At 53.8% G+C, this 110,501-nt stretch carries 129 protein-coding genes and 1 tRNA gene (2 of these 130 only partly in view); 74 read left to right on the plus strand and 56 right to left on the minus strand.

Translation table 11 applies throughout. From position 1 onward, the window contains the following. The 5 genes from LEPIL_RS17895 to LEPIL_RS17915 form a co-directional block, all read left to right on the plus strand. Positions 1–197, plus strand: the 3' portion of a protein-coding gene (locus tag LEPIL_RS17895; protein ID WP_002774651.1) for a hypothetical protein. The gene continues 70 nt to the left of window position 1, outside the view; the window shows 197 of its 267 coding nt (coding positions 71–267); its start codon lies beyond the left edge, outside the window; it ends in the stop codon at positions 195–197. Positions 198–218: 21 nt separating this feature from the next. Beyond that, entirely contained in the window at positions 219–488 is a 270-nt protein-coding gene (locus tag LEPIL_RS17900) for a BrnA antitoxin family protein (RefSeq protein ID WP_002774653.1), read from the plus strand. A gap of 83 nt (positions 489–571) precedes the next feature. After that, the gene (locus tag LEPIL_RS17905; protein ID WP_002774655.1) at positions 572–1,819 is read left to right on the plus strand and encodes an MFS transporter; all 1,248 of its coding nucleotides are present in this window, start codon (positions 572–574) and stop codon (positions 1,817–1,819) included. 223 nt (positions 1,820–2,042) lie between these two features. Further along, positions 2,043–2,636: a TetR/AcrR family transcriptional regulator gene (locus tag LEPIL_RS17910; RefSeq protein ID WP_002774657.1), complete on the plus strand. Its 594-nt coding sequence runs from the start codon at positions 2,043–2,045 to the stop codon at positions 2,634–2,636. Positions 2,637–2,652: 16 nt separating this feature from the next. Further along, positions 2,653–3,939 carry an MFS transporter gene (locus LEPIL_RS17915; RefSeq protein WP_281251480.1) on the plus strand — a complete coding sequence of 429 codons (1,287 nt, stop codon included), beginning with the start codon at positions 2,653–2,655 and terminating at the stop codon, positions 3,937–3,939. Between the two features lie 57 nt (positions 3,940–3,996). On the opposite strand, the gene LEPIL_RS17920 is transcribed toward LEPIL_RS17915, so the two are convergent. After that, entirely contained in the window at positions 3,997–4,422 is a 426-nt protein-coding gene (locus tag LEPIL_RS17920) for a secondary thiamine-phosphate synthase enzyme YjbQ (protein ID WP_002774661.1), read from the minus strand. Further along, on the minus strand, positions 4,419–4,709 hold the full coding sequence (locus LEPIL_RS17925) for a tautomerase family protein (RefSeq protein WP_002774663.1): 291 nt from the start codon (positions 4,707–4,709) through the stop codon (positions 4,419–4,421). Before LEPIL_RS17925 ends, LEPIL_RS17920 begins: the two co-directional genes overlap by 4 nt. A gap of 57 nt (positions 4,710–4,766) precedes the next feature. Here LEPIL_RS17925 and LEPIL_RS17930 point away from each other — a divergent pair, with 57 nt between their 5' ends. The 3 genes from LEPIL_RS17930 (at position 4,767) to LEPIL_RS17940 (ending at position 5,855) form a co-directional block, all read left to right on the plus strand. Continuing rightward, the gene (locus LEPIL_RS17930) at positions 4,767–5,036 is read left to right on the plus strand and encodes a hypothetical protein (protein WP_002774665.1); all 270 of its coding nucleotides are present in this window, start codon (positions 4,767–4,769) and stop codon (positions 5,034–5,036) included. After that, entirely contained in the window at positions 5,036–5,458 is a 423-nt protein-coding gene (locus LEPIL_RS17935; RefSeq protein WP_002774667.1) for a PIN domain-containing protein, read from the plus strand. The genes LEPIL_RS17930 and LEPIL_RS17935 overlap by 1 nt, the downstream gene beginning before the upstream one ends. A gap of 178 nt (positions 5,459–5,636) precedes the next feature. Next, positions 5,637–5,855: an LIC12298 family protein gene (locus LEPIL_RS17940; RefSeq protein WP_002774668.1), complete on the plus strand. Its 219-nt coding sequence runs from the start codon at positions 5,637–5,639 to the stop codon at positions 5,853–5,855. On the opposite strand, the gene LEPIL_RS17945 is transcribed toward LEPIL_RS17940, so the two are convergent. Then, on the minus strand, positions 5,845–6,978 hold the full coding sequence (locus LEPIL_RS17945) for an aminotransferase class I/II-fold pyridoxal phosphate-dependent enzyme (protein ID WP_002774669.1): 1,134 nt from the start codon (positions 6,976–6,978) through the stop codon (positions 5,845–5,847). The genes LEPIL_RS17940 and LEPIL_RS17945 overlap by 11 nt on opposite strands. Before the next feature lie 81 nt (positions 6,979–7,059). On the opposite strand from LEPIL_RS17945, the gene LEPIL_RS17950 reads away from it, so the two are divergent. The 4 genes from LEPIL_RS17950 (at position 7,060) to LEPIL_RS17965 (ending at position 8,930) form a co-directional block, all read left to right on the plus strand. Further along, the gene (locus LEPIL_RS17950) at positions 7,060–7,470 is read left to right on the plus strand and encodes a hypothetical protein (RefSeq protein WP_002774670.1); all 411 of its coding nucleotides are present in this window, start codon (positions 7,060–7,062) and stop codon (positions 7,468–7,470) included. Continuing rightward, positions 7,467–7,991 (plus strand): RNA polymerase sigma factor, encoded by a 525-nt coding sequence (locus tag LEPIL_RS17955; RefSeq protein WP_002774674.1) that lies wholly within the window; start codon positions 7,467–7,469, stop codon positions 7,989–7,991. The genes LEPIL_RS17950 and LEPIL_RS17955 overlap by 4 nt, the downstream gene beginning before the upstream one ends. Before the next feature lie 11 nt (positions 7,992–8,002). Continuing rightward, positions 8,003–8,464: an anti-sigma factor family protein gene (locus LEPIL_RS17960; RefSeq protein ID WP_002774676.1), complete on the plus strand. Its 462-nt coding sequence runs from the start codon at positions 8,003–8,005 to the stop codon at positions 8,462–8,464. A 250-nt stretch (positions 8,465–8,714) separates the two neighbouring features. Then, entirely contained in the window at positions 8,715–8,930 is a 216-nt protein-coding gene (locus LEPIL_RS17965; RefSeq protein WP_169314782.1) for a hypothetical protein, read from the plus strand. 29 nt (positions 8,931–8,959) lie between these two features. Here LEPIL_RS17965 and LEPIL_RS17970 read toward each other — a convergent pair whose 3' ends face one another. Next, on the minus strand, positions 8,960–9,418 hold the full coding sequence (locus LEPIL_RS17970; protein WP_002774679.1) for an FKBP-type peptidyl-prolyl cis-trans isomerase: 459 nt from the start codon (positions 9,416–9,418) through the stop codon (positions 8,960–8,962). Positions 9,419–9,625: 207 nt separating this feature from the next. Between LEPIL_RS17970 and LEPIL_RS17975 the strand changes: the two genes are divergently transcribed. The 3 genes from LEPIL_RS17975 (at position 9,626) to LEPIL_RS17985 (ending at position 11,950) form a co-directional block, all read left to right on the plus strand. Further along, positions 9,626–9,697 (plus strand) — tRNA-Arg (locus tag LEPIL_RS17975). A gap of 1 nt (position 9,698) precedes the next feature. Further along, the gene (gene prfA, locus LEPIL_RS17980; RefSeq protein WP_002774680.1) at positions 9,699–10,793 is read left to right on the plus strand and encodes a peptide chain release factor 1; all 1,095 of its coding nucleotides are present in this window, start codon (positions 9,699–9,701) and stop codon (positions 10,791–10,793) included. Between the two features lie 80 nt (positions 10,794–10,873). Beyond that, positions 10,874–11,950: a hypothetical protein gene (locus LEPIL_RS17985; RefSeq protein ID WP_002774682.1), complete on the plus strand. Its 1,077-nt coding sequence runs from the start codon at positions 10,874–10,876 to the stop codon at positions 11,948–11,950. Positions 11,951–12,028: 78 nt separating this feature from the next. Here LEPIL_RS17985 and LEPIL_RS17990 read toward each other — a convergent pair whose 3' ends face one another. Continuing rightward, positions 12,029–12,850: an enoyl-CoA hydratase-related protein gene (locus tag LEPIL_RS17990; RefSeq protein WP_002774687.1), complete on the minus strand. Its 822-nt coding sequence runs from the start codon at positions 12,848–12,850 to the stop codon at positions 12,029–12,031. Positions 12,851–12,967: 117 nt separating this feature from the next. Here LEPIL_RS17990 and LEPIL_RS17995 point away from each other — a divergent pair, with 117 nt between their 5' ends. Continuing rightward, a complete protein-coding gene (locus LEPIL_RS17995; RefSeq protein WP_002774689.1) occupies positions 12,968–13,582 on the plus strand; it encodes a hypothetical protein in 615 nt (204 codons plus the stop codon). Positions 13,583–13,585: 3 nt separating this feature from the next. Here LEPIL_RS17995 and LEPIL_RS18000 read toward each other — a convergent pair whose 3' ends face one another. From LEPIL_RS18000 to recG, 5 genes are all read right to left on the minus strand, one after another. After that, positions 13,586–15,202, minus strand: coding sequence for a peroxidase family protein (locus LEPIL_RS18000; protein ID WP_002774691.1), 1,617 nt, complete (start codon positions 15,200–15,202; stop codon positions 13,586–13,588). Then, positions 15,192–16,385: a hypothetical protein gene (locus LEPIL_RS18005; protein ID WP_002774692.1), complete on the minus strand. Its 1,194-nt coding sequence runs from the start codon at positions 16,383–16,385 to the stop codon at positions 15,192–15,194. The genes LEPIL_RS18000 and LEPIL_RS18005 overlap by 11 nt, the downstream gene beginning before the upstream one ends. Before the next feature lie 11 nt (positions 16,386–16,396). Further along, a complete protein-coding gene (locus tag LEPIL_RS22560) occupies positions 16,397–17,956 on the minus strand; it encodes a M17 family metallopeptidase (protein ID WP_002774693.1) in 1,560 nt (519 codons plus the stop codon). Between the two features lie 48 nt (positions 17,957–18,004). Then, a complete protein-coding gene (locus tag LEPIL_RS22565) occupies positions 18,005–19,855 on the minus strand; it encodes an adenylate/guanylate cyclase domain-containing protein (protein WP_002774694.1) in 1,851 nt (616 codons plus the stop codon). 108 nt (positions 19,856–19,963) lie between these two features. After that, complete coding sequence (gene recG / locus LEPIL_RS18020) at positions 19,964–22,039, minus strand: ATP-dependent DNA helicase RecG (protein WP_002774695.1); 2,076 nt, start codon at positions 22,037–22,039, stop codon at positions 19,964–19,966. A 134-nt stretch (positions 22,040–22,173) separates the two neighbouring features. Here recG and LEPIL_RS18025 point away from each other — a divergent pair, with 134 nt between their 5' ends. Continuing rightward, on the plus strand, positions 22,174–23,124 hold the full coding sequence (locus LEPIL_RS18025) for an Rpn family recombination-promoting nuclease/putative transposase (RefSeq protein ID WP_157135111.1): 951 nt from the start codon (positions 22,174–22,176) through the stop codon (positions 23,122–23,124). 23 nt (positions 23,125–23,147) lie between these two features. Here the strand turns inward: LEPIL_RS18025 and LEPIL_RS18030 are convergent, their stop codons facing one another. The 11 genes from LEPIL_RS18030 to LEPIL_RS18080 form a co-directional block, all read right to left on the minus strand. Next, on the minus strand, positions 23,148–23,816 hold the full coding sequence (locus tag LEPIL_RS18030) for a class I SAM-dependent methyltransferase (RefSeq protein WP_002774700.1): 669 nt from the start codon (positions 23,814–23,816) through the stop codon (positions 23,148–23,150). Positions 23,817–23,856: 40 nt separating this feature from the next. Beyond that, positions 23,857–24,759, minus strand: a complete 903-nt coding sequence (locus LEPIL_RS18035) for a preprotein translocase subunit YajC (protein ID WP_143464641.1) — start codon at positions 24,757–24,759, stop codon at positions 23,857–23,859. Positions 24,760–24,888: 129 nt separating this feature from the next. Then, on the minus strand, positions 24,889–25,728 hold the full coding sequence (locus LEPIL_RS18040) for a hypothetical protein (RefSeq protein ID WP_002774704.1): 840 nt from the start codon (positions 25,726–25,728) through the stop codon (positions 24,889–24,891). A gap of 230 nt (positions 25,729–25,958) precedes the next feature. Then, positions 25,959–26,354 carry a type II toxin-antitoxin system death-on-curing family toxin gene (locus LEPIL_RS18045; protein WP_002774705.1) on the minus strand — a complete coding sequence of 132 codons (396 nt, stop codon included), beginning with the start codon at positions 26,352–26,354 and terminating at the stop codon, positions 25,959–25,961. A gap of 1 nt (position 26,355) precedes the next feature. Beyond that, the gene (locus tag LEPIL_RS18050) at positions 26,356–26,589 is read right to left on the minus strand and encodes an AbrB/MazE/SpoVT family DNA-binding domain-containing protein (RefSeq protein ID WP_002774710.1); all 234 of its coding nucleotides are present in this window, start codon (positions 26,587–26,589) and stop codon (positions 26,356–26,358) included. A gap of 292 nt (positions 26,590–26,881) precedes the next feature. Next, positions 26,882–27,511 (minus strand): SAP domain-containing protein, encoded by a 630-nt coding sequence (locus LEPIL_RS18055; protein WP_002774711.1) that lies wholly within the window; start codon positions 27,509–27,511, stop codon positions 26,882–26,884. Positions 27,512–27,808: 297 nt separating this feature from the next. Then, a complete protein-coding gene (locus LEPIL_RS18060) occupies positions 27,809–28,501 on the minus strand; it encodes an HAD family hydrolase (protein ID WP_002774712.1) in 693 nt (230 codons plus the stop codon). A gap of 141 nt (positions 28,502–28,642) precedes the next feature. Further along, entirely contained in the window at positions 28,643–29,272 is a 630-nt protein-coding gene (locus LEPIL_RS18065; RefSeq protein WP_002774713.1) for a hypothetical protein, read from the minus strand. Positions 29,273–29,435: 163 nt separating this feature from the next. After that, a complete protein-coding gene (locus tag LEPIL_RS18070; RefSeq protein WP_002774714.1) occupies positions 29,436–30,104 on the minus strand; it encodes a hypothetical protein in 669 nt (222 codons plus the stop codon). An 80-nt stretch (positions 30,105–30,184) separates the two neighbouring features. Then, positions 30,185–31,048: an SH3 domain-containing protein gene (locus LEPIL_RS18075; protein WP_157135112.1), complete on the minus strand. Its 864-nt coding sequence runs from the start codon at positions 31,046–31,048 to the stop codon at positions 30,185–30,187. A gap of 121 nt (positions 31,049–31,169) precedes the next feature. After that, the gene (locus tag LEPIL_RS18080; RefSeq protein WP_002774716.1) at positions 31,170–32,693 is read right to left on the minus strand and encodes a sodium:proton antiporter; all 1,524 of its coding nucleotides are present in this window, start codon (positions 32,691–32,693) and stop codon (positions 31,170–31,172) included. A gap of 85 nt (positions 32,694–32,778) precedes the next feature. On the opposite strand from LEPIL_RS18080, the gene LEPIL_RS18085 reads away from it, so the two are divergent. The 5 genes from LEPIL_RS18085 to LEPIL_RS18105 all read left to right on the plus strand — a co-directional run bounded on the left by LEPIL_RS18085 (position 32,779) and on the right by LEPIL_RS18105 (position 37,188). Then, positions 32,779–34,410, plus strand: coding sequence for an ABC-F family ATP-binding cassette domain-containing protein (locus tag LEPIL_RS18085; protein WP_002774717.1), 1,632 nt, complete (start codon positions 32,779–32,781; stop codon positions 34,408–34,410). 2 nt (positions 34,411–34,412) lie between these two features. Next, complete coding sequence (ppk2, locus tag LEPIL_RS18090) at positions 34,413–35,330, plus strand: polyphosphate kinase 2 (protein ID WP_002774720.1); 918 nt, start codon at positions 34,413–34,415, stop codon at positions 35,328–35,330. Between the two features lie 80 nt (positions 35,331–35,410). Further along, positions 35,411–35,824: a DUF2721 domain-containing protein gene (locus tag LEPIL_RS18095; RefSeq protein ID WP_002774721.1), complete on the plus strand. Its 414-nt coding sequence runs from the start codon at positions 35,411–35,413 to the stop codon at positions 35,822–35,824. 90 nt (positions 35,825–35,914) lie between these two features. Further along, positions 35,915–36,529, plus strand: a complete 615-nt coding sequence (locus LEPIL_RS18100; protein WP_002774722.1) for an RNA polymerase sigma factor — start codon at positions 35,915–35,917, stop codon at positions 36,527–36,529. Positions 36,530–36,582: 53 nt separating this feature from the next. Next, the gene (locus tag LEPIL_RS18105; protein ID WP_002774724.1) at positions 36,583–37,188 is read left to right on the plus strand and encodes a ClpP family protease; all 606 of its coding nucleotides are present in this window, start codon (positions 36,583–36,585) and stop codon (positions 37,186–37,188) included. Positions 37,189–37,203: 15 nt separating this feature from the next. Here the strand turns inward: LEPIL_RS18105 and LEPIL_RS18110 are convergent, their stop codons facing one another. The 8 genes from LEPIL_RS18110 to LEPIL_RS18145 form a co-directional block, all read right to left on the minus strand. After that, on the minus strand, positions 37,204–38,064 hold the full coding sequence (locus tag LEPIL_RS18110) for a DUF4349 domain-containing protein (protein WP_002774726.1): 861 nt from the start codon (positions 38,062–38,064) through the stop codon (positions 37,204–37,206). A gap of 24 nt (positions 38,065–38,088) precedes the next feature. Then, positions 38,089–40,248, minus strand: a complete 2,160-nt coding sequence (locus LEPIL_RS18115; protein WP_002774728.1) for a cation:proton antiporter domain-containing protein — start codon at positions 40,246–40,248, stop codon at positions 38,089–38,091. A gap of 66 nt (positions 40,249–40,314) precedes the next feature. Beyond that, complete coding sequence (locus LEPIL_RS18120; protein WP_002774730.1) at positions 40,315–41,295, minus strand: M14 family zinc carboxypeptidase; 981 nt, start codon at positions 41,293–41,295, stop codon at positions 40,315–40,317. Between the two features lie 73 nt (positions 41,296–41,368). Continuing rightward, positions 41,369–41,833 carry a DUF3788 domain-containing protein gene (locus tag LEPIL_RS18125; RefSeq protein ID WP_002774737.1) on the minus strand — a complete coding sequence of 155 codons (465 nt, stop codon included), beginning with the start codon at positions 41,831–41,833 and terminating at the stop codon, positions 41,369–41,371. A gap of 4 nt (positions 41,834–41,837) precedes the next feature. Further along, the gene (locus LEPIL_RS18130) at positions 41,838–42,299 is read right to left on the minus strand and encodes a hypothetical protein (RefSeq protein ID WP_002774738.1); all 462 of its coding nucleotides are present in this window, start codon (positions 42,297–42,299) and stop codon (positions 41,838–41,840) included. A 130-nt stretch (positions 42,300–42,429) separates the two neighbouring features. Then, entirely contained in the window at positions 42,430–42,810 is a 381-nt protein-coding gene (locus tag LEPIL_RS18135; RefSeq protein WP_002774739.1) for a hypothetical protein, read from the minus strand. Positions 42,811–43,284: 474 nt separating this feature from the next. Further along, on the minus strand, positions 43,285–44,223 hold the full coding sequence (locus tag LEPIL_RS18140) for a DUF5655 domain-containing protein (protein ID WP_002774743.1): 939 nt from the start codon (positions 44,221–44,223) through the stop codon (positions 43,285–43,287). Between the two features lie 82 nt (positions 44,224–44,305). After that, on the minus strand, positions 44,306–44,791 hold the full coding sequence (locus tag LEPIL_RS18145) for a hypothetical protein (protein ID WP_002774744.1): 486 nt from the start codon (positions 44,789–44,791) through the stop codon (positions 44,306–44,308). 203 nt (positions 44,792–44,994) lie between these two features. On the opposite strand from LEPIL_RS18145, the gene LEPIL_RS18150 reads away from it, so the two are divergent. The 3 genes from LEPIL_RS18150 (at position 44,995) to recQ (ending at position 47,670) form a co-directional block, all read left to right on the plus strand. Continuing rightward, positions 44,995–45,291 (plus strand): type II toxin-antitoxin system HigB family toxin, encoded by a 297-nt coding sequence (locus tag LEPIL_RS18150; protein ID WP_002774746.1) that lies wholly within the window; start codon positions 44,995–44,997, stop codon positions 45,289–45,291. Beyond that, positions 45,288–45,689, plus strand: a complete 402-nt coding sequence (locus LEPIL_RS18155) for a helix-turn-helix domain-containing protein (RefSeq protein WP_002774748.1) — start codon at positions 45,288–45,290, stop codon at positions 45,687–45,689. The genes LEPIL_RS18150 and LEPIL_RS18155 overlap by 4 nt, the downstream gene beginning before the upstream one ends. A 127-nt stretch (positions 45,690–45,816) precedes the next feature. Then, a complete protein-coding gene (gene recQ, locus LEPIL_RS18160; RefSeq protein ID WP_002774750.1) occupies positions 45,817–47,670 on the plus strand; it encodes a DNA helicase RecQ in 1,854 nt (617 codons plus the stop codon). 114 nt (positions 47,671–47,784) lie between these two features. On the opposite strand, the gene LEPIL_RS18165 is transcribed toward recQ, so the two are convergent. The 11 genes from LEPIL_RS18165 to LEPIL_RS23580 all read right to left on the minus strand — a co-directional run bounded on the left by LEPIL_RS18165 (position 47,785) and on the right by LEPIL_RS23580 (position 60,201). After that, a complete protein-coding gene (locus tag LEPIL_RS18165) occupies positions 47,785–48,429 on the minus strand; it encodes a hypothetical protein (protein ID WP_002774752.1) in 645 nt (214 codons plus the stop codon). Between the two features lie 15 nt (positions 48,430–48,444). Continuing rightward, positions 48,445–50,049 (minus strand): type I restriction-modification system subunit M, encoded by a 1,605-nt coding sequence (locus LEPIL_RS18170; RefSeq protein ID WP_002774754.1) that lies wholly within the window; start codon positions 50,047–50,049, stop codon positions 48,445–48,447. Beyond that, a complete protein-coding gene (locus tag LEPIL_RS18175; RefSeq protein WP_002774756.1) occupies positions 50,046–51,155 on the minus strand; it encodes an AAA family ATPase in 1,110 nt (369 codons plus the stop codon). Before LEPIL_RS18175 ends, LEPIL_RS18170 begins: the two co-directional genes overlap by 4 nt. Positions 51,156–51,291: 136 nt before the next feature. Continuing rightward, a complete protein-coding gene (locus LEPIL_RS18180; protein WP_143464639.1) occupies positions 51,292–52,278 on the minus strand; it encodes a hypothetical protein in 987 nt (328 codons plus the stop codon). Next, on the minus strand, positions 52,238–53,464 hold the full coding sequence (locus LEPIL_RS18185) for a hypothetical protein (RefSeq protein WP_002774760.1): 1,227 nt from the start codon (positions 53,462–53,464) through the stop codon (positions 52,238–52,240). Before LEPIL_RS18185 ends, LEPIL_RS18180 begins: the two co-directional genes overlap by 41 nt. 171 nt (positions 53,465–53,635) lie before the next feature. Continuing rightward, positions 53,636–54,907 carry a restriction endonuclease subunit S gene (locus tag LEPIL_RS18190; protein WP_002774762.1) on the minus strand — a complete coding sequence of 424 codons (1,272 nt, stop codon included), beginning with the start codon at positions 54,905–54,907 and terminating at the stop codon, positions 53,636–53,638. A 62-nt stretch (positions 54,908–54,969) separates the two neighbouring features. Continuing rightward, positions 54,970–55,809, minus strand: coding sequence for a DNA damage-inducible protein D (gene dinD, locus LEPIL_RS18195; RefSeq protein WP_002774764.1), 840 nt, complete (start codon positions 55,807–55,809; stop codon positions 54,970–54,972). Between the two features lie 35 nt (positions 55,810–55,844). Next, positions 55,845–58,850 (minus strand): type I restriction endonuclease subunit R, encoded by a 3,006-nt coding sequence (locus LEPIL_RS18200; RefSeq protein WP_002774766.1) that lies wholly within the window; start codon positions 58,848–58,850, stop codon positions 55,845–55,847. Positions 58,851–59,086: 236 nt separating this feature from the next. Further along, positions 59,087–59,440, minus strand: coding sequence for a DUF7079 family protein (locus LEPIL_RS18205; RefSeq protein ID WP_002774768.1), 354 nt, complete (start codon positions 59,438–59,440; stop codon positions 59,087–59,089). 199 nt (positions 59,441–59,639) lie between these two features. Then, positions 59,640–59,942: a type II toxin-antitoxin system VapC family toxin gene (locus tag LEPIL_RS18210; protein ID WP_245826808.1), complete on the minus strand. Its 303-nt coding sequence runs from the start codon at positions 59,940–59,942 to the stop codon at positions 59,640–59,642. A 31-nt stretch (positions 59,943–59,973) separates the two neighbouring features. After that, complete coding sequence (locus tag LEPIL_RS23580) at positions 59,974–60,201, minus strand: hypothetical protein (protein WP_002774771.1); 228 nt, start codon at positions 60,199–60,201, stop codon at positions 59,974–59,976. A gap of 328 nt (positions 60,202–60,529) precedes the next feature. On the opposite strand from LEPIL_RS23580, the gene kdpA reads away from it, so the two are divergent. From kdpA to LEPIL_RS18235, 4 genes are read left to right on the plus strand one after another with little or no spacing between them, the layout of a single operon-like run. Continuing rightward, the gene (gene kdpA / locus LEPIL_RS18220; protein WP_002774775.1) at positions 60,530–62,206 is read left to right on the plus strand and encodes a potassium-transporting ATPase subunit KdpA; all 1,677 of its coding nucleotides are present in this window, start codon (positions 60,530–60,532) and stop codon (positions 62,204–62,206) included. Continuing rightward, positions 62,203–64,401: a potassium-transporting ATPase subunit KdpB gene (kdpB, locus tag LEPIL_RS18225; RefSeq protein ID WP_002774779.1), complete on the plus strand. Its 2,199-nt coding sequence runs from the start codon at positions 62,203–62,205 to the stop codon at positions 64,399–64,401. The genes kdpA and kdpB overlap by 4 nt, the downstream gene beginning before the upstream one ends. A 48-nt stretch (positions 64,402–64,449) precedes the next feature. Continuing rightward, complete coding sequence (locus LEPIL_RS18230) at positions 64,450–64,992, plus strand: potassium-transporting ATPase subunit C (protein WP_040920629.1); 543 nt, start codon at positions 64,450–64,452, stop codon at positions 64,990–64,992. Positions 64,993–65,039: 47 nt separating this feature from the next. After that, positions 65,040–66,422, plus strand: a complete 1,383-nt coding sequence (locus LEPIL_RS18235) for a sensor histidine kinase (protein WP_002774783.1) — start codon at positions 65,040–65,042, stop codon at positions 66,420–66,422. A gap of 105 nt (positions 66,423–66,527) precedes the next feature. Here the strand turns inward: LEPIL_RS18235 and dcm are convergent, their stop codons facing one another. The 11 genes from dcm to LEPIL_RS18285 are packed head-to-tail and all read right to left on the minus strand — an operon-like array spanning position 66,528 to position 74,275. Continuing rightward, on the minus strand, positions 66,528–67,541 hold the full coding sequence (gene dcm / locus LEPIL_RS18240; RefSeq protein WP_245826855.1) for a DNA (cytosine-5-)-methyltransferase: 1,014 nt from the start codon (positions 67,539–67,541) through the stop codon (positions 66,528–66,530). Next, on the minus strand, positions 67,519–67,785 hold the full coding sequence (locus LEPIL_RS18245; RefSeq protein WP_002774786.1) for a hypothetical protein: 267 nt from the start codon (positions 67,783–67,785) through the stop codon (positions 67,519–67,521). The genes dcm and LEPIL_RS18245 overlap by 23 nt, the downstream gene beginning before the upstream one ends. Further along, entirely contained in the window at positions 67,782–68,117 is a 336-nt protein-coding gene (locus LEPIL_RS18250; RefSeq protein ID WP_002774787.1) for a MazG-like family protein, read from the minus strand. Before LEPIL_RS18250 ends, LEPIL_RS18245 begins: the two co-directional genes overlap by 4 nt. After that, the gene (locus LEPIL_RS22570; protein ID WP_002774788.1) at positions 68,114–69,199 is read right to left on the minus strand and encodes a DNA-methyltransferase; all 1,086 of its coding nucleotides are present in this window, start codon (positions 69,197–69,199) and stop codon (positions 68,114–68,116) included. The genes LEPIL_RS18250 and LEPIL_RS22570 overlap by 4 nt, the downstream gene beginning before the upstream one ends. 1 nt (position 69,200) lies before the next feature. Then, positions 69,201–69,641, minus strand: a complete 441-nt coding sequence (locus LEPIL_RS18260; protein WP_002774789.1) for a phage protein GemA/Gp16 family protein — start codon at positions 69,639–69,641, stop codon at positions 69,201–69,203. Positions 69,642–69,653: 12 nt separating this feature from the next. Beyond that, the gene (locus LEPIL_RS18265; protein WP_002774790.1) at positions 69,654–69,890 is read right to left on the minus strand and encodes a hypothetical protein; all 237 of its coding nucleotides are present in this window, start codon (positions 69,888–69,890) and stop codon (positions 69,654–69,656) included. Next, the gene (locus LEPIL_RS18270) at positions 69,890–70,453 is read right to left on the minus strand and encodes a host-nuclease inhibitor Gam family protein (protein ID WP_002774791.1); all 564 of its coding nucleotides are present in this window, start codon (positions 70,451–70,453) and stop codon (positions 69,890–69,892) included. Before LEPIL_RS18270 ends, LEPIL_RS18265 begins: the two co-directional genes overlap by 1 nt. A 25-nt stretch (positions 70,454–70,478) precedes the next feature. Further along, positions 70,479–70,601 (minus strand): hypothetical protein, encoded by a 123-nt coding sequence (locus LEPIL_RS24070; RefSeq protein ID WP_002774792.1) that lies wholly within the window; start codon positions 70,599–70,601, stop codon positions 70,479–70,481. Positions 70,602–70,652: 51 nt separating this feature from the next. Then, positions 70,653–71,642 (minus strand): ATP-binding protein, encoded by a 990-nt coding sequence (locus tag LEPIL_RS18275; RefSeq protein WP_002774793.1) that lies wholly within the window; start codon positions 71,640–71,642, stop codon positions 70,653–70,655. Continuing rightward, positions 71,623–73,386: a DDE-type integrase/transposase/recombinase gene (locus LEPIL_RS18280; protein WP_002774796.1), complete on the minus strand. Its 1,764-nt coding sequence runs from the start codon at positions 73,384–73,386 to the stop codon at positions 71,623–71,625. The genes LEPIL_RS18275 and LEPIL_RS18280 overlap by 20 nt, the downstream gene beginning before the upstream one ends. A gap of 1 nt (position 73,387) precedes the next feature. Beyond that, positions 73,388–74,275, minus strand: a complete 888-nt coding sequence (locus tag LEPIL_RS18285; RefSeq protein ID WP_002774798.1) for a hypothetical protein — start codon at positions 74,273–74,275, stop codon at positions 73,388–73,390. Positions 74,276–74,298: 23 nt separating this feature from the next. On the opposite strand from LEPIL_RS18285, the gene LEPIL_RS23585 reads away from it, so the two are divergent. After that, positions 74,299–74,505, plus strand: a complete 207-nt coding sequence (locus LEPIL_RS23585; RefSeq protein WP_143464707.1) for a hypothetical protein — start codon at positions 74,299–74,301, stop codon at positions 74,503–74,505. 25 nt (positions 74,506–74,530) lie between these two features. Here the strand turns inward: LEPIL_RS23585 and LEPIL_RS18295 are convergent, their stop codons facing one another. From LEPIL_RS18295 to LEPIL_RS18315, 5 genes are all read right to left on the minus strand, one after another. Beyond that, a complete protein-coding gene (locus LEPIL_RS18295) occupies positions 74,531–74,953 on the minus strand; it encodes an alpha/beta hydrolase family protein (RefSeq protein WP_002774802.1) in 423 nt (140 codons plus the stop codon). Positions 74,954–74,969: 16 nt separating this feature from the next. Then, positions 74,970–75,419, minus strand: a complete 450-nt coding sequence (locus LEPIL_RS18300; protein WP_002774805.1) for a hypothetical protein — start codon at positions 75,417–75,419, stop codon at positions 74,970–74,972. 122 nt (positions 75,420–75,541) lie between these two features. Further along, positions 75,542–75,766 carry a hypothetical protein gene (locus LEPIL_RS18305; protein WP_002774812.1) on the minus strand — a complete coding sequence of 75 codons (225 nt, stop codon included), beginning with the start codon at positions 75,764–75,766 and terminating at the stop codon, positions 75,542–75,544. Beyond that, a complete protein-coding gene (locus LEPIL_RS18310; protein WP_002774814.1) occupies positions 75,760–76,185 on the minus strand; it encodes a hypothetical protein in 426 nt (141 codons plus the stop codon). Before LEPIL_RS18310 ends, LEPIL_RS18305 begins: the two co-directional genes overlap by 7 nt. Beyond that, the gene (locus tag LEPIL_RS18315; RefSeq protein WP_002774816.1) at positions 76,182–76,472 is read right to left on the minus strand and encodes a hypothetical protein; all 291 of its coding nucleotides are present in this window, start codon (positions 76,470–76,472) and stop codon (positions 76,182–76,184) included. The genes LEPIL_RS18310 and LEPIL_RS18315 overlap by 4 nt, the downstream gene beginning before the upstream one ends. A gap of 382 nt (positions 76,473–76,854) precedes the next feature. Between LEPIL_RS18315 and LEPIL_RS22575 the strand changes: the two genes are divergently transcribed. The 44 genes from LEPIL_RS22575 to LEPIL_RS18530 form a co-directional block, all read left to right on the plus strand. After that, the gene (locus tag LEPIL_RS22575) at positions 76,855–77,601 is read left to right on the plus strand and encodes a helix-turn-helix domain-containing protein (protein ID WP_169314833.1); all 747 of its coding nucleotides are present in this window, start codon (positions 76,855–76,857) and stop codon (positions 77,599–77,601) included. A gap of 20 nt (positions 77,602–77,621) precedes the next feature. Beyond that, a complete protein-coding gene (locus LEPIL_RS18330) occupies positions 77,622–78,269 on the plus strand; it encodes an ankyrin repeat domain-containing protein (protein ID WP_157135114.1) in 648 nt (215 codons plus the stop codon). Continuing rightward, complete coding sequence (locus LEPIL_RS18335) at positions 78,266–78,466, plus strand: hypothetical protein (protein WP_002774822.1); 201 nt, start codon at positions 78,266–78,268, stop codon at positions 78,464–78,466. The genes LEPIL_RS18330 and LEPIL_RS18335 overlap by 4 nt, the downstream gene beginning before the upstream one ends. 47 nt (positions 78,467–78,513) lie before the next feature. Next, complete coding sequence (locus LEPIL_RS18340) at positions 78,514–79,254, plus strand: DUF5131 family protein (RefSeq protein WP_002774824.1); 741 nt, start codon at positions 78,514–78,516, stop codon at positions 79,252–79,254. Positions 79,255–79,303: 49 nt separating this feature from the next. Next, positions 79,304–80,533: a three-Cys-motif partner protein TcmP gene (gene tcmP / locus LEPIL_RS18345; RefSeq protein ID WP_002774826.1), complete on the plus strand. Its 1,230-nt coding sequence runs from the start codon at positions 79,304–79,306 to the stop codon at positions 80,531–80,533. A 45-nt stretch (positions 80,534–80,578) separates the two neighbouring features. After that, positions 80,579–80,833: a DNA-binding protein gene (locus LEPIL_RS18350; protein WP_002774828.1), complete on the plus strand. Its 255-nt coding sequence runs from the start codon at positions 80,579–80,581 to the stop codon at positions 80,831–80,833. 163 nt (positions 80,834–80,996) lie between these two features. Beyond that, a complete protein-coding gene (locus tag LEPIL_RS18355; protein WP_002774830.1) occupies positions 80,997–81,245 on the plus strand; it encodes a hypothetical protein in 249 nt (82 codons plus the stop codon). Beyond that, positions 81,242–81,559 (plus strand): hypothetical protein, encoded by a 318-nt coding sequence (locus LEPIL_RS18360; protein WP_002774831.1) that lies wholly within the window; start codon positions 81,242–81,244, stop codon positions 81,557–81,559. Before LEPIL_RS18355 ends, LEPIL_RS18360 begins: the two co-directional genes overlap by 4 nt. A 1-nt stretch (position 81,560) precedes the next feature. Further along, a complete protein-coding gene (locus LEPIL_RS18365; RefSeq protein ID WP_002774833.1) occupies positions 81,561–82,043 on the plus strand; it encodes a hypothetical protein in 483 nt (160 codons plus the stop codon). An 8-nt stretch (positions 82,044–82,051) separates the two neighbouring features. After that, a complete protein-coding gene (locus tag LEPIL_RS22580; protein WP_002774835.1) occupies positions 82,052–82,804 on the plus strand; it encodes a peptidoglycan recognition protein family protein in 753 nt (250 codons plus the stop codon). Continuing rightward, on the plus strand, positions 82,804–83,358 hold the full coding sequence (locus LEPIL_RS22585; protein WP_002774843.1) for a hypothetical protein: 555 nt from the start codon (positions 82,804–82,806) through the stop codon (positions 83,356–83,358). The genes LEPIL_RS22580 and LEPIL_RS22585 overlap by 1 nt, the downstream gene beginning before the upstream one ends. After that, positions 83,355–85,034 carry a phage terminase large subunit family protein gene (locus LEPIL_RS18380; RefSeq protein ID WP_002774844.1) on the plus strand — a complete coding sequence of 560 codons (1,680 nt, stop codon included), beginning with the start codon at positions 83,355–83,357 and terminating at the stop codon, positions 85,032–85,034. The genes LEPIL_RS22585 and LEPIL_RS18380 overlap by 4 nt, the downstream gene beginning before the upstream one ends. An 11-nt stretch (positions 85,035–85,045) precedes the next feature. Next, positions 85,046–85,459 carry a hypothetical protein gene (locus LEPIL_RS18385; RefSeq protein WP_002774845.1) on the plus strand — a complete coding sequence of 138 codons (414 nt, stop codon included), beginning with the start codon at positions 85,046–85,048 and terminating at the stop codon, positions 85,457–85,459. Next, positions 85,456–86,601: a hypothetical protein gene (locus LEPIL_RS18390; RefSeq protein ID WP_002774846.1), complete on the plus strand. Its 1,146-nt coding sequence runs from the start codon at positions 85,456–85,458 to the stop codon at positions 86,599–86,601. Before LEPIL_RS18385 ends, LEPIL_RS18390 begins: the two co-directional genes overlap by 4 nt. Positions 86,602–86,732: 131 nt before the next feature. Further along, positions 86,733–88,118 (plus strand): hypothetical protein, encoded by a 1,386-nt coding sequence (locus tag LEPIL_RS18395; protein WP_002774847.1) that lies wholly within the window; start codon positions 86,733–86,735, stop codon positions 88,116–88,118. 110 nt (positions 88,119–88,228) lie between these two features. Further along, positions 88,229–89,038, plus strand: coding sequence for a minor capsid protein (locus LEPIL_RS18400; RefSeq protein ID WP_143464708.1), 810 nt, complete (start codon positions 88,229–88,231; stop codon positions 89,036–89,038). A 3-nt stretch (positions 89,039–89,041) separates the two neighbouring features. After that, positions 89,042–89,416, plus strand: coding sequence for a hypothetical protein (locus LEPIL_RS18405; protein ID WP_002774850.1), 375 nt, complete (start codon positions 89,042–89,044; stop codon positions 89,414–89,416). Positions 89,417–89,464: 48 nt separating this feature from the next. Further along, positions 89,465–90,529 (plus strand): phage major capsid protein, encoded by a 1,065-nt coding sequence (locus LEPIL_RS18410; RefSeq protein ID WP_002774862.1) that lies wholly within the window; start codon positions 89,465–89,467, stop codon positions 90,527–90,529. Position 90,530: 1 nt separating this feature from the next. Beyond that, positions 90,531–90,989 (plus strand): hypothetical protein, encoded by a 459-nt coding sequence (locus tag LEPIL_RS18415; RefSeq protein WP_002774863.1) that lies wholly within the window; start codon positions 90,531–90,533, stop codon positions 90,987–90,989. Further along, positions 90,986–91,387, plus strand: coding sequence for a hypothetical protein (locus LEPIL_RS18420; RefSeq protein ID WP_002774864.1), 402 nt, complete (start codon positions 90,986–90,988; stop codon positions 91,385–91,387). Before LEPIL_RS18415 ends, LEPIL_RS18420 begins: the two co-directional genes overlap by 4 nt. A 2-nt stretch (positions 91,388–91,389) precedes the next feature. Further along, the gene (locus tag LEPIL_RS18425) at positions 91,390–91,881 is read left to right on the plus strand and encodes a phage virion morphogenesis protein (protein ID WP_002774865.1); all 492 of its coding nucleotides are present in this window, start codon (positions 91,390–91,392) and stop codon (positions 91,879–91,881) included. Between the two features lie 11 nt (positions 91,882–91,892). Beyond that, positions 91,893–92,534: a hypothetical protein gene (locus LEPIL_RS18430; protein ID WP_002774866.1), complete on the plus strand. Its 642-nt coding sequence runs from the start codon at positions 91,893–91,895 to the stop codon at positions 92,532–92,534. Next, the gene (locus LEPIL_RS18435) at positions 92,521–92,784 is read left to right on the plus strand and encodes a hypothetical protein (RefSeq protein ID WP_002774867.1); all 264 of its coding nucleotides are present in this window, start codon (positions 92,521–92,523) and stop codon (positions 92,782–92,784) included. The genes LEPIL_RS18430 and LEPIL_RS18435 overlap by 14 nt, the downstream gene beginning before the upstream one ends. Positions 92,785–92,831: 47 nt before the next feature. Then, the gene (locus LEPIL_RS18440; protein WP_002774868.1) at positions 92,832–94,334 is read left to right on the plus strand and encodes a DUF2586 family protein; all 1,503 of its coding nucleotides are present in this window, start codon (positions 92,832–92,834) and stop codon (positions 94,332–94,334) included. Between the two features lie 12 nt (positions 94,335–94,346). After that, complete coding sequence (locus LEPIL_RS18445; RefSeq protein ID WP_002774869.1) at positions 94,347–94,787, plus strand: hypothetical protein; 441 nt, start codon at positions 94,347–94,349, stop codon at positions 94,785–94,787. A 47-nt stretch (positions 94,788–94,834) separates the two neighbouring features. Then, on the plus strand, positions 94,835–95,263 hold the full coding sequence (locus tag LEPIL_RS18450; protein ID WP_002774870.1) for an LIC_10177 family protein: 429 nt from the start codon (positions 94,835–94,837) through the stop codon (positions 95,261–95,263). Between the two features lie 238 nt (positions 95,264–95,501). Beyond that, positions 95,502–95,627, plus strand: coding sequence for a hypothetical protein (locus LEPIL_RS24075; protein ID WP_002774871.1), 126 nt, complete (start codon positions 95,502–95,504; stop codon positions 95,625–95,627). Positions 95,628–95,643: 16 nt separating this feature from the next. Beyond that, positions 95,644–98,028, plus strand: coding sequence for a phage tail tape measure protein (locus LEPIL_RS18455; protein WP_002774873.1), 2,385 nt, complete (start codon positions 95,644–95,646; stop codon positions 98,026–98,028). Next, positions 98,028–98,603, plus strand: coding sequence for a DUF6046 domain-containing protein (locus LEPIL_RS18460; protein ID WP_002774875.1), 576 nt, complete (start codon positions 98,028–98,030; stop codon positions 98,601–98,603). The genes LEPIL_RS18455 and LEPIL_RS18460 overlap by 1 nt, the downstream gene beginning before the upstream one ends. Continuing rightward, positions 98,600–98,962, plus strand: a complete 363-nt coding sequence (locus LEPIL_RS18465) for a LysM peptidoglycan-binding domain-containing protein (RefSeq protein ID WP_002774877.1) — start codon at positions 98,600–98,602, stop codon at positions 98,960–98,962. The genes LEPIL_RS18460 and LEPIL_RS18465 overlap by 4 nt, the downstream gene beginning before the upstream one ends. Before the next feature lie 85 nt (positions 98,963–99,047). Beyond that, positions 99,048–100,310, plus strand: coding sequence for a hypothetical protein (locus tag LEPIL_RS18470; RefSeq protein WP_157135115.1), 1,263 nt, complete (start codon positions 99,048–99,050; stop codon positions 100,308–100,310). After that, positions 100,307–100,909, plus strand: coding sequence for a hypothetical protein (locus tag LEPIL_RS18475; RefSeq protein WP_002774881.1), 603 nt, complete (start codon positions 100,307–100,309; stop codon positions 100,907–100,909). Before LEPIL_RS18470 ends, LEPIL_RS18475 begins: the two co-directional genes overlap by 4 nt. Positions 100,910–100,911: 2 nt before the next feature. Beyond that, positions 100,912–101,295: an LIC10183 family protein gene (locus tag LEPIL_RS18480; RefSeq protein ID WP_002774883.1), complete on the plus strand. Its 384-nt coding sequence runs from the start codon at positions 100,912–100,914 to the stop codon at positions 101,293–101,295. A 54-nt stretch (positions 101,296–101,349) separates the two neighbouring features. Then, complete coding sequence (locus LEPIL_RS18485; protein WP_002774885.1) at positions 101,350–102,495, plus strand: baseplate J/gp47 family protein; 1,146 nt, start codon at positions 101,350–101,352, stop codon at positions 102,493–102,495. Further along, complete coding sequence (locus tag LEPIL_RS22590; RefSeq protein ID WP_002774887.1) at positions 102,492–103,142, plus strand: hypothetical protein; 651 nt, start codon at positions 102,492–102,494, stop codon at positions 103,140–103,142. Before LEPIL_RS18485 ends, LEPIL_RS22590 begins: the two co-directional genes overlap by 4 nt. 7 nt (positions 103,143–103,149) lie before the next feature. Continuing rightward, the gene (locus LEPIL_RS22595; protein ID WP_002774889.1) at positions 103,150–104,502 is read left to right on the plus strand and encodes a hypothetical protein; all 1,353 of its coding nucleotides are present in this window, start codon (positions 103,150–103,152) and stop codon (positions 104,500–104,502) included. Continuing rightward, complete coding sequence (locus LEPIL_RS22600; protein WP_052608450.1) at positions 104,495–105,205, plus strand: hypothetical protein; 711 nt, start codon at positions 104,495–104,497, stop codon at positions 105,203–105,205. Before LEPIL_RS22595 ends, LEPIL_RS22600 begins: the two co-directional genes overlap by 8 nt. A 58-nt stretch (positions 105,206–105,263) precedes the next feature. Continuing rightward, positions 105,264–106,019, plus strand: coding sequence for a DNA-methyltransferase (locus LEPIL_RS18505; RefSeq protein ID WP_002774893.1), 756 nt, complete (start codon positions 105,264–105,266; stop codon positions 106,017–106,019). Between the two features lie 200 nt (positions 106,020–106,219). Then, positions 106,220–106,747, plus strand: coding sequence for an ImmA/IrrE family metallo-endopeptidase (locus LEPIL_RS18510; RefSeq protein ID WP_002774895.1), 528 nt, complete (start codon positions 106,220–106,222; stop codon positions 106,745–106,747). Then, positions 106,740–107,666 (plus strand): hypothetical protein, encoded by a 927-nt coding sequence (locus tag LEPIL_RS22605; RefSeq protein ID WP_002774897.1) that lies wholly within the window; start codon positions 106,740–106,742, stop codon positions 107,664–107,666. Before LEPIL_RS18510 ends, LEPIL_RS22605 begins: the two co-directional genes overlap by 8 nt. A gap of 75 nt (positions 107,667–107,741) precedes the next feature. Further along, positions 107,742–109,076, plus strand: coding sequence for a sensor histidine kinase (locus tag LEPIL_RS18520; protein WP_040919108.1), 1,335 nt, complete (start codon positions 107,742–107,744; stop codon positions 109,074–109,076). Further along, the gene (locus LEPIL_RS23115; RefSeq protein WP_169314834.1) at positions 109,051–109,224 is read left to right on the plus strand and encodes a response regulator; all 174 of its coding nucleotides are present in this window, start codon (positions 109,051–109,053) and stop codon (positions 109,222–109,224) included. Before LEPIL_RS18520 ends, LEPIL_RS23115 begins: the two co-directional genes overlap by 26 nt. Before the next feature lie 61 nt (positions 109,225–109,285). Continuing rightward, positions 109,286–110,058 (plus strand): IS5 family transposase gene (locus tag LEPIL_RS23120; RefSeq protein ID WP_086004589.1). Its coding sequence is split into 2 segments (ribosomal slippage): positions 109,286–109,634 and positions 109,634–110,058, totalling 774 coding nucleotides; the frame shifts between segments, so codons are not numbered across the junction. Next, a protein-coding gene (locus LEPIL_RS18530) for a winged helix-turn-helix domain-containing protein (RefSeq protein ID WP_052608452.1) crosses the window boundary here: on the plus strand, positions 110,055–110,501 show its 5' portion. It continues 120 nt past the right edge of the window; the window shows 447 of its 567 coding nt (coding positions 1–447); its start codon is at positions 110,055–110,057; its stop codon lies off the right edge, out of view. The genes LEPIL_RS23120 and LEPIL_RS18530 overlap by 4 nt, the downstream gene beginning before the upstream one ends.

Here is a 110,501-nt window from a genome sequence, read left to right on the forward strand (position 1 = left end):
TTCTGCCTTCCATATCCATCGTCATAGCCCTTCTCGCCAGTGGACTGCTCTTCTTCATCGGCCTGGGATTTGGCGTGGCGGCTCTGGGGAAACGTGATGTTCCGATCGCTTTGCAAATCCTCGGCCTGCTTGGCCCTTTCCTGGCCTTCCTGCCGCTTCTACTGGCAATGGATGTCGCTTCCAGACCCGCACTATGACCAGACGCGAGAGGCACATCTATGAAGAACTTGAAAAAAATCCCGGTATTTAAAGAACCAAAGTCTGAGTTTGAATTCTGGCAAAAGCACGATTCAACAGAGTTCATTGACTTTACAAAGGCAAAGCGCGTGAGCTTTCCCAATTTGAAGCCGTCCACGAAATCCATATCCATTCGTCTGCCCGAGCCTCTGCTCGAAAGACTGAAGATCCTTGCAAATCAGCAGGATATACCATATCAGTCTCTTATAAAGATCTATCTGCATGAACGCGTCGAGCAGGAGTCAAAGTGATTACTTGCACTTCTTCTTGCTCTCGCTAACCTCGCCTTTTTCCCGCTTTCCACCGCAGCCGGCCAATCCGCAATTGGTCATCTATGTCCCATGATCCGGCTGCGGCGCTGCGACTGCCCGACTATCGCTTCTTCTTGCTTGCCCGCATCTCGTTCACGCTTGCCATGCAGATCCAGGCCGTCGTCGTCGGCTGGCAGATCTATGAGCTGACGAAAGATCCGCTTGCGCTCGGATTGATCGGACTCACCGAGGCGGTTCCGGCGTTAACCATGGCCCCGTTCGGCGGCCATTTCGCCGACCGGCATCGTCGCAAGCCTATCGTGCTCGGCGCGCTGATCTTTCTTTTCTTCGCCTCTCTTACGCTGACGACGCTGGCCGTAACGCTCGGCTCCGATCCGCAGAGCGTGCCGTATCTGTATGGCGTCATCTTCTTCACCGGCCTTGCCCGCGGACTACTTTCGCCTGCCTTTGTCGCTTTGCTCGCACAGATCATGCCGCGCGAGCTCTATGCGAATGCCGCCACCTGGAATAGCGTCGGCTGGCAAGGGGCTTCCGTTATCGGTCCGGCGGTGGGCGGCTTCGTCTACGGCTTTTTCGGATTAGCCGAGGCCTACGCACTCGATGCCACGCTTGTTGGGTTAGCCGCCTGTAGCTTTTTCTTTGTTACGAACCGACCTGCTCCGGATCGTCCGCAAATCGCCGAGCCCATGTTACAGAGCCTTTCTGTCGGCGTGCGTTACGTTTTCAAGAAGCAGGAAATCCTCGGTGCCATCAGCCTCGATCTGTTCGCCGTTCTTTTCGGAGGAGCGGTGGCCCTTCTGCCCGTATTTGCAAAAGAGGTGCTTTCGGTCGGGCCGGAGGGCCTGGGTCTTCTTCGTATGGCTCCGGCGGTGGGGGCGGTCGTCATGGCCGTCATTCTCATGCTGCGTCCGCCGATGCGTCACAGCGGCTGGGTGCTTCTTTACAGCGTGGCCGGATTTGGCGCCTGTATGATTCTGTTTGCCCTTTCCACCAATTTCTATTTCTCTCTGTTCATGCTCGCTCTGAGTGGCGCCTTTGACAACGTAAGCGTCGTCATCCGATCGACGATCTTGCAGAGCCTGACCCCCGATCATATGCGCGGCCGCGTCGCCGCCGTGAACACGATGTTCATCGGCAGCTCCAACGAGATCGGCGCCTTTGAATCGGGAGTGGCGGCCCGGCTGCTTGGCCTGGTCCCCTCTGTGATCTTCGGAGGAACGATGACGCTGCTGGTTGTGGTGACGACAGCGCTGCGTGCTCCGAGGCTGCGCGACCTGCATCTTGGTGATCTGGAGAAAAATCAAGCCTGAGCTGAAAATTTCCGGTCGGACCTGGTTTTCTGTCCCGGTCGCCTGCTAAGCTGACCGGGTGACTGCTGTTCTACTTACTGCCCCGGGCAATAGCGCCCGGCAAGAAGCGAAGTCTCTGATCTCAAGAAAGCCCGAGGTTTTGAGATTCTTTGAGTCGCCCGAGACAGGGAAAAAATCGGGAAAAAGTGTCGCCGGTAAAAGTGAACGTTCATTTAGTTATGCCATGCGTCGGCGAGATGTAGAAAAGGAGCGATTGATTCGCGAGAATGCCTTCAAGATGTTCTTCGAAGAAGGCTTCAGCGGCTTCAGTATGCAGAAGCTGGCGAAGGCATCGGCAGTTTCGCCGGCGACGCTCTACATCTATTTTAAAGACAAAGACGACCTGATCATGCAGCTTTACGCCGAAGAGATGCAGAAGATGACTTCGGCGACTCTCGAAGGCTTCGAGGCCTCCATGCCGTTTGCCGACGGATTGCGCATCCAATGGATGAACCGAGCGCGTTACTTCCTGGCGAATCCATATCAGGCGCATTTTCTCGAACAGGTGCGTTATACGCCATTTCACGATCGCGCGATGGGTGTGATCGATCCGCATTTTCTCAAGCAGATGAAAGGCTTCGTGCACAATGCCATACGTAACGGGGAGCTGGTCGATGTTCCCGTCGAGATCTACTGGTCTGTGGCCTTTTCGCCTCTTTATCAACTTATAAAGTTCGATCTTCACGGCGTGAGCTTTCCGGGAATCCCCCGATTCAAGTTGAATGAGAAATCGATGCTCAAGGCCCTGGAGCTTGTCTTGAAGGCGCTCAAGCCGTAGGCGCAGATCCGCAAAAATTCGTAATACGTTATACAGAGAGACTCCAATGAAACAGACACAGACAAAAGCAGCCGCATTCAGTCCGTACGAATGGTTTGTCGTCGGACTTCTGGCCTTCATCCAGTTCACGGTCGTCCTTGATTTCATGATCATGGCGCCGCTTGGAACGATCCTGATCGACGAGATGGGTATAACGCCCTCGCAGTTTTCGCTCGTCGTTTCTGCCTACGCTTTAAGCGCCGGAACGTCGGCTCTATTGAGCTCCGTTGTGGCCGATCACTTCGATAGAAAGAGATACCTGCTTGTGTTTTATACGGGCTTCGTCGTCGGTACGCTCTTTTGCGGACTGGCTCCGACGTATGAGACGCTACTGGCGGCTCGCATCTTCACCGGACTGTTCGGCGGCGTGATCGCATCGATCAGCCTTTCCATCGTCGCCGATCTCTTTCCCTATCAGGTGCGCGGACGGGTGATGGGCATCATTATGGCCGCCTTTTCGGTGAGTCAGGTTCTCGGATTGCCGCTCGGTATGTGGCTGGCGTCACACTGGAACTGGCATATTCCGTTTATGATGATCGTCGCCGTCGCAGCTCCTGTCGGGGTGATGATCGCCCTGCGTTTACAGCCGATCTCCGGCCATCTGGCAACAAGCCGTGACCGTCAGGCCTTTCGCCGCATGGCGAAGATCCTCTTGAAGAAGCATCACATAGAGGCCTTTGCGGCGACGGCGCTGCTTGCCACAGGCGGATTCATGCTGATGCCGTTTGCGAGTACGTTTAGCGAGCATAACCTCGGTCTGACTCGAGATCAGATCTCGCTCGTCTACCTCGTCACCGGTATCGCCTCGGTCTTCGCCGGCATCATAGCGGGTTACCTGTCGGATCGTATCGGAAAGTACGCTATGTTCGTCGTGGGCTCGATCATCGCCATCGTCGTCGTGCTTCTGTACACGAACATGGGATTATCGCCCATGTGGATGGTTATGGTCGTCAGCGCCGTGCTTTTTGTCGGCATCTCGGCTCGTATGGTTTCGGCGCAGGCGTTAACCTCCGCCGTGCCGGAGCCTCAGGATCGAGGATCGTTCATGGCGCTGAATTCGTCCGTGCAGCAGTATTCGGGCGCCATCGCATCGATTATCGCCGGTCTGATCGTCGCACAGAGCGGAAACGGAAAGCTCGAACATTACGAAGAACTCGGGTACGTCGTCGCAGTGGCGATGGTCGTTACCGCACTACTCATGTACCGCCTGCATGCGCGGTTTACCAGGGCCTCTGAAAAGCAGATGTCAGAGGCCCCAGAATAGGAGGGATTATGCTGGGCTTTACGTTCTGGCTTTTTGTGGCTCCCGCCGTAAAGGGAGCTACTCTCCCATCGCCGTCAGAAGAATCCGTCGTAGAGATGGATGCGTCCGATGTTCGCAAAGATAGATCCCCTGCCAGGTCCCAAGGCCGGGGCGACCGTCGGCAATCGGTATCTGAAGCGAAGCGCCGATCAGCACGCTCTTGATATGCGCCGTCATGTCGTCGTCCCCTTCGAGCGTATGTGTGAAATACGGCGCTCCGTCGGGGACGGCACGGCGAAAGTAGGCTTCGAGGTCGACCCGTACGTCCGGGTCGGCATTCTCGTTGATGGCGAGTGACGCCGACGTATGTCGTAAAAACAGGTTGAGCAGACCGCGCCGCACCTTCATCTCACGCAGCGCCTTTTCCACCGAACCGGTAATCAGATGAAAACCGCGGGAGGGCGCTGTGACTGAGATTTCGGTCTGAAAGATCTGCATGCTCATCCCTGTTTGCGGATTTCAGCGACGCTGCGTCCTCCGATGCCGTATTGATCCGTCGGAATCTGCTGCAGGGTGACGACGCATGTCTTTTCGCCTCTTCCCATCACCTCGACAAAGGTCTGCGTCAGGCGCTGGATCAGTGCCTGCTTCTGTTCCGGTGTAGTTCCACCATCTTCTTCTGTCATCGTTACTTGAATTACGGGCATATTCCATTTATCGGCGCCGTCGCAGTTCCGACCTGATTTTCCCGCCAGTCCTGTCGGAGTTCCGACCTGATCGTCGAACCACACAGGAACATCAGCCCGGAAAAAGCTCGACTATTGATCTCTATATGCTTTTATGCTTTTATGCGTACGACAATCGACATGCCCGACCGGCTGTATCGAGAGGCGAAGGCGCGGGCCGCCCTCGAAGGCTTATCTTTGAAAGATCTACTGATTCATAGCATCGAAGCCCACCTTTATGGGACGGCAGGCGAGGCAACGTCCGTGGGCCCGACCTGGAGAAAGCAGTTCGAAGATGTCTCGCGTGAATTGACGCAGGCCGCTCAGAAGTCGTCTGTTTCGGCTCTGGAACAGCTGCGGGCAGATCGATCGCGGTTGGATGGCGAGAGCTGATGCCGGCACGCTCTCTCGTTATTGATGCCTCGGTTTTCATCTCGGCCTTTCTCGCAAACGAACGCTTTCATGAACAGAGCCAAACATTCCTTCTCGGGCTTGCATCCAGTCGGATTCACATGAGCAGCTATGGCCTCTGGGAGCTATCTGCCGCTCTTTTCAGGCGCACCGGAAATCGCACGGCCACGGACCGAGCGATGAAGCTCATCCTTGAACTTGTAAGCGATCACCATCTTTTCGATTCGGCATCCTGTCAGACGCACTTTCCAGAAAAGCTCTATACCACGGCCTTGCGAGCAGCTGACTTCGTGTATGTCTCTCTGGCCCTTTACACAGGAAGCACGCTGGTCACTCTTGATGATGAGATGCTTGAGAGAGCCGCCTCTGTTGTAACTGTCGTTCGACCTGAAGCCTTTGCCTGACGCCGGCGGAGTAGCCGTCAGTTATGCGCATGCTGTTAAAAAAATAAAAAATTCGCGTGCATTATGTCCCGGAGATAGTCTAAATATATAAGGGCAGGAAAAAAAACCTGAGTTGAGACGGAAAAACGCTTGATACTTTAAGTAGTCATCCGTATAGTAAACACATCAGGAGGGGATTATGATAGTTCGTAAGATCCAGAGCCCGGTATATCACAGACGCCGACCGACTCCGCTTCCGGGGCGCGGCAACGAAGCACGACAGCCCGAGCTGTTTCCGTCACGGTTTGAAGAGGCCCTTCTTGAAGCCGTCGGTGGCGATGTAGTTCGTAAAGGCGAGAGCTTTGCAAATTCTCTCAGCTCCTTCCAGCGAGAGAACATCATTCGCCTCAGCGGCTGAGCCGGAGTGCCGTAACAAGCCCTTCGATCTCTTCCTCGGTATTGCCGGCGTGCACACTGATACGCAGCCGGCAGGCGCCGGCGGGGACCGTAGGCGGGCGAATGGCGAAAACAGAAAAGCCCTGCTGCTTCAGTCGGGTCGCTGTTTGGATCGTTCGCTCTTCAGCGCCGAGAATGATCGGCGTGATATGCGAAGGTGTTACTCCGGTAGCAAAGCCCTCTTCGTTCAGCCGCTTGAAGAGAAGCTCGCTTAATTTGCGCAAACGTATTCTCCGCTTCTCCATTTCGTCCGTTCCCATCTCTTCAATCACCAGCCGCAGCAGATCAGCCAGCAAGGGCGGCTGTGCCGTTGAATATATAAAGCTGCGAGCATGATTCACAAGAAAGGCCTTCAATTCAGGAGGGCCTGCAACAAAGCATCCCATCAGGCCAGGCGCTTTGCCCATCGGATAGCTGAGCACAGCAAATCTCTGTTGCTCCGGATGAGCAAGGCCGCGACCCGCTTCGCCGATTACTCCGATAGCATGGGCCTCATCCAGATATAAAAGGCAATCGTTCTGTTCGGCCAGGGCAAGCAGGGCATCGCGATCGGGTCGGTCTCCGTCCATGCTGAAGACGCTTTCGGTTACGATCCAGCGTCGCTTGCGCGTGCTGTGCTTTCTTAGAAGTTCGCTCAGATGCTCAAGATCGTTATGCCTGAAGTAATGCCGTGTGGCTCCCGAAAGGCGAATGCCATCAAGAAGACTGGCATGGCAGAGGCGATCGGCAAAGACAAGATCACCGGGAGAGAGAAGGGCCTGTAATGTGCCGACGTTGCCGGCATATCCGCTGTGAAAAAGCAGAGCGCCGTCAAGACCAACCCAGTCGGCAAAGGCTCGTTCGGCCCGATCAAAGGCCTCTCGATGGCCGCGAATCAGGCGTGATCCCGTACTGCCGAGATCCTGGGTGGAAAGCGGAAGCAGCGATTCAAAGAGCCGCTTCACGGTTCCATCGGAGTTCAACGAGAGATAGTCGTTCGAAGAGAAATCGACCGATCCGGCAGGTGATGTCTCCAGGCGACGTAATAATCGCCTGTGCTCTCGCTCGGTCACGGCCTGCTGCAGTTCATCTCTCCAGGATTGCATTGTGTCGTGATGCGCAAAGCGGATTGACGGGGAACGAAAAAAATTGCAACGAAACCGTCATCAGAGAATCCTACCAGATATATGCAGGACGTATCCGTTCAGGAACAACTTCAGCAGATCCTTTTGCAGCTGCAGAGACTGGAAGGTCAGCATACCGATCCCGTAGCGCAGATTCTGCTCAGCCTGGTTCCGCTGGTCGGTATTATCGCCGGCATGGTCGTTCTTATTATTTTTATACGGCATTATTATGCCACACGGCGACAGATGATCGAAGCGGGGCGGTTTCCGACGCCCACGATTCAGTATCTGCGTTCGCTGGCCTTGCTTGGCGGTATCCTGGCGATTTCGTCGGGTCTGCCTCTGACGTTGCTCTTCCTTGTTGTGGAGGGGATCTCGTATCCTCTTCTGGGCGGATTGATTCCGCTGTTTGTCGGTATCGGGCTCCTGATCTTCTTCTCTCTTTCCAGGACGGAGAGTGAGCAGGATCGGTGAAACAACCCGGCATCGATATTGCCGAGCTGTTCGAACAGACCAGGAATATGGTGTTCGGACTGGGGATGCGTTTATTTCGTAACCCCGAAGAAGCCGCCGATTTCAGCCAGGACGTGTATCTGCGCGTCATGGACAAGATCGATAGCTTTCGTGGAGACTCGAAGCCGTCGACATGGGTCTATTCGGTGGCCATGCATCTCGGGTTGAATCGGCTGCGCCGGATGAAGCGCATCCAGTTTCTTCCCGAAGATGCCGAAGAGCCGATCACGGAAGAGACGCCGGAAAGCCTGTTAACCGAGGCTCTGGACCGGCAGGAGACCGAAGAGCGCGTGCAGCAGGAGCTGATGAATCTTCCCGATTCTTACAGAGTACCTTTGCTGCTGCTTTATTATGACAGGATGTCTTACAGGGAAATGAGCGAAAAGCTCGGCCTTCCTGAAGGGACGCTGAAATCTCTGGTGCATCGCGGGAAGCGTATTCTCAGAGATAGACTTGTAAAATCAACGAGCCCGGAAGGCTGAAGGCGGAAGATATGAACGAACGACTGGTTAACGATGGCCATTGCCTGACGATGATCCGGACCGATCTGCTGCTGCTCGGAGCGGCAGAGATGCGGCATATTGAGGGCTGCTCAAAGTGCCGCACAGAATACGAGATCTACCAGCGACTCGAACGCGCCATTGCTACGCTGCCTGAAGCCGCGATGCCCGAGATTTTGCGTAAGCAGATTCTTGCCGAGATCCTGCAACCGGGGTATTCGCTTCGTCATCTGCTGGCGGCCCTTGGCATTGCCTGTCTCTCGCCTGTGCTGCTCAGCTTATTGAACCTGAAGGCCTTCTTTGCGCCAGGACTGCTTGCCAGTATCTATGGTGGAAGCGGACTGTTAATCGTTCTGCTTCTCATGCCCATCGTGCATTTTCTGATTTCTCGTCACCGCATCGATATCGATTCTTTGAAGGATCGCATCGACGATCTTCTCGAAAAAAGAGCATAAGTCACACCCGCACCGCATCTTCGGCCGGTGGTGCTTTGTTGTTGGGTTGAGCACCAGGCCGGGCTCGGGTGGAGCCTGTGGAACGGTCAGGGGGAGCGAGCGGGCTCTGTAGGCCTGTTTTATGTCACGTCGGAACTCCGACCGGGCTCAAAAACCCAAAAAAATGCTTCAGGAATACAGGATTTCGCCGATTCTGCAAACAGGTCGATACATGCACGGATGCAGGTGACCATAGAGAGCATGGAGGCGAATGATGTTACACGATTGGATCTACGAAGAACTGGACTCCGACCTTCAGTGGAAGATTTATTTTACACGGAAGAAGCTGCTCGGAAGCCTTGAAAGCCCCACCATCCTTCCCGATAACGGTCTGACGGCAGAAGACCTGCTCAGCCCCGAACAATTGCAAAAAGTCGATGAGATTCGACAGAGGCGTCTTGCCTCGCTTGCTGCGGCGCTGCGTTAAGAGAACGGGGTCGGCGACCCCGTTTCAGATCAGTGTACGTGGCCGTGAGCGATCTCTTCAGGAGACGCTTCGCGCACCGAAACGACGGTGACGTCGAAATTAAGGTTTGCTCCTGCAAGCGGATGGTTGCCGTCGACGATGACGACGTCATCGCGGATCTCGGCGATGGTGAGGATGTGAATGCCGTCTTCGCCCTGAACCTGAAACTGCATGCCTACTTCAATCTTCTCGTTTTCGAAAAGATTTTTCGGAACCTCTTGAACCATCTCTTGAGCGCGCGGTCCATAGCCTTCTTCGGGCGGAACTTTGACCTGGAGCTGCTTGCCGGCTTCGTGTCCTTCGAGCGCCTTCTCGAGTCCGGGAATCAGATTATTATTCCCGTGAAGATATCGAAGCGGATCTTTTCCTTCTGAAGAATCGATCACCGTACCGGCATCGTCCTTTAACGTGTACTGAATGGCAACGACACGGTTGCGTTCGATTTTCATACATACCTCCTGTGGTGCAAGCACCGGATCCTGTTGGATTAAATTAAACCGATGCTGCTCGAGTATGGGGGGAAACGAGGAGGATGCGGTCCTGATTTCAAATAATGGTTTGCACGGAGACGGTCAACCAATTCCATGCAGTTGTCACTGCTCCCTCTCTGTGCTTTTTCATTGACGGTGCCCCTTCCGCTCATTTTCTCGCAGAAGGCCCCCGTAGCTCAGAGGATAGAGCAGTGGTTTCCTAAACCATGTGCACAGGTTCGAGTCCTGTCGGGGGCATATGTCTCGTCTTAATCTGAAAGAGCATCTATCCCGCCTGCTCAATCGGTTCGACGAAGTTGAAGCGGCGCTTGCCGATCCGGTCGTTCTTGCCGATCCCGTTCGTTTTCGTTCTCTTTCTTCTGAGCACAGTCGCCGTCGCAACGACATGGCCGATGTGCGTCGGTATCTGGAACTTCTCAAATCAAAAGAAGAGGCCGAAGCGCTTCTTCAGGGTAACGATGAAGAGTTGAAACAGATGGCCAGAGAAGAACTTCTTACAGTCGAAGAAGAGCTTTCCAGTCGCGCATTTGATATGGAGTCGCTGCTGCTTGATCCTGATCCGAACGAAGGACGGGGCGTTATCGTCGAGATCCGCGCCGGAACAGGCGGCGAAGAGGCGGCGCTTTTTGCCGGCGATCTCTTTCGCATGTATTCGCGCCTCTGTGATCGCGAAGGCCTGCGTCTTGAGATGCTCTCTGAATCCGAATCAGAGCTGGGCGGATTCAAAGAGGTGATCTTCTCGGTCGAAGGCGCATCTGCCTGGAGGCTCCTGCATAATGAAGGCGGAGCGCATCGCGTGCAGCGCATTCCGGCGACGGAAAGTCAGGGGCGCATCCATACAAGCGCCGTCACCGTCGCCGTGCTTCCGGAGGCCGAAGAGGACGAGGTCGAACTCGACGAGAAGGATCTGCGCGTCGACGTTTACCGCGCAAGCGGCGCCGGCGGTCAGCACGTCAACAAGACCGAATCGGCGGTGCGTCTGACGCATATTCCGACGGGCCTTGTCGTGACCTGTCAGGATGAGCGATCGCAGCATAAGAACCGAGCGAAAGCAATGAAGGTTCTGCGTTCTCGCCTGAAGCAGATGGAAGAAGAGACCCGTCACAAAGAGATGGCTGATCTGAAGAAAAGCCAGGTGAAAACCGGGGATCGTTCGGAGCGCATCCGCACCTATAACTTCCCCCAGGGACGTGTGACGGATCATCGCGTGGGCGTTACCCTGTATAATCTGGCAGAGTTCATGGAAGGCAACATGAACGAAATCCTCGAAGCGCTTGTGCGGCACGAAAAAGAGGAGCAGCTGGAGCAGCTGCGCAGGCGCGAGATCGGCTGACCCGGATCTGTCGATTATCTTGAAGTAAAGACCGACGAAATAAAAAGTCGACAGGGCGAAGCCATGGGTTTCTGTAAGGTATGGTCCTGCAGCTCTTTTACGAGTGGCCCGTCTATTCGAAGTTCTGGTTTTTCATGTCCATCCTGCTGCTTGTGGGGCTGGCGCTGGCCGCCTATCTGTATGCCCTGCGACGGAATCGGCAGGAGCGGCTGTGGTTGAAGTTTGTCGGTCGCTCGTTGCAACAGGGCATGACCTACGCCGAACTTGAGGCGTTGAAGCCGCTCTATTCTGAGATGTATACGATCGGTCTGGGCAACGTTATCCTGAATCCCGTCGGTTTTCGTCCGCATCTGCTGCGCTATCTTTCAGAACACCAGCGAGACCAGAAAGAGGTACGCCGCGATGTGCATATCTTTCGCAAGCTTGCCTTTACCAAACATACGGACGAGTTGCTTGAGGGGAAGGAGCTCGATCTTATGGAACCGGTTTCGATGGAAACGCTGCACGGCGAGGTTGCCTGTTTCTGTCAGATAGAGAAGGTGCGACCGGACACGCTTGATCTTCGTATTAAAGGAAAGCTCCAGCCCGAGTTCACCCCAGGCGTACTTGTACAGCTGTATTTCTACAGACCTGCGTCGGGCGGTTATCTACTTCGTGCAAAGATAGAGAACATTTTTGAGAAGACGATCACGCTGCATACGAGCTACCAGTTTGTTCACGCCGAAGAGCGGCATTTTATGGCCGATATCTCCATGAAGGCGGCGCTCTGTATAAACATGGTTCCGCTGATCCGACTGAAGTCGTTGCCTTCGCGCGAAAAGACCGAGCCGGTGCAGCATGAGCCCGTTCAATGGAAGCATCTTGATCCGCATCTGGGGCAGTTTCCGGCTGAGACCGTGCGCATTTCGGATCGCGGCATCGTTCTGTATGTGGACGAAACGAAAAGCCCGCGCATCGATAAGAACTTCTTGAATCAGGCCTATCACATCAACGTCGACTTTATCGATGGCGAGCCTCTTGAGGCGATCGGGCATCTGCTTGGAATGGGCCGCCGCGGGTATTATCTTTTTCGCTTCGGAGAGCTTCTGCCCGAGGCCCGCGCCCGCGTCAACAAAGCGGTTCGAGAGAATAATCCGCAGAAAGAGCGCCTTGCCTGAAAGCCTGCCCGTCAGGGAAGGCGAACCGGAGCCGACCCATCCGACTTAACAGGAGGATCGGCCGAGGCGGGCCTGCCTCTATTTGTAATTCGGCCTTCGTCGCTCTTTAAAGGCCGACATCAGCTCACGAAAATCGTCGCTATCAAGAAAGGCGGCGTTCCAGACGGCGACATAGTCCAGGCCTTCGTCAGGAGTATGGTTATACATAAAGTTCAGGATCTGCTTTGTCCCCTTGAGAACGATGGCTGGATTGGCGGCGATCTCTTCTGCAAGGTTGACGGCGCGGTCCATCATGGCATCACGATCTTCGAGAACCTCGTCAAAAAGACCCATACGATGACATTCGGCGGCGTCAAAGTCGGCGCCTGTGAGGGCCATACGGCGGGCGTTGCCATGACCGACGATAAAAGGAAGCAGATTCAGGCTACCCATGTCGGCGACGATGGCGACCTTTGTTTCACGCAACGATACGACGGCATCCTTTGAACCGAGGCGGATGTCACAGGCACAGATCAGATCGAGTCCTCCTCCGATGCAGTGACGATGAACGGCTGAGATAAAAATGCGATCGCTTTTCATCATGCGTTGAAAGCCCTTCTGCATCTCTTTGATCAGATCATAGAGCTTCATGCGCGTATCGGCCGTCTCGCCGCGCAGGCGGTCGGCAAAACGCCCGTCGAATTCTTCGAGATCGAGCCCGGTCGTAAAGGATTTGCCGCGAGCGGCGATGACGACGGCACGGATACGCTCATCGGACTCGATGGCGTCGACAACGGCCGGCAGGCCCGACCAGAACTCCCAGCTCATGGAATTGCGTTTATCGGGACGGTTGAGATAAACGATGGCGATGCGTTTTTCGGGGATTTTCTCGATTTCAAAGAAAGAGGTCGTTGAACTCATGGCCGATCCTGTAAGGCGCTTTTCCTGGAGCAAGAACAATCGGCAATATCACTTGACAGTCCGACGGAGCGCTCGTTTGCTTGAAGAGCAATCCGTCACGGATTCAGGCTTATTACGATGACGCCGGACGAATACAGAAACAAGGTTCTGACGATCAACCGGGGTTTTCAAATGGCCCGGGACATCGAAGAATGCGCCGAGCTTGCGGCGAAAACGCCTCTCTACCTGCCAGTGCTGAAGTCCCTTCTCAACGAAGTGCTCGAAAGACAGGACTGGAAGAGTCCGCAGTGCGCTCGAACGCTGCACATCCTCATCCGCAGCGGAACATCGAGCTCTTTATTCACCGTCTTCGATTTCATCAAACGTATGCCCGAAAGCGTTCCTTTTGCGCTGGTCGAGCTTCTTGGAAACCTGCTGCCTTCGTATAAGAAGATCGTTCTCGGTCCGGCGAAAGAGCTCTGTGAATTCCCGCAGGGATCGCCGCAGCGAGCGGTGGGCATTCAGACTCTGTGCAATCTGCATCTCGAGGAATTGCTGCCGCCCGAAAACCTGAATTACCTGGCGTCGCTTCTGAGCAATTTCGAGGTGGATCCATTCTTTACCGATTATCTTGTCGATATGGTGCGCAGTACGCGATCCTATCGCATGCGCAACCGAACGCCCGCCCAGGAGGATGCCGTATTTGACGACATCCTTGTCGAGCTGAATCCTGAGACGAACGGCGATCGCTGATTCTCAGGCCATGCGGATCATTTTCAGATAGGCGTTGCGGAAATCGTTAAAGAAGAACTCTTCATCGCCGGCGTATAACTCCACAAGCTGCCTCGTCTTCTCGTCCTTTAAGAACTCGCGATCGCTTGCAAGCATGGCAAGGCTGAGCGACATATCGTCGCGAAGAAGCCGCCTGAAATACTCGTTATCAAAGCGATACGGATTCTCGGTAAACTGGCGACCGTGCGCCTTGCCAAGCGTATGAGCGCCTGTCAGAGCGACCATCTCTTTGCGGTCGAGCCCCGCTCGTCTGAAGCGGATGAGCAGAGCCGGGAATCCTTCCATCTCTCGCGGTATACCGGGCGATTGAATCGACGGTTCGACGACGCTCTTTTTCTCGATGGGCAGCTCGATGGGAATGTAGGGGCCGCCTGTTAACTCGACGGCGACGGCTCCGGAAAGATAGATCAGCTCTGACGGCGAAATCGTCGGTAGCTCATGCCTTGCCACGCCGTCGGCCACCTCGTTAATAAAGGAAATGGCCGGAGCCAGGCCTTCATTATCCTCGTCGGCCAGTAGCTGTTCCATCGCCTCTTCGTCGCTGAGCGCTTTTGAGAATTCGCCGCGGGTCATCGCCTCATGAAAAGCCAGCCGCAGAATTTTTGGCGTGATGGTTAACGGCATCTTCCCTTTTAAGTACCGGCGGATAATCATTACGCCGTCGAGCTGGTTCTCGTTACAGGCCGATAGTTCATAGAGCTTCTTGCGCTCAGCCTTGCCCTTGAGGCGTGCGAGAAATACGCGGCCGACCTTAATCGTATCACAGGCGTTCGTAACGAATTCTTCAGAGGCGAGAATGGAGGCATTGGCCTTCTTCGTCGTGCTTTCAATGCGACTGGCCGTGTTTACGCCGTCGCCAAGAGCGGTGAATTCGCGGTGTTTGGGATGACCTACTTCGCCGACGACGACCCGGCCGAAATGAAGCCCGATGCCGATGCGGAATTTTTCGCCGAAATGCTTTTCGACGTATTCGTTAACATCGTGAAGTCCGCGTACCATCTCAAGAGCGGCTCTTGCCGCATTGCGACACTTCTCGGCATCGGGTTCGCCGTTCAGTCCGAACAGGGCCATGATGCCGTCGCCGATGTACTTGTCGATATGACCGCCGTTGTCGATGATAGCAGACCCCATCTGCTTGAAATAGCGATTGAGGATGTGAATGATGTCATAGGGTAACTGGCGTTCGGCAAAGGGAGTGAAGTCACGGATATCGCTGAAAAGAATGGCCAGACGCTCTTCATGTCCACCGGGGCCCGACGTTGAAACGGCGATCTCGGCGTCGGTATCGTCCATGACAAGCCGACGGATGCGAGCATCGCCGCGGATGCGCGCCTGGCAGGCAAGGCGGATGCCTTCTTCGAAATTCTTCTTTCGTGCGAGCTTCTTTTCTTCATCGGTTTGAGGCTCGAGGTTGTCCATCCCGTCGAGCACCATCACCCGACACGTAGAGCAGCGGGCGTTACCCCCGCAGACGTGCATATGCGAGATGCCATTCTTTAGAGAGGCCTCAAGAATCGTGCTCCCACTTTCTGCGGAGAATGCGCCTTCATGTTCGTAGGTTAAAGTGATTTCATCGGCCATGAGAAAAGACCTCTCGGATAACGGAATAGAGTGCGACGGATTCGCTCAATGTAAAGCCGTACAGACGATGCGGAAAGGCAAAAAAGCGCTTCAGAGCGAGATCCATCAGCTGCACGGGATTCAGCGTGATGTTGCGTACAAGCGCTCTGTAATCATCGCCGAAATAACCGACGGCGGGAACTCCGACATGAGGAGAGAATACAAGGATGGGGGTGTGGTTTCGATCGCCTTTCGACGATGCTGCGAGATTTGAAGAAGAGACGGAGGCGCCGCCGGCCGTCGATGACGCTATGTCGGAGCGGAATACCGAGAAGCGTCGTTTAATAAAACGTCCCGATATGACGGAAAGTCCTTCATCAAAAAAGAGCGAGCGAATCGTGGAAAACGTTATCCACCCTGCGATCAAAATGAGAACGGGAAACACAAAAACAGCCGCCAGAATCGGAATCCCCTCAGCGAAGGCCGTAATCGCCATCGAGGCGATAAAGAGCAGGAACAGCACCGAGAGCGAGCTATGCTTTCGAGCTGCCGGATCTTTAAAGCGAAGCGTGCGCATATCGGGCGATAGAACGATGCGGCCCTCGGCCTTCAGACGCTGGATAACCCCTTTCAGATCGCCGGCTTGATCGACACGCAGCTCGGCCTGCAACTCCGGGATGGCGTGAGTGATCCGCAGACGCTCTTCGGGAGACGACGGCTCGGCAGGCGGCGTAAATCCCGATACGGAACAGAGCAGCTGTAGATCGGCGATGGCCTTTTCCTGTGAGCCATAGCTGGATATATCAAAATCAAGCCCGGCCGGACCGCGAAGATAAACGTAAAAAGGGCCCCGCCTGCGTCTACCCGACGAGCGAATACCGCACTCTTTAAAAAAAGAAAGCGGCAGGGTCAGAGGAGGCCCCTTCTTTTCGAGGATGCGAAAGATACTGCGGTCGATCTGAAAGCCCGCAGGCTGAAAGCGGCCACCCAGTATTAACAGCATGCCGCCGGCTTCGGTGATGGATCCGAAGCCGAGAACCATCCACGAAAGCTTATCGAGCCAGTTTGAAGAAAGCAGCATCAAGACGCCGAGCGGAAGCAGAAAGCTACCCAGCACGACAAGGGCGATGCCGATTATTCTGCCTCGCTGTTTATAGCGAATAAACAGCGCTCCGTTCGTTTTTTCGTATACGGCGGGAAACATCGGTATTCCTGTTAACCCTGCGATAGCTCACGTAAGAAGCCCATCAGCCCGCGAACGGCGATGCCCGTAGCCTTTTCTTCAGACGTCATGTCGCCGCCGGCAACGTCGAGATGAAGAAGAGGCCTGTCGGATTTCTTTAATCCCGAGAAAACGAAAGCGGCCGCCGTCTGCGCTCCGCGATACTTTTCATGACCGGTGTTGTTGATATCGGCGCCGTCAAGCTTGCTTTTGATGTCTTCGAAATCCTCTTCGACGATATCAAGCGTCTGACAGGGTTCTCCGTGACGTTCGCACGAGGCGGCGAAGCGATCGCGCCACTGCGTATCGGTGGCCATGAGGGCGATGCGTGGTCCGACGGCGCGCGAAGCGGAGCCGGTTAACGTAGCGATCGTGAAAAGCAGATCGGGATTCTCGCGCTCCGCCTGCGTGACGGCGTCGATCAGCGTCAGGCGCCCTTCGGCGTCCGTATGTCGTATCTCGACTTTTTTGCCGCTCGACGTGTTCACGATGGAGTCGGGAATCATCGCGTCGGAATCGATCTTATTCGGAGTGGCCGCCAGATACGCCGTTACCTCGACGTTCGGCAGCTTCAGAGCGGCGATCTCTCGTAAAACGGAAAGCACGGTGGCGCCGCCCGTCATATCGGCCTTCATCGTGTTCATGTAAGGATCGGGCTTCACCTGATAGCCGCCCGTATCGAAGATCACGCTCTTGCCGATCAGGGCGATGCGGTGCCGTACATCGGTCGCCGGCTTATACGTGGCCGTGATCCACTTCGGAGGGTCGGTTGCAAGCGATCCTTTCGCCACTTCGAAGAAGCAGGGCATCTGTTCGCTGATCCATTTCACGTCGTCTTCGATACGAACGGCGATGCCCTGACTTTCAAGCGTACGCGCCTCGTCGACAAGCGTCGTTGTGCGCTTGATGTTCGCCGGCATGTTTACGAGATCCATGGCTGATGCCCGTGCTCGCGCCGTCGCAAGGCCGAAGTCGGGCAGAGAAGCGAGATCGCTTGCGCTTCCGTGAAGCAGAAGTTCGGATAACGCTTTGCCTGGCTCCTTTGCCTCGCGTGAATGATAGCAATAGTCGCCGGCCGCGCAGATAAGCTGCAATCCGACCTGATAGGCCGCAGAACCGTTCGTCGAGCCGGATTCCAATGTCAGGTTCGAACCGGAATCAATCGTCGGCTGCAGCGTGGCGATCATAGCGGGAAGATCTTTACGTTGAATGGAGGCAAAGGCCTTCGCGAAGGCCTTATGCAGCCGGTAAGGGCGGGCCTTGCTCGATTTGCCGAGGCCGACAAAGAGCATGGGATTGGAAAGGGAGGGCGAGCTGAGGTACACCGAAGAGGCGGCCGCTCCATTAAAGCCCTCGCCTTTCAAAAAGGCGGGAAGATCAAGGCCGGTGAGCTGTTGCAGTTCATTCAACTGTGCATTGAGCACGAAAGAGGGTTCGGGCTCGTCCGATTCGGACTGAAAGACGGGCAGCACGGCAAGGGCGCCGGGCTTTGCTTTGAGCAGATCAGAGAAGGAACCGGAGGAGGCGCTGACGGATTGAAGGCGAGTGGGCATGAGACAGTGGTCCATGCCCCCGTCTGACTTCAAGCAAATTCAGGCCTGCTATTTTGAAGCGACGCGAAAGATGCCGTCCCAGGGAACGGGCAGACCTTTCTTGCGATAGTAGATGATCCTTTTTAGGTAGGCGATGACGGCTCGATCGGTCGGCTCGTCATGATACAGCTTCTTGAAAACACGGTAGGCATCGTCCATTCTGCCGGCTGCAAAATGCTGCACGCCCATCTCGAAGGCCTCGCGATTCACCCAGCGCACCTTCGGATCGGTCTCCAGCGTCGACGTCGCCGGTGCATCAAGTGCCTCGTACACATCGACGCCTTCTTCGCGTCCGACGACGCGTACCCGCCCCATATGGCGGAAGCGGTCGCGCGTTCCCATACGATCCACCGTATCTTCGCTGACGAGCACGGTGACGCCGAAGGCCTTGGTCAGCCCTTCGATGCGCGACGATAAATTCACCGTATCGCCGATGACGGTCGTATCCATCCTTTGGTTTTCGCCGATCGTGCCGAGCATGATCTGTCCGGTGTGGATGCCGATGCCGATGCGCACCGGATACTCGCCCGCCTCTTCGCGGCGATCGTTGAAATCTCGCAGACGGCGACATATCTCAAACGCCGCTTCGAGCGCGTCTTCTGGGCGCGCGGGGAAGAGCGCCATGATGCCGTCGCCAATATACTTGTCGATGAAGCCCTGATGTTCGCGCACCGCCGGGCCGATACGTTCGAGGTAACCGTTGATAAAGCGGAACGTACCGTCGGGACCGAGACCTTCCGAAAGCGTCGTGAATTTGCGGATGTCAGAGAATAGAATCGTCATCTCGGCGCCGGACTGTTCGCCGAGAAAGACCTCGGTGATATCTTCTTTGCCGAGGCGATGCAAGAACTCAAATGGCACAAAACGCCGGAACGATTCCAGCAGCCGGCTCATGCGACGGTCGTATTCGAGAATCGTATCGGCCATGTTGTTGAAGTTAGCCGAAAGCACGCCGATTTCGTCGGCCGATTGCACATGTGAGCGCACGCTGAAATCCTTCTGGCCGAACTGAAGTACGATGCGGTTTAATGCAAGGACAGGCCCTGTAAAAAGGCGCCCCAGCCAGATCGATATGGCCGAGGTGATGACGATGGCGAAAATGCCGACAAGAATGGAGGATCGCGTTACCTGACGCAACGCTACCTGCATATTCTCGCTGGAAACGTCGAGACCGAGCACGGCGACGGGACGGCCGCTCACGTCGCGAATCGGCGCGTAACCGGTGAAGCTGTAGATCTGATACGCCTCATCGAAGTAGAATTCATCGTCGACGGCCGCCTTCATCTCGCGAAGGGCCGTGATAGCGGTCGGCATGGTGCTGATATCGTAGGTCGATCCGAAATGAGAGATCTCTTCGACCTCTTCGCCTCGTCCGGCCGCCTCTTTTAATTTGAGCACGTCGGCGTCGGCAAGAAATACGGCCTCGGCTTCGTTAATCGATGGAATCCAGATGTAGGCATAGCGGATCAGCTCAGGCTTTGTATCGCGAATAAAATTCAGTTCTTCGCTCAGTCTTTTATAGTCAGCGCCCTTTTCTATAGAATCAGCATAAGCAAAGGCAGCGTTCGTGCCGGCAGAAGGATCGGTCGTATCTTTGCCGTCGCCGGTCGCTGATCCGGCATTGGGATTCTGCGCGCGAAGCCTGTCTGCAAGTCTCGCCGCAGTCGTCGCATCGATCGTTTTCGCGCTGAGCGTGACGACCTGCAAGAGCCGATCGCGGACCTCGATCGTGAATTCGCGTTCAAGAATGCGATAGGAAACGAAGGCCAGGGTAACGCTGAGAGCGATACTGAGCATGAGAAAGGCGGCCGTAATTTTCAGACGAAGGCTGGAGAGGAATTTCACTTTGATTTCTTCCATAAAGCGAAGGACCACGTTACGAACGGCCCCTTGCGCGTATGCCGAAAACAGCGCCTTACACGGCTCTGTTTACTGCGCAATATGACGGTATCGATGAGAAGAATCCGATCAGTTTGGAAAAACGATGACGCCTTCTTCGAAGCGATGACGGATGGCCTGCACGGCGGCCTCGGTCAGATCGCCGCCGGTGCGGGCATCCTCATACGAAATCTCGACAAGAGTGCGATCCTTCACGAAGTCGGCAAGCTTGAAGCCGGGAAGACCATGTTGCTTGAGCCCCAGAAGTTCGCCCGGTCCGCGAAGCCTCAGATCGACCTCGGCAAGCGCAAAGCCGTCTTCGCTATCGACCAGGGCCTGCAGGCGTTCGCGGGCGGAATCGGTCGTGCTATCCGACATGAGAACGCAGAAGGACTCTTCGCTTCCGCGGCCCACACGTCCGCGAAGCTGATGCAGCTGCGAGATACCGAAGCGATCGGCATGCTCGATAACCATGATCGTCGCGTTGGGCACGTCTACTCCGACCTCGATGACGGTCGTGCTGACGAGGATCTGCACGCGTCCGGCGCGAAACTCGTTCATCACGCGCTCGCGATCAGGCCCTTTCATCTTGCCGTGCAGAAGCTCGACCTTGAATTCAGGAAAGATCGCCGTGCGCAGCTCTTCGCAGGCGTCTGTGGCGGCCCGCAGATCGAGCTTCTCGCTTTCGTCGATGACGGGAAAGACGATGTAGCACTGACGTCCCTTCGAGACATGATTGCGGATGGACTGATACATACCCTTGCGGCGCTCTTCGGTCAGCCACATCGTCTTGATGGGCTTGCGTCCGGCGGGCTTTTCTTTCAATAAAACGGGCTCAAGATCGGCGAAGACGGTTAAACATAGCGATCGCGGAATCGGAGTGGCCGTCATGGCGATCAGATCGGGGTTCTTGCCTTTACGGCGCAGAAGCTCTCGCTGCTCCACTCCGAAGCGATGCTGTTCGTCGATGATGACGAGGCCGAGGCTTTCAAATTCGACGCTCGGTTCGATCAGGCTGTGTGTGCCGATGATGAGGTTGGCGTCGCCTCGCTTGATGCGGTCGATCGTCAGCTCTCGGCTTTTCTTCGTGTCGGCCGCCGTCAGGATCTCCATATGCACGCCCGGAAGCATGCCGGGCAGCGTCGACAGCGTACGAAAGTGCTGTCGTGCGAGAATCTCAGTCGGAGCCATCAGCGCCACCTGACAGTTGTTCTCGATGTAATGCAGGGCGAGCGCGAAGGCCACAAGCGTCTTGCCCGAGCCGACGTCCCCCTGTAAAAGATACGCCGCCATCGAATCGCGCTGGCATCCGGTCACGATCGTCTCGATGGCTTTTTTCTGCGCTGCGGTTAACTCGAACGGCAGGTTGAGGATGAGCTGCTGGAACAGGGCGCTCTTGCCGTAAGGCAGGGGCCAGAGCTCGCGGGTGAAGCGACGGCGCAGCTCCTGTTTGCGATGCATCAGCGCTCCGAAAAGAAAGAGCTCTTCGTATTTCAGATGCCGTATCGCCTCGGCTAACGATTCTTCGGATTCCGGAAAATGAATCTGCTCAAGCGCCCATCGTCGCCCCTGAAATCCGTGCTTCTTGCGGATGGATTCGGGAAAAAGTTCGGGTACGTCGAAAAGCGTCGGCGCTTGAAACGCTGCATCGATGAGACGACGCATTCCGCGGCTGTCGAGCGACGCCTTCTTCAACCGATCGTTACCCGGATAAAGCGGCACGATGCGGCCGGAGTGAATCGCCCCTTCCATATCGGCGGAGTCGAGCGTTTCAAGCTCCGGATGCACCATCTGAAATCCGCCGCCGAATTTCTCAAGGCGACCGGACACGGCGAGATAGGCGTCGGCCTTCAGAGCATAACGGTAGAAGTTCACGCCGTGAAAGAATACAAGCGTCAGCGGATGCCCCTGTAACGTACGCACCTGCGCCATCAGACGCGAACGCTTGCCATGTGCGAGAAAGCTTGACTTTACCTGCACCACAAGCGTCGCCGGACCTTCTTCAAGAAAGACCATCTCGCGCACGGACCGATCAAGATATCGTCGCGGCAGATAATAGAGAAGATCTTCAACGGTGGCGATGGCCTCTTGCAGCAGGGCCTTTTTTTTCGCTTCTCCGACTCCTTTTACAAGATCTACCGGTACTTCAGAGAAGGAGCGGGGCATGACTCAAGAAAGCAACGCAGACTGTGACGTCAAATCTTCGATGAATGCCAGTGGAATTGACAGTTCCGAAAAGTACCGACAGAATTAAGATAGTTTTTGTTTGACCGATGTCGGACCCGGCGCGAGCGTTTCTCGTGCAGAATCCCCATGACAGGCTGTTCAAAAAGATTCTCGGTTCTCAAGCGAATGCGATCGACTTTTTTCAGAACTACCTGCCTCCGGAGGTTCTCGCTCGTATGGACCTGGCCACGCTTCATCCGGAAGAGAAGAGTTATGTCGATGAATCTCTGCGAGAGAGTTACTCAGATCTGCTCTATTCTGTAAGCCTCAAGGACAGTGCCGGTGTAGCACATGACGGTTTTCTCTATCTCTTGATGGAACACAAGAGCACCCCCGACCGGTTCACTGCCTTGCAGCTGCTTCATTACATGACCATGATCTGGAAGAGCGTAGCGGAGCATCCGACTACGGATTCCGGTCACGATTCGCGTCTGCTGCCCATGATCTTGCCGCTGGTTCTTTATCACGGAGAATCCGCCTGGCGTTTCGGATGCGATTTTTCTTCGTTACTCGATCTTCCGGGCGAAGCGTTTCACAAGTATGCCGTGAACTTCGAGTACCATCTGTGGGATCTTTCCGCCATTCCGGACACAGAGATCAAGGGCGTGGTGCTAACGCAAACCTTTCTGCTTATTCTGAAACACGTTCGTGATGCTCGCTTCCATGAGAAGCTACCGGGTATTCTTGATCTTATTGTCTCGCTTTACAACAGCGACAGAACCGGGCTCGAAGACCTACGGGCCCTTCTCATCTATATCTTCAAAGCGGCCGATAGGATTGACAGTCGAGAGGCATTACAGTATATTGAGTCAAGACCTGTTTTGAAGGAGAGGATTATGCCGACCATCGCCGACCTGATTGGACAGGAAGCCAGACTCGATGGCAGAACGGAGGGTAAACTCGAAACCGCTCGCCGAATGCTTGCCGATGGCCTGCCTGTGGAAAAGGTGCTGCAATATACGGGTCTTTCTCTCGACGAGCTGCGCCGGGCCGGAATGCTTCAGGGCGACAAGCCGAAGGACTGAGGCATTACCGATATTCAGCCTCCTCACACCCTTCCGTAGATGATCTGATGGCGATCTGAAACGATCTCGATGCTTAACGGCAGGCCTGCCGCTTTGAGCTGTGCTCCGACTTCATCGGGACGGAAGGCGGCCAGAAGCGAATGATAGAAGTCGTGCTTGAGGATGTCGGCCTCGTTCCCGCTGTGTCTCTCGACGATCTCTCGCGCCTCTTCTTCGGATGCCGGACGCAGAAGATCTGACACGAAGACATAACTTCCCGGAGCGACGGCGCCGGCGATGGTCTTCCAGAAGACGAACGGATCATGGATATGATGCAGAAGCGAGTTCGAGAAGACAAGATCATAGGATTGCGCCGGCATATCCTGAATCGTCGTGCACGACCACTGCACGGGAAGCGGCGCCCCTCCGCCCATGGCGATCTGCGCGAAGAAGCGTCGTGCCGCTTCGATCATGCGCGGCGATCCGTCCACGGCATGCAGCGCCGCCGCCGGAAAAAGGCGATGCAGGCGGTAGGTCATGTCGCCCGATCCGCAACCAAGATCGAGGATACGTTCAATCTTCTGCCCGGCCGGCAGATGCTTCTTTAAATGAACGAGCAGCGAGTTGTGCGCCTCAGCAAAGTCGGCGTCGGCATAGGCCTGCACCTGATCTTCGTCGTTCATCAACTCGGGTTCGGGCGTGCGAGCAAGCATGGAGTAGCTCTACGTCAGGCTTGCAGGCAGGCAAGCGATTTCAGGGGAGGGGGGGCGGGGCAGCAGTGTGCAAAGCTAAGCATGTGTTCTTGAAGGATTCAGGATTTGATTTAAAGGTGTTCTCGATAGCATGCTTTGCCAGTATTTCGAGCTTGGGCGCGGACAGTCCGATAAAGATTTCGCAGCAGTTGTAGAAATGGAGTCGAGATTCGATACTATGCTGAGCCAGAGTAGCATTTATCTGGATTGAGGTCATCCTAAATTCATCTTCCGGAATCGAAGCAAGAAAACTGTGAGTTTCTTGAGCAGATTTCTCAAATCCAAAATTCAGGAAGAATGTAAAGGAATACCAGATTGGGTTCTCCAGCAATGTCTCCCTCAGCACACGCTCGAAATAATGTCGGCACAGAACGGTGTTCTTGTTCGTGATAATGTAAGAAAGGCTATTTCTTGTGTCTTGGTCTATTTCGCCCGATAGAATTTCATATATTCGATTGATGTGGGATTCGGATTCAACGAGGTGTTGATTTAAGGATAAGTACAGGCATGCTCGTTTCTTCATCTCGAACGTTCCAGACTGAATGTCGTTCAAATATGATTCTATTCGTCGATATTCATGTTCTTCAATATAGGCAGCGAATTTTTTCTCTATAAGAGCGTCGACAGAATCCTGGATATTCGCAATTTCTTTGGCAGCCTTTTGGGCAGGGCGGATTGCGAAAAAGTAAGCAATCAACGGGATGATAATGCTCGCCAAACCCAGAAGAATAGCCAACCCGTTGAAGAACAGTGCCATTTGAGAAATGGTCTTTTCCTGTGAGTCAATGACTGAAAGAAGTAACTTCTCATATGGATGATTACTCGTCTGCCCGTCACCCATTTCTTGCGGCATAATGATTGGCTTTTTAGGCTCGGTATCCTTTGCTGGCTGTGTTTGGGCCATGGATAGTGGAAGCAAAAAGAAAATCAAAGAGGCTAAGACTCGCATTCAATATATCCTTAGAGGTTCTATTAATTGTTGCACACTAGCCCAGTAGCCGGGCTCTATACGAAGACAGCTGCCCGGCACCCTCTACTCCTTGATGATAACCTCTATACCGTGCTGTTTGCATTGCCTGGTATAGTTCGCCAAGTCCTTCGGCTTGGCTCCGGCGTTGACGAGGAATAGAATCAAGCTTTCATTATAAGTCCGCCTGTAATCGAAAAGTTGAGCGACCATCTGCCGCAATTCTGGCATCTTCCACGGGGTCTTTACTTCCACGCCGACTCCAAGGACTTCAAAATCAATACGGCCTCCGGTAACAGGAACCTGTCGACTGACATTCAATCGGCCGAAGCGGGCAACCAGAGCCTGATCAAGTTCATCCTCGATAATACGTGAGGAAATTTCGTAAGCCTGGACCCTGTAATCTTTGAGGAACGCGAATACCTCGCTAAACTGACGGGGTTTTTCAGAGTCCGTTTGCTTTACGGGAGGTATCGCTTCGACCGGTTTCTCATGGTGAGCATTGCGGCCTTCTTTTTCTTTTAAAGCCGAGATGATGCTGGCAACTGTGTTAGATTTCAGGAAACTGGGTCGAATGGAAAGTAGCTCGCAGACTTCGGCGAGTTCATCCTTATCGAACATTTCCAGAATTTCCTGAAGCCGATATTGCTTTGATCGCACTATGCGGTCTATTATATCTGCTTTTGTCCCGGAAGCTCGCGTGCCGAGACGTCTTGCGATGCTCTGGAGGCCATACTTGGTGAAACCACTCAGCAGTGTGAGTTCGATGCCCGTTAAGTCAGAGCGCATCATGCTCTGAATCATTTCTTCTTTGCCACCCCTTAAGGTAATGTCGAGACTTTCACCCAGCCTGCGCAGGTCGGCGCGATCAAAGAATTGCTCAAGAAAATCACTCAACTCAATCATTGGCCTTTCCCTGCTCTCAAATGCGGCATCAGGCAGCCCAATCAGGACGGCCTGCGATGACTATACGCGAAGGCCAGGGGTTGCCGCAAGTATTTTTCTAAGAGCCTGATGAGTAGAGTGCGCAGCGACGTTCTGTCGAGAGCTACGATTCGGGTAAACGGTCTACCGCTTCGCCGCTAAGAATAGAATGAAGAGAGAAGGATTTCACATAATACAGAATCCGAGCCTTCTCATTTATTGCCTTCGTATAGAAGCTCCAGCACCTCGGCAATCCTTTGCTTTGAAGACTTTCCGGAGGCTACGCCTATTACGAGCTCATAGAGCGTTCCTGCAGGATCCAGTATCTCTATTGCATTCATCTCCAGGAAAACCAGACCACTCGCAAGGGCTGTTCTCTTGTTCCCGTCAAGGAATGGATGGTTCTGACAGATATGGAAAATATATGCCGCTCCCATGAGCCATATACTGTCATGCAAATACACGTCCTGATACGTAGCTCGTGGTTGCTCGATGGCCGAGGTGAGTGCACCTTCGTCCCTTATTCCCGATGCCCCACCATAGCGCGTAATCTGGTCCAGGTGTATCTCGATTACATCTTCGAGATTCAGAAAATCTATATATTGCATCCTATTCCGCAAGCTTCTGAAGAGTCTTTGAATGATTTTTGTTCACTTTTTTTAAAGCCGCTGAGACGGACTTTTTCCTCTCCACCGTGTCTGGGCGTACCGGTACAATCATTAAGGAGCGACCATCTGTGCTGAGTTCCAGTGTCGTGTCCATATCGATCTTGAGAAGGTCGAGGATCGGTTTATCTATTACAAGCGCGGCGCTATTACCGTGCCGTGTCAGCTTCTTTTGCATCGGCCAATGGTAATACAAAGGTGATACATTGTCAATACGATAAACTGGAAAAGGGAGCAGGGCAATAGGTGGAGGCCTATGCAAAGCGAAGCCAACAGGATTCACAGCTGTGACATAATAATATGCTTACATTGACTCCCGATCCTTATGCGAAATTTTATTAACATGGCGTATTATGGCGCCGTCGACGGCATGCAGAGCGGCCGCGGGAAAAAGGCGATGCCGATGGAGTAGCTCTACGTCAGGCTTGCTCGCAGGCAAGCGATTTCAGGGGAGTGGTGGGCGGGAGTTTTTACTGTTGTGACTTCCGCGAATTCTGGCTGGCCTTCCATGAGCGGTAATCTTTCGGAATATCAAGTTTCTTGAGCTGCTTCCAGGCATGCAAAGCCTTTGCTCTCGTTGCTCCGGGTTCGTTTGCGGAAAAATCCGAAAGGAAGTTGATGTAGCGACCAACGGCAATCTTCTCAAACTCCGTATCGATTTCATTCAGATGAACAAACTGCTTAACCAGGTCACCGTAGGTGATTTTTCTTCCCGCTGTGATCTGTTCATCCCGCCATCGGTTCAGGCGATACCAGACGCCTGTTTTTATTTTAAGTTTCGGAGCCAGCTTGCCGGCCTCAGACTTGATGAAGTCCTTTGTCTGTCGGTTACTCGTGTAATGAATGATCGGCAGAGAAGCTTTCAGACCGAGGTCGAGGTCTTTGCGGCCTGTTTTCAAGATGTTCTTTCGAGCTGCGGATTTGATTTTGCCCGTTCTGATATAATGCTGGATCAGCTGTTCAAGCTCATCTTTACGTAGCCGGCTACTGTTCGGGATTCCGATTTCTTTAGCGAAGGCCTTGATCTCGGTGGCATACCAGTATCCGTTGATGAATTCCTGTTCTGTAATGCCTTTACGCAAGGCGGCTTTTCCGAACATGATGCTTCTCATAGACGGGACCGCTCAGATGTCAACGGAAGTGTAACCAGAAGGCGGCTTCTCATTCCAGTGGTTACGACTGCCTGCGTTCATCACTTAAGGGCCTATAACAAGAAGGCAACAGGCTAAATGGTGCGCAACATAATCATATTATGTTCGCATTCAAGCCCCCGATCTGTATGTGAACTTAATTATAATATGTCGCGCAGGGACCCCGGCAAAACTCACGAACTGTTAAGCCGCATCAGGAAACAACCCTCGCACTCCGCCTGTTCCGTAGTCCGCCCTGTCCTTCGCTTAACGAGGCCCCTCAATATCGAGCGCATGGATCACCCTCTGGATCAGCTCTTCAGGCCTTGAAGAGAGAAAGCCTTCGGGAATCTCAAATTTAACCGAAAGGCGCTTATGGCTTTCGAAGCCATAAGATCCGATAAAGGGTCGGATGCCGGCCGAAAGAGCGGCATTATAATCGCCGTGTTCATCGCCGCATGCGTAGGCCCTTGCCGGATTCACCCTGTAGTCTTTTACGATCTCCTGAAAATGCGGGCCCTTCTTTTCTTTGAGCGGAATACAGCGAATGAAATCAAGCTCATGAATATCGAGATCATGCCGGGCAAAGAGGCGACCGAGAGTGACCTCGGGTTCGTGCGTGATGTTGCGCGTAACAAGTCCGACGCGAAGGTCGTCCGTTTTTATGAGCGAGCGGATAAACCCGGCCATGCCAGGGAAAAGCGAGGCCTCTTCGCGGTAGACCTCGGTAAGCGAGAGAAGAAGATCACTGCGGCGCACCTTGCGCATCTGACGCGCAAGATTACGGGGAAACTCCTTGATGCCGCCCAGGTATTTGAAGAGATTCCGTCGCTGCTGAAATCGCTCCAGATCGCCGATGGACATCCCGTGCCTGACGAAGACCCGTTCGATGGCGGCAAAGGAGTCGATGGTCGTACCATCGGCGTCAAGGATGATAAGTTTGTCGTTGGAGGCGTACATCTGTTTCTTAGAGTCTATACAACGATTGTGTTACGGTTTGATGACAGAACAAGTAAAAAGCAAATCAAGGGGATTGAAGTGCTGTCTGACGGAGAGGGCTACAAGAATCTTAGAACCTGTATAATGTGCCTTGTAGATTATTCAGTAGGCCCTGGTTTCCTTGAGCATTTCTTCCAGCTTATTCAGGACAGCCGCAGCGGAAGCCGTTGATGGCGTCATAAGATAGACGGTCTCAGAAATGGGACTATTGTTCCTTCGGAATTTTATCTGCACGGTTGGGATTTTTATAGTTCCGCGATAAACAATGCCAGAGGTGATTTTGAGGTTTGAATTCACTATTTCCGAAAAGAGAGGGCTTTGTTCGCTGCCGACTGCAACAATCTGAAGGTCTCCCACGTCGCTGATCATGAGTTTGATCGGTAAAAAATAGCACATTCGCTTGTCGGAATCTTGTGTTCGAAACTTGCCAGTAGCGAGAACAGCGTATGCTTGATCAATAGAGGGGGCTGCCGCCAGGGGGCTCGGCTGAAAAAAGATGTGCTTCTTCAGGGAGGAAAACAGGACAAGTGCCGCCAGGGTTAACAGGGAGTATCCAATGAACGAATTGGTCGATTCGCTGTATCCGGTTTTCATTCCGGTTAATAGTGGGAAGCTGAAAAGGACCGGTACTGTTATCAGCCAGAAATTAAGCGAGACTCTACGGAATCGAATCTTTGACGAATAATAAAAAATCGTCGATACAAATCCAAAGAAGAAGTAGTAGACTCTCATAGCCATCTCTCTTATGCGAAGTATACAGTCAGGATTTTGAGGTTGGATTCCAGTTGCGAGCATTGTTTTTGAGATGATAGAGGCATTTCTCACGATCGTGTGCTGCGGTGGTGTATGGCGATCAGCAAAAGGCGGTTTGAGAATCATAGCCCTTTGTGCGCGACTATTTCTCCATCTCTTCCTTCAACTTCTGCACCAGTGCGGCGGTCGCATCCTGAAGCGTCGGCTTTTGAGATCCAAAGGAAACGACCTGTCTGTGCCCGGCGTCTGATAGCTCGCCGATGACGTAGTAGTCGGCGATGATATTGGAATGTTCGAGCTTGAAGATACGCACATCCTTTGAGTTCGGTCCGTAGTGCACGATGAATTTGTAATAGTTCGTGATCTTCGGCTCCTCATCGCCGAGTTCTTCGGGCATGAAATACTCGCATGATAGAATGATGAAGCCGGGTGTGTAAGTGACCATGCGCGCCCAGGTTCTCAGTCGAATGGGCATGCCGGCGTCCAGAAACTCTTCTTTATAGTGAGCAGTCCAGACCGTCAGGATCTGATTCCGAACGGCCTCAGCCTCTTCGTATCGCTTCTGCCCATTCAGCGCCTGATCAAGGCAAACGTAAAACTCGATTTGCTCTGGATACTGCTCTATGGCGAGCCTGGCCGCCTTCTCTGCCTCGGAATACTTGCGATCGGCTAACGTTTCATAAAGCGCCTGTAGAGTGGCCTCTTCGCCTGCTTTTGATTCAGGCACGGCGGGGGCCGGTTCCGCTGAAAGCGGAAGAGCTGCCGAAAAAAGAACGAGCATAAGGCCGGCGGTGAGTAATCTCGGTTTCATATCTGAATTTAGACGGCGATTCCTATATTTGTTTTTATTTTTTCACTGGAGCGCCGCGCAGCTGTTTATGGGCGGGCAGTCTATCGCTTTACCGGAATTTCACTCTCGATTTGCCATGATTCGGTCGTGCAGTCGAAACGATAGATATAGTGATCCACAAAGGTCTGAATTTCAGACTCCTGTGGTTCTACGGCGATCTTCAGATCGGCGCAGCTTTGAAGGGTGCGGATGCCGGTCTTAGTTGAGGCCATTGCCCTTAATGGCTCTACTCTGGCAAATGAGGTTGTTCGATTTAAAAGCAGCGTGAATTCCTGCCAGCAGCAGGCGCCGAATTCAACGAGTATATCCTGACGCCCGTCGCCGTTGGCATCGAGGACCGTAAACGAGCAGGCTTGTTGCTCCAGAGGCTGAGGCACGCTGGACGCAAGATTGTAGATCGAGATATCTGAATCGCAGCTTACCTGGTCAACATTCGGATCTAAGTATTCCATGTGAACATGGAATATAAGGAAATCCTCAATCCTCTGTATATCAAGCAGCCGCCTCACTGATTGCAACGTTACATTCCTGGTGGCATCCGCTTTTATCTGTGTGAGTAGATGAGTATAGGCTATCAGGGCTCTGTCTTGATGAGAGCCGACATCGGGCATGATGTAGCCGGCAAAGGCGTAGCCACTTGTGTCGCCAAACTCTACATGCGCCCAGTGCGACTTAATCCCTTCAACGGAAATGGCAACGGCGCTTGCTGCTGATGGTTTCCCGTAACGTACACGAGTTCCGTATGGCATTCTGGCGATAACGGGCGCCTTCAGGTCGGGCTCTGCGCGAAGCATCAAACCGCTCTGTGCGGCTATGTAGCCAGCCTGCATCGTTTCGGCAGAAAGCATGGAAATCGACGAAATCACGGTAAGAAACGAGAGCATTATCAGGATGAACGATCGCATAACTCTGTATTCCATCATGGTCTTATCCCTGCATTTATCACGGCATAGTATCATCGGCAATCAGTTTTTCCTCCGACGACCGGGCAGCTGCCGGGCCGTCGAAGGGAAACAGGGCACTGACCTACAGAAAGAAAATCACCGTTACAAGTGCAAAGACCGGAATCAGCACCAGACCCGAATAGAGCATGTATCCGAAGAACGACGGCATCTTAACGCCCTGCGATTCGGCAATCGAGCGCACCATGAAGTTCGGACCGTTGCCTATATACGTATTCGCTCCCATGAACACAGCGCCTGCCGAGATGGCCATGAGGATCTCGCGGGTAACGTTGCCTCCGTCGTGTAAAACGAAGCCGAGGTTATTTGGAAGCGCCAGGGCCTTACCGAGCGAAAGAAGCGTGAGATACGTCGGAGCGTTATCCAGGAATGAGCTCAGAAGTCCGGTCGCCCAGAAGAATTGCGCCGGCTCGCGGATGCCAAGCTCCGCTCCGCGCGCTTCGAGAATAACAAGCGCCGGAATCATGGTAGCGAAGATGCCGGCGAAAAGAAAGGCCACTTCTTTGATCGGTCCGAACGTGAAGCCGTTTTCCTGCCTGATGGAGCTTGCAAGCGGAGTAATGAAGAGCGAGAGCATCGCAAGCAGGGCCATGGCAGTCTCTTGAGGTCCGAAATGCGGCCACCATGAGAAACGCGTGCTTAAAAAGCCCTGCATGTAAATACTGAAGACGACTCCGGCAAGAAGAATGAAATTCAGACGTCCGCTGAAGCGAAGCGGTTCTTTCGTTGCCGGCATCTCTTCGACGAGGATGCGCTCCAGTTCGCTTGAGGCGAAGGCCAGCTTCTCGCGAAGCCTCTGCAAAAGATCGATGCGCACCTTGCGACGCTCGATCATCTCATCGAGATCCAGATCATGCAGGGCCACATCGAGCTCCACCTTGACGTTCTGCAGCGACTGAGCGGGCGATGAGCCGTTAACGCTGTTCAGATGCAGCCCTTCTTTACGGAACATACGCACGTCATATAGATAGAAGATGCCAAGTACGATGCCGGCAGTAAACGCCCAGTGTGGAAATAGATTCAGTGTCCATTCAAAAGGAACGCCCTGCAAGTAGCCGAGAAAGAGCGGCGGATCGCCGAGCGGCGTCAGGATGCCGCCGATATTCGAGACCAGAAAGATAAAAAAGACGACGATATGCGCCTTCTTCTGTCGGTTACGGTTCGCTCGCAGCAGAGGCCGGATCAGAAGCATGGAGGCGCCGGTCGTTCCGATGAGCGAGGCGAGAAGCGATCCTGTAAATAGAAACATGGCGTTCTGAGTGGGCGATCCGCTGAGCGTGCCGCCGATGTGGATGCCGCCCGAGATGATATAAAGCGAGGCGAGCAGCAGAATGAACGAGACGTATTCCAGCGCCTTTTCCAGGGTCAGATGCCGGATCTCGGGCCCGAGAAAGAAGACGAGCGGAACGAGCATGGGAAGAGCAAAAACGAAAAGCGAGATCCACCAGAGGTTATGCTCCCAGAAGTGAGCGTTGATGAGGGGGACGATCGCTATACTGAGTAAAATCAGGGCGAAGGGAATCACCCAGAGAAGGGAGAGGTGCGGTATTTCTTTTGTTACCGCCGCCGACGTATTGAGTATCAGCATGGCCAGGCGTGGAACCGGCCATCCGGCCGTAAAGAAAATCCTTCGCTTGCATTACAGATGCCGTGGAAAAAGAAGGAACAGTCCTATGATCCGCACGAACAACATCAGCCTGGCCTATGGTGGCCGAAAACTTTTTCAAGACGTAACCGTTTCCTTTAACCCCGGCAACTGCTACGGACTGATCGGCGCAAACGGCGCCGGCAAGTCCACGTTTATGAAAATCCTTGCCGGCGAGATCCAGGCCGATTCGGGCGAGGTCATCGTCGGTAAGAACGAGCGCGTCGCCATGCTGCGCCAGGATCAGTTCGCCTTCGACGACTACACCGTACTGGATACCGTCATCGTCGGCCACCGTCATCTTTATGACGTCATGAAAGAGCGCGAGGCCATCTACGCGAAAGAGTCGATGACCGACGAAGAGGGCATGCGCGTCGGCGAGCTCGAAGAGGAGTTTGCCGAGATGAACGGCTACGAGGCCGAAACGGAGGCCGCTTCGCTTCTGGAAAAACTGGGCATCGGCGACGACATGCTCTATACCGAGATGAAAAACCTCGAAGCGGGCCTGAAGATCCGGGTTCTGCTTGCACAGGCGCTTTTCGGTAATCCCGACGTCCTGCTGCTTGACGAGCCCACGAACAACCTCGATCTGAAAACGACGGCATGGCTTGAGAACTTTCTCAGCAACTTCGAGAACACCGTCGTCGTTATCTCGCACGACCGCCATTTCTTGAACAGCGTCTGTACTCATATCGCCGATCTCGATTTCGGCAAAATCCAGGTGTATACGGGTAACTACGATTTCTGGTATCATGCCAGCCAGCTCGCCGCGCAACAGCGCAAGACGGCCGAGAAAAAGGCGCAGGAGAAGATCGCCGAGCTACAGGCCTTTATTCAGCGTTTCTCGGCGCATAAGGCGAAGTCGAAGCAGGCGAGCTCGCGACGCAAGCTCATCGACAAGCTGACGCCTGAAGAGATGCCGCAGTCTTCGCGTAAAACCCCCTACATCCATTTCAAGGCCGAGCGCAAGTGCGGAGATCAGATCCTCGAAACCGAAGATCTGACGGTCGCGGTCGACGGCGAGAACGTCATCGAGAAGTTCAGCTTTCGCGTGAATCACGGCGAACGCATCGCTCTACTCGGCAAGAGCGTTACCCGTACGGCCTTCTTTCAGACGATCGTCGAAGAGATCAAGCCCGTGTCGGGCAGCTTCCGCTGGGGGCAGACGATTAAATACGCCTACCTGCCCGCCGACAACGAGTCGTATTTCACCGAGAATAAGAGCATCCTCGACTGGCTGCGCGAGGTGGCCGGTCGTGACGATACGCAGGAGCTGCGCGGATTCCTCGGTCGCATGCTTTTCTCAGGCGAAGAGGTGAATAAAAAGGTCGGAGTGCTTTCAGGAGGAGAGCGTCAGCGCTGCGTGCTTTCGCGTATCATGATGACCGGAGCGAACGTGCTGCTGCTTGACGAGCCTACGAACCACCTTGACCTTGAATCGATTCAGGCGCTGAACGACGGCGTGCTCGATTTCCCCGAGGTCGTCATCTTCACGTCGCATGACCACGAGTTCGTCTCAACGGTCGCCAATCGCATCATCGAATTCACGCCGGGCGGCGTTATCGATCGCTCGATGAGCTTCGACGAATACATGGACGATACGAACGTGCAGGAGCTGCGCGATAAACTCTACAAAGGACACGTGGAGCTGCAACTCTGAGTATGTCTGACTTTCGAGAAAACGACCGACGCCGCATCGAAGCCGAGATGTTCGACAGCCTCGACGAAGAGCTTGAGATCGAGCTCGACGACGAGCAGTACGAGCAGCTGCTTGATCCCGATCATCCTTCGCATAAGGATCGAGATTCGCTTGATCGCCGTTTCTATTTCAAAGAGCTTTTTCGGCTTCAGGGAGAGCTTGTTAAGCTACAGGACTGGGTCGTTCATAAGAAGCTGAAGGTCGTCGTGATATTCGAGGGAAGGGATGCAGCCGGTAAAGGAGGCGTGATCAAACGCGTCACGCAGCGCCTGAACCCTCGCGTCTGTCGCGTGGCGGCGCTGCCTGCTCCGAGCGAGCGCGAGAAGACACAGTGGTATTTTCAGAGGTATGTCTCGCATCTTCCGGCCGGCGGTGAGATCGTTCTTTTCGACCGCAGCTGGTACAATCGCGCCGGTGTGGAGCGCGTCATGGGATTCTGCACCGACGACGAATACGAAGAATTTTTTCGCAGCGTTCCCGAGTTCGAGAAGATGCTCGTGCGATCGGGCATCATCCTGATTAAATACTGGTTTTCGATTTCAGACGACGAGCAGTACTTCCGCTTTATGATGCGTATCAAAGATCCGCTGAAGCAATGGAAGCTTTCGCCCATGGACCTTGAATCGCGCCGCCTGTGGGAGCATTATACAAAGGCCAAAGAAACGATGCTCGAACGCACGCATATACCAGAAGCTCCCTGGTGGATCGTCGGAGCCGATGATAAGAAGAGAGCTCGCTTGAATTGCATCCGTCATCTTCTTTCGCAGGTGCATTACGAAGAGGTGGATCGAGATCCGATCATTCTTCCCGAGCGAGTGTATAACCCCGACTATATTCGCGGGCCCGTTCCGAAAGAGATGTATGTTCCGGACGTTTATTGACGCTCAATAAAATTTATTGACCTGCATCGACCGACGCCGTTATTGTTTCGGCGAATCCGCCCTGATGAAATGAGGTTCGTATGGACGAATTTTCGATGACGACGCCGGCCCTGTTCTTCTCGGCCATTTCGCTTCTCATGCTTGCCTATACCAACCGCTTCCTGGCACTGGCGCAGGTCGTGCGAGCCCTTCATGCACAGTATCGTGAGAACCTGAGCGAAACGATTTACGGAGAGATCCGCAATCTCAGGCTGCGTCTGCATCTGATCCGGGCGATGCAGGTGACGGGCATATCGAGTCTGCTTCTCTGTGTGCTCTGCATGTTTCTCATCTATATCGGGCAGCGAAGCATCGCCGAGATCGTCTTTGGCCTGGCCAACCTTCTTTTGATCGTCTCGCTTGCCATCTCGGTCGGTGAGATTCAGATCTCGGTACGAGCGCTTGACCTGCATCTTGCCGACGTCGAAGATCTGCACCGTAAAGCGCGGCAGTAAGCAGCCTCGCCCTGACGGAGCGCCCACTGTCGTGCCCCGAAAATTTTTTTGAGCCTCTTCTTGCGAAAAAGTACTCTCTTTTTCAGTCGGATGGGTCTTTCTAACGATATGGTATTCTCTTTTCCCGAAAAAGCCGATGCGAACGGCTACGATGCCCTTGTTGCGGCGGCCCTTCGCGGCGACGAACGTGCCGCGGCGCAACTGGTGCAGAGCGTGCAGCGGCCATCTCTTCGCTATGCAGCGGCGATTCTGAAAAGCGACGAGCTGGCACATGACGCCGTTCAGGAGGCCTTTATCGAGGCCTTCACGAAACTCTATCAGCTGCGTACGCCCGCCGCCTTTCCGGCATGGTTTCGCCGCATCGTTTTCAAGCAGTGCGATCGCATCCGGCGCAAGAGGAGCGAGCAGGCGGATAACGAAACCGAGGCGACCAACGACGACGATCCGCAGAAGCAGTTCTTGCGCACGGAGCTGCAGGAGCGTTTTTATCAGGAGCTGAGGCGTCTGCCCGAGAAAGAGCGCCGGCTTGCCGAGCTTCACTTCATCGAGCGTGCGCGACATCGCCGTATCGCCGACGAGCTCGGCTGGTCGGAACATACGGTAAAGAATCGCCTGCGCACGGTGCGACGCCGTTTGCAGACGGTGATGCTTCCGTTTCTGGAGTCGAAGGCGCAGATTTGGACGGCGCTGCGTCTGGCCGCCTGAGCCTGACGTCTGTTTCTCGTACACCGGATTACGTTGCCGCGGGTCTTTCCGTTATGTCAGAACAGGAAAATCCCGATCCATCTCCATCTGCGCTTCAGGCCATGCAGATGGCCGAACGCTTTCTTGATGCGCGTCAGATCTTCTTATGGGGGCAGGTTGATGACCAATCGGCCCGTCATGTGATCGAGCGCCTGCTCTATCTTGATGCAAAAGAACGCGGCAAAGAGATCACGCTTATTATCAACAGCCCCGGCGGCATGAACACGGCCGGCTTCGCCATCTATGACGTGATGCAGGGCATCGAGTCGCCCGTGAGCACGCTCTGCTTCGGCCTCGCCGCGAGTTTTGGAGCGCTTCTTCTTCTTTCAGGGCAAAGGGGGCGTCGATTTGCCGCGCCGCATGCGCGTATCATGCTTCATCAGCCGTGGGTGCAGGGGCGCATCGAAGGCCCGGCCACCGATCTACGCATTCACGCCAACGAGATCATGAAGCAGCGCAAGCTGATCGAGCAGATCATTGCCGATCGTTGCAGTCGCGATCTGAGCTCGGTCGAGAAAGAGACGGATCGCGATCGCTGGTTTACCGCCGACGAGGCCGTGGACTTCGGTCTCATCGACGGCGTAAGGGTGGAGCTTCCGTCGCCCGTTCTTATGCGTTAACCAGACTTCGAATAACTATTGGGAGCGGCCCGGCTTCTTTTTGATGAAGTCGGGTAGGCGTTCTTTTAGAAGAAGCAATACCCATATGCCAATGGCGGCAAGCGTTCCGAAAAAGAGAAGCATGGCGGATAGGGCAACCGTCCAGATCACGGAATCCTTCACGATGTGATAGATGCGACGGGTGGAGAAGCCCTCTTTTTCGCGAAGCGAGAACTGCACCGTGCAGAATTCGTTCTCGGCGTTGAATTGACCGATGCTCAGATTCGCGTCCTGGAGTTGCTCGTCGATCTCAAGCAGCCGGTTTTCGAGCTTCAGAAACTCGTCCATGCTTCCGCCTTTCGCTTTGAGAGCGGCTAACGAGGCCCGCGTTTTTTCCAGCGAGGCTCGCCTCTCAAGCAGCGTCAGATATTCGCTGGTCTTGTCAGTTTTCTGGATGGAAATGCCGGTAGAGTCGGCGATGGCCTGTAGCTTCTCGACCGTTGTATCAAAGGCCTCGGGCGGAACACCGGCCGACAGATAATAGACGCGACGGCCGCGCAGGCCTTCGAGGCTTTCAAACTGGATCACGCCTTTTTCTTCTGCGATGAGTTGATAAAGACGCTGCCGATCCTCGTCGAAGGTCGAAGTGGCCGAAGAGAGCCGTGCAATCTTCTCGTATTTCTCTGATGCGCCGGAAGGTCCGCTGTCCATCTGCACATCCTTTTTATAGGAGGCGTAGTTCTTGCGACTGCCTTCGAAGATGCCAGTATCAACGGCAGCAGTAACGATTCCGTCAGACGTTACAGATCGATAGAAGAGTTGAATTACAAATAGCCAGCCCATGGCGAGCATACCGTAAAGGGCCAGGCGTTTCCACAAACCTTGATCCGTTTTCATTGATTTCTCCAGAAGGGATGGCTTCTATTCGTTAACATTCAAAACAGCGACAGGACATTCGGCCTGAAGCACGATATTCTCGACTCTCGAACCGAGGAAGAGTCGTGTCGGCCCGGATCGCACGCTTGTTCCCATGAGAATCAGATCGATCTGATTCGCCTGTGCATAACGCAGTACCTCCCGGTCATAGGCGCGGGCGAAGACGACCTCATGCTCGGCCTTCGTTTCGAAGATCTCTCCCATAGCGGCGATCTCTTCAACGATGTCACGCTGTATCTGTTCGAGTCGCGTCATGCGAAAAGGGTTCGCAAAAATTCCCGATAGCCCGCGCCGCTGTTCTTCGATGACGTTTAGAATAATAACGACGGTATCTTTATCGGCAAGCTGAAAGGCAAGTTGCGCGGCGTTGCGTGAAGGCGCCGAACCGTTTACCGGAACGAGGATACGACGGGGCGACCATTGCCAGTTCACGGCTCCTTTACTTACGACAAGCGTCGGGCAGGGAGACTGTCGCACGATCGTATCGATGATCGGATTAAATAGCCCGCCGCCGCGCAGATCGTTGTCGCGCGGAGCACCGAGCATCAGAAGATCGCATCCGGCCCGGGCCTCATCCAGAATAATCGCAGCGGGCTCCTTTCCGGGAACGGCGCGCAGGATCATCTTTTCTACGTGAAAGAGCGGCCGTATCTTTTTCAGATAATCAAGGCCCTGCTGTTTTTCTGCGGCCTTGTAGGGAATATTCAAGAGTTCAATCTGCAGGCGGTTAGTCGAACCGAGCAGATTGAGGATGCCCGCTTCGATAATGCGAGAAGAAGCGCCTTCGGGATCGATACGCACCGGAAGCAGTACACGGTTGAGCGAATGAATCGGGCTGTCGGCAAGTATGGCCTCCTGCTTCAGTCGTCGCTCTTCGTCGGCGTCGGGCGGAATGCGCTGCACGACCCAGCGCAGCATCGGAGGGGCGATCAGCGAGGTGACGATGGCCATGATGACGATGATCGAAAAGAGATCCTGTGAGAGGATGCCGAGCGAAAGGCCGATCGTCGCAATCAATATCTCCATCGCTCCACGGGCGTTGAGTCCGGCGCCGAAGCTGAGCGCCGTCAGATGATTCTGTCGCCCGATCAGGCGGGCGCCGAGATACGTCCCGAGTATCTTGCCCGCCGTGGCGATTACGATGACGATGACGGTCAGCACGGCCATCTCGGCGTCGAGCAGGAAGGCGAGGTTAACCTTCAGGCCTGCGACGGCGAAGAAGATCGGACTGAAAACGCTGAACGAGATCACCTGTAGCGTTTCGTGCGCCTGTTTCGGAATGCCCCCTCCGCGAGCGAGTACGATTCCGGCCACAAAAGCGCCGAGAACGGGTTCGAGACCGAGAGCCTGCGTGATCGCGCTTAACGTAAACATCGTAAGCACGATCACGGTAAACAGCGCGCCGGGAATAATCGCATGTCTTTGCACAAGGCTGAGAGCATGACTGACGGCGTAGCTGCCGACGGTGAAGCTGAAGGCGATAAAGAGCAGCACTTTTGAAACGATCCAGGCCACATCGCCCACACCGAGACCGTTCCCGCCGGCCAGGCCGATGACGACGGAAAGAAGAATCCATCCGACTGTGTCGTCGCTCATGCCGGCGGCGATCATCGTCTGCCCGAGGTTGCGTCGCATCAGTTTCATTTCCATGAGAACGCGCGCCAGAACGGGAATGGCAGAGATCGACATAGCTGTTGCGAGAAAAAGCGACGTGATCAGGCGGTTCTCTTTTCCCGAGAGCAGCGGTTCGGGCAGAAGCTGCCCCAGTGTATAACCACTGACAAAGGTTACGACGATGCCGCCGAACGAGACCCCGAGAGCGGTGCGGGCATGCCTGCGTATGAGCGCAAGATCCATCTCAAGGCCGGTTATCAATAGAAGAAAGAGAGCGCCGAGCAGGCTGATCGTCTCAAGCAGGTATCCCTGTACGGCCTCGGTAGGAACGATGATGCCATAGAGCCCTGGAAAAAGCGCCGCCGCGAAGGACGGACCGAGCAGGATGCCGGCAAGGATCTCGCCGATCACGCCCGGTTGTTTGAAGCGAGAAACGAGTTCGGAAAGCCCGCGGGCCGCGGCAAGCAGCACGACGATCTGAACAAGCAGCATCAGAACATCGTCATGTGAGGCGGCTCGGAATATTTGCATCAAGGACTCCGGGAATAAATTCGGGAGAATCTCCGGAGGTTACTAAACGGATAAAAAGCTATTCCGTCAATTCCAAATCCGATCGCCCGGCTTCTCTCGCGCAAGCAGGATCGTATCGCGCAAAAAGCGTCGGTAACGGATCACCGTCTCGCTTTTCGTCTGCGGTGGCGGATTAAAGATATTCTTCGGGTCAAGCATTCGCGAGGGTTTCTCGCGAAGCTCCGTCCACGTGCCGACTTCGAGCGTCAGCGGAAGAAATCGAGATTTCAGCTTCGACGCCTCGGGCCGCACCTGATACTGATTGTAAAGACGATCCCACAGGTCGCCGTGCGTCGTATAACTCTCGCTCTGCGGACCGTAGCGAAAACGGTCGTGGCCCGAATAGACGCGAAGACGATCGGCCAGCTTCTGAAAAAGCGGGGCGTCGATGCAAGGATCATGAGTGCCCGCGTAAGGCCACCAGACGTGATCGACGGAGCCGAAGCCGGAGTGCAGATCGACGACGGGAATCAGCGAGTTCTTCACCTCGAAGAAGGATTCGATCACCCATCTGGTTAACGCTCTGGATTCGGGTTCGAGTCCCTGTCCGCGAAAGTAGGGCAGATTGCGCGAGATGCGATGTCCTCCAAAAAAAGGCAGCGGGTCGACGGCTTCTACTCCGGAGTTACGCATCAGATCGACTCCGCCCGGATTCGACCTTCGCTTCAGGGCGACGCCGCCGGGATTGATAACGGGAATGCAGTGCAATCCGATCTTGCCTTTGCGGATGTCGGGCACGAAGTCCTCGTTAACGATCGATTCGATGAAATCGAGCAGGATCTGAATGCCGATGATCTCGAGGCCATGCACGCCGGCGACCAGCCCCGCCGGATGCTTACGCAGAGCGGAGGGATTACCGATTTCAAGCGCATGGATCGGGAAGCGAAAGCCCTCTTTCGTCTTGCGCGAGAAACCGATCTGCTTGAGGCGCACAAGGCCCTTGCCTTTTTTCACGACATCAAGCATCCGCTTTTCGTAGCGGTTCAATCGACGCAGTCCACGCAGCATAGGACCAGCGCCGCATCGGCGGCAGAGTCAGCAAGGGCTTTCGGTCGGGCAAGTATGACAATTGCGTGGCGGCTCAGAAGACGGAGCGGACACTTTTCGGTTTTCGCTTCGCCGATAGTAGTAGCTCCACATCTTTCAATATCGAAAGGCTGTTAATTTCGAGCAGCAGCCATTTCCCGTCGGTATACGTCGGGGCCGCGTCATAGGCGCTTTGCGTCGGTTTGGAGAGGTTCGGTTGCAGAGCGTCTACCTTCTCTCTTTCTGATTTTCCGAAGACGATCACCAACAGAAAGCGATTCTTCTCGGGAACGAACGTGCAGAACGATTTGCTTTTCTTGTAACGCAACGACCATCCATGTTTTTTTCCGCCGTAAAGCCACTCAGGGTTAAAGACATCGGGATAATGCTCATCGATCCATTGACCGAGGCGCTGCCAATAGCTGTAGGCCTGCTTTCCAAGCCATGCGCTGACGATGGCCTCGCTTGGCGGCTCGGGGTTTAACAGGCGAGAAGGGGATTCAGAGGTCTCCTCTGTCATGGATTCATTGCGGACGCAGACAGGGATACTGAAACTCCCCCCTATCCTGGAAAGGCCAGGGAATGGGGCTACATAGAAAAAAATAGCCATATTCATATTCGTGAGTGAATGCAGATTTCAGGCTGCCACGTTCAAAATAAAGTTCTGTCGCATCTCGGCCCGTAGGAACCATGATCGGCACAGGAATAAAAACCGCCAGGAGGATGATGCCTGTCCAGCGCAGTTCACTATTGTCGTTATATACCCAGGTTTCGGTATTGGCCGTAAAGGTCTTCTTGTCTGGTTGCCCCCAGAGCTGCTCCACTTCAGCCGGCGTATAACTACGCATCTCTTCGTAATACTTCAATGATCTGCGATTTTGAGCGAGGTTCGCGTGCTCTATTCTGTAGGTCGAACGGCCATGCGCAATAAAGCCGATACAGCTGGAGAGGGTCATCAGTAGGGTCAGAGTAGCAATTCGTTTCATAAGAGCCTCTCACGGTTACTGTCATAATGACCGGGCTTTTTATTCTATTGTTGCCTTTGTTGCCTGTCAATGAGAATATTGTATTTTTTGTCGGCGGAACGATGGATTACGGATCGCAGCGAGGTGCTTATTATGAGATTGAGTTACCAGCTGATTCTCCCGTTTCCTGCGAAAACCGCCGGATCAGATTTTCACAAGCCGGTGTTCCATATTCGCGAGCCCAGGCCTCCTCTCTCTCGAACTCCGGTTGAAGCCTCTTGAGCGCGTTACTATCCCACAGATGGTGAGTATGGCCCGGCGGAAGGTAATCCGTCAGTGAATCAATACCGACGAATACGATTATGTCCGGATCACGCTCCTGTATGCCGAGATCGAATCGAAGCGAGCAAATCTTGATCGTGCCCTCAAGAAATGTTAATCTTCCATCAAGCATATCATGGCACGTCTGCACCAGGCGCTTTCGCGCAAGAGCCTGCGCCTCGTGCGGAGGTAGGTCTGATTTAAGGGGCATAGTGCTCTCTTATAATACGGGCGTTCATGTCTTCCGTTCTGGGATACTCTTTTACTCATGAAGTCTCTGTAGCGATTCGCTCTTCTGTCAATAGAAAACCTTTGTCATTTGGATTATGAATCGCTGACCCGATCCTGGCTCAGTCTCATATATTGCGATACTCGTGTTTCAGTGCCGCACGTGCTACTGGAGTAATTGCTCTGCGCCGTGATCCCCTTGCGCTTACAGTACTCTGATTGCAGCCATATCGCAAGGGTTTTCGATCCCTTGCTTGAGTTGCATGATCTACAGCAAAGGGCAATGTTCTCGATTGTAATGATCGTCGCATCATTAAGGATATGCTCCCAGGAAGGGCGTCTTCCCTTCACCGGGTTCTCGTAAGAGAGAGTAATGCCGCAGTAGATGCACTCTCGGTCTCTTTTGCGGACGGCTTGTTCAAGCCAGTCGGGGATGTCCCAGCGATTCATCGCGCCCTTATCCGCCGATTTTGTTATAGGCCAGTTCAATGAAAGGTTTCATAAGTTCGAAATCTTCGACCGAAGAAAGAGTGAATTCGGCATCACCTGTGCCGAAGTGCCCGATCTCCGATACGTCGCGATAGAACGGAGGCGGAGCGATGACGTCTTTCTTCTTTAACTTTAGGAATAATTTGATATTCCTATTCTGGGGCTCCATGCAGGCGATATTCTGCGAAATCTTGTATGCGATATAGTATTTTTTGGGAACTTCTTCGATGGCAGGATCAAGCCCGACGATAAACTCGCGAATTCCATGCATGAGAGATTGTATTTGCGAAGGTTTGCCGGTCAGATGCTCTTCGAAATCATACGTGGCGGTTGCGCGCACCTGCGCCGCTTTCTTTCCCGCTTCGACCATGATCGGGTTTTTCCCTCCCTCTGAAGAGGATGGCGCGGCAATTACCTTTGTCGCCTGGAATACCTCTTCAAGATAGATGGAACCGTTTTTGAACAGGCGATACTTCCAGAGCTCGATGTTGGCGCCCATAACCTGAACGGCATGCAGATCGTATTTTTTATAGTTAGGCGCTATACAGATCACTCGCACATCGGACCAATCCACCTCAATGCCGTTGCCGAGCTCTCTCTGTATGGCCATCTCAAAGTCGCCCTTGTGATCCTGGATCCAGTGTAGATAGAAAAGGCTCTGGTTAATCAATTCCGACGATTCAACCTTTTTGTATTCAATGATGACCGGGTTATTGTCTTCTGACAGTGCAAGGCTGTCGATGCGGCCGGCATGCAGCGGGCCCGTGGAGAACTCCGATGCGACGAAACGGCAATTGAAAACGACCTGTAGATTCTGCTCGATGAGTTTTTGTAGCTCTTTTTCCAGAGCGAAGTTGGTTTGTTCTACTGAAACGAGGCTTTCACCGGTTATCTGGAATAGCGGCATGCGTGAAGTCTCCTATGGGGATGAGGGGTTTTAAATGGACGCTATATGCGTGTAAAATGTCCGTTCATGGGACGGTTATATCTCAGCCCAAGCATTTGTAGTAACCTTGTATCGTAAACTGAATTGTTCGCAGAAGAGGATAGCGTTCCGGAATGGCATTGCTGGCGACTTTCCCACAATGCATGATGTCCGCTTTTACGATCTGCATAAACTCATCAATGGAGATGATTTTTGCACCGCAGAGCTCGTCCCTGTCCTCGGGATGGGATACGAGGACGGCAATCCGTTCCACCGGAGTCGATGGATCCTGCCACTTAAAGACATCTGAGAACATATACCGTTCACCAGATTCAAACTTCTTCCGGAACCGCCTCTCTCGCTCGGCCCATGAATCTGCATCAATGGACGGTTCGATATGGACCAGACGTTTCGTTTCCGGATGAAATGCAACAACGTCCAACTCCATCTCCCAGCCGCCATGAGAAAGCTTGCCGACTTTGAGGTTCTGCTTAACGAGGTATCCGGACCAGTCATAGTACTCTGCAATCAGATCTTCGAGATGTGACATGCTCTTTTTCCGTGGGGTAACAGTCGAACCAAGTGTAAGCCGTCCCCCCTCAGCCTATACCGGCGGCAGTCCTTGTTCTTTCAAGAATATATTGCGCCCCTTCACGACTTCCGCCATGCTCTCTGTCAGCGCATATTGTATCGCTGTGCCAGCAGGGCTCCAGAATGTGGTGGACAGTATCTCGAATTGAGATATGCTGACATGTGCACGTTATTAGCCGGAAGAAGATCGCGGACTTCTCCGCCAATCATCCTGATGCGAAAACGGCTCTTGAGACGTGGTACAGAATCGTGAGGACCACCAACTTCCGAAATTCTGCCCATCTGAGATCCGTTTTTCCATCGGCGGACCCGGTCGGCAATCTAACCGTGTTCAACATCGGCGGGAACAAATACCGGCTGATTGCTGCCATTCATTATAACCGGAAGAAGGTCTACATCCGGCACATTCTGACGCACACAGAATACGACCGCAACATCTGGAAGAGAGACATACCATGATCGCAGAACTCGAAAAAATCAAAACCGTCTGGCCGAGCGTGCAGAACGTTCTTTCCGTCCCGCGCACGAAGAAGCACTATAACCTTCTTGCGAAGATCCTGGACGAACTAACGGACGAAGTGGGAGGGAACGAGAAGCACCCTCTTCTGCCGCTTATGGAAACGATAGGATGCCTGATTGAGATCTATGAGAACGAGAACATCCCCGAACCGGAAGGCAATTCCGTTGATGTAATCCGGCACCTCATGCAGGAACACGGGCTCACACAGAAAGACCTGCCCGAGATCGGATCGCAGGGAGTTGTCTCAGAAGTTCTTAACGGGCGGCGAACTCTGAATGCACGACAGGTCAGAGCCCTTGCGAAACGTTTTCATATCTCGCCGGCTGCCTTTATCTGAGAGCTCAACTATCTACATTTGCATGTTATCAGCCCATGCTCAAAAGGCCGAGTTATAGTCTTTGCATGAGCGCCCGTTAATGGGCCACTCCCCTTGACAGAGCTGGCCCATCCCATATCTTGCAGCAATGGCCCTGAAGCGCAATGGTATCGAGGGACCGATCGCCGAATCGCAGGCAGTAATTATGAAACGAGCCTCCAGTATTCTCAAAGAAGTCTTCGGATACGATTCGTTTCGTCCGTTTCAGCGCGAGGTGATCGACAATGTTCTGTCGCGCCGTGATACGTTGGCCGTGCTTCCTACCGGAGCAGGCAAATCCCTCTGCTACCAGATTCCCGCTCTGGTCTTCGAAAAGCTGAGCGTCGTCGTCTCGCCGCTCATTGCGCTTATGAACGATCAGGTGCAGCAACTGCGCGCAGCGGGCGTGCCGGCCGTGATGCTGAATAGCTCGCTCTCGCCACAGGAATACCAGCGCAACATCGACGCTTTGCAAAAGGGCGATGCACGAATCCTCTATGTCGCCCCCGAGACTCTGCTCTCGCCTCGCGTCACGGATCTTCTTGCATCGCTGCCTCTTGATCTGCTCACCATCGATGAGGCTCACTGCATCTCGGATTGGGGCCATGACTTTCGTCCGGAGTACCGCCAGATCGCTGCCGTCCGCCGTCGATTCCCCCGGGCCGTATGTCTGGCCCTGACTGCCACGGCAACGGAGCGCGTTAGACACGACATCCTCACCGCCCTCGGCCTTGATGAGGCAGCGCAGTTCGTTGCCGGATTCGATCGGCCCAATCTCTTTATTGAAGTGCTGCCGAAGCAGAACGCCCTAACTCAGACTCTCAGATTCCTCGAAGAACGCAGGGATCAGGCTGGCATCATCTATTGTTTCTCGCGCAGGCAGGTCGATGATCTTGCCGCCGCTCTCGTTCAGAAGGGATTCTCGGCTCGTCCGTATCATGCCGGCCTTGGCGATGCGGAGCGTGCCGCCAATCAAGAGGCCTTTCTTCGAGACGATATTCAGATCATCGTGGCCACCATCGCCTTCGGCATGGGTATCAACAAGCCTAACGTTCGCTTCGTTATACACTACGATCTGCCCAAAAGCATCGAAGGCTACTACCAGGAGATCGGACGAGCCGGTCGTGACGGGCTGCCGTCCCACTGCCTGCTTCTTTATAGCTACGGCGATGTGGCCAAGCTGCGGCATTTCATCGACCAGAAAGAAGAGGATGAGCGCCTTGTTGCCCTTGAGCATCTCGATGCCCTTGTTCGTTTTGCCGAGCAGCATGCCGGCTGTCGGCGCATCCCCCTGCTGCGCTACTTCGGCGAAGAGCCGACATCGACGCGATGCGATCGATGCGACAACTGCACGTCCCCCACGGCCACGCTTGTCGATATGACCGAGAACGCTCAGAAGCTCCTGTCATGCGTTAAGCGCACAGGGGAGAGGTTCGGAGCCGGTCACGTCATCGACGTGCTGCGCGGATCAAAGAACGAAAAGGTGCTGCGCAACCGACATCAGGATCTGAGCACATACGGCATCGGTACAAACCTCACGGCGATACAATGGAATCATGTTGCGCGGCAGCTGGTGCGCCACGGCTATCTTGTTCAGGAGGGTGAGTTCCGCACGCTTCGTCTGAGCGACCTGGCAATCCGCTCTTTGCGCGAGCGGGCGCCCATTACGCTCGAAGCCATGCCACAAGGCGAGGCGCCCGTTAGGCGCTCTCCGTCGACGCTGGCGAGCGGAATGGACGAGACGTTGTTTGGTCTTCTTCGTCAGAGGCGCAAGGAGCTGGCCGACGCAGCGGGCATTCCCCCGTACATCGTCTTCTCGGACCGCACGCTGGTGGAGATGGCAAGCGCGCTTCCGCAGTCCGACGAGGAGCTGCTCAGTATCAGCGGCGTCGGTCAGGTGAAGCTGGAGCGGTACGGTGAAGAGTTCCTCGGTGTGATCAGGGATTATGTGAAGGGTAGGTAGGGTAGTAGATGGGCTCTCGATCGTGTATGCAGCAGCCGCATGCCAATTTGGGTTTAGCGATTCATGACGACGGTTCTGGCCGAAGCCAGTCTTTGGTTATTATAAGGAGTGCTGCTAAGAGAAAGCCTTGCTGATCGTTCCTTCCAGGTTATCCTTAAAGAGTTTGCTTACGGTCTCGATATAGCCGTCCTTGATGATGATTCGGTTCAATGAATCACGCTCAATCGTTACTGAGTTTTTCTCAAAATACTGTAACAATCCGATTTTATCATTGTTCTCTGATACCTCGAGTACTCCCAGATTATGAACCAGACTGTTCCTGATTTTATTGATGCAAACAATCGCTTGCCACTGATGATTGCCGAGATCCTTTATGCCGCAGATTTTCTCCAGATATATTTTTGCCTGAAAAATCCCCCTCCCGGTTATAATAGCCAGATCGATATCGATGTTCTTATGCTGTTTAGCGCGGGCGCAGATGTAACGTAAAAAGTATTCGTAGAGCGAATAGTAGCCTATAAGATAGCCAGTTCTTAGTACTTCTGGGAAAGTCTTTGAATACTCCACATAATCATCTACGTACCAATCAACGTTGCTGGCTCTCTCTTCATCGTCCATCTCGGCGAGTTCTGCATTCGTAAACGGAAACGCTTCTTCTGCTTGCAGGCGGAAATGACTTTCGGATTCTAAGAAGGCTCTATCATATGCACGAAAGCGGTTAGCGATTATTGCCTTTAAGAATGCCGAATGCTTATTCATTCTCGTCCCCTTTGCCTACACAGGCGGCAGCCCGAGCTCTTTCAGGAATGCATTGTGCTTTTTGGCTGCTGTGGCTGCCCGTTTCTCAATCTCCTTCAGTTCAGCATTCACCTTTGCCAGATCAATCTCTTCTTCTGCAATGGAGGTGCTGACATAGCGCGAGATGTTCAGGTTGTAGCCGTTCTTTTCGATCTCGTCCATAGGGACGCGGCGGGAGTAGCGCGGTTCGTCCTTCCTGAACTGATAGGCATGGACGATCTTATCAATATGCTCGGGCAACAGGCGGTTCTGGCGCTTACCTTTCTCAAAATGCTCACTGGCGTTGATAAAGAGAACATCGTCGGGCTTCTTACATCGTTTCAGAACAAGGATGCAAACCGGAATGCCAGTAGAGTAAAAGAGATTGGCGGGCAAGCCGATCACCGTGTCGATATGATTGTCTTTCAGAAGTTTAGTACGGATGCGTTCTTCAACGCCTCCTCGAAACAACACGCCGTGAGGAAGGATAATGGCCATCACACCGCTATCACTCAGAAAATGAAAGCCATGTAAAAGGAAGGCGAAATCGGCGGCAGATTTTGGAGCGATGCCGTAATTCTTGAAGCGAAAATCCTCGCCAAGCGCCTCGTTCGGCTCCCAGCGATAGCTAAACGGCGGATTAGCCACTACGGCATCGAACTGCATCTTTTTAGCAGGGTTCATTTCGTTCAGAAGGGGCCAGTCATTCAGCAACGAATCACCGTGAAAGATCTCGAACTCCGTATCTTTCACACCATGCAGGAGCATGTTCATGCGGGCGAGGTTATACGTCGTGATGTTCTTTTCCTGACCGTATATCTTGCCTATGCCGCTTGGGCCCATCTGTCGGCGTACATTGAGCAGTAACGATCCCGAACCGCAGGCAAAGTCGAGGATAGTCTTGAGTTTTTTCTTTCTACCGTTTGTCGGTTCCTGGCTATCGAGCGTAACGATTTCAGAGAGAATTGTCGAAATTTGTTGCGGGGTATAGAACTCGCCTGCCTTTTTTCCGGAGCCGGCGGCGAACTGGCCGAGAAGGTATTCATAGGCATCGCCGAGAATATCGGTATCGGCACTGAATTTTGCAATGCCTTCAGCGATTTTCTGGATGATGGTACAGAGCTTTGCGTTTCGTTCTTTCGGCGTTTTACCCAGCTTGTCAGAGTGCAAATTGATCTCTGAGAACAATCCCTGAAATGTGCTCTGGAAGGACTTTTCCTCAATATACTTGAATCCTTTCCAGAGCGTGCCGAGCAGATCATTGTCCTGTCGGCGCGCCATCTCGGCCACGTTGCTCCAGAGGAATGGCGGTTCGATTACATAGTGAACCTTGAGGCGCATCTGCTTCTCAAAGTCGGGTACATCCTTCTTGTTCTTTGCATACCAGATGGCTAACGAAGAACGTCGATCGTCCTCTTTCGTCGCTGGATAGTCTCGTCCAAGCTCTTTCTTTGCGGCTGTCTCGTAATTGTCAGACAGGTAGCGTAGAAACAGGAATGAGAGCATGTAGTCGCGGAAGTCATCGGCGTTCATCGCACCGCGTAGCTGGTCGGCGATGTTCCAGAGGGTTTTGCCAAGTTGGCTCAGTTCTTCTTGCGTCATCCTTTTTTCTCTTCTGTCAGTTCAGGGAACAATTCGGGGTTAAAGCGATAGTTTGCCATGAAATCATTCAAGATCTTTTTGAAATACTGTTTATTCTCTTCGAGCATCTCACGAGGCTCAAAAAGGGAATAGTTACCATGACTGAGGACGTTGATCAGGCGCGCATGCAGCACGCCATCTTCATCGTCTGCATCCTTCTTAATGCAGGCGGAAAAATTCTGAAACCCGTGAAAGGTCGCCGTCTTTTCCAGAATACTTCGTAAGATGTTGAAATGGTAGGTATAGAGCTGACCGGAATCCACGGCCTCACAGAGCTGTTTGAGCAGAGCGACGTGATGAAAGAAGGGCGTATCGTTCGTATAGCGCAATGTGTAGCTGCCCGTTCCCTTTTCTGTACTCAGGAAAAATGGCTGTAGCGGGTTGGTCTTTCCTCGTTCGCTGAGCTCATTCCATATTACGTTGAAAAAAAGGGCATGGTGAGAGGAGATCACGGTCTTGATACGGCCATTCGTGCTTCTTAATAATTGAGCAAGATGACTGGCCACTGCAATGGCATTGTTATCATCCAGAGATGATATAGGATCATCTACGTAGATGTATTTCACCCAGTCGTAGGCTTCCTGTTCGTCAATGGCCAGTTGAGCGACGGCAAGGAAGAAGCACCAGACAAAGATGTTTTCCTCGCCGCGCGAAACCTTAATCGGCGTCGGTGTACCATCGCCGTCCGTGTCCCGAAAGAAGGTGATGGCCCAAGAATCGTAATCAATGAAAAAACTGAAATCCACGTATCGGGCCAGCAGTCGATTGATGCGGGTTTCCATCTCCAGCTCAGGTAGACCGGCAAAGAAACGAGAATCTCGATTCAAACGAAGAACGGGGTTTTCATCGTTTTCCAGATCGTTATCCCAGTAAAACAGGTCCTCGGTGAAGGCATTAAAATAGAGCGTGTCTCGCTCTTCGCCATTCTTCTTGAAAGCCATGGACAGCCGGGTCTTGCCCGTGCCGTTATAGGCGAAGAGAAGCATATATTTCTTCTCTTTGAGTCGGTCGCGCAGGTGTGTGGCGATGTCCTCAAGATTCGAGAATGTAAGGGCCCCATTGCTCATACGTCAACCTCAGTCACGGCAGGAAGAAGGCCTTGGACTAGGCTTTTCTTGTGGAGCTTGAGAAAATCACTCATCGACATTTACAGGCGGAGACGCTAGGAACGCTGCATAAAGCAATTTATGTTGCAAGTAGCAATCAAAGACAGATCCCTGCCATATCTCCTTTGTAGTCATGGCCATGTTTGTCGACAAAGGCGTAAGATTCTGCTTTCAGAGAGTATTTATTCGTTAACATTTGCGCATAGCTGGAATGAAGTATTTGGTTGAGAAAACATGCCTTTATCTTGTAATCCTTGCACCCTCTCCAAGAATCTGGCTTTGCTTTTTCTGCTACCCTGTGAAAATTGGTTACGGCGATGGAGTTGAAATCCCACTTCTCATCGAGCCTTCGGACAAAACCAACGGCCTCCTCTGAATCCATATAAAAGATATCCAAATGAGCACTCAGACGAAATGGTTCAGAGCTGATTGAGAGGGATAATCTTTCTATGGATGACAGACAGTCCTCAAGTGATAGAAAAGCAATAATAATTGCATCACCATTTGCCAGCAACGGTAAGTACGCTCGGGAAATTCTATCCAGGACACTCGGCCAATGGACAGACCACAATCTGGAGATATAATGGTTGTAGGCAGGGGGATCTTTTTTTTGAAGTAACTGACTGCCCTCAATATCACACAGAAGATAGAACATTTCTCCATTCCGCACAGAATATTCTGATAAAAGCCTTGCAAGGTTTTCATAAGACCTGTTGCGAATATCAGCGTGGTTATCTTTAGAGACGAGGATGGAAAACGCGGGTACGTCGAAGATACTGATTTTTGAGCCACATTCAGGACAGGTAAAATCCGGCTTTGATAATTCCTCTATTGGTAAGAGTGCACTGCACTCAGGGCATTCGGGCTTCAAATCAATGATTCGGTTCTCGTTAAGCGCATTAATTACATCAAAAAAAGCAGAATATTGAAAAGAAAAAATATGGACAAGACCCCAGTTGTCAATCGATCCTACGGGGATTGCTTCTTCTATACGGCTTTTTACAGCCATTAGTGCATCGGTTTCTAAGGTTGCCAGACGTGGATCACGAAAAAATGCTATCCACTTGGCTTCGTATTCGTTCACTTTCTGTTCCACCTTTCGCGTAGGAAATGCGATAGCTGTGCAATGCTGTATTTACATGAACACTTGCCACTTCAATTTTGCCGACTTCATTCAGAACCCCAATAAAGAAACCAGCACCGTAAGCCTCTACCTGATTATCACTATTTAAGCTTTGCTGAATGTGACCTTGATTAATATCTAGTCCGGGGTTGGCTTTGGTAAAGCCCTTAAGAGTGCTCTTTTCTTGGAAAAAGTCATTGAGTTTCTTGGCAACCGTCGCTCTGGCGACATCTTCAATTCTGTTTCGATTATCTTCAATTGGGCCCACACCAATTGATTTTCGATCCATTTGAAATGGCAGAATGATTGAGTTATCTCCCTCGTTTATAGCAATTTTTTTGATGGAATCCATGGTTATTAGATCGTTCTTATTTAATTCCGAAGCTATTTTGCCTTCTTTTTTATCCTCGCTAACGCCGACTTTTTCAAGAGCAGTATTCATAAACGATACCAATCGATTCTCCGGTTTCAGACTTTTGGCATCTTCGTTGCTTGGGCCGTAGACACGAGGTTGATCCGTTGAAAATTCCACGTTTCCGTCATCTGTATTCAGAATCACTCTGTAAATAACGCGTGAGAAGGTTGAAATCGTTGCAATCAACTCTTCAAGGTTCTGATAATCGGGATGCTTCTCTCTCAGCATTTCTTCTATACTGTTTTTTAGTCCTTCTTCAATTAATTCAAGGTCCAATTTTTCCGGGAAGTGTTTTGTCAACTTTTCGGCAAACCATGCTTCATACACCGCCTCACTCTTCTTTGCATACACGAGAGTAGGATTGCCTGTCTTTCCACCGGCTGCATACATGTCATACGGCTTTTCCGCAAAATTGGCTTCAAGATCCTTTGCAACTCTTTGTAGCTGTTCTGTTAGTTTGGATCTTTTTGTGAATTGTTCTCGATCTTTTTCAGCGCGGAAATTGAGCTTCTTAAATTCCTCTAATTTCGGATCAAATTCTTCAATCCATGAAAAGAGGTAGTTGTTATATGTTTCTTCATTGTATTTGGGAATCGCAGGATTTTTTGTTTTTAAAAACGCAATATACTGCGACCGCAACGGAGCACCCCAAAAGCCAAAGCTTCGATTATCGATCAATGCGCTTCTTACTAATGATTTTGCTTTATCGGACAACGCTTTTCCTTTTGACATATACTACACCGGCCCTGTGACAGTGAACTCATTTCCAATCAATTATTTTTTGATGTAGCCGGCGTAATGCAAGCTTTTTTGATTTGAACCAAGCTGAAGATTCCAAATTCGGATTAGTTTTCCGACTGATGAGATCCCCGACACGTCCGTGTATAACTCTTGACTGTTGGCTCATTCTTCCACCTCATGCGCAACAGGGAAAAGCTGCTGCATCAGGCCTTTCTTGTGGAGCTTGAGTGCATCGAGTTTTCGCGTCTGGGCCGTGATGAGATCGTCGAGGGAGGAGAGGCAGTCGGCGATTCGCTGTTGCTCTTCCGCGTCTGGTACATGGAATTTGTACCTCTTAAACTGGTTGCCATTTATCGAGTTAATCGTTGCGCCCAAATCTGCTGAGACTTGCTTTTCGTATGCCGCAGTTTGAAATAGCTGAAATATGAATTTTGCTGATTCCGATCTAAACACCGTCATGAAGGCGCCATGGGTAGATGGTGGCATCCTGTCAGGGATAATTGCATTCTTCCCTATCAAAGATTTCGAGCCATTTCGAACACAGATCAATATGTCGTTTGGTCTTGATAGATTGACCCCCTTTATATCTGGCCTAACGAACACATTGTCCTCTAATGCGATCGTGCCATTCTGAACATTCGAGGATCTCAAGACCAACAACCCAGCATCACGAATATCGTCAGGGCTATATGTCAAACCAGAAACGAGTTCTCCTAGTTGACCAAGCTCGACCTCCTCCCACTCGCCCTTCCCCCGAAACTCAGGAAACCGCAGCTCTGGCACGGTTTCGCCTTCAGCCGGGAAAAGCTGCTGTATCAGGCCTTTCTTGTGCAGCTTGAGGGCATCGAGTTTTTGCGTCTGGGCAGTGATGAGCTCGTCGAGGGAGGAGAGGCAGTCGGCGATGCGGGATTGTTCTCTGATTTCCGGGAAAGCAAGAGGAAAATCCTTCAATGTCTTACCAGAGAGTTCTTTGAACGTATTGCCAGAGCCTAGGTCCTGTAACTGCGCCTTGGACTTATAGAGGGAATAGTAAACAAAGTGTGCATCACTTGTGGGCTCTGGAATCAAACCTCGACATCCTTGGTTGATTGCCATCGGCTCATGATTTATGGCGAGATAACCGATAGGGGCTCGTGTTGAGATTATGACCGAATTCGCAGGCAATAGCTCTGAAGAACAATTCTTCAAGCCGGCTTCAGTTATTGATCGAGCTGTCCTCGCAACGTATTTGCTACCGCCTATGCCCATGTCTGCGGGCGTGGCCCATTGAACCGAGCCACCCCAGAAATCGCGCACTGTTGTATCAGGCGTCCCCCCCTGGGTGACACGGCACACTTCGGAAAGGGCTTTCTCCCCCCACTCTCCCTTTTCCCGAAACTCCGGAAATCGTAGGCGGGGAACCAATCCTCTCCCTTTCTGTTCTCGCTTCTTCATAACAAATTACCGGCTAACTCCGCGATCTCCGCGTGAGCATGGGGCCCATCTGCAAATCCTCATCATTCCAGTCTATCCGGATGCTGTAGGCTCTTCTTCACCGCCGAATCAAGGCGCCGCTCGACTTTTTTGGCATCCTCGGCAGGCGGAAGACTCTCCGGGCGAATTCCGCGATTCAATAAAGTATCGCGCACGGCTTGGTTGTTGCTTACATGTTCCGCTGATATTGCCGATTCACTACTCATCCTCTGTTCGCGGGCATTGTGAATCGTGATCTCGGTGGCGAAGTCTTTCGCTTTTAAAATGATCGTTGGGGCAAAGTCTGCGAGTGGGCGGTTGTCTGGTACTCGCCATGCTGCCTTCATGGCCTGCGTGGATTTGCCGAATAGGGCGTGATCGCCTTTGCTGCGAATCAAAGCGAAATTCTGATTGCCGCCCGTTTGCTCGTAGATCACCTCAGAGAGTTCTTTCTCTGTTGCTGTAAGCTTTTTTCGGGCCGAGATACGCTCGGCTTCAAGCATTCGTTGTTCGATCAACTCCGCCTTTCGGGTCTGTATAGCGAAGTAGGTTTGTGCGAATGCGATCTCCTGCTTGGCTGGATCGCCGTTCTGAGCGATGAGATAGCAGGCATAGCGCGTCAGCATGATGTCGCTGATTTCACGCTGGCTTCCGGAACCCAGATCGACCATTTTCCCGACATCGGCAAAATGGTCTTGAATTTCATGCCCTGAGACCTCGCATGCGGTCTTTGCCTTTGAGATTACGTTGAGAAAGTTGTCCCATTTCGAGTAACCCAGAAGGTGCTGTAGATCCCGTGCAAGCCAGTACTCCACGCCGTTTTCGGTCGTCTGTGCATGCCCTTCGAAGGTTTCAGTTAGAGTGTAGATGAGTTCGTTTTCCATTGTCTTGTCGTCCTCCGCTCCGTTTCCGCCTGATTTCACGATGCAGCTGTCGTTGATTCATAACCCTGCAATCCCGAAATAGTGTGCCCGCCTGCAAGCTTCCTCAAATAAGGAACCAGCTCAGCCATGAGTGCCAGTTCGGCCTCGCGTCGTTCTTTCCAGCCGAGCTCCAGCGGAGCGAACAGGTCTGTTAACGCTTCCCCGTCAAAAATCATTCGGTCGATGATGGTATCGACGAAGCCCTTTAAGGCAGTGATGGGCAGCCCTTGCATGGCAGCAATCCGTGCCAGCTCATCGGCGGCCTTTTCGGCCTTGAAAAGGTCGTAGCCCCGGCGGATCTCTTTTTCATTCAAGACTTCACCCGTTTTCAGGCTGTTGATATAGGCGATAATCTCTTCGCGTTCTTCCATCAGGTTTGCATGGGCGCTGATGAGTTCGATCAGCTGGAGTCTGGTCATCCTGTGTTTAGCCGTCGGCTGCGTTGACCGAGCAATCAAGGCCATGATGTAATCGTAGTCGATGAGAGCTGACGAGAAAAGAACCAGATCGAATTCGAGCTGCTGCACTTCGTCCGTTGCATCGGGCCTGTTCTGCTTTCGTTTGAGTTCGAGGGCCGTGTCAAGATAAACGGCTTTGAAGCTACGCAGGGTATCGGCAGACAGTCTCTGTTCGATGGTTTGCTTGCTTGCCGTATCGAGATCGGTATACTGTTCCAGCTGGGTTTTAATCCGTTGCACCTCTCTGAAGCGGTTGATAAACTCTGCTCTGGCATCATCACCCTTCAGATTCAGAACCTGTGACGGCTCACAGGGCAGACCGCTTGCCTGCATGAAGCTTTCCAGTTTCTCGACGGCCGTCTGAAATTTTTGCACAACTTCAGGTGCCGGATCAACAAGCCAGATCTCCTTTACCCTGTCCTGGGCCTGGCCCGAAAAGAGACGGATGGCCTCGTCGACCTCGTCTTCCTGATAGCGAAAGTCGAGGATGTTCCCCCAAGGCTTGGTATCGTTAAGGACGCGATTCGTGCGCGAGAAGGCCTGGATCAGTCCGTGATGCTTGAGTTTCTTATCCACATACAGAGTGTTCAGAAACTTGGAATCAAACCCCGTTAAGAGCATGTCTACGACGATGGTGATGTCGATCTTGTTCTTGCGCGGGTAATCGGCATTGCTGTACTTCTGGTCCTTGATGCGCTTCTGCACATCTTGATAGTATAGATCGAATTCAGAAATACTGTGATTCGTACCGTATTGTCGGTTATAATCTTCGATAATGGATTTCAGTGCGGCCTTCTTCTGCTCGGGTTCTTGCTTGTTGTCCTCCTTCTCCTGTTCCAGATCTTCCTGCAACTGCTGCACATCCTTATTGCCTTCGGCCGGAGGCGAGAAGACGCAGGCAATCTGTAGCGGCTCAAAGACTTCATCGTTAAGCTGTCTGTTTGCCTGAACCTTTTTGAACAGCTCGTAGAATTCGATGGCATTGTTGATGGACGCCGTTGCCAGCAGGGCATTAAAGCGACGTCGGTCCGTGGCACTGTCGTGTTTTTCTAAAATGGCATCGATAACGGCCTCAGTTGGCGGGTTTTGCCCTTTTCGCGGCTTCTTGTCTCCATCCTTACCGTAGTAGTCGATGTGAAAGCTGAGCACATTTTTGTCGTCGATGGCATGAGTAATGGTGTAGGCATGAAGTTCTTTCTCGAAGATGTCTTTCGTGGTTTTGAATGATCCCACCGTACCTTCGCTCTGTTGATACGTAGCATTCTCTTCGAAGATAGGAGTGCCCGTAAACCCAAACAGCTGTGCCTTCGGGAAAAACTCTTTAATCATCTTATGATTATCGCCGAACTGTGAGCGGTGGCATTCATCGAAGATGAAGACCACCCGTTTATTGCGCAGGGGCTCAAGTCGTTCTTTGTAGGTCTGCTGGCCTACCTTCGACTTCATCTTGTTGCGTTTACTGTTCTCGTCAAGGGCCAATCCAAGCTTCTGGATCGTTGTCACGATCACCTTGTCGGCATAGTCCTCAGAAAGCATGCGGCGTACAAGCATCTCAGTATTGGTGTTTTGCTCGACGCATCCGTCCTGGAATCTGTTGAATTCTTCTCGCGTCTGTCGGTCAAGATCCTTACGGTCGACGACAAAGAGACATTTTTCGATATCAGGATTATCTTTCAAGAGAGTCGAGGCCTTGAAAGAGGTAAGCGTTTTTCCGCTACCTGTCGTATGCCATATATAGCCGTTACCTCGATTCTGGTGAATGCAATCCACGATGGCTTTCACTGCATAGATCTGATAGGGGCGCATAACGAGGACCTTTTGCTCGCTTTGCACCAGAACCATATAGCGACTGATCAAGCGCCCCAGATTGCATTTCTCGAGGAAGTCATCAGCAAACTCGTGCAGATGAGCGATCTTTCGGTTCCCTCTATCGGCATGCTGGTAGATGGGCAAGAATCGTTCGTCTGCGTTAAAGCTAAAATGCTGACTGTGATTGTTCGCGAAATAGTGCGTATCGCTTTCGTTGCTGACGATGAACAGCTGCATAAAGCAAAGCAATGAGTTAGAGTATCCGTTGCCGGGATGGTTCTTGTACTGGACGATCTGCTCCATCGCGCGACGAGGGCTGATTTGCAGCCCCTTCAGCTCGATCTGAACCACGGGAACACCGTTGATCAGGATGATGACGTCGTACCGGTGATGGCTGTATTCGGTATTGATGCGAAGCTGGTGGATGACTTCGAAATCATTCTTGCACCAGTCCCGGATGTTGACCAGCATGTATTCCAGTGGTGTTCCGTCTTCGCGCGTAAATTTGCCCTTCTCGCGCAGCGCCTGCGATGCCGTGAAAACATCGGCAGTGATGATCTCGTCGCGAAGTCGGGAGAACTCGGCATCAGTAAGCTGAACGCGATTCAGGGCCTCAAATTTCTTGCGAAAATTCTGCTCCAGCGCTGCCTTATCGCCAATGTCGGTCCGGATGGTGTATTTCAGATCTGAGAGCTTCTGAATCAGTTTCTGCTCGATCTCTTGTTCTCTTGTCATCCCGTAGACTCTATTAGATTGCCGCGGTCGGGCGTTTTTCTCACTGTTTGATAACGTTTTAATAGTATCGATCGTGCTCGCAACAATAATTAGAGCCGACAGTGAAATGACGGGCAGCCGCCGGGGAATGGTCCATAGGTCTATAAACAGTTATTTAGTTTAAAGTGAATTTATTTGTCAGATGAATGACTCCTGGCAATATGGCGGAAGCAGACAGCCAACCTGCGCCCCGCCTCCTACCTGTATTCCTCGGGCAGAAACTCGCAAACTCTGGCCCAGCATCTGGTAATCTCATCGACCACACTGGAAGCGGCGGGTCTTTCCGAAGCTTCGTTAGAGATGCATATATTCTTGCGCAGCCATTGACGCGAGAATCCCGCCCATTCACCGACGATGTTTCGTAGATTCGATTCAAGAACTGGAAAGACTTCAAGCCAGAGTATGCGCTCTACCTCCTCTTTGCCGTAGCCTGATTCGATGACTCTACGCGCAATATTTCGGTATCTGTCTTCGGTAATTTCCGTGTCGAGGAAGAGATCTGACATCGCCTCCCAGACGGGCAATCGTCGTTCTATTTCAGGTGATTGCATCGGTATTCCTCCATTGGATATGTCGTCTGCTGCTTCGGTCTCTTCTAACAGGCTGCTGAAAAAGTCCATCCGTGGACTTTTTCAGCTGACGGATTTTTGAGCTAAGCCCAAAAATTCTTACAAAATGGCCTTTTTCCAAAAAGGCCATTTTGGCAAAGCATCCTATTTTGCCATAGCAGGCTGCTGAAAAAGCAGCCTGCTATGGCTTGAACAATTTCAGCTGGAGGTTTTTTATATTCTTGAAATGCTTTCCGTTAGCCGTCGAAAGCGGAAGGCCGTTCTCGGTGGCCGTTGCTGCGATAATGGCGTCGCCCGCGCGGATTCCCGTAGCCAGACTGTACTCTTCAACATAAACGGTAGCTCGATGGCCGATGTTTTCCGTTAATGGGAGGATTTCAAAGCCGAATCGATTCAGGAATCGTTGAATAATGCGTTGTTCTTCACGATTGCGTGCACCCTGGAGAAGTTCCATCAGGGTTTGAACGGAAACGGCTCTTTCCATTGATGAATCGATAAGCCTGGCCGCTTTATGGTTACCTCTCTGCACGAAGATTATCCATGATCTCCTCAACACTGATGTCGGGCGCACTTTTCATGCCAAAAAAAGGATCTTCGAGAACGCGCACATGTTCCCTGTCCGCCGATGGCAGAATGACTCCACGCTCTTTGCCCCTTTCCCTTACCGTTACCTTTTCGCCATTGGCAAGGGCTGCCAGTATATCCCGGGTTTTGTAGCGTAGATCGAGAATGGATGCTTTCATAGGCCCTCTCCTTGAGAACACGTCCCAGAGCCCCTCCATGGGTTTTGCGACGGGTGCTAAATGTCTATATCAATATAGGCGTTCCGCCAACAGAAAAACCTGGCCTTATTCCGGAATATGAATCGTCGCCTTAATATGCTTCAGGTTGGCCACAATCGTAAAACTCATCAGCATTCTTATCTTTCCCTTATACTCAGAGGCTTCTCGCTGATTCCGTTCTTATAAAACTGTGACTTTTTGCCATCGATCGAAGCACTGCATTCATACTCGTCTGGCCGCCCCAGGGCTCTTTTGCTCCGTTGACATAAAGGAATACAGGAGGAGCACAATGGACTGGATAGAGTTGCTCGTTTATAGCGTGTTGCTGACGATGACGGCGCCGCTTATCGGAGCGATGGTGGCGACGGTTTTTGATCCGATCATGTTGCGAAGACCGATCGCAGTAGCGGAGCGATGGATTTCGCTGATCACACGTATTGATCTACAGGAGTCGATGGGCTGGCGCCGCTATGCGTTAACCGCACTGCTTTTCAACCTCGTCGGATTTGTCGTTCTGCTTGTGATGCAGCTCTGGCAGTCCGGGCTGCCGCTGAATCCTGCCGACAAAACCGGCGTGCCTCTGGATCTCGCTTTTAATACGGCGGTGAGCTTTGTTACGAATACGAACTGGCAGGCCTATTCCGGCGAGGATGCGATGTCGTATTTCGTTCAGATGGTCGGATTGGGCGTTCAGAACTTCGTCAGCGCAGCGACGGGCATCGCCGTCCTGATCGCGTTGATTCGCGGCTTGCGACAGGGCGAATCCGAAGGGATCGGCAACTTCTGGTCTGATCTGTTTCGTTCCGTAATGCTGTTGCTTCCTTTTTCATTTATCCTGGCGATCTTTCTCGTTTCGCAGGGTGTCGTGATGAACTTCGATGCTCCGGTAACCTCCGTGTTCGATGGTTTTACACAGATACTGCCGCAGGGACCGGGAGCCTCGCAGATCGCCATCAAGCAGCTGGGCACGAACGGCGGCGGCTATTTCGGCGTGAACAGCGCTCATCCTTACGAGAATCCGACAGAGTTAGCCAATCTGGCCGAATCGCTTTCTATACTCATTCTGCCCGCCGCCCTTGTTTTTACGTTTGGTCGGATGATCGGCGATGTGCGGCAGGGCCGGGCCCTTTTCGCCGCGATGATGATTCTCTTTCTTGTCGGCCTTGGCGTCTCACTCCTGTCGGAGTTTCAGGCCAATCCGGCGCTCGGCGTACAGGCCGGCGAGATGATGGAGGGCAAGGAGACGCGCTTCGGCGTTACGCAGAGCGTGCTCTGGTCGGTGGCGACCACGGCCGCTTCCAACGGATCGGTAAACGCCATGCATGACAGCCTCAGTCCGCTTTCGGGCGGTGTGGCGCTACTCAACATGCTTCTGGGCGAGATCGTATTCGGCGGCGTCGGATCGGGGTTATACGGCATGATCCTCTTTGTTGTTCTGACCGTATTTATGACGGGCCTGATGGTCGGGCGCAGTCCTGAGTATCTCGGCAAGAGAATCGAGGCCTTCGAAGTAAAGATGGCCATGATCGGAGTGCTGGTTCCGGGCGGAGTGGTGCTCGTTCTGACGGGCATTGCATGTATCTATGAACCGGCGCTGCAGAGCCTTACGAATACCGGCCCGCATGGATTCGCGGAGATACTCTACGCCTTCGCCTCGGGAGCCAATAACAACGGGTCGGCCTTCGGCGGTCTTGCGGCGAATACGCCGTTCTATAATTATACGATCGGTGGCGCCATGCTTCTCGGTAGATACGCTCCGATGGTGACGACGCTTGCTATCGCAGGGTCGCTTGCTCGAAAGCGAATCGCTCCGCCTTCCAGCGGCGTTTTTCCTACGCATTCGCCGCTTTTCGTGCTGTTGTTGATCGGCGTTATACTTATCGTCGGAGCGTTAACCTTTTTCCCGGCCCTCACGCTCGGACCGATCCTTGAACATCTTCTTATGCAGTCAGGAGTGACATTATGAACATCGAACGTGATTTTGGCGAATTCCCTCGCATTCAGGTCGACACGTCGGCACATCAGCCTTCCTCTCCGGAGGATCGTCGTAAGAGCTTTAACCGAAAGATCTTTATAGACAGTCTGCGCAGAGCGGTCATGAAGATGCATCCGAAGGAGCAGTTGAAAAACCCGGTAATGTTTCTCGTGAATATCGGCGCTCTGATCACGACGGGCATCGTAGCTTACGAAGGCTTCACAACCTATCGGGCGGTGTCATCGGCGGAGAGTGGCTCCCTGTTTTTTCATCTGCAGATCATGGCGTGGCTCTGGTTCACCGTCCTGTTCGCTAATTTTGCAGAGGCTGTGGCTGAGGGAAGGGGCCGAGCCCAATCGGAGTCTCTACGCAAGAACCGAGCGGAAACGATGGCCCGTCGTCTCAAAGGGGGGAACGGCAACTTTGCAGATCGCTCTGAAGAGTTCGTTCGAGCCTCGGAACTTCGTGTCGACGATATCGTCGTCTGCGAGGCAGGCGATATCATCCCCTCTGACGGGGACGTGATCGAGGGCGTGGCCAGCGTCGACGAATCGGCCGTTACGGGAGAATCGGCCCCCGTCGTGCGCGAAAGCGGCGGCGACCGCTCGGCCGTTACCGGCGGCACACGCGTCACAAGCGACCGTATCTACATTCGAATCACGACGGCTCCTGGCGATACGTTTCTTGATCGTATGATTGCTATGGTAGAAGGTGCCAGCCGTCAGAAGACGCCCAATGAGATCGCGTTAAGCATACTGCTTGTGGCGCTGTCGGGCATCTTCGTTCTGGCCGTCGGTGCGATGATTCCGTTTCTCATTTATACGGCTCGCGGAGCGCAGGTAGATCCCTCCTCTCTCGTCGATGTTCCCGTTCTGATCGCCCTTCTTGTCTGTTTGATTCCGACGACGATCGGCGGCTTGCTCTCGGCGATCGGCATCAGCGGCATGGATCGATTGATTCGCAAAAACGTCATCGCGACATCGGGTAAGGCGGTCGAGGCCGCGGGCGATATCGACGTTCTTCTGCTCGACAAGACGGGAACGATCACTCTCGGCAACAGAATGGCCGTGCAATTCCTGCCGGCGGCCGCCGTCGACGAGCTTGAGTTAGCCGAAGCGGCGCAACTCGCCTCTCTCTCCGATGAGACTCCGGAGGGACGATCCATCGTCGTTCTGGCAAAAGAGCGATTCGGCCTGCGAGCCCGGGACATCGGGAACTGCACGGTGATTCCGTTCAGCGCCCAGACCCGAATGAGCGGCATCGATATTCCGGCAACGGATGGTCGTCCGGCTCGATCTTTGCGTAAGGGTGCCGCCGATGCGGTACGCCGTATGGTTCTCGATTCGGGCAAGGCCTTTCCCTACGAAGTCAATATGTACGTCGAAGATATCGCACAGGCCGGCGGTACTCCGCTGGTAGTCACGGACGCGGGGCGCGTACTCGGCGTTATCTTTTTAAAGGACGTGATTAAAGGCGGCATTCGCGAGCGCTTCGCACAACTGCGTCGTATGGGCATCCGCACCGTCATGATCACCGGGGATAACGCGACGACGGCCGCTGCGATCGCCGCCGAGGCGGGCGTGGACGATTTCATGGCGCAGGCGACGCCCGAGGCCAAGCTCGCGCGCATCCGGGAGGAGCAGGCCGCCGGTCATCTCGTCGCTATGACGGGAGACGGAACGAACGACGCTCCGGCGCTGGCGCAGGCCGACGTAGGCGTGGCGATGAACACGGGAACACAGGCCGCTCGCGAGGCCGGCAACATGGTCGATCTTGATTCTAATCCGACGAAGCTCATCGATATCGTCGAGACGGGGAAGCAGCTTCTGATGACGCGGGGCGCGCTTACGATGTTCAGCATCGCCAACGACGTTGCCAAGTATTTCGCGATTCTGCCCGCCATGCTCGGCGGACTCTATGCGGCGGATAACTCCGGTCCGTTGCAGCAATTGAATCTGATGAATCTGGCCACCCCGCAGAGCGCCGTGCTCTCGGCTATCATCTTCAACGCCCTGATCATCGTCGCGCTGATACCGCTCGCTCTTCGCGGAGTGAAATACCGTGCTGTCGGCGCCGAATCGCTGCTCCGACGAAATCTGATCGTCTACGGCTTCGGGGGCCTGATCGCTCCTTTCGCGGGGATTAAGCTCATCGATCTCGCCGTGGTGACGATGGGCCTTGTTTAGCCGTACAGTCGGCGAGAATACTCCAGAGAGCTTATAATGGAAAAACATATGCTTTATCTCAAAATCCTGTTTCAGTCCGTGGTCGGACTCTTATTCCTCACATTGCTTACCGGCATCGTCTATCCGCTTGCCGTATTCGGTTTCGCTCAGGCGATCTTTCCTTATCAGAGCAACGGCTCGCTCATCATTGATCGGTCGGGGGGCGTTCTTGGTTCGCAGCTGATCGGGCGTCGCTATGAAAGCGCCGGGTACCTGAAAGGTCGGCCGTCCGCATCGGAGTATGCAGCCGGTGCGGCGTCGAATCTCGGTCCGATGGATCGCCGGCTGAAGGATCGTGAGCAGAGTGACGATCGACAACCTGTGCTTCTGCGCTTCAGCTCGGGAAGCGGACTTGATCCGCATATTTCTGGTGATGCCGCCCGTTTTCAGTTCGACCGTATTCTGTCCGAACGGAATATGAAGGAAGATCAGAGAGCGAGCCTCGAACAGATACTCGCGAAGTGCGGCGAGACCCGGTCGCTTTTCAGAGCGGACAAGGTGAACGTCTTCTGTTTTAATCGCCTGCTCGATGAAAAGACGTCAGATCGCTGAAGGATATTTATGGTTAACGTCTGTAATTCCTGATTCGGATCATCCCTATGCAAGATTACAATCGACCTGATCCGGACGCCCTTCTGCGGCAGATCCAGAAAGAGGAACAGAAGAGGCGTCGCGGACGTCTGACGATATTTCTCGGTATGGCTGCGGGCGTCGGCAAGACCTACGCGATGCTTCAGGCGTCGCACCGGCGCAAAACCGAGAGAAACGTGCTGATAGGATTCGTCGAAACGCATGGGCGGGCTGAGACGGCGGCTCTGCTTGAAGGATTGCCGGTGCTTCCGCGCAAGAAGATCGAGTACAGAGGCGTCCAGCTTGAAGAGATGGATCTTGACGCAGTGCTTGAGAGACGCCCCGACGTCGTCGTCGTCGACGAGCTCGCCCATACAAACGTGCCGGGAACGCGACATGCAAAGCGGTGGCAGGATGTCGTCGAGATTATTGAGGCGGGCATCGATGTGTGGACCGCCGTGAATGTGCAGCATGTGGAGTCGCGGTCGGGGACGGCGGCGCAGATTGCCGGCGCAGAGATTCGCGAAACGATCCCCGACAGCGTGCTTGATATGGCCGACGAGATCGATCTCATCGATATCGCTCCCGATGAGCTGCTGGAACGGTTGCAGGCTGGCCGTATCTACGAGAGGGACCGTGCCCGTCGCGCCCTGGATAATTTTTTCAAGCCGGAGCGTCTTATCGCCCTGCGAGAGCTCTCGCTTCGACTAACGGCGGAGCATGTCGATCAGAGCCTGCGCGAGCAGATGCGAGAGAAGCATATCGAGGGGCCGTGGAAGGCGAACGAGCGCCTGCTCGTGGCCGTTTCTTCTTCGCCGACGGCCGCCGATCTCATACGCTGGACGCGTCGTCAGGCCTACACGCTGGATTCGCCGTGGACGGCGGTTTATGTGGAGGGATCGCGTCCTCCCGATGCGGTAGATCGACGACGCATCGAATCACATCTTGATCTGGCGAGAGAACTTGGCGCGGAGGTCATCGTCACACACGACGAAAACGTCGCCGAGGGCATATTGCGGGTCGCACGCGAAACCAATGTGACGCAGATCGTGCTGGGGCGTACCGGGCTATCGAGATTTGCCGACGTCTTGCGCGGCGGTTCGATCACAAACCGACTGCTTCGCAACAGCGGAAGCATTGATATTCACGTTGTCGCCGCTCCGCATAAATCGCAGAAAGAAACGAAGCTCAAAGAAGAAGTGTCTTCATCATTAGCAGGTCGTTTCATCTCCAATCGACTGCAATACGCCGTGGCCGCGCTTGCCGTCGGCATCGTGACGAGGCTCGGTCTTGCCGCTCTTCCGGTTGTCGGCTACTGGTCGATCTCGCTTTTCTTTTTGCTAGCCGTACTCTTGCTTGCACTCGTCGTCGGTCGCGGCCCCGTTCTACTCGCCGCTGTCCGGGGGGAGTAGAGATAAAGGGTGATGTGGAGTTATATGGGGAATGGATCTGTCGGAAAACGGGGGGAAAACGGGCCAATCCACCCCATTCAGACACCTAAACTGTCACAGAGAGTGTCACAGGCTGACACACGATTCCTTGCCTATCACAGCGCCGCGATCGATTGAGGACACCATAGCGCCCGCCAAAATCCGAATTACCGGGGGGATAACGGAGTTTCCGAGCTGCTTGTAGGCCTGAGAATCGCTCACCGGGAAGACAAAATCGTCTGGGTAGCCCATCAGGCGAGCGCATTCTCTGGGCGTCAGCCTGCGAGGATTTCGGCCTATTTGCTCGATGAGAATCTCGGCGCCATCTTTTCCGTAGCGTGCGGGCAGCGTATTTGCGCAGCCGTCGAGATCTGCGAACCCTTTGACTCCAAATCCATTCCCTTTCTGGCGGTGCTTTTCGGCATGGCCTTGCAAGTAAGACCATGTTTTATCGCCGAGCGTATATCGCTCAGGAACATCTACATCGAGGATATCGGCGAGCTTCGGCAACGGGCTCTCGTCAAAGAGTGATCCGCTGATTGCATCTTCGAAGCGACGCACAAACGCTGCCCATGCTGCTCGATCTCTAAAGCCGGCGATGTATATGCGCTGCCGCTTTTGCGGTACCCAGAATCGTCCATCAATCAATTGTACGAAGAGCTTATATCCGAGAGCTTCCAGCGATTTCTGGATAACCGTAAAGGTGCGGCCTCTGTCGTGTGCTTGGAGGTTTTTCACGTTTTCGAGCAGGAAGGCCGACGGCTGATGCCATTCCAGAATCCGAAGTATCTCGAAGAAGAGCGTGCCAGACGTCTTATCGGCAAAGCCATGTGGTCGCCCCATCGATTGCTTCTTCGAAACGCCGGCAGAGCTGAACGGCTGACAGGGAAAACCGGCACAAAGCACATCGAATCGCGGAATATCCATGGCATGGATGTTCCGAATATCTCCAGCGGGCTCATCACCGAAGTTCTCTTTGTATGTTCGTCGGGCCGATGGATTGATCTCGGATGAAAAAACGCAGCGGGCTCCGACTGACTCGAAGGCCAGCCTGAACCCGCCGATACCGGCAAAGAGATCAATGATCCTGACAGGATTCATTGCGTTTACTTTTTCCATCAGCTAACCTTCTTTCGAAGGCTTCCTTTGCTGCCTTCTTATGACCTTTAAGAAACGGTTGGTCGGCGATAGTAACCTTAAAGACCTCGTTGTCTTTGATGCCGTACCATCGAATCAGAGCTTTGATTGCTTGATCGAAACTAACCGCCTCCATCCGAAACGGAATGCTGACCCTCATGTACGTCTTGTTATCCAGAAACTCGATTCGTCCGCTAAACGCCCTCATACAGTTTCGCTCTCCTCAACCTGCTTGAGCACAGGACGTGTGTTCCTCTGTCGGTGCAGACATTCGATCATTGCTACAGCTACGGCAGCGACCTGGATCAATTCCTTTTCATAGTTTTCAATGAGCGTATGAACCGGATGATTTGCTGCATGATATTGCAATGGATTGATCGTAGTCTCAAAGTGTGCCTCAATGGCAGCCTTGCATACTTCCCCATATTCCTCACCCAGAATACCGAGCCAAATGGTTGGCTCGTGATTTTGCTCTCCCCACATGCCATCCTGTCGCTCTCGTTCCTTGGATATTGCATTGAAAATGTCGATCCTGTTCATGCCTTCCTCCGTTTGCCTTCGCTAAACTTCTTTAGATTCTGCCTGGCCTCGTCTGCGTGTTGAGGGCCGAGTTCGATGCCTATGAATTCTCTGTTGTGCTTCAACGCTGCGATGCCTGTCATGCCGGCACCCGCGAAAGGATCGAGGACCGTGGCGGGTTTCACAAGACCACTGCACGAACAGGAGCGCTTCCAGTGGTACTCATAGATCCGAGATGCAGAGTCGAGTATTCTGCGCTTCACGTCGGAGGGGTTCGGGGCTGAAGCATCTTCGTAGTCCTTTCTGCCTTTGCCGTTGTACTGACCGCGTGCATCGCTGCCCATCGCTCGAACCTTGTCGGTCACCTGCCTGCCGACAACCGTTCGATGCTCGACGAGCGGCGCATGACATTGCTCACAGACGCCCACGCTCGGCGTGCCGCCAATGATCAGGGGTTCGACGAGCTCCGGCGGGTACGTAGCTGTGTGTGCTCCGTCATAAGACCCGGGCCGAACGATCCAGACAGAATCCCATCCGTGAGTTCCGTGATTCTTAACATGGCGCTTATTCCAGTAGTATTGCTGGCTCTTCGAGAAAAAGAGAAAAGCTTCATGCCTCGTGTTCGGCCGATCGTTAGCCGATTCCGGAAAACCTCCACCTTTATACCAGATGCAATATTGTCGCCAGATCCAACCGTCTGCCTGTAAAGCAAGGGCCAACCGGCTGGGGACTCCGATCAGATTCTTAGACGCAAGGCCGTCAATCCGACAACTTCCTTTGCGCCGCTCGCCTGCTCGTCGCCAGTTTCGTTCTGCACGGCCGCATGTCCTCGCCCCGCCGGGGCCGGTGAACTTGTCGCCGATGTTGATCCAGAGAGTGCCGGTCTTGTGCAGCACGTCTCTTACTCCTCTGAACACCTGAACCAGTGAGTCGATATACTCATCAATGGTCTGATCCTTACCGATCTCGCCGGGGCCAGAATCGTAGTCGCGCTGGAGGAAATAAGGGACGCTCGTTATACAGGTCTGCACGCTCTCACGTGTGATGTGCTGCGTGTATGTTCTGGCATCTCCGGTGAGAATAAGAGGTGACATCGTTCCCATCTCACACCTCAATCTGATTGCGGCTGCACATGCTTTTCAATGCCTCGATAACTGCCTGCGCTTCCCGCCGATTCAGCTTCGATCCTTCTTTGCCGAACATGCGTCTGGAGAGCGAATCCAGAGAGAGTTTCGGATAGATACCGTTGACCCTCTCGATTAAGATCGCCAACTTCTCATCCTGCTCCTCTGTGCGGCGCCATGCGTCGATTCGGGCGACGCCCGTGCTCTTATCTTTCAGGAGCTGATTTCTCTTCGCCTTCTGGAGCAGATCATTCAGGCGGCGAATGACTTCCTTTCCTTCGGCCTCCGTCAGATCGCTGATCGAGCTTTTCCCCGTGGCTGACATCACGAGGGTGTAAAGCTGATCATCGGTCATGCGCAGGCCGCCTTTTGCGATTCCCCAGATGCGCTTTATCGCACCCTTCGTGATATCGTTCTTCACTGTTGTATCTCCTCAGATCTCAAGCGTGCCGGCGATGCGCCAGCCCTTCTGTTTTGCATAGGATCGCAGGTCGGACTCTGCTTCCTCGGGATTAGTTCGAACCGGCAGGAGGGAAGGAGCGATTCGCTTTTTCATGCGATCACCTTCGCGCATCCTTACGGAGAAGTAGGCGGGCTCCCTTCCGGGAGCCCGAGTTACAGCGTAGAAAACGTCCAGCGATGCCGGGTCGTTATACAGGGTGACCACCATCAGGCGACCTCCATCTCCGTGTCGATGGTGTTAGGCTTCACGTAGAAGCGTTCGATGCCGCTTTCGATTTCAATACCGAAGTCTGCAGCCGATTCGGGATCAGCCAGCACGCCTTCTTTATCGAGTTCGAGTTTGAGGCGGAGGAATACCTTGCGCAGCTTCGAGCGTAATCGGTCGGTTGCACCCACGAGGTCCGCCGTTTCGAGAATGGACTGGATGAGACGATCAGTCGAACGAGTCGCAACGGCCGCTGTTTTTGCTCGATAGGCGATCGACCCTGTGGGCAGATCCACGCTCTTCTTGTCAGGCGCGATGAGCTGCGATCGGTTTGCATCGGCGAATACCTTCACACCTTTTGCAAGGGCTTGAATACGCTGATCGACAGGGGCAACTTCAGAGGCCAGTTGCTCTTGAAGCTCCTGGATTCTCCCGTTGTAGATGTTCTCGATATCGTTCTTGCGGCGCTGGAGATCACCGATCTCCTTGATCGCTTTTTCGAGTTCGAGCTTGTCATGGATTGCCGCGGGTTCAATGCCGGGCGCTTTTGCTTTGGTTTTAGCCATCGTGTAACCTCTGAGTTTGTTTTCTTTATTGCATCACTACTGAACGCCGGTCGCTTTTTACGATCCGGCTTTCGTCCTTTTTGCGGCGCTTGCCCGCCGCCTTCTTCGTGACCTTCTTCGCCGTTTTCTTTTTTGCTTGATTTTTCATGAGATGCTCCGCTCTATGGGATAACCCTGGCCGCCCATAAAGCGGCTTTTTTTATCCGACCGCTTCGATCTCTTTCTCCTGACCTGCTCCGACGATGCTTGCGACTGCATTCTCCAGTTGCTGGCCGATTGCCGAATCCTGTAGCTTGCCGCTGAGCATCTCGCTGATCCGCTGCCGACTGGCGCTCTTCACGCCTTTTTCTTTTGCCAGATCGGTCAGTTGCTGTAGTGTATAACCACTCTGCTTGACCATCCACTTCAAGGAGAGGAGCGGCAGGATTTGCAGGTGATCCTTTCGCACGGTGATCGGCTGATGATCGGGCCAATCGACGAATTCCTCCGTCTGGCGCAGAGCCATTGAAACGTATTTCACGCCGAGCGGGGTCTTATGCCTGACGACGGCCGGAAAGCGTTCCTTTGTCTTAATATCCTGAAATTTCAGATTCCACTTTTGCTCTGCGAACAGAATGATTTCCTCTGACGTCAGCAGCTCCAGCTTGACTCGATTGATTCGATAGCCGAGCTCCGGGAGCGAGAACAGGCGATCCCATGTGTTGTGCAGCTTTCCGAAGTAGAGAATCGAGAACAGATTGTCCTGATGCTCTCCGCGTCGATCTCGCCCGTCGATTTCATGGAGCTTCTTGAGATCTCGGAAAGTCTGCAGACTGAGATCCTGTGCCTCATCGATGGCAAGGATTACCCTCCTGTTGTTATGAGTGGCGTTATACCGCAGCGCTCGGGCGAGCACTTCGTAGCGTGATTCGATATCGCCGGGAATGTGAAGCTCCGGATCAATCGCTCGAACGAGCAGCTTGCTGAGCGCCGAGATGCGCGACGGTCCCTGTCCTTTGAACGCCTTTACCTTCACAACCGAAAACTTGTGCGGATATTGCTGCCAGTAGTCGACCATGTGGTTATACAGGGTCGTCTTTCCGCTGCCCACCTCAGCCATTACAGCGAGCATTCCGTTCGTCTGCAATGCTCTCGTGCATGCAGCTTTCACTGCGCGCACGTTTCTCGTTTCAACGAGCTTCGTTGTCATACGTGTTCTCCTTCTCGGATTTCGATCTATTCAGGATATTGGCGAACTCGATGACGAGTGCCGCCGGAATATAGCCGTTCGTCTTCATGGATAACTCGAAACCCTTTTGCATGATGTCGTGCAGATCCTCGTCGATCTGATCATCCATCAGCCCTGTTTGCATCATGATCCAGCGACGGGCATGCTCGACGCTGCCGAACTGATCCGGCGCGACGGCGCTGTGGGTGCTGACCGGCGCTGCTCGGTTCGGCATGTGCCGCAGGTTCGTATCTTCGTGATCCGGTAAGAGGTCTTCGAACTGTAGAACGCTGCGGATCTGCGAAGCGACGAGTCGTGCCTCATCTTTGATGCGTGCCGCTTCTGATTTCGGGAAGGCCTTGATGTCGTCGAACCCGTGTCCTTTTGCGCCGTGCTCGCACTGGAAGACGATGCCATCAGAAGTCTCTGCGAACCACCGTCGCTCCCCTGTGCGATTTAATGGTCGATACAGCTGAACACGAGTTTTCTGATAACGCTCTTCATGCGTGACGAACCATTTCTCGCCGTCGATGCTTACGCAGCCATATCCGTCGATGACTCGCTCGATATGAGATACGTACGCCTCCTGAATATTCTCGGGCGTGACCCGGAATATCGGCCGCTCTACAGCGCCCGCCCGCCACTTCTGATAGAAGCTGCGTTTTCGGTTTGTGTCAGAAGACCATGACTGGTAGAAGTAGTTCACTTCGTCCAGAGTCGTGAACCGACTCTTCAGCATGAATACCTCAAACGATCTCTTGAATGCACCGATGCGGCTTTCTACCAGCCCTTTCGCCGATGGGTTACCTGGCAGATGCGTCTCGATTTTGATTCCGAGATGCCGGCACAGCAGCTTTATCTTTGCTGACTTGCCGATGCCGGAGCCCTTATCGCAGTACAGAATGGTCGGCGCTCCCTCCAGCGGGCAATCGTCGAGCGGATTCGGGAGGCCATCGATCGGCGACGACGACGGTGATTTTGGGAGGAAGGCCCATGTCAGGAAGGTTATCCAGTCATCGGAATTCTCTCCGCCGTTTCGTCGGCCGGTTCTGGCCTCGGGAGCGAACGCACGCACAAGGAAGGTCTTCGAGTGCATATCGACGAGATAGTACACCCAGATCTTATAGAGTCCGTCCCGTTCAAGTAAGTCGTTAAGGTGTGTATCACCGTCCGGCGTCTGGAACTGCACAACCTTCTGGATCTGTCCATCAAGGCGCAGATAGTAGTGGTTCATGGGCGTCGCATCGACGACGAACACATGGCCAGGGTACTCAGCGGTCAGCGACATTGCCGCCGGCCGCGTTTGTGATATGCGCCGCGAAAGGCCACATTCGCGCAGTATGCGATCCATGCGGTCGCGAGAGTAGATTCCTTCCGGGATGACGCCCGCCTTCTCGGCAAGGCGTATTGCCTGTTCGGTGGATACCCAGTACGCTGCCTGTTCGCCGGGCATCGTTTTCATGGCCCAAACAGCCTTGGCATGTTCTCGCTCCATAGCGCGCACGGCCTCGGCTTTGCGCTTCTTGCGTGTCTTCGGCCGTGCGCCGCTATCGGCTCGTTCGCCTACGCGCAATCTTTGCAGTCGCTTGTAGGCTGTGGTTTTGCTTATGCCCGCTGCCTGTGCGAATTCATCGACGATGCGGCCACGATCATTCCAGTCTGCGATCGACCATCGATGGAAGTACTGAGCGAGGATAGCTGCATGAATGACCGTGCCGCGCGCCATATCAGTTCTCCTCCCCCGGTACCAGATCGGGATCGATCTTCGCTTTCGGGATATACATCACGGCAGCCCACTCGTCCCGGGCTTTATCCAGCGATGCTTCAATGGTGCTGATCGTGCGGCTGATATGGCCTGCCACTTCGGCATCCACCAGCTTATGAGGGATGGTGCTCAGACGTCCGAGCATATCCAGGGCGCCGAGGGTGACTTCATTCAGGAGAGCGATGATCTCTTTTTTCTCATGAATGAGCACGATCATTTTCGGATCGATGTCTTTCTTGCCCATTAGCTCGCGCACTGTATTGTTCAGGGCTTCGATTTCCTGGTCTTTGCCTTCGAGCTGCTGCGCCAGGCGAGTTCCCGTTTCTTTGGAAACGCGCATCTGCTGATGCAACTTCTGGACCTTCTCGTTGACCTTCTGAACCTCCCCGGCTAATTCCTCTTTGAGCTGCTTAGCGAATACCGGGAGGGGGATCGACGATCCGTCGGGCTGGATAACCTGTCCGGCCTCTATCTGCATCTCGCCAGATTGCAGCTGTTCCATTGCGTCCTTTGAGCGGGATATGGTTAACAGATGCGACAGGGGTTCTCGAAGCACATCTTCGGCGTTTGGCAGGGCCGCAAACTGATCGGCTGCTTCGAGCAGTCGGTATCCTGTGCGGGCCGACTGGCCGAAAACGTTAACCAGCCATGCGGTCATGCTATCGCACGAATCGAGCAGATAGAGCTTTTGATCCCGGATCATCTTCAGGCCGAGGGCCATCTGGGCCATGCCGGTTTTGATCTGGGTCTTGGCGGATTCGAGCATCAGGCGATGCTCGGGCGAGAATGTGATCTCTGCGTTCGTCTCGGGATCAAAGATCACGAGCGGTTTTGGTTCTTTTCGAGCCATTGATGTTTCTCCAATTCGGTTTTATGAAACCACCGCGCACCGTAGAGCTGGGTAACCAGGTCGGTGCGCAGTCTGTATGCCGTGTAATGCTTCTCGATCAGTTCGGCCTCAAGCATGTCCGCTATCACGCGTTGTATCTTGCGCTTCGGTTCACCGAAGGCCAGAGCCAGCTCTTCCGCTTTGAAAGCATGCGGGTGATGAGCTATGATCGCGCGAGTTATGCGCAATGATAGGGATGCCCGAGACCGTTCCATATTACGAGACCGCCCAGATCAAGAGTGCGAGCACGGCCATCGTGCCGCCGGTGACGATCGTGATACGCACGTTGGCGTTCTCGTTCCAGAGACGCTTGAGTGCCGGCCATACCGTTTCACGCCAGGTTTCGGCAACACCCGGTCCTATGCTTTCTGCATACGAAAGAGTGTCCGCTGTGGGCGGTACGAGAAACCCGTCGTCCTGTGCAGCCGATGCGGCCGCAGCCACTTCCCGGTCAGAGATCTGTGTCTTGACACCTGTCGTAGCGCCGAGAGATTCTACCGGTGACGCCGGTCGCCGTCTTGCCGCGGTCGTATCGTCGTGTAACCTTCCACCTGCACCGGTTGCAGCCGGTGTGGGTGCTTTTTTCTTCGAGGCAGCCGTCGCTGTCTTCTTTGCAGCCTTTTTTGATGTTGTTGGCATCCGTGTTCTCCTTTACTCAGATCACGAGGTTATCTTCTACGATCTGCATGCATTCTCTCGCCGTGTTGCGAGTGATCCGCTTCATGGCCTGCTCGCGAACCTCAATGGATCGCTCAGCGCCAATCTTCCCGCGCAAACGCGCTACGGATTTCCGGGCAAACTCCGCTCTATCGAGTGCGTTCTCGACTGCGCGGACGAGCTGCTGGTATGTGGGTTCGTCTACCAGCGCCGTCGAGGCTGAGGCGAGTTCGTTATAGTCCAGATGGATATCGTTGTTTTCCATCTTCTCGAACATCGATACGAAGGCGAAATGGAAGAACATGTCGCGATCTGCTTCGCGCATGCCTCTTGTGATCTCGATCATCGTATCAACGTATAGATGAGCCGCCGACGTGGATTGCTCCATTGCGCCGTCGTATGTTATCGGTATCAGGGTTATCCCTGCGTCTTCAGGAAGTCCTTTCATTCGTGATCTCCGTTTTTGTTTTCTTCTGTGAGGATGGAGGAGTCGAACCTCCAGATTGCGTGCGGTCTTTCTCCGCAGCCCATGGCGACGAGCGCAACCCTCACCACGATTCCTCGTATGGCTCATTCGCCTTTCTCAACCATGATGACGTTGTTTGCCGCATCGAAACTGAATCCCTCCGGCAGGTCCGGGTAGATCGTCTGGAGGCGGTTAAAAAAATCCTTGTGTGCCTTCTCGTATGCATCTGCACAGAAAATAAACGCCGCATAGTGCTCTCGCATTCTCTGGATGAGAGGCCGCAGATCTTCTGCGACTTCATCGCTGATTTTGCAGTATTCTGTTAGCATGCCGATCGCTCCTTTTCTCGTTGTTCGATCTTTACCAGGATCTCAGCATCTTTCTGGAGGGCCTCGAAGGGGTTCGGGCCATCCTCACGGCAAAGAGAGATCATAGATACACAGTCCCTCTCATTGCGAATGCAGCCGGGCTGATACAGGCTGACGTCGTTTCTATGCTCTCTTAACCAGCGCACTACATTGGTTAACGGTAGCTCCATCACCTCGGCAAGATATGGCGATTCATTAAATGCGGTTCGAACTCTTACAAGCTCCTGCGCCCATATTGGATGAATGTTCAGACCGTCGCTGAGGTATTTCCACCAGCTTCTGTGACGTCGATAGAGGTGCATCTTGCGAGATTTTGCAAATTGGAGCACATCGGCTAAGGCGATAAGTTGCTCGGCAGATGCATAGATGCGGGGCCTCATGATGCACGACCTTCTTTCGGCCATCGCTGCAACATTGGCCAGAGGGTTAGCACTTCGCGGTTGGACAGGCCTAACCTGTTTTGAATTGTTGCTACATGCCTGACGATGAAGAGGCGGCCATGAATCATGTCGCTCATCTGGGTGTAAGGGATACTGAGCGCCCGAGATGCGGCGGTGATCGTGCCGAATTCTCGAATGATTCGTCGTCGCAAATCGGCAAGGCCGTTGATACCGTCAGTCGGTTGCGCCTTGAGGCTATTGCTAACTCTATCCTGGACAGATTGCATTGTAATCTCCTTAATGTTTAGTTGCAGCTCGCGCCGATAATCAATGCATGCGATACGCTATGTGTCTCGACCTGGAATGCCGGACAGAAGCGGCGCGCTTCGGAGAAGTCCCTTTAGATGGTATGGCAGACATGATCTCGCTCCTCTTTCATTCCTTCCATCGACGCTGCGATACTATGCGTCGCTCCGCTTGCTGGACTCATGGCACCAGCTACCGTCCGTCCGGGGTCTCCCGTCCGTCAGGCCGCCGCCCGCCGAAATGGCTTGCGTGGCCGCCGCTTTGTTGCGTCGATGACGATGATTTACTACTACCAACAGTATCGCTCCGAATTCGGAGCAAATCAAGCAAAAAATGCTCCGAATTCGGAGCTGGCGGTTTTTTTTGAAAGATCGGATTAAGGCGATAATAGACCATTTGGGGATCAGCCAGAGCGAGTTTGCAAAGCGGGCGCATATTTCGACTGGTCGCCTCAGCGATTTGCTTTCCGGCCGCGTGAAATCCTTGTCGGCCGAGGCTATAGCATCCGTGCACAGGGCCTTTTCAGTTGATACGAACTGGCTCCTAACCGGTGAAGGAAAAATGTTCCATACTGTTACACGCCCGCAGCACTTGGATGATATCGTAGAAGGTCAGATTATTCCACCCACATCTGCACCGTCTGATGATCTCCCCGAGGGCTGGATTGCTGTAGACAGTTTGCCGAAGATTGTATTACGGTATTATCCTGGCGGGATTCCGGCAGGCCCTCTGGATCTGGCAGACGATTACTATGAGCTGGTTCAGGTGCCGATGACCGGCGCTGTCGGACCGGGATGCATAATGATACGTGTGCGAGGAAACTCGATGATCGGGGCTGGTATTTATGATAACGACATTATGTGTGTGGATACAGGGAAGCGCCACCCTGAGAATGGCGACGTCGTCGTCGTGACTGTGGACGGGGAGTCAACGGTCAAGTACTGGTATCAGGATGGCGATCGTGTCATTCTCTGTCCCGATTCTGAATTGCATGATCCGATTGATGTGACGGGGCGAGAGATCATCGTCAACGGCACCGTTACCGAAGTGAAGCGCTTTGTGAAGAAAGGAAAGCCTATGCCTAAGAACGGCAATGGGAATGGAAAGTGAGGTGTGAGATGAACAGAGTCATGAAATACTCTTTAATTATCGTAGCCCTTTCAGCAACACAGCACCATGCTCAAGCGTTACCCCAGAGCAGCCTTTGCGATCTGGACCTCCATGATAGATCTGCGGTGTCGCGAGCGCTTGATCTCGGTGCCAATCCGAACCAAGTTTGCAGTGATGGTCTGAAAGCAGTGGCTCGTCCGATGAGTCTGGACGTTTTTTCCTTGCTGATCCGGAAAGGAGCCGAGGTTCCCCCGTCGATGGCATCAGAATGGCTCAGCAATATTGTCAGATCAGCAGCCACTTTGAAAACTCAAAAAGATGCGGCCCAGGTCGATTCATTTGAGATGGCTCAATATTTACTCAAGAAAGGTGGCAGATTTCGGAGAGATGAGCTGATCTACGATCGTCTTTTTCTTGATGGACGATGGATTCGGCTGTGCCTTGACAACGGTGCTGACCCAAACGCTGACAATGGCAACGGTTGGACACCTCTCTTCGCGGCGGCGAATGCAGACAATATTCAAGCCGGGGAGTTGTTACTGAAAGCCGGAGCTAATCCGAACATTCATCGGCAGGTTCGAGGTGGTAATAAGCAGAGCCTTCTTGCATTTGTTTCAGAGTCCCCGCGCTGGACTGCACTCCTCAAGCGGTACGGTGCGAAGGAATGAGAGTCAGGGATGAGGTCACTGGCCGCGTATACGAAGCGGCTTTCCGAAGTGACCTCGATCCCAGAGGTGTATTCGTCCTGGCGTTATCCTCGGGCGAGAGATTCACGAAGTCACAGGTGTTGCATCTGACGGTCGTCGAAGAGAGCGAAGAAGAGGCTCGCATTCGCAAGGGCGCAAAGTTCAAGTTTCAGGGGTAGGAAGGAATTAGCGATTGCAAAAATCCCGTTTCTGACGATAATATGGTATGGCAATCAACAGCAAAATCGAATGGACTGATGCGACATGGAATCCAGTGCGAGGATGCACGAAAATTTCTCCTGGCTGCAAACACTGCTATGCGAAGACTTTCGCAGAGCGCTTTCGTGGAGTAAAGGGTCACCCATTCGAAAACGGATTCGATCTTCAGCTCGTTCCGGATAAACTGCTTGAACCCTTGAAATGGAAGTCACCGAAGAAGATCTTCGTTAACTCTATGAGCGATCTTTTTCACGAAGCAATTCCCGATGAATATATCCTGAAGTGCTTTCAGATCATGGCCGAAGCGAACTGGCATACATATCAAGTTTTGACGAAGCGAGATGCCCGAATGTCGGCATTGAGCCATACGCTTCTTGCAGAATTTGGCCATCTCGATCATATATGGTGGGGAGTCAGTGTCGAGGATCGCCAGTACGGTGTTCCGCGCATTAAGCGACTCCAGGATGCCAGTTGCGCGACTCGATTTCTCTCTGTTGAGCCGTTGCTTGAAGATCTGGGTGAGCTGGATCTGGACGGTATCCACTGGGTGATTGTGGGCGGCGAAAGTGGCCCCGGAGCAAGGCCGATGCAGGAGAGTTGGGTTGTATCGCTTCGTGACCAGTGCAAGGCACAGGATGTTCCTTTCTTCTTCAAACAATGGGGCGGCGTGCAGAAGAAGAAAACGGGGCGGTTGTTGAAGGGACGAACCTATGATGGTATGCCGAAGGCTAAATTGATGAAGGTATAGTGATCAGATGGGAAAGAATCAAGCGCATTGGTCGGCTGACGGATCAATCATGCCGAAACTTGAAATCCATACGAAGAAAAAGCATGAAATCTACAGCCACTATCTTCATGATTGGATTCTCACGACATGCGGTAATCATCGCGGCAATTCTTCCACTGTCACGATTGTAGATGGTTTCTGCGGTGGTTCTTTCTACAGGCAGCCCGACAGTTCAGATATATGGTATGGGTCACCGGTCCGGATCTTGAAGGCCATTAAGGAAGGATTGAATTCCGTAGCCGAGAGAAAAGGTAAGACCGGGTACCAGCTGGATTACAAAGTCATACTGATGGATAATCAGCAGGAACATCTCGACTCGACGAGGAATGCCCTCGAAGCGAATGGATTCGGCAACGAAGTGAGAGATGGCAGATGCGAATTCATGAAGGGTGACTTTACCTCGCTACTTCCACAGTGCCTTGATGCGGTGCGAAAACGCAAGGGCTATTCAGTGTTCTTGATCGACCCATTCGGTTACACGGATTTCAGTATGGCTGATCTAAGATCCATCATGCAGCTGGGTCGCACCGAGATATTCCTGACCTTCATGATCGAGTTCGTGCAGCGCTTCATGTCTCTCCGGGAAGCAAAGCTACGGGATGCTTTTGAAAGGGTGCTCGAAGCGAACGGCTTTTTTACGGAATATGCTGTGGGGCGATCAGACTCCGAAGGGCAGCAGATCTACCTGAAACATGAATCGCAGCGACTGATTCGAGAGCGAGTCGGTCCTAATTACCTCTACGTCTTCAGTCTGATGGCCGAGAGAAACAAGACCAAGTACTATCTCTTTCACCTTGCAAATAGCCCAAGGGCGACTCAGGTTGTAAAGGATACTCTATGGGCTCACAACAACATCAATCTACAGTATGGATTCGCAGGCGGGCAATTCGGGCTCGGCCATATTACGCCCGACTACCTTGAGGAGCTTGAACAGCAAAAACTCTTTGTCATTGAAGACATCAATGCTGAAGCTGCAAAAGATGCGCTATTCCCAACGCTTATTGATCAGATCGATAGAAATCGAAACGGTATAACGTTTCAGCAGGTTGAAATCAATACCATGCAGGAAAACCCTGCTCGATCGTCCATGTATCAGGATGTAATAAGAAGCATTCGGGACGAAGGCGATGTGGCAATCTACCGTGATGGTAAGAGCACAAGGGCTATGCATTTGCGTTCCGGTGATGTTATTCGCCGAATCCCAAAGCAGTTGTTTCTATTCGGACCGAAACCTCCTTGACTCTTTGTCTCGCTTTCGCTTTCCTGCACTGCAACGGAGCGTGACATGCAGCCAACAAGCCAGACAGCTCAACCAGCTACACCCCCGAACGATCTGATAACCATTCAAGAAGCCGCTCGCATACTGCAATATGATTGCACGCGCACGGTGCTTAACTACGGCCATGCCGGTGATCTGGAGTTGTGGCCGAAGTCTCGTCGCCGTTATCTCGTTACCCGATCAAGCGTGTATCGCTTCCTTGTGAATCGTCGCAAGCATTACGTTGAAACGCATCAGATGGATCTTTTTTTGGCTCATTAAAGGAAAGTTAGGAACAGTTCGGAATCTTCCGTAAGGATCGGAAAGGTAGGCATTGAGGCCTGCCTTTTTTTATGCCAGTATGCAAGCACTAACTTAACTACTCAGGGAGTTGCAGTTCACGGGCCGAAAGGCCCGCCTTTTTCAACTCCTTGCGGAGCTATCGATGCCGCAACTGGATCAGGATCAACCTACGTCGAATGGTCGCAAACACTTCCTTGCTCTTGAGCTGAAAGATGTTCTTCAGTTCGGCATCCTCCTCGTCTCGATGACAGTCTTCTATTTCTCGCAGGTGCGAGATACGGACCGTCGGGTAACGATCATCGAGACAAAGCTCCAGAACCTCGAAACGAACATGGCCGAGCTCAAAGGCGACGTGAAGAGCATTCTCACGGCCGTCAGGGGGAACCGATGAAGATTCTGCCTCGCGAATTTCGCAACCGCCGCGGTGGCACTACGCTACGCACGTGGATGGTGTTTACGCTATTCTTTCTTTTTGCCATCGCCCTCTGCGCAGCGACGATCCTGTCGATCTTCTGGCCCTTCGCTGATCTTTCCGGCAGGTTCGGTCCGGCCCTGCAACTGTTTGAAGCGCTCGCCTTTGCAACGATGCTTCAGGGCTCGATTTACACGGGCAAAAGGGCAATGGAGCACTGGACGCAGGGTAAGTTCCGCGGAGCGCAACCGCCCGTTCGTCCTTTTTCGCCTCACGACATGGAGGATAAATAACATGAGATTCCTGACTTACGCCATCGCCCTTGTCTATGCCATCATGCATCCCATCGAAGCAGCTCGTGGTTTCTGGGATTATCTGATGAGCGATCGCGTCCGAGCTGTTAAGGTGCTTCTGCCTGTCCTGCTTTCGTGCGCCGCTCTACTGCTCTTCTTCGCCGGTTGTTCGACTGCTCCGGTCACGGTGCCCCCGATTGAGCAGGCACTCGATGAGCTGAATGACATTCCCTGTCCGGAGTCTCCCGATACAGCCAGGACCGATTGCGTTCAGAAGAAGACGACCGTGCGGCAGGCCATCATGCAAACGCATGCGGCCGCAGAGCAATCGGCAATAACCATCGCCGAGCTCAAAGAGGAAGTCGAAGATCTTCGCGAAGACGCCGCTCTCGGCAGCACGATTAAATGGATCGTCTATTCAGCCGGAAGCCTGCTCGCTCTCGGCATCCTCTTTCTGGGCCTTCGCAAATTCGGAATCATCTGAGGTACGACATGAAGATCACGGAACAACTGCTCACACCGACTCCGTATAACCGGCCCGGCATTCCGATGTCTGAGGTCCGTGCTCTGATCATCCACTATGTAGGCGCTGCCGGCGGTACGGCGGTCGGCGTGCGGTCGTGGTTCGAATCGATCCCGTCACACAACCGTGTGGCGGTCGAGAAGGCTCTGCGCTTCCTGGGCTTCGATCCGGGCAAGGTCGATGGCGACTTTGACTCTGCTTTTATCAATGCTGTGACAGCGTATCAGTCCAGCCGCGGTCTCGTGCCTGACGGTGTTGTCGGGCAGGTCACAATCAATCATCTCAGTAGAGAGATCTATAGCAACGGTTGGCGGGATCTGCCTTTGGAGTATGCGGCCTCTTCGCAGTACGTCATTGGTCTGAACGCAGAGATCATTCGCATGATCCCCGAGACCGAGGCTGCGTACCATGCAGGCGGGTCGTCGTATCAGACCGGCGCTGCCCGACTGTTCTTTGATCGTGATCGCGGTGGTCGCGTTTATCCGCACGATAAATGCATCGGCGTTGAGGTCTGCCATCCCGATGTATCAGGCAAGTTTCTGCCAGAGACACGGCAGGCCCTTGTTGAGCTCTCGGCCAATATCGTGAGGCGTTACGGACTTTCTCGTGATCGGGTTATGCGCCACTACGATGTGACCGGCAAGCAGTGCCCGCTCTACTATGCGCGCAACCCCGCCGAATGGGAAAGCCTGCGCGACGATATCATGGAGGCTGCAGCCTGATGGCTTACTCTGCACTTGTAAGAGAGCGTGCCCTCAGCCTGTATCTGATGGGCGAGAATCCTGAGAGGATTGCTGAGGTGCTCTCGCCCGAGCACCCGAATCTCTCGGCGAATACGATTCGCCGCTGGGCGTCGGATGAGGACGATCGAGGCCAGACATGGGATCAGCTGCGCAAGATGGTCGACGAGAAGGCCGTGCAACGTGCTGCCACGCATGTGATGGATACTCGATCTCGCATCATGATGCAGATGAAGGCGACTGTCGATCTCGCTCATGAGAACCTTCTGAAGAGCCTGCGCAAGACCGAAGTGAAAACGCCCGAGCAGATGATGTTCGCCCTGGCGTCGTACTACAAGGTGATGATGCAGTTGGACGATGAAGAGCGCGCACGCTGGACGCCGGCACAGGCGGTGCACATGCTCTTTGATGCGATGAGCAGGATACCCGACATCAAGAACGCCGTGGATGCAAACTGGCATCTCCTGAGAGAAGAAGTCGCCCAGATCGTCGATACGACGACGAGAACAGTAACCGTTGAGGCACAAGCAGAATGAAAGCATTGATCATCTTATTAACCGTTCTGGGGGCCTGTATGCCGAGACAGCAGGACAAAGAGTTTTTCGAGGCGTTTATGGACGCCGGTCAGCGGCAATTTGCCCGGACGACACTGCAAGAATTCTTGCTGACCAAGATTGTAGTGAGAGATGGAAAGAAGTTTCGTCTCTGGACAGCGGAAGGGCATGCGTATCTGGCCGCGCTGAACGCGAAGTTTGCTCGTTCGAAAGATCTGGTTATTCAGAAAGGCGCTCAGCTTGCCATATCCACCTGGATGATCGGTCGCACGTTCTGGATGCTGGATGGACAGCCACTCAAGGCCGGCTTCTTTTTTCCTGATGACGAAAGTATGAAGCTCTTCGTGCAGGACCGTGTCGATGAGATGATCGACACATCTCCGTACATCAAACGATCCATAGATGCGACAGACTCAACTGATAACGTAAAGCTCAAGAAATATCAGCAGGCCACGCTGGCGTTCCGTGCCACCTCGACGAAGAAAGGGGTGAAGACTTTCGACGCAGACATCATCAACCTCGATGAAGTGGACGAGCACGACGTGGAGAACCTTGAGTTCGCCGACGACCGTTTACTGCACGCCGCAGAGCCGGTGCGACTCGCTGCTTCACAACCATCCTTTGAGGATTTCGGAATCAACGCTGATTACCTGACAACCAATATGCATGCATGGTTGATTCGGTGCGCATGCGGTCACTGGACGGACCTTGTCGAGCGATTCCAATCTGACCCGGAAAGCATTTTTGGAGCGCAAAAGACGGCCGGGACCGTATATGTGTGCGAAAAATGTGGGCGCCGGGTAAACAACCAGAAAGGGGAATTTGTCCCTCGCTTCCCAACGGTGAAACGTGATGGAGTGCAGATCTCGCAACTCTTTCGCGCTGATATGAAACCGGAGTCGGTTCTTCAAAAATTCCGTAATGCCACTACCTCAGTAAAGCTGAAGCGGTTTTATATCTCCATTATTGGCGTGCCGTTTTCTACGGCGGATGAACGCCCGATCTCACAGGCTATCCTCGATGCAAACCGGGGCGATCATCGGATTTTAGAGCATTCAGATTCGTTCACTTACATGGGGGCGGACCAGGGCGATACTGTGCACATGGTCTTTGCCGAGCCTACGCGTGATGCTCGTCTGCGTATCACTGGCCTGCTCAAATGCTCGGTGCTGGACGAAAGCCTGCATCATCGCTGGATCGAGTCCTTTCGCGTGTTCACCGGTCATGTCGATGCTATGCCAAACAAGAACTGGGCCGTCAGAATGGCGATGCGTTATCCAGACAACATTCGCATCCAGTACTTTCAGAAGAAGTTCGCCGAGCGCACCGAGGCGGTGCCCGGAGACGATGACGGCGTGCAGGTACTACAGGTCAATCGTGACGAGTCGTTGCAGGATACCGTGGATGCCATCAAGAATGGCCTGTTCATCTTCCCTTCAAAGTCCGGCCTTTCCGGACCGGATCTGGCGCTCGTCGAAGAGCTGGAGCTGCACATCAAGAACCTCATCCGTGAGCGCAAGGAAGATGAGAACGGGAAGCCTGTGTACCAATTCAAGAAGAAGATCGCCAACCACTTCGGTATGGCTCTCAACTCTTTGCGCCTTGCATACGAGGCTGAGGGTACGCCCGGCGAGGCCCCGCCGCCTCTTTTCGGATAAGGAGTAAACCGATGGAACAACTGCAAATTTCGATGACAATGCATAAGGTCGAAGCCGGCACAGGTAAGGTGCTCGTTTCGAACATCGTAAACGATACGCGTAAGTATAACCGCGTTGAAGGGAAGGACGGAGAGTCGCTGCGCCTGCGGGCCGCCGATGGTGCGGCCGCTATCGATCTCAGCCAGTACGAAGACATCACCTTCTTGCAGATCGCCGGCACGTATGCTGAATCTGACTCCGTCGCCGGTATCATAGAGGGTTCGCCTGCGCCGATCGAATACGAGTTGGATGGCGATGGGACCGGCGCATTCAGCCGTGCGTCCCGTCTCACTCTTGAGGGGCCGACGAACGTATCCGCTCTGCATGTACGAGCGATCGACGAGCGTCTTGTTAAGTTCAGCATCATCGTTGGAGCAAATGCATGAGCGAGTGGATCGTAGATAAGAAGAACGGGATCGCACGGTTCGGACAGACGGCCGAGATGAACGCGAACGGTACTGGCCGCCTTCGTCTCTCAATGGAGAACGGGGTGTTGCTTGCAGCCGAGCAGGATGCAGATGCGGCTTCTACCGAGGGCTTCCGTCTCGACGGCGGGTTTTTGTTCCGCCCCTTCCGTATGCTGTCAGCTGTGCTTGTCGATGGCTACTGGCTGGACTTCACCGACGCGAAGATGCTGGAAGCGGCGACTCCGCTCTTCGGTGGCGTGACGATCTTTACGAACCATCGCCCTGATGTGAACGACTGGATCGGTGTGACGCAGTCGCCCAGGTTCACGCAGTCGAAGGGCGTTCCCGGTATCGATGCGGAATTCAAGATCGATGCCACAGACTATCCTCGCATCGCTAAGGGTTTGCAGCTCGATCCGCCGGCGATCAAAGCGAACAGCGTCGGCCTGACCTTCACGGCAAACCGCAGCCATCCCGATATGGGCAGCGAGTTCTGGAGTAACCTCGGCCGTGAGGTCGACGGTCAGGTCGTGCGATTCATCGTCACGAGCATCAAGCGTGTGCTCGAAACATCGCTTGTCTACGCCGGTGCTGATCCCTACGCCGGTGCCCTTTCAGCGCCGGACCGTCAGTTCTTTATCTCATCAAACGATACGGAGAAACCTATGCCCACAGAACAACATGCAGAGGATCTGCAAGCCTCGCTTACATCACTCCAGGCAGAGCTCGCCGAGAAGGATACCGCCTTGAAGAGTTATACGGAGCTCGGAACCGTAGAAGAGTTTAAGGCACTGCGTTCGGAGCAGGCATCAGCGCTCAACGCCGTTCGCGACAGGGCTCTGGCCGTGTATCTCTCTCTCGAAGGCGAGAAAGCGAACGATACGATGAAAGGCATCATCGAGTCTGCCAGCTTCGAGCAGGCGACGGCCCTGCATGCTGATTTTCAACAGAAGCTTGAAGAGCGTCATCCGCTCTCCTGCCCGAGCTGTGGAAAAGCAGGCCTGACACGTGCATCGTCTGAGCGACCGGCTCCGCCGGAAGGATCATCGAGCTCGGTGGATCGAGCAGATCAGGTCGATGTATCGACCGTGAAGATGTCGGCGAAAAACGGCGCACGCTGAGAGGCCATTAGACGGGCCTGTACGCCATCGTGATTCGCGAGGGGTGTAACTGGTCCCGAGAAGGGTTTGGAACGATTTGGAACGGGTTCGCTTGCGTCTGACGTAGCGAATTTCCGAGGTCGACAGAATGGATGCGACATAATCAGGGGAAAACGAGCAAAATGGGTATCTGGAACGATATAAAGAGCCTGTTCACCCGCCCGGATGGGCCTCCGATTGCTCTCACGGAGAGGGATAAACCGCTCCGCGAGCATACGGCTGAGGTGCGTCGTTTCCTTGATGGCGTCGATCCGTCGTTCCCGATCGAATTCTACGAGTTGATACCGAAGCTGGTGCTCGTTACGCCTGACCTGCGTCAGGCCACATCGAGGACTATCAATCTTGCGAATACAGGTCTGACCTTCCGCCTGGTCGGTGCATCGAAGCGCATGCAGGAGCGAGCCGATATCGAGATCCGCAATCTGCTGAATAACCATCCGGGATTGATTAACCGTCTGCTGCGACAGGTAGCCACGTCAGGCGCTCTGTCGATGGAAGCCATCCCGTCGGTATCCCTCTCAGGTATTGAAGAGCTGCGTATCGTGCCGGTTCGGAAGATACGCTTCCGCCGTGAGGTTGTGGATGGTCGGGATCGCTTTGCTCCGTATGAGGTGCGCGCCGATGGGAACTGGTATGAGCTAAATCTCGCGCAGTATTCGTACGAGGCTCTTGAGCAGGAAGAAGAGAGCCCGTACGGCATTCCGCCGTATATCTCTGCTCTCCGTTCGGTGAATATCCAGCGAGCCGGCGTTTCGAACATCGAAAAGATCATGCGCAAGTTCGGGCTCTTCGGATTCCTCTCTCTTCTCAAGAAACGCCCGAAGCCCAGGCCGGGTGAAGATGATCAGACTTATGCCGCCCGCTTGAAGCGAGACCTTGAGCAGTTGCGCGACACGACGAACGACAGAATCAGATCGGGCATCATCTATTCTTACGATGACATCGATGTGAAGCACTCAACGGTCTCATCTGACACACGTGGCTTCGAGCAGATCTGGCAGACGAACGAGGAGCAGATCGCGTCCGGAGCCGACATTGATCCGGCGCTGCTCGGTCGGTCTTATTCCACCACCGAGACGTATGCGACCGTCGTCTTCGCCGCTTTCATTTCGAAGCTTGCCAATATCCGGTATCCGGTTGAGCGAGCACTGAAGCGAGCCGTCGATATGCATCTGCGGATGCTCGGCTATCGGTTCGATCGCATCTCTGCCGAATGGGGCGAAGATCCGAGCATGAACCGGGAGCAGGATGCTAACGCAGATAAGGCAGCTGCGGAAACTCAGGAGATAAGGCAGCGGACCATCCTGGCTCTTGTAGCCGCCGGCATCATAGATCTCGATCAGGCGGCAAGGGAGCTGGGTTATGAGAAGGCCGCGCTACGGAAACCGCCGGCATCCTTGCGAGTCGCCGACAGGAAGGTCATCGATCTGTATGACGTAAAAAAAAACGGCTTGAGGAGACGTGCGATTGCGGGGTGAACCACGCCGCACTTGAGGAGCGGAATGCAAGACTGACGGATGAGGATCTCGAAACAGAAGAGACTCTCAACCGGTTGCAGGAAGAGTTCCTCTCCCTGTTTTTCAGGAAGATGAACCTCGCGATCAGGCGACTGGTTCGCGAGGTGAAGAAGGTCGGCGATGCAGAGGATGCAGTCGATCGCATTGTTGAGGCGTATCGCAGCGAGATGGGCAATCGGTTCCCCGATGCCGTTTACAAAGATCTCGCAGATGCGATGAAGAAAGGCTGGCAGGCCGGGCATTACCCAGCCTCGACCGATTGGTCGCAGCGGCCAGCACCGAAGCAGGCGATCGAATGGTTCGCAAAAGCGAATCACTTCGACATCGGTAAGACCTTTGCGGGATACGCTGACGAGATACGCGAGGCTGCGATCGAGTCGCTCAAGACGGGCGATCGCAAGCAGGCTCTCAAGGATCTGGAGAAGCGCATTCCGGGAGTGCTCCATGATGAGCGAAAGCGCCGCCAGCTGGGCGACATCTTTCGCAATCTGCATAACCGAGCGTACACGTTCGGTCGTGTGAAGAGCATGGAGTCGGCGGGCATCACTCGCGTCGAGATCGTCGCTGTGATGGACCGTCGAACATCGCCCATCTGTCGGGTGATGAATGGCAAGTCGTTCTCTATTAAGACGGCGAGCCGATTCATCGACGATTGGCTGGGCACGGAATACGACGAGGGGTTCTGGGGTCGCTTCAGGCAACCGAACTGGGAACCCACGGCAGAAGAGATTCGGGAGGCTGGTAGCCGTAACGATGCTCTTGAGAAGAAGATTGCCCCGCTGCGAAAGCTGTCGGGTGACGATCTGGTGAAGATGCTCGGGATTCCTATCCCGCCGTATCATTTCAGATGTAGGACAACAGCCGTAATGGCACAGGAGTAGAGTATGTCTTTCGAAGATACCTTTAATACCGATCTGCATGGATCGATCCCCCCGGATAACGTTACGCTCTCTCATCCCGATTTCACCGAAGCAGATGAAGGCATCCCTGTGAAGATGACAGGCAATGCGACCATCGGGAAGTGCGCCGATGGAGATCCGTTTCACGGCGTCACTGTGAAGGTGGAGGAAAAGCGCAAGGTCGCATCGGTCTCGGTGCGCGGAATGGTAACCCTGTCTTACAGCGGTACGGATCCTTCGACAGGTTTGCAGCAGATCGTCGGTGATGGGACCGGCAAGGTGAAGATCGGCGCATCTGGACCATCGCGTCTCGTGCTGGCTGTCGATGCGACGGCGAAAACCCTCTCGATGCTGATCTGATACATACATAAAGAATGCGTGAGAACTGCTCTACCCCAGGAGAACGATATGCCACTAATGAAAAAAGACCTTCCGGATATTCAGCTTGACGCCGGTATGTATTCACAAGCTCGCCAGCTCGGCATGAGCATGACCGATTACCTGGCACACCTGGAATCGGACAAGGGTTATGAACCGAAAGGGGAAGCCGCAGAGCTCGATGCATTCGAGCGCCAACTGGCGAAGCATGATATATCTCCGCAAGGAGCGTCGCTTGTTCAGGATTTCTTTAAGACGTCCACGAGCTCTGTGCTGTTCCCGGAATACGTGCAACGGCAGGTGTCGCTTGGCATGCTCTGGGGAAAACGAGAAGTCAGCATTGAAGATCTGATCGCCGCCACGGATACGCTGGTCGGCACAGATGTGACCCGCATTCCCGGATTGGATTTCAGTGCTGAAAAGGCGAAAGCATCCAAGGTCTCCGAGGGCTCTCGCTTTCCGGTCGCCACGATCAAGTTCAAGGATAAGACCGTGCAGCTCGGCAAGGTCGGCGTGGCATTCGAGTCGTCCTATGAGGCTATTCGTCGCGTCAAGCTTCCGATCATCAACATCATGCTCCAGCGCATCGGGTACAATATCAAGAACCAGATCACGGAACTGGCGCTCAAAGTTATGAAAGATGGCGATGGGTCCGCCGGCAGTGCCGCCACGACAAGCACGACTACCACGACAACGTGGACCTATGCAGACTATGTCGATGCGATCATGAGTGCGGCTGATGGCCATGAGTATTCGCATATCTGTCTCGCAAAGGCGTTCATGCAGAAGCTGCTTACGGATTCTACGAACTTCCCGCAGTTCCAGTCGCGGTCCATCCTTGAGGCCTTCCTGAAAACAGGCGACCTTACGGATTTCCTCGGAGTCAAGTGGCGCACTCACGCAAAGGCCGATGACAATACCATCCTGTCATGGGAGCAGTCGAGCAGCTTGATCAGCTACGAGGAGGCCGGAGCCAACCTCGTCGAGACGGACAAGCTCATCAACAAGCAGATGCATGAATCCGTGATTTCGAAGATGATCGGATTCGGAAAGCCCTTCGAGGCCTGCGCCGGTTACAAAACCAAGAAGACCTGATATGTTGCAGACGCTCGAACAGATCAAGCAGCTCATCGGCCTTGAGCCGGAATCGATCGGACTCACCGGTCGGCTCCGACCTGACCATGATGAGGCTTCCGGTGCGATGTCAGATTGGGATCTTTATCTCTCTGACGCAGCGGCTGGCACGACATCCCTTCTGTCTCTCTGGACAGAAAAGGATCTCAGCCAGTCGGGCGTACTCGAGAAGATCCCATCCGATCAGATGTCGCGTTTACGCCGGGCCGAAATCCTGCTACTGCGCGCCGAGATTGTGCTTGATCATGGGGCATCTGAGGCCGTCGAGCCCGGCGATATTCAGGCCGGCGGAAGCGAGGGAATAAAGGTGACGCTCAAACGTCTGCCCCTCGATGAGCGCGGCGCTGTAGCTTCTGAGCTGCGCAGCCGTGCCCGTCTTCTTGTTAAAGGCGACGAAGACACGTTTGCAGGTGTGCTATGAATCGATCGGCATTCTATCTCGGGCTCAAGCGTTCGCTCCAGCATGAGATGTCGCTGCTCAAGCCTGTAAGCCGTACGGGGCGCATTCAGGCCACAGCGATTGTGGGTTATGAATGCGTTGCCGTGCTCCCCTGTCTGTGGACCCGCAAGCGTCGCTTCTTTGCATCTGCGAGCGGTGGCTCCGTTCAGCGTTACATCGATCTTGTGCTGGCTGATCCGAGGGATCTGGCTAACGTAGAGGGATTCGATGAGAGCTGGAAGCTCGTGAGAGGTCGATGCAAGAAGGGCGAAAGGATCGAGGACACCGTGCAGAAGTGGGACATCCTGCTCGTGCCTCCGATCAATCTTGCTCAGCCATCCGTTGCTGTGCTTGAAGTAGAGCAAGGAGGTATGTCGTGAGGATGATACTCTCTGCTAATACGTTCGGGCCGGCCATTCAGCGCGTATCGACGAGCCTTGCCACGGAGCTCGATGCTGCCACACGCAAGAATGCGCACGTGCTACAGGCGACTGCTGTCAAAGGCATCGCATCGAATAGCCTTGCAGACAACCCGATAAATCCGTGGCCGGCGTTGACTCCGGAATATGCTGCTCGCAAGCGTGCGGCCGGTGCCGGCGATAAGATGCTGATCGGGCCTGACAGGGATGCCACTCCCTCATCGCCATCTCATGACGGCGGTGAGATGATGCGATCCATCGAGGTAGCCGACGTGGGTGCGGGCGTCTACGACGTCGGTACGAATATCGCTTATGCACGAGCTCAAGAGCGCGGATATGCTCCGCGCAATCTGCCGGCCAGACCCTTCCTCGGCCCGGCGCTCATCGTCGCCCGACCGATCATGATTGAGAACTGGAAGAAGGTCATGGACCGATTGATCGGGGGTGGCGCATGAGGACTCTACACATGCACTATCTGCGGCTCCTGGCTGCTTCGGTTGCTCTGGGTGGAGATCACCCTTTCCAGACAACGGCACCGGTCGATCTAACGCGCGCCGGCTTCCTCGAAATAGAGCCGAAACATGATCGGTTCATTAACGGTCGTTATCCGTTTGTAGTGGTGTATCATCTACCGACACAGCATCAGCGAGACGGGCATCGCCGCCGTCGCATCGCAAACGGTAAAGAGCCCGACGGCCCCCGTCAAGGGGCGGCCACTCAGCGGCATTTGCGGCGGCAATTCAAGTCGCGCTACGCCTATCGCATGGACTTCTGGATTCAAAACCCGGAAGACGACATACTGAGCGATCCACGACCGATGGAAAGCCATGAACTTTCCTCGCCCGTAGAACTGGATCGTCGGCCGGGTATCGTCGATCAATGCTTGCAATTCATTGCAGAGCATCCGTGGTTCACGGACGGTGAGAATCCCATTCGCGTGCTGCCCGGCGCAAGCGGCATCGTGACCGATCCGATGCGAGAGTTATCCGCATATAAGATCTTTCTGGAAGTATCATTTGAAGATGGCTTATGGATGCTCGAAACCAGATCAACTCTGGATGGTGCGATCCTGAAAATCAACCCCGAGGTAAAACATGAAAGTGCATGAGTTTGCGAAAAAGCATGGAGTGAGCCCGGTCTTCACAGCCGGCCTGGTCGACCATCTGCGTGCAACGATAGATGACGATCTGGACGAGGCAGTGCTGCTCAAAGGATATCAAGATGCGTTTGGTCGTTCCCTCTCGCCGGCGCCTGCTAAGGCGGCGGAGCCCGAGCCAGATGAATCTCAAGAGATGAATTCCTCGGGCCGACGCAGGCGGGCCATCGTGCCCGAGAGCGTGCCCGAATCTGTCGACTGAACAAATAAAGAAGCCCTCCTGCAACTTCCTGAACGATGGGAGGCATTATGCCGACAGGCAATGTTACAACGACCCACATCGACGGTGGCCTCGGCCTATCAGCCGCTATCGCCGATCGGGTGCATGCCAAGATCCTCGTCGCTGAAACCGGCGATGCAAATCGGGCGTATCTGATTTTGAATAAGGCACACGCGAAGAATATCTTCGGACGTGGCCCGCTCGTCGATGCGCTTGTGCAGCATTTCGAGGAGTTCAACGAAGACCTCGGTCAGGTGCCGCAACCTGTTCTCTGCGTCCGTCCGGATAACGATCAAGCGGGATCGTCGGCCGTCAACGCAGACGCTGCGAATACCGGCCTCGCTGCTGCCCCCACACTTACGGGCACTCCGACTGGATCTGCCGTCGTCGTCCTCCTGATAACCAAATCTGGAGCGCACGCCACAGCAGAATACCGTCGCAGCACCGATGGCGGTGTGACGTTCGAGGCACCGCTTGTTACGCCGGCAACGGGGACTCCGATTGCTCTTTCCGCAGGTGTGACAGCAACGTTCGCCGATGACGGCACGACGCCGGCCGACACGTTCAAGGCAGGCGATCGTTTCGTATTCACGATCAAAGGCCCGACGGCATCGTATGCCTCGCATCTTGATGCGTTGATGACGCTGAAACAGGAGTATCGCCCTCGATGGCTTCACATCGGCATCGGCGCTACTCGTGCGTTTGCCACCTCGGTAAATCAAGCGCTCATCGAGTTCGAGACGAAGTATAACCTGCCGACGTTTGCCATTCTACAGGCGAAGTCGTTCGCAGAACAGATGCCGCCCGCCACACAGGAAACGCCCGAGAATATCAGCGACTATTTTCAGGCCATCGATGAGGAGTTCGATCCGTTCTTCTCTCCGCGTGTTGCGATCGTGTCAGCACGAGCACGGTATATCGCCGGCGGCATCGCTGCGTATGGCGGCATTGAATCGGTCAAAGATGCGGGTGGTACGATCGGAGAATTCCGGAACGCTGCGACTCTGCTCTGTGCGAAGCTTGCGGCCGGACCTGTTAACGAGTCGGCCGGCTTCGTCCAGAATCACCGATCCCTGACGATGTCTGAGATCGAATACTGGCAGCAGGGTTATCAGGACTGGATGGACGTGCTTCACGACAAAGGCCATGTCGTGCTCAAGGAGTATAACAACTTCGAGGGCATCTTCATCGCTCGTGATCGCCTGAAGGCTCATCCGGAATCGGACTTTCAGCAGATCCCGGAAAAGCGTCGGGCAGACAAGGCGCATCGCATCGTTTATCAGAACAGCGTGCCGAAGATCAATGCCGATACGCAAGCTCTGTCCTTCGACTTCATGGAAGCCGATGCGTCGGCCGCAGTGAAGAAGGCGATGGTGCAACCGGGGCGCGCAGAGATCAGCGGATTTGAAATCACCTTCGATCCGGAAAAGACGTTCAGTAAGACAGGGATCATCGAAGCCCTGCTCACAATGTATATCAGAGGCCGTGCGCAAGCGATCAGTTGGAAGACGTCTTTTGCACAGGCCGAGTAAGGGAGGCTATCGATGTCTGTAATTCAACCCGGGGATTTAATCCCCGAAGCCGGAGCATGGGAAGGATTCCAGCTCAATCTGTTTGGCACTGATCTCGTCGACTTTACTGAGTTCGGTTTAAGCTACGAGGCCGAGTTCGAAACGAACTATGGTAAGGGCGGCGAAGCGGTGAGCTGGTCGATCAAACGCTACAAGCGGAGTAGCAAGGCTCAGCTGAGTTTCGACCAGATGGGTTATCTGTTCAATCAGGCTATCATTTATGGTGGTGACCTGCTCAAGTTGCCGCCTCAGCCAATCACAGCGACATCTCAGGTGGGTGACAAAGTGTTCAAGCTGATCATCCCCGCAGCCAAGATCATCAAGTTTGACATGAACTGGAAAGAGGGTAACTCTAAAATGGATGTTCCCATCGATTTCGGTCTAACGAGTTATCCCATTATCATGCTCGTTTGAGCCAACCATGAATGCCTGAAGGTTCAGGCAAAAACAGGAGAATTAGAATGGATGCAACGAATGCATACAAGCAGGTTGGCGGCATTGAGGCCGCCATTAATCAACTTTCACCGATTGAGTCGACGATCGACGATGTCTGGATCGAGCAGAATCAAGAAGCCCTCGATGAGCTGAAAGCAGTCTACGAAGACAAGGGCGGCATTCACGTGATTGAAGTCGGCGACTCGCATTGCATCTGCCGCGTGCCGGCTCGTGAGATCATGTCGCGTATTGCGAAGAAGGCTCAGATCAGCAAAGCTGCCGATCCGCTGGCTCAGGATCTGGAACTCTTTCGGCTGTGTCTGCTCTTCCCGCGCTTCGAATCTGAAACAGTGCAGCGATGGTTGCGTGACGCTCCCGGCCTGCCAACGGCGGTCAGTGTCGAGCTGATGAAGATCGCGAAGGTGACCGTTGAGGCCACCTCAAAAAAGCTGTAAGCCGGCGCCGTGCAGAGTTAGAGAATGGAAGCGGCCTCGTCGAACTCCTGTCGGCACACTGGTTTCCGGGGCTGCCTGTACCGGAGGACGACGACGGCTATATGCAGCGGCTGGCTGAGATAGAATGGATGGAGCGACATCATGTCGAGCTGATGGCTCAGGCGATAGCGAAGGCGCTGGGAGGGAAATAGAGTGAAAAACAACTTGAAATGTCATCCCATCGAGGTATACTGCATTCATGGCAGTAGATCCCTGGAAGCGCAAGGTTCGCAACGAAGGCCTGTTGATACTGCTGGCCTGCGCCTTGATCGGCATCATTGTCGTTCCGCCGTTACTCGTCCTGATTGCCAGCCTGATATTCTGATTTCCGGAGGGTCGCTATGAGCGATTCCTCCGCCACATACGAACTCAACGCACGCGTCACTGCATGGGACGCTGCAACATCCGTGTTTTCTAAGATAGGAAACCACTGGGATGCCCTGATCAATAAGTTTGAGATGGCTCCGGATGATAGTGCATGGGTTGCATCACTTCAAAAGAGAGCGAAATACGCCCTTAGCTTCTCTGCTATCTCTGCTGCTGCATTCGTCGGATTGACGACGAGCATGGTGCATTCTCGCCTTGCAGTCGAAGAGCTCACCGGCGATATACGCACCCTCGGCGCTACGAGCGCTGAGATCCAGCGCATCGAGTCTGCGACGACGGCAATGTCGGCAGAGCTCGGTATCGCTCAGACGACTCTTCTCACCGGCATTTATGACATCAAGTCGGCCGTGTCGACGCTTGATCTATCGGCTCTGCCTGAATTTACGGATGCGATCGCCAGAACGGCCGTCGCCACGAAGGGCAACTTCGAGGATCTCTCGAAAACGTTTGGCATGGTGTATAACCAGTTTGCCCACCGATATCAGCATCTTTCTGAGGTAGACTTTGCCCGCAACCTCGGGAATAACATCACGTGGGCGGCTAACAAGTTCCGAGCGGACGGCGAGAGCATCAATCAGGCATTCACGACGCTCGGCAGTTCTGCGGCCACTGCCGGGTTCACGCTTGAAGAACAATCGGCAATTATCGGACGCCTGCTCAACACGATGGTGCCGTCGACGGCAGGTAACTCCTTCCGCGTGTTCGTTGATAAGATGGACACAGGCCTCGCGAAACTCGGCATCAGCAAGATCGACCCGGTCACGAAGAAGATGAAGGCTCTGCCTGATATTCTTGATGAGATCGCAAAGAAGTCGCCGTCGAACAAGCTATTGAATGAAGCCTTTTCTGAAGAAGGCACAAAGATGCTGCGCGAGTTGCTGCCGCATACGAAGGCTCTGCGCGAAGATATGATCGAGATCGCGACAGCTTCTATGAATCAGAACTGGCAGTTCCTTGACGATGCCTCGGCGATCAAGATGCAAACGTTCCCGGTATCACTGCGGAGAATACGAGAAGGCCTGACGGCGATCTGGGGGCAGATCTCCTCTGGCGTCGGCCCTCTGACGACTCTGGTGTCGTGGTTGGCTGATGGCGTGGAATGGCTTGCTCGCTTCACGGCCGAGCATCCGAAGGTGGCACAGTATATCGGCACCTTTGCTCTCCTTGCGACAGGCATCGGCGCGGTCGGCGGCATGATCGTCGCCGCAAGTTCGGTTCTCAAAATGTGGACTATCCTCAACTTATACAGTGCCCTCGCATCGGGCGCGGCCACGAGTGCCAGCGGAGCGTACGCTCTCGGGCTCAAAGCGGTCGGTGTGTCGATGCTGGCAGCGACAAAAGCGGCATGGGGTTTTGCCGTCGCACTGATGGCGAACCCGCTCACATGGATCGTTCTCGGCGTCGTCGCTCTGATCGCCGGCATTGCTCTTTTGATTATCCACTGGGATAAGGTGAAGGCTGCCGGCGGGGCCGCATGGACATGGATACGAGAACGCTGGTCATCTGCGCCGGGATGGCTGCGCGGGTTGCTGGCTGTGCTCTTTGTCGTGCTCACCGGCGGCCTCGGCATCATCGTGATTCTCGCGGCGAAGCACTGGGACAAGATCGTTGCATACGGTACGGCTGCATGGCGCTGGATAGCGAACGTATGGGATGCCGGCACCACAGCCTTTGTCGCTCTATGGGAACGCCTGTCATCGGGCGCCACAGTCGCCTTCGAGACGGTTACCGGTTTATGGAATCGTCTTCCTGGCTGGGCTCAGGGCCTCATCGTATTGCTGTCGCCGCTCATCGGTCTGCCTCTCTTGATCGCTTCGAATTGGGCTCAGTTCAAAGGCATCGTCACGGATCTGCTTGCGGGTAACTTCGACGCCGCATGGGTCAGAATCAAGTCCCTGGCTCAAAAGGCCGGGCTCGGTTTTGTAACTGCTTTCCTTGAGGGTATGTTCACAGGTGCAGGTCAACTACTCGGCGGCGTCAAATATCTGTTCGAACAGGTGGATAAGTTCCTGCCTCATTCTGACGCGAAGATGGGGCCGCTGTCGCGGCTCACTCACGCAGGCCGTGCGCTGACGGGCACTCTCGCTCTCGGTATGGTCGCTGCGACACCGACTCTCGTTCGTGCGACTGATGACATGGCTCGATCTATCGCCGTGCCCGAGATCGTGAGAGAGGTTGTTTCACCGGCCCGCCGCTCTGATCCTGTAAACATTAAGGGTGGGAATCAAACCACTGTGAATGTTGACCTCCAGCATGATAACCGCGGCCGCAGGGAAACGATCGAAGACTGGGGCCGGCATCTGGCTGAGGCGATCTACGACGAACTGGAGCGTGTCTGATGATAAACGCTAATCCCATCAAGTCACTCGATGGCGGCCGCATCATTGATGCGTTTGAAACCCTCTGGGGAGATCCGCTCATCCTCAAAGGGGAAGGCACGGACGCATGGAGGTCGTTTCGCTTTCCGCCCGGCACGCGCATTCGACTGGCCACGCAACGGATCATGAGCCGCACGCGGGTGCCAGACCGAAACGGATCGATCAAAGAGATGAGCGGATATGATGACTTCTCGGTCGACATCGATTTAGATCTGGTTCTGCCCGCGTACAGCGATCTGCTACCGAACCCTGAAGGCCCCGGACTGGCCGAGACGGCCGACTCTGTCGCCGACTACCTCGGCATACAGTCCATCGTCGATGCGCTTATCAAGCTCAAGAACATCTGGCAAATCGAATCGAGGCTGGTCGTCGATAACGAACGCATGAATGCCCTCGGCATTGAGTACCTCGTTCTGGAGAGGTTTACGATTCCGGATAACCCGACATACTCTCATCAGCCGGTGCAGATCACTGCTTACAGCGATACGGACTATGAGCTACTCCTGACAGAATCTAAAACAGGGGGCACCCCATGACGCATACGTGGCGCAGCGGTGATACCTTGCAGCGCATAGCGGCTCGCTGGTATGGAGACTGGACGCTGTGGCCGGCCGTGCGTGATGCAAACGGTCTGGTTTCTGTCCTGCCGTCATCCGGCCAGAGGCTTGAGATCCCGGATCTGCCTGACCGCGAGCGATTGCATACGGTCGTCAGTGGCGACTCTTATGAATCCGTTTCGCTGCTCTATTATGGCACCGAGCATTTCGCCGAACGTCTGCGCAATGCCAACCCGACAGAACATATCTATGATCTCGTCGGCCGCCAGATCGTGATTCCTGCTCTGGTTAACGGAGCCACTGTGCGGAGGCTGCGCAATGCTGCGAATGCAGTTTGAACTTACGATCGGCAAGTTTACCGTGCCATATATCGTTCGGGCTGAGTGGGATCAGTCGCGCTCCACGATGGTTCAGGAGTTCAAGGTGATCCTGCCGTACTACAAGAACATCTCAGAGATTCAGCCAGAGGATACGGTCGTTTTCCGGTGCGGCTATAAAGAGGTCGATTACGGAGACCCCGATGGCCATAAGCTTCCCATTGAATTCGTCGGCCAGATCTATGAGATAGGCGCTCCCGATCGCAAGGACACGAACGATAGCGAGAACTACTTTCGCAAGAGCGGGGGCGCTCGCGAGGGCCGCCTCATTGAGATTAAAGCCCGAGATCCACTTTACAAACTCCGCTTTATGAAAGTAGATCAGAGCTGGGTTGGCACAAATTATCTGAGAATGCAAACCGAACTCTTCCTAACGAAACTGGAATCATACACCGCAGCACAGGGAACCCCTTTGAAAGTAAAGCGTTTATATGATGCAGAGACAGTCAATCCTTCGGGTGGACTGTACTTCCCATTGAACCAGCTTCAAAGTGTGCTTCATGCGCTATCCATCATGCGGGAAGTGAAGAACGATGGGCTCGGCATCGACATCTACTATCGTGATGGTGCTCTAATTCTGAAAGATCCTGGAGATCCTGACTACGTCGAAACCCGTGTCGGAGCCTTTGTATTCGGGCAAAACATCATTGATGACGATCTTTACGCACGGCCGGGGAAGGCCGTTAAGGTGACAGTTCGAGGCTATGATCCTGATCTGGGTCAATCCTATAGCGGGACTTATCCCGGAGTAGATGCTCAAGATTTGAGGGCTGTTCGGTTGTTCAACCGACATGAAGCGGCAAAGGGCGATTTTTCAGATTCGTCACTGAAGCAATCTATCGGGAATTATGCCGAGTTGAACTTTGATGTTTCTGGAATCAAAAGCGACCAAGCCGCCAAAGAGAAGGCGATGCGGATCTGGGAAGAGATTGCCGGAGATGGATTTCAGGGAAACTTCACTACGTTCGGCTGGCCTCGTGTGCTGAGCTCGAATCCTATCCTAATCCACGACAAGCGCAATCCAGCGCGAACGGGGTTGGCGATCGTTAACAGAGTGAAGAAGGTCTTTGACTATTCCAATGCCTCATACCGGCAGCAAGTGGAGCCCGGATACTTCCCTTCGAAGATCGAGAACGGTCTGACGGTACGGTCGACGCCGACGGGCACGCCAGCTGCATCGCAGCAAACCGAAAACGCCCAGCAGCGCCTGAGCACCATCACAGCTCCAAGAGCCACACAGTTCGGTGGCCAGATGAGCCTGACGCAGGCGATCGAGTTCGCGAAGCAGGCGAAGGACGGTAAGCAATGAAAGGCGGTCTTGTCGATGCGATTGTTGCGGCATGGCAGAAAGGCCATCCCATGTATTATGCCCTCAGCGGCACCGTTACGAAGGCCAGTGCTTCGCCAAAGCGCTGCGACGTGAAAGTCGGCGACGCTACCGTGCCCGATATCGAGTACACGGCAGAAGGTGTGCCGGCCATTGACGCTGAATGCCTTGTCGTTTTCAGGGGCAACAATCCGGATCAGGGCCTCGCCGTCGGTTTCTCGCGCTTCGCATCGATTGAGATGGAAGTGGGCTCTGCGCCGGCCGGCTCACCGACGAACGCAACGATCAAGACCAGCGCTGAGAAGATCGAGCTCAAGCTGCTACAGACCGAGATCAAGCTGGAGCCGACGGCTCTGACAGCAAAGGTCGGCACGAATGAGCTTCTCGGTGCGGCCGCATCTGGCTGGGTGTTCAAAGGCCCGGTCGAGTTTCAGGCAGACGTGCACATGAAAGAAGAGCTGACCGTCGACAAGAAGGCTACGGTCAACGGCATCGACTTCGAGAATCACGGCCACCCGTACACGGATGAGCCGGGATCGATTGCGAAAGTAACTTCGAAGGCGCAGCCTCTGGGAGCATAACGATGGCAGATATTGCAGGCTACAGCGGTCCGTTCGGCGGTGCCAACCCTCAGAAGGGCGATCTCTATCTTGAGTCGGCGACCTTCGATCTGGCAGAGGATGAGATCGTCGGGCAGAACATTCTCGATGAACTGGAAGAACTGTTTGAGATGACGCCGGCCGACGATCTGGATTTTCCAGAACTCTACTCGATGCAGCAGAGCGCCTATCTCGGTGAAGAGGGCTCCCGCAGCGACGGCCTGCGCCGGATCAGGGACACGCGTCGGATGCTCGCTCTTATTCCCGGCATTGATGTGGAGAATTCCCGAGTCCAGCTTGACGCGCAGAACAGCATTGTTTTAGACTTACGACTGAGCGACGGCCGCAAGCTGTCGCGGACGATTTGAGATACATATAGAGCTCGAAAAGAGCGAAGAACTGCACTTCCGCCAGAGGCGGAAATGATTCCTTTCCCATCGAAGGATGAGGTATACAACGAGATCGTTACGATCCTGAAAGCCGCTCAGGACGTAAACGGCAAGCTGCTCTTTCGCAGCCACCGATTCAGCCCGCTTTCGCGGACAGGGACGATCATCCGTGCCCTGTCGATGGGCGTCTATCTGTTCATCGATACCATCCTGTATAAGCTCCTCAAAGCAATCCACCCGCACACATCTGAAGAAGAGGAACTGCACGAGCATCTCGCCGCACGCGGAATGGAGTGGAAGAAGGCACAGGCTGCGAGACATACGGTCCGCATCGGTAGCTCGGAACCTATTACAGCCGACATACCCATCGGACAGGGACAGATCGTTGCAACGGCCGGCGAAGGCGCTGTCCGTTTCCGATCGCTCGAATCGATCACGGTGCCGGCCGATACGGCTGCAGACTCTCGCGGCTACTATACCGTTGAGACGATCGTCGAATGCCTCGAAAGCGGTATCATCGGCAATGTGGCCGCTGATGCCATATCGGTGATCGAGTCCGGTCCGTCTGGCATCGACGTTGTGTATAATCCCGATGTCGATCCTGTCACATCCGGGGCTCCACGCGAGACGATCAATCAGGCACGGGAGCGCATCCGCACCTATGATGCGGCCGCAGGAACGATGTGGCTACCTGACTGGTATCGGACAAAGGCCGAATCGCATCCGAACGTCGCCCGAGCGATCTTCAAGAGCAGCCGTGATATCGGCATTCCCGGAGCCGTGAAGCTCTGGCTGCTTGCGCTGTCCGGAACTGTCACGCCTTCCGAACAAGCTGAGATCCTTGCCATGTTCGAGAGTGATGAAAACGATCCCGGTGCCGTTGCTCGTGTGCTCCTTGAGAACTTCACGCCCGTCGCCGTCGATCGCATCATTCAGGTGCAGTTTCAGGATGCGGCCAGCATTCCGGCGCAGGAAATCCTCGATGAGATCTTCGATCGCTATTTCTCAGGTTTAACCGAGGGCGAAAACTACATCGAGGCCGATATCAAGGCCCTTTATCTTGCACTGCCGCGCACGGTTCGCGTGCTCTGCAACCCACCGGGTGATGTGGTCGTCGCGGCCGGTCAGGTTGCCGTGGCCGGCGATTATGAGGTCAGAGGGGAGGTCTACGTCGCATGATCTTCTCGTTCGACTTCGATTCGCTCATCTGGGCGAACATGCGTCGACGCATCCGTGCGCTCGGGCCGGACTCGTTCTGGTATCGATTCCTCGCCGCTCTGTTGCTGGTCCTCTCCGAGCGTGTCACGCGGGCGAACTGGCTCTTGCGCCAGATCTGGTTTGAGACCTCGGACGGTAGCGGTCTCATCCTGTGGGGCCAGCGCTGGGGCATTCCTCCGCTTTACGGCGAGGATCTCGAAGCCTACCGAAACCGAATCATCGAAGAGCGGGCTCACTTGCGCAACCCGACCAATGCCACGCGAAAGGCCATCGTATCACAGATACTGCTTACGCCTGTTGCAGACGTCGAGATCGTGCGTGTATACGACCACGTCTGGACAGTCGGCGGTCCTGTCGGTGCCCCCATTGCCTCGCGTGATTATGCGATGACGGCCTATCATATCTACGCTCCGACCCCGATCGTCGGTGACCTTGCCGAGCGTGGAGCTCGCATCCGTCGCCTGATCGATCGCATCACGGTCGGTGCAGGCTGGCCTGAGATCTATCTCGATGCGGGGGTAGGCTCCGTTCCGTCATCCGGCCAGACCGTCGGCCGGCGCATCGATGCGGCCCCGGACAGCCCACTCCACGTATTCCATCCATTCTGAGGTAAGCATGAACACAACACCAGGCATAGTATGGCCCCAGAGGGGCAAAGCAGTCTATCAAGAGGATCTCGATTTCGAGCAGGTATCCAAGGACGATGCGATCGTTAATAGGACAGCGGATCATTACTCTCATGGCGTCCAGTTCGGCGGCGAGGTAACGATCGCCGGTGCCGGATTGATCAGTGTAGGGCCGACGTTGGCCTATGATATTGATGGCAAGCGAATTCACCATCCATCATCGCAGAGCGTCATTGTGCCCGACGGATCATGGATCGTCGCCTTGCGTCACGAATGGTCCATGAGCGACGGCGTCGACCCGGATCTATCAGGCACGTCTGTTCAGTACCGCAACGACAGTTACGTAATCGTGCTCCGTGCGGCCGCACAGCCGGGTGATATCCCGCTGTGGTCGGTGACGTTTGCTGCCGGGGTCGGCACGCTCGGGGCAGATCTGCGCAGCTTGCGTTCAATGACGATTGCGGGCGGACTGGATGTGGGCGGCAAGATCCGTGCCTACGGCGGCATCGAGGTGTTCGGCTCGATGACGTCGATCGAGACGGTTAACCAACAGATCAAAGATGCCGTCATCGATCTCAATCATGGCGAGACAGGCGCCGGGGTATCGCTGGGCTACGCCGGTCTGCGTGTTATGCGAGGCAGTCTTCCGGCCCAGAGACTCGTATTCGACGAAGCCGTCGATCGGTTCCGTGCCGGCGTCGAAGGATCAGAAGAGTTGATAGCGCTCCTTTCCGAAGTGTTTACACAGGCACAAATAAACGCTTTCTTTTCCGGCGAAGCCGGTGGAAAGAAATTAGTCGATTGGGCCAATGTCATCAATAAGCCAGCGAGCACGACGATTGGCCGGCTCGGCATCTACATCGAGCCGACATCGCCCGCAGGCGTGCTGTATTTCGGCGGCACCTATCCATCGCGAGCCGCTTATGCAGGCCTGTGGGATTGGGTCAGCGCCCGCCCATCGCTGATTGATGACGCGAATAAGGCCAAATTTGGCACGGGGGATGGAGCGACGACGTTTCGGTTACCTGACTGGAGAGGGTTAGGCGTCCGCGGCGCGGGCGCAAGTGGAGCTTTCCTGAAGGCGAACGGCAGCTATTATGACGGTGGCCTTCTGATGGGTGTCATTCTCGATCAGCTGCTGAGCCACAGACATCAAATCTTCAGCGCCAATGGGCCGAGCGGCGGCTCGACAACCGCAGCGACGTTCGCGATCTCGTCGCCTGGCGGCACGTGGGCGGACTGGTCGATCAGCGGGCCGACCGCCCTGTCGTCCGGCATTCGCACGGGTGATGAGACACGCGGTGCGACAGTGGGCATACACTGGGGTATATCATATGAGTGAGGTAATCGAGATGGCTAACGACACATATTACTGCTGGGACGCAGATGGCGCCTATACGCACTCGGAGCCAGCACAGCCAGATCACATCGCGGGCGGCTATCTGGCTCCGCCGGATAACGCAACGTTTGATTCCATACCTGCCAAGCCGTGGCCCGAGCACACATGGCCTCGGCGTGTGGGCACTGCGTGGGTGCTCGTACCAGACAACCGTGATGTCCTGCTGTGGCTCAAGGCGGATGGATCGCCAGTAAGGCTTGATCTCGGCGATGAGCCTGATGAGACGATGACGACATTGGAGCCGAAGCCCGGTCAGGTATGGCAGGATGATCAATGGCGATACACGCGATCGGATCTTGAGGGGTGGTATCTCGCCCGGATCAACGGGCAGGCAGAGGCCGCTCTCGCAGCGCTGAAGGCAACGTATCCCGACGCAGAGGTCCGCACGTGGGATCGACAGGAGGCCGAGGCGCGCGCCTATCAGTCCGACAGTAACGCGTCGACGCCGATGATCGACGCTCTTGCAGCGTCGCGTGGGGTATCTAAGGCCGATCTTGTCAGCCGGATCATCGCTAAGGCCGATGCATGGGTCGTGATCGTCGGTCAGGTTATCGGTCAGCGGCAGGCGCTGGAAGACGCTATGCCAACTATGACAGATGCGGAGATCGAAGCCGCCGTGTTTCCGTCTACTGAACCGCAGCAGTAAGTAGGTCGGAAAAACAAGCTGGACAATCACCGTGAGATGTGCTAAACATACGTGCAGGATGAAAACCGCAACCTTTTCTCCTGCCTTCGATTCGGGCGGGATTACGCTATTTCACGGCGATGTTAAAGAGATACTGCCGACCCTCGCAGACCAGACGATTGACGCCTGCATTACAGATCCGCCTTACGGTGTAACGGCTGCCAGATTCGACCAACCGCTCCCGCTCGACTGGCTCTGGCCTCAGCTAAATCGGCTTCTCCGTGATGACGCGCCGATCGTCCTTTTCTCGCAGCAACCTTTCACGAGCGATCTCGTGTCGAGCAACCGCAAGCAGTTCCGGTGCGAGTGGATCTGGAACAAGCACCTCGTCACCGGCAACCTGAATGCCAATGTACGGCCGATGCGGAAGCATGAGAATGTCGTCGTCTTTTCCCGCCGAAAGGCGAAGTACCATCCGCAGATGAGCACCGGAAAACCGTACCGATCGAAAGCCCGGCAGAAGACGTCTGAGAATTACCGGACATGGGAGACTCAAGACGTCGAGAATCCCGGAACCAGATTCCCGACCTCGATTATTGACGGAATCCCTCGGAAAGTCATCCCTGGAGGGCATCCCCAGCAGAAGCCCTTGGAGATCATGATTTACCTGATCAAAACCTATTCCGACCCCGGCGATGTGATCCTCGATTTCACCTGCGGGAGCGGCACGACGCTGGAAGCGGCCGCCAGAATGGGCCGCCGGGCAATCGGGATTGAGCGGGAAGAGCGATTCGTCGAGATGGCGATCGGGCGGCTTTGTGGGGTTTTTAACTGACAGGGTGCAATGAATCATTTTTTTCTAAAACCGAACATCTGTTAGCACCGAGTATTTGAGATTCAGTCTCTTTTTTCGAACGATTGACCCACCTGCTTTGGGGATAGCTCAAGCAAATTATTGACAAAGCTTCCGGCCTTGTTTGCTTGGATGTTAGATATGTTATCGAGCGTCCCGCAATAGGAGTATAACGAGAGCATATGGAAAAATCGCCAACCACCTCAATAATTTACAAAACTCCGAAGGAATGCAATTGGTCTAAAGCTACGGTGGAGCGCTATGCTCAAATGCTGGCAGAAAAGTTGGGATTTAAGGTTGCCGGAGATTTACCTGGCGTGGTCAAAAGCTTGAACGGGGAAATCATATATTTGCCACCGAGTGCCTTTGACCGTACTGAAGATGGATCAATCGAAATTGAAGAGGACGGATCATTTCAAATCTTTCTGTCATCCTTCACCCATCCGCTTCGCGACCGATTTACGGTAGCTCACGAACTCGGCCACTACTTCCTCCATGCGGAATGTAAAGGCCCATTTAAGGCCGAGCGATACGGCACCGGTCGAACAGAATGGGAGGCAAACTGGTTCGCGAGTGCTTTCTTGATGCCTGCCGAAAGAGTAGCAGAAGAGTTTGAGAAAAACACCAGCATTTCTGATCTTGCCGATATTTTCTGTGTGTCTCCAAGCGCTATGGAGGTTAGACTGAAAAGGCTTGGGCTGCGTGGCTAAATCACAACTGATTGCTTTTTGCAGTATTGATGTTATTGGTTCGACTGCTTTCAAAACTCAGAAAGATAGGAGCGAAGCCAGTGAGCAAGCATGGTTCCAGTTCTTTCAGGAATTCCACGAGGATATGCGAGTGCGCATTGAAAGCGCTGGTGGTTGGGAATTCTGGAAGAGTGCTGGTGACGAACTTCTTTTTACATCCGAGGTGCTGCAAAAGGAAGATATGGTTCACCTCGTGAATGTATTGAAAGCCGCCATTGATCGTCACAACGAAGGATTTCAAAAACAAGAAAAGGAAAAGCATCTGGCTGTTAAGGGAGCAATCTGGATTGCTGGGTTTCCCGTTGTCAACGCTGTAATCAAGAGCAAGAATCCTGATATAAAACCAGATTATCTTGGGCCATCTATAGATGCTGGATTTCGCATTTGTAAGTTTGCCAGCGCCACCAGGATTGCCATTTCAGTAGAGGCGGCATATCTCCTTAGCTCTGCCGTTGTTTCAGACCAATGGAATGAGATGCAGGGTATTAGATACGGCGGTGAAACTGAGCTTAAAGGCGTTTTCGGAGGTAACCCTTATCCAATGTTGTGGATACCTCTCAAGGATCCATTTGAAGAGGCAGCATTCAAACTGACAGGGAAACCTGAGCGATTGGATCGTGACGATTTCATCGTCTACTGCAAAGCTGCAATTAAGAAAGTAAACAATGAACTCGCTTGTCATTTGCCATATATCGTAGGAGAATCAGGCCAACCCACGTTCGGCAATATACCAGATTTACATTCAGTGAGAAAGCAAAGCATTGATAAAAAGGAGGCTATGCAAGAAGCTGCAAGTATTGGTGAATCTGGTAATAATACTGATGGCCAAGATATTCCTAATGACGACCTCCAAACCAAAATCACGAAATCAATGCCTTGATCGATACGTAATCAATCAGTTTTCCCGACTTAACCGCACATTCTGCAAATTTGTTTTGCCCGCAAATACGCCGCATTGATCAGCGCCCTGTCGTGGAACTTTCTTTTTATTCCGCCTCGCTTTACGTTTCATATCTATCGACTTGAGGATGCTCTCATGTTCGGTTTTTATTTCGTGATCGCCGCCGTCACAGGCGTGCTGACCTCGCGAGTCCGCACTCGCGAGAATCTTGTTCGGCGTCGGGAGGCGATGACGACGGCGCTTTACAGGGTGACGAAAGAGCTGGCGGCAATGGATCGCCCGGTGTCTATGATCGCCGTCTGTATAACCCAGCTCGAAACTCTGCTTCCGGTGAAGGTCTCTATTCTTGCTTCGAGCGAAGGCTCTCTGGATTTTCCCGATGAAAGAGCGATGTCGGATCGCGAGCGAGCCGTGGCGCTCTGGTGCCATGACAATCGTCGTCCCGCGGGCAGGTTTACCGATACGCTACCGGTTTCACCGCATCAGTATCTGCCTCTATTGAGTTCAGGGCAGATTGCCGGAGTCATGCAGCTTGAGTTTGCAGATGACGTTGACCGCAAAGGGGCTGATCCTCTATCATCTGAGGCCCGCATGCTTGTCGAGTCCGTCGCCGCTCAGCTTGCATCGGCTCTTCTTCGCGTCGAAGGGACGAGAAAGAGCGACGCCCTGCGCCTGCATGCCGAATCCGACAGGCTGTACCGCAACATCCTGTCGTCCGTTTCGCATGAGCTGCGAACGCCGATCACGACGATTAAAGGAGCGGCCTCCGCTCTTGAGCCTCACATGCAGACCTCCGCCTCGAAGGAGCTGTTAACCGATATTGTCGATGCCTCCGATCGATTGAATGCTCTGATTGAGAACCTGCTTGATATGCAGCGCATCGAATCGGCACATGTGGTTCCGCGGTTGATCTGGTCTGATCCCGGCGATATTATGGCCGGCGTCGCCTCTGATGCGAAGGACATACTTAACGGGACGACCATCCGTCTGGTCAGGCCGGCGATTGTTCCGCTTGTATTCGTCGATCCCGTTTTGATAGCGCAGGCGTTGAGCAATCTCGTACGAAACGCTATGCGTTATTCAGGAGGCGGGGAAGTTCGGCTCGGTTTCAACGTGGTATCGGGTCGGCCCGTCTTTTCCGTTGAGGATGATGGTCCGGGCATTTCACCGGGCGAGAGAGAAAGGGTGTTCGAGAAATTCTATCGTTCGAGCATGACGCGATCGCAGATGCCCGGAGCGGGCCTTGGCCTGTCGATAGCGAAAGGCTTTGTCGAGGCTCATAGAGAAGCGGAGCTTCGGTTAAAGACGGGCAGGAACGGTGGATTGAACAGGTTTGAGATCCTGCTCGGAGAGGATGCTGTATATGAAGCAAGCAGTGCTGATCATTGATGATGAACTGCCCATCCGGCGCTTTCTGCGAGTCGGTCTTGAAGATGCGGGTTACCGCGTTGCGGAGGCCGACGAGGGCGAGAAAGGCGTCGTGCTTGCGGCGAAAGAGCGACCCGATATAGAAGCCATCTCAAATATAAACTACTGACAAGTACTTTTTGCTTGTACTGCCGAGGGGTTCGTACAACGATAGCTCCTATAGGAGCTCTATCATGGATATCACAGATGCCCAATGGAAGATCATAAAGCCTCTTATCAAAGAACCAAAGCCACGAGAAGACGGGAGGGGGCGGGAGAGAATTGATCCGCGAAGTATTCTAAATGGAATCTTGTGGATTTTGAAAACTGGAGCCCGCTGGCAGGATCTACCGGATAGGTATCCTTCCTATCAGAGTTGTCATCGTCGCTTTCAGGAGTGGACTCGTAACGGCACAATTGAAAAGATTCTCCTGGCTCTGGCGAGAGACCTTGAAGAACGTGGTGGAATTGACATTGAAGAAAGCTTTATAGACGGAACTTTCGTTTCGGCTAAAAAAGGGGGCTCAAAATCGGGAAAACAAAGCGTGGTAAAGGGACCAAGATCATGGCAATGGCAGACGCTTCCGGTCTTCCTATCGCCTGCTGGGTTGAAAGCGCTTCGCCACATGAAGTCACTCTCGTAGAGAAGACTATTGATCATAAGTTCACAAGAAAAGCTCCTCGAAGGATTATCGGTGATCGAGCTTATGATTCCGATAAATTGGATAAACAACTTCGAAAGAGAAGAATCAAGATGATAGCCCCACATAGACGGGGCCGGAAAAAGGAGAGTACACAGGATGGACGGGAATTGCGTCGATACAAACGCAGATGGAAGGTCGAAAGACTCTTTGCCTGGCTCCAGAACTTTCGTAGAATACTCAATCGATTCGAAAGATATTGGGAAAATTATCTTTCATTTGTCAGGTTAGGCTGTATCGTTATCCTACTCAGACATTTTTGAGATGGCTTGTAATCATTCTGGATCTGATGCTACCCGATCTATATGGCATCGAGGTATTGCAGCGATTACGCGAGTGGTTCAGCGGCCCGATTCTCGTTCTGTCCGTGCAGGGGAGCGAAGATGATAAGATCGCAGCCCTTGATGCCGGTGCCGACGATTATCTGACGAAGCCTTTCAGTACAGGTGAGTTGCTTGCGCGGATGCGTACCTTGCTGCGACGCGTTGTTCGAGAAACTCCGCAGCCAGTCTATCGCTTCGGAGACCTTGTTGTCGACCTTGGCCGACATGTTGTGCAGAGAGGCGATCAGAACATCCATCTATCGTCGACGGAGTATGCCCTTCTTTCAATATTTTTGCGGCATGTTGGTCGTGTGCTGACGCATAACCAGTTGCTGCGTGAACTGGGGCGTCCTGCCGGTGAGACTCCGGATGATGTGCGTTCC

This window comes from Leptonema illini DSM 21528 (genome assembly GCF_000243335.1).
In the GTDB taxonomy this organism is placed as follows: Bacteria; Spirochaetota; Leptospiria; order Leptospirales; family Leptonemataceae; genus Leptonema; species Leptonema illini.

Bases quoted from the DNA above. Each gene is read 5' to 3' on its own strand.
- LEPIL_RS17900 (WP_002774653.1), top strand. From the start codon at position 219: ATGAAGAACTTGAAAAAAATCCCGGTATTTAAAGAACCAAAGTCTGAG.
- LEPIL_RS17905 (WP_002774655.1), top strand. From the start codon at position 572: ATGTCCCATGATCCGGCTGCGGCGCTGCGACTGCCCGACTATCGCTTC.
- LEPIL_RS17910 (WP_002774657.1), top strand. From the start codon at position 2,043: ATGCGTCGGCGAGATGTAGAAAAGGAGCGATTGATTCGCGAGAATGCC.
- LEPIL_RS17920 (WP_002774661.1), bottom strand. From the start codon at position 4,422: ATGAGCATGCAGATCTTTCAGACCGAAATCTCAGTCACAGCGCCCTCC.
- LEPIL_RS17930 (WP_002774665.1), top strand. From the start codon at position 4,767: ATGCGTACGACAATCGACATGCCCGACCGGCTGTATCGAGAGGCGAAG.
- LEPIL_RS17935 (WP_002774667.1), top strand. From the start codon at position 5,036: ATGCCGGCACGCTCTCTCGTTATTGATGCCTCGGTTTTCATCTCGGCC.
- LEPIL_RS17940 (WP_002774668.1), top strand. From the start codon at position 5,637: ATGATAGTTCGTAAGATCCAGAGCCCGGTATATCACAGACGCCGACCG.
- LEPIL_RS17945 (WP_002774669.1), bottom strand. From the start codon at position 6,978: ATGCAATCCTGGAGAGATGAACTGCAGCAGGCCGTGACCGAGCGAGAG.
- LEPIL_RS17950 (WP_002774670.1), top strand. From the start codon at position 7,060: ATGCAGGACGTATCCGTTCAGGAACAACTTCAGCAGATCCTTTTGCAG.
- LEPIL_RS17960 (WP_002774676.1), top strand. From the start codon at position 8,003: ATGAACGAACGACTGGTTAACGATGGCCATTGCCTGACGATGATCCGG.
- LEPIL_RS17965 (WP_169314782.1), top strand. From the start codon at position 8,715: ATGATGTTACACGATTGGATCTACGAAGAACTGGACTCCGACCTTCAG.
- LEPIL_RS17970 (WP_002774679.1), bottom strand. From the start codon at position 9,418: ATGAAAATCGAACGCAACCGTGTCGTTGCCATTCAGTACACGTTAAAG.
- prfA (WP_002774680.1), top strand. From the start codon at position 9,699: ATGTCTCGTCTTAATCTGAAAGAGCATCTATCCCGCCTGCTCAATCGG.
- LEPIL_RS17985 (WP_002774682.1), top strand. From the start codon at position 10,874: ATGGTCCTGCAGCTCTTTTACGAGTGGCCCGTCTATTCGAAGTTCTGG.
- LEPIL_RS17990 (WP_002774687.1), bottom strand. From the start codon at position 12,850: ATGAGTTCAACGACCTCTTTCTTTGAAATCGAGAAAATCCCCGAAAAA.
- LEPIL_RS17995 (WP_002774689.1), top strand. From the start codon at position 12,968: ATGACGCCGGACGAATACAGAAACAAGGTTCTGACGATCAACCGGGGT.
- LEPIL_RS18000 (WP_002774691.1), bottom strand. From the start codon at position 15,202: ATGGCCGATGAAATCACTTTAACCTACGAACATGAAGGCGCATTCTCC.
- LEPIL_RS18005 (WP_002774692.1), bottom strand. From the start codon at position 16,385: ATGTTTCCCGCCGTATACGAAAAAACGAACGGAGCGCTGTTTATTCGC.
- LEPIL_RS22560 (WP_002774693.1), bottom strand. From the start codon at position 17,956: ATGCCCACTCGCCTTCAATCCGTCAGCGCCTCCTCCGGTTCCTTCTCT.
- LEPIL_RS22565 (WP_002774694.1), bottom strand. From the start codon at position 19,855: ATGGAAGAAATCAAAGTGAAATTCCTCTCCAGCCTTCGTCTGAAAATT.
- recG (WP_002774695.1), bottom strand. From the start codon at position 22,039: ATGCCCCGCTCCTTCTCTGAAGTACCGGTAGATCTTGTAAAAGGAGTC.
- LEPIL_RS18030 (WP_002774700.1), bottom strand. From the start codon at position 23,816: ATGCTTGCTCGCACGCCCGAACCCGAGTTGATGAACGACGAAGATCAG.
- LEPIL_RS18035 (WP_143464641.1), bottom strand. From the start codon at position 24,759: ATGGCCCAAACACAGCCAGCAAAGGATACCGAGCCTAAAAAGCCAATC.
- LEPIL_RS18040 (WP_002774704.1), bottom strand. From the start codon at position 25,728: ATGATTGAGTTGAGTGATTTTCTTGAGCAATTCTTTGATCGCGCCGAC.
- LEPIL_RS18045 (WP_002774705.1), bottom strand. From the start codon at position 26,354: ATGCAATATATAGATTTTCTGAATCTCGAAGATGTAATCGAGATACAC.
- LEPIL_RS18050 (WP_002774710.1), bottom strand. From the start codon at position 26,589: ATGCAAAAGAAGCTGACACGGCACGGTAATAGCGCCGCGCTTGTAATA.
- LEPIL_RS18055 (WP_002774711.1), bottom strand. From the start codon at position 27,511: ATGTTCGGAAAAGCCGCCTTGCGTAAAGGCATTACAGAACAGGAATTC.
- LEPIL_RS18060 (WP_002774712.1), bottom strand. From the start codon at position 28,501: ATGTACGCCTCCAACGACAAACTTATCATCCTTGACGCCGATGGTACG.
- LEPIL_RS18065 (WP_002774713.1), bottom strand. From the start codon at position 29,272: ATGAGAGTCTACTACTTCTTCTTTGGATTTGTATCGACGATTTTTTAT.
- LEPIL_RS18070 (WP_002774714.1), bottom strand. From the start codon at position 30,104: ATGAAACCGAGATTACTCACCGCCGGCCTTATGCTCGTTCTTTTTTCG.
- LEPIL_RS18075 (WP_157135112.1), bottom strand. From the start codon at position 31,048: ATGCGATCGTTCATCCTGATAATGCTCTCGTTTCTTACCGTGATTTCG.
- LEPIL_RS18080 (WP_002774716.1), bottom strand. From the start codon at position 32,693: ATGCTGATACTCAATACGTCGGCGGCGGTAACAAAAGAAATACCGCAC.
- LEPIL_RS18085 (WP_002774717.1), top strand. From the start codon at position 32,779: ATGATCCGCACGAACAACATCAGCCTGGCCTATGGTGGCCGAAAACTT.
- ppk2 (WP_002774720.1), top strand. From the start codon at position 34,413: ATGTCTGACTTTCGAGAAAACGACCGACGCCGCATCGAAGCCGAGATG.
- LEPIL_RS18095 (WP_002774721.1), top strand. From the start codon at position 35,411: ATGGACGAATTTTCGATGACGACGCCGGCCCTGTTCTTCTCGGCCATT.
- LEPIL_RS18100 (WP_002774722.1), top strand. From the start codon at position 35,915: ATGGGTCTTTCTAACGATATGGTATTCTCTTTTCCCGAAAAAGCCGAT.
- LEPIL_RS18105 (WP_002774724.1), top strand. From the start codon at position 36,583: ATGTCAGAACAGGAAAATCCCGATCCATCTCCATCTGCGCTTCAGGCC.
- LEPIL_RS18110 (WP_002774726.1), bottom strand. From the start codon at position 38,064: ATGAAAACGGATCAAGGTTTGTGGAAACGCCTGGCCCTTTACGGTATG.
- LEPIL_RS18115 (WP_002774728.1), bottom strand. From the start codon at position 40,248: ATGCAAATATTCCGAGCCGCCTCACATGACGATGTTCTGATGCTGCTT.
- LEPIL_RS18120 (WP_002774730.1), bottom strand. From the start codon at position 41,295: ATGCTGCGTGGACTGCGTCGATTGAACCGCTACGAAAAGCGGATGCTT.
- LEPIL_RS18125 (WP_002774737.1), bottom strand. From the start codon at position 41,833: ATGACAGAGGAGACCTCTGAATCCCCTTCTCGCCTGTTAAACCCCGAG.
- LEPIL_RS18130 (WP_002774738.1), bottom strand. From the start codon at position 42,299: ATGAAACGAATTGCTACTCTGACCCTACTGATGACCCTCTCCAGCTGT.
- LEPIL_RS18135 (WP_002774739.1), bottom strand. From the start codon at position 42,810: ATGCCCCTTAAATCAGACCTACCTCCGCACGAGGCGCAGGCTCTTGCG.
- LEPIL_RS18140 (WP_002774743.1), bottom strand. From the start codon at position 44,223: ATGCCGCTATTCCAGATAACCGGTGAAAGCCTCGTTTCAGTAGAACAA.
- LEPIL_RS18145 (WP_002774744.1), bottom strand. From the start codon at position 44,791: ATGTCACATCTCGAAGATCTGATTGCAGAGTACTATGACTGGTCCGGA.
- LEPIL_RS18155 (WP_002774748.1), top strand. From the start codon at position 45,288: ATGATCGCAGAACTCGAAAAAATCAAAACCGTCTGGCCGAGCGTGCAG.
- recQ (WP_002774750.1), top strand. From the start codon at position 45,817: ATGGCCCTGAAGCGCAATGGTATCGAGGGACCGATCGCCGAATCGCAG.
- LEPIL_RS18165 (WP_002774752.1), bottom strand. From the start codon at position 48,429: ATGAATAAGCATTCGGCATTCTTAAAGGCAATAATCGCTAACCGCTTT.
- LEPIL_RS18170 (WP_002774754.1), bottom strand. From the start codon at position 50,049: ATGACGCAAGAAGAACTGAGCCAACTTGGCAAAACCCTCTGGAACATC.
- LEPIL_RS18175 (WP_002774756.1), bottom strand. From the start codon at position 51,155: ATGAGCAATGGGGCCCTTACATTCTCGAATCTTGAGGACATCGCCACA.
- LEPIL_RS18185 (WP_002774760.1), bottom strand. From the start codon at position 53,464: ATGTCAAAAGGAAAAGCGTTGTCCGATAAAGCAAAATCATTAGTAAGA.
- LEPIL_RS18190 (WP_002774762.1), bottom strand. From the start codon at position 54,907: ATGAAGAAGCGAGAACAGAAAGGGAGAGGATTGGTTCCCCGCCTACGA.
- dinD (WP_002774764.1), bottom strand. From the start codon at position 55,809: ATGGAAAACGAACTCATCTACACTCTAACTGAAACCTTCGAAGGGCAT.
- LEPIL_RS18200 (WP_002774766.1), bottom strand. From the start codon at position 58,850: ATGACAAGAGAACAAGAGATCGAGCAGAAACTGATTCAGAAGCTCTCA.
- LEPIL_RS18205 (WP_002774768.1), bottom strand. From the start codon at position 59,440: ATGCAATCACCTGAAATAGAACGACGATTGCCCGTCTGGGAGGCGATG.
- LEPIL_RS18210 (WP_245826808.1), bottom strand. From the start codon at position 59,942: ATGGAAAGAGCCGTTTCCGTTCAAACCCTGATGGAACTTCTCCAGGGT.
- LEPIL_RS23580 (WP_002774771.1), bottom strand. From the start codon at position 60,201: ATGAAAGCATCCATTCTCGATCTACGCTACAAAACCCGGGATATACTG.
- kdpA (WP_002774775.1), top strand. From the start codon at position 60,530: ATGGACTGGATAGAGTTGCTCGTTTATAGCGTGTTGCTGACGATGACG.
- kdpB (WP_002774779.1), top strand. From the start codon at position 62,203: ATGAACATCGAACGTGATTTTGGCGAATTCCCTCGCATTCAGGTCGAC.
- LEPIL_RS18230 (WP_040920629.1), top strand. From the start codon at position 64,450: ATGCTTTATCTCAAAATCCTGTTTCAGTCCGTGGTCGGACTCTTATTC.
- LEPIL_RS18235 (WP_002774783.1), top strand. From the start codon at position 65,040: ATGCAAGATTACAATCGACCTGATCCGGACGCCCTTCTGCGGCAGATC.
- dcm (WP_245826855.1), bottom strand. From the start codon at position 67,541: ATGAATCCTGTCAGGATCATTGATCTCTTTGCCGGTATCGGCGGGTTC.
- LEPIL_RS18245 (WP_002774786.1), bottom strand. From the start codon at position 67,785: ATGAGGGCGTTTAGCGGACGAATCGAGTTTCTGGATAACAAGACGTAC.
- LEPIL_RS18250 (WP_002774787.1), bottom strand. From the start codon at position 68,117: ATGAACAGGATCGACATTTTCAATGCAATATCCAAGGAACGAGAGCGA.
- LEPIL_RS22570 (WP_002774788.1), bottom strand. From the start codon at position 69,199: ATGGGAACGATGTCACCTCTTATTCTCACCGGAGATGCCAGAACATAC.
- LEPIL_RS18265 (WP_002774790.1), bottom strand. From the start codon at position 69,890: ATGGTGGTCACCCTGTATAACGACCCGGCATCGCTGGACGTTTTCTAC.
- LEPIL_RS18270 (WP_002774791.1), bottom strand. From the start codon at position 70,453: ATGGCTAAAACCAAAGCAAAAGCGCCCGGCATTGAACCCGCGGCAATC.
- LEPIL_RS24070 (WP_002774792.1), bottom strand. From the start codon at position 70,601: ATGAAAAATCAAGCAAAAAAGAAAACGGCGAAGAAGGTCACGAAGAAG.
- LEPIL_RS18275 (WP_002774793.1), bottom strand. From the start codon at position 71,642: ATGACAACGAAGCTCGTTGAAACGAGAAACGTGCGCGCAGTGAAAGCT.
- LEPIL_RS18280 (WP_002774796.1), bottom strand. From the start codon at position 73,386: ATGGCGCGCGGCACGGTCATTCATGCAGCTATCCTCGCTCAGTACTTC.
- LEPIL_RS18285 (WP_002774798.1), bottom strand. From the start codon at position 74,275: ATGGCTCGAAAAGAACCAAAACCGCTCGTGATCTTTGATCCCGAGACG.
- LEPIL_RS23585 (WP_143464707.1), top strand. From the start codon at position 74,299: ATGAAACCACCGCGCACCGTAGAGCTGGGTAACCAGGTCGGTGCGCAG.
- LEPIL_RS18295 (WP_002774802.1), bottom strand. From the start codon at position 74,953: ATGCCAACAACATCAAAAAAGGCTGCAAAGAAGACAGCGACGGCTGCC.
- LEPIL_RS18300 (WP_002774805.1), bottom strand. From the start codon at position 75,419: ATGAAAGGACTTCCTGAAGACGCAGGGATAACCCTGATACCGATAACA.
- LEPIL_RS18305 (WP_002774812.1), bottom strand. From the start codon at position 75,766: ATGCTAACAGAATACTGCAAAATCAGCGATGAAGTCGCAGAAGATCTG.
- LEPIL_RS18310 (WP_002774814.1), bottom strand. From the start codon at position 76,185: ATGAGGCCCCGCATCTATGCATCTGCCGAGCAACTTATCGCCTTAGCC.
- LEPIL_RS18315 (WP_002774816.1), bottom strand. From the start codon at position 76,472: ATGCAATCTGTCCAGGATAGAGTTAGCAATAGCCTCAAGGCGCAACCG.
- LEPIL_RS18330 (WP_157135114.1), top strand. From the start codon at position 77,622: ATGAAATACTCTTTAATTATCGTAGCCCTTTCAGCAACACAGCACCAT.
- LEPIL_RS18335 (WP_002774822.1), top strand. From the start codon at position 78,266: ATGAGAGTCAGGGATGAGGTCACTGGCCGCGTATACGAAGCGGCTTTC.
- LEPIL_RS18340 (WP_002774824.1), top strand. From the start codon at position 78,514: ATGGCAATCAACAGCAAAATCGAATGGACTGATGCGACATGGAATCCA.
- tcmP (WP_002774826.1), top strand. From the start codon at position 79,304: ATGCCGAAACTTGAAATCCATACGAAGAAAAAGCATGAAATCTACAGC.
- LEPIL_RS18350 (WP_002774828.1), top strand. From the start codon at position 80,579: ATGCAGCCAACAAGCCAGACAGCTCAACCAGCTACACCCCCGAACGAT.
- LEPIL_RS18355 (WP_002774830.1), top strand. From the start codon at position 80,997: ATGCCGCAACTGGATCAGGATCAACCTACGTCGAATGGTCGCAAACAC.
- LEPIL_RS18360 (WP_002774831.1), top strand. From the start codon at position 81,242: ATGAAGATTCTGCCTCGCGAATTTCGCAACCGCCGCGGTGGCACTACG.
- LEPIL_RS18365 (WP_002774833.1), top strand. From the start codon at position 81,561: ATGAGATTCCTGACTTACGCCATCGCCCTTGTCTATGCCATCATGCAT.
- LEPIL_RS22580 (WP_002774835.1), top strand. From the start codon at position 82,052: ATGAAGATCACGGAACAACTGCTCACACCGACTCCGTATAACCGGCCC.
- LEPIL_RS22585 (WP_002774843.1), top strand. From the start codon at position 82,804: ATGGCTTACTCTGCACTTGTAAGAGAGCGTGCCCTCAGCCTGTATCTG.
- LEPIL_RS18380 (WP_002774844.1), top strand. From the start codon at position 83,355: ATGAAAGCATTGATCATCTTATTAACCGTTCTGGGGGCCTGTATGCCG.
- LEPIL_RS18385 (WP_002774845.1), top strand. From the start codon at position 85,046: ATGGAACAACTGCAAATTTCGATGACAATGCATAAGGTCGAAGCCGGC.
- LEPIL_RS18390 (WP_002774846.1), top strand. From the start codon at position 85,456: ATGAGCGAGTGGATCGTAGATAAGAAGAACGGGATCGCACGGTTCGGA.
- LEPIL_RS18395 (WP_002774847.1), top strand. From the start codon at position 86,733: ATGCGACATAATCAGGGGAAAACGAGCAAAATGGGTATCTGGAACGAT.
- LEPIL_RS18400 (WP_143464708.1), top strand. From the start codon at position 88,229: ATGAACCTCGCGATCAGGCGACTGGTTCGCGAGGTGAAGAAGGTCGGC.
- LEPIL_RS18405 (WP_002774850.1), top strand. From the start codon at position 89,042: ATGTCTTTCGAAGATACCTTTAATACCGATCTGCATGGATCGATCCCC.
- LEPIL_RS18410 (WP_002774862.1), top strand. From the start codon at position 89,465: ATGCCACTAATGAAAAAAGACCTTCCGGATATTCAGCTTGACGCCGGT.
- LEPIL_RS18415 (WP_002774863.1), top strand. From the start codon at position 90,531: ATGTTGCAGACGCTCGAACAGATCAAGCAGCTCATCGGCCTTGAGCCG.
- LEPIL_RS18420 (WP_002774864.1), top strand. From the start codon at position 90,986: ATGAATCGATCGGCATTCTATCTCGGGCTCAAGCGTTCGCTCCAGCAT.
- LEPIL_RS18425 (WP_002774865.1), top strand. From the start codon at position 91,390: ATGATACTCTCTGCTAATACGTTCGGGCCGGCCATTCAGCGCGTATCG.
- LEPIL_RS18430 (WP_002774866.1), top strand. From the start codon at position 91,893: ATGCACTATCTGCGGCTCCTGGCTGCTTCGGTTGCTCTGGGTGGAGAT.
- LEPIL_RS18435 (WP_002774867.1), top strand. From the start codon at position 92,521: ATGAAAGTGCATGAGTTTGCGAAAAAGCATGGAGTGAGCCCGGTCTTC.
- LEPIL_RS18440 (WP_002774868.1), top strand. From the start codon at position 92,832: ATGCCGACAGGCAATGTTACAACGACCCACATCGACGGTGGCCTCGGC.
- LEPIL_RS18445 (WP_002774869.1), top strand. From the start codon at position 94,347: ATGTCTGTAATTCAACCCGGGGATTTAATCCCCGAAGCCGGAGCATGG.
- LEPIL_RS18450 (WP_002774870.1), top strand. From the start codon at position 94,835: ATGGATGCAACGAATGCATACAAGCAGGTTGGCGGCATTGAGGCCGCC.
- LEPIL_RS24075 (WP_002774871.1), top strand. From the start codon at position 95,502: ATGGCAGTAGATCCCTGGAAGCGCAAGGTTCGCAACGAAGGCCTGTTG.
- LEPIL_RS18455 (WP_002774873.1), top strand. From the start codon at position 95,644: ATGAGCGATTCCTCCGCCACATACGAACTCAACGCACGCGTCACTGCA.
- LEPIL_RS18460 (WP_002774875.1), top strand. From the start codon at position 98,028: ATGATAAACGCTAATCCCATCAAGTCACTCGATGGCGGCCGCATCATT.
- LEPIL_RS18465 (WP_002774877.1), top strand. From the start codon at position 98,600: ATGACGCATACGTGGCGCAGCGGTGATACCTTGCAGCGCATAGCGGCT.
- LEPIL_RS18475 (WP_002774881.1), top strand. From the start codon at position 100,307: ATGAAAGGCGGTCTTGTCGATGCGATTGTTGCGGCATGGCAGAAAGGC.
- LEPIL_RS18480 (WP_002774883.1), top strand. From the start codon at position 100,912: ATGGCAGATATTGCAGGCTACAGCGGTCCGTTCGGCGGTGCCAACCCT.
- LEPIL_RS18485 (WP_002774885.1), top strand. From the start codon at position 101,350: ATGATTCCTTTCCCATCGAAGGATGAGGTATACAACGAGATCGTTACG.
- LEPIL_RS22590 (WP_002774887.1), top strand. From the start codon at position 102,492: ATGATCTTCTCGTTCGACTTCGATTCGCTCATCTGGGCGAACATGCGT.
- LEPIL_RS22595 (WP_002774889.1), top strand. From the start codon at position 103,150: ATGAACACAACACCAGGCATAGTATGGCCCCAGAGGGGCAAAGCAGTC.
- LEPIL_RS22600 (WP_052608450.1), top strand. From the start codon at position 104,495: ATGAGTGAGGTAATCGAGATGGCTAACGACACATATTACTGCTGGGAC.
- LEPIL_RS18505 (WP_002774893.1), top strand. From the start codon at position 105,264: ATGAAAACCGCAACCTTTTCTCCTGCCTTCGATTCGGGCGGGATTACG.
- LEPIL_RS18510 (WP_002774895.1), top strand. From the start codon at position 106,220: ATGGAAAAATCGCCAACCACCTCAATAATTTACAAAACTCCGAAGGAA.
- LEPIL_RS23115 (WP_169314834.1), top strand. From the start codon at position 109,051: ATGAAGCAAGCAGTGCTGATCATTGATGATGAACTGCCCATCCGGCGC.